The sequence below is a fragment of the Dactylosporangium sp. NPDC049742 genome (assembly GCF_040674675.1).
GTDB lineage: Bacteria > Actinomycetota > Actinomycetes > Mycobacteriales > Micromonosporaceae > Dactylosporangium > Dactylosporangium maewongense.
In genome coordinates this window covers 57,672-173,014 of the sequence record NZ_JBFANF010000012.1, presented here as the reverse complement: position 1 = coordinate 173,014, position 115,343 = coordinate 57,672, and the positions used below count along the sequence as shown (strand labels likewise).

Below are 115,343 nucleotides of genomic sequence, written 5' to 3'. Positions count from 1 at the left end.
CTGCCTCTTCGTCCGCGACACGCGGTTCTTCGGGGACGACGCGGATGCCGGGCCGCCGCCGGACTTCGCGTCGAACATCGTCCAGGGCAAGGGCTACGACCTGGCCGACGACGCGTACGCCGGCTACTTCCGCGACGTGATCCACCGGCTCACCGGCCCGGCCGTCGAGCTGGACCTCAGCGAACCCTGGCACCGCACCGGGCCCGTCTACGGCGACCCGCGCCTGCAGCCGCAGCGACTCGGCCAGCAGGCGTTCAAGGGCGTCGTCCTCGACGCGTACCGCCACCGCTGCGCGATCACCGGCGCGAAGATCCGGCCCGTGCTGCAGGCGGCGCACATCCTGCCGCTGCCGAACGGCGGCCAGCACCGGCTCGACAACGGCCTGCTGCTGCGGTCCGACGTGCACATCATGTTCGACCGCGGCTACCTCAGCGTCGACCCGAAGCACCGGCTGCTGGTCAGCCCGAGGCTCCGCGAGGACTTCGGCAACGGCGAGGAGTTCTACTCACGCCACGGCCAGCCGATCACCGTGCCGGACCGCACCGCCGACCGCCCGCACCGCAAATTCCTGGAATGGCACGTCGACACGGTCTTCCAGGCTGGGTGAGCTTCAGGCCATTCGCCGGGACAGGTCGCTGCGGTGGGCGTGTATGAAATCCATTATTCACCCGCCGAGGCATGGTCAGACCCGCGCCCGGACAGGAGAGAGCGCCGGACTCAGGGCTACCATCCGGGACCATGTCGCCGGTGTCTCGTGGCCGCAAGCCGAAGAAGCAGAAGAAGTCACGCAGTGGCGGGAGACCACAGTCGCGGTCGCCGTTCCTCGCGGACTTCGCCCGGCCGGTCGGCCGGCCCGGCTGGTTCGGCCCGGCACTCGCCGCCACGACCGAGGAGACGGGCGGGCTGGTCACCGCGAGCGATCCGCGGTCGCTGGAGGAGGCGACGGCACGGTTGATCGGTGCCCAGCTGCACGCGGCCGAGGGTCTGGGCGCGACCCGGTACGGCGCATGGACCGAGGAACTGGTCGGGTTGCTGGCCGACCGGGTCCGCGCCGGCGAGACCGGATCGTGGCGCGGGGCGTGGTACTGCCTGAACGGGCTGTTGTCGATCACGCCCGCCGGACTGAACGAGTGGATCGGCGAGGTGGTCGACGAGCTGCGTCCGGACCTGCCGGAAGAAGTGGACGGCTGGTTGGCGGACATGCCCCGGATCACTCCGACGGGTGAACTGTGGCGGATGACCGACGTGTACGGGACGCGTGTCGGGCTCATGGCCGGCTTCAGCTACCCGAAGCCGGCCGAGCCGACCGTGTACCTGCTCGACTTTGACGTCTCGGGCTTCCCGGTGTTGAGGTCCGCCGGCGTGCACGACGACCTCGCCCAGGCCGCCGCGGCGTGGCGTGACGAGGTCGGGCCGGCTGCGTCGGACGCCGAACCCTGTCCGGTCGACGACGGTGCCGATCTGCGGGTGCTGACGCACTGGGACATGGGCGAGCTGTTCGTCACCGGCCACGAGACGCGTTCCGTGATGGACAACTGGCACCGGTCCCAGCGCCGGGCCGACGACCTGATCGGTTCGCTCGCCGGGCGGCTCACCCTGCCGGCGCACCGCTCGTCGGACGAGGATCTGGATATCGAACCGGCGGTCAAGGCGTTCACCGCCTGGTACACCGCCCGGCGCCGGCAGCCACCGCCGAGCGGGCCGACCGAGGCACTGGCGGCGGAGTGGCTGGAGGCCGCGCTGCCCGGCACGGAACACGCCGTTTCGCCGCGCCGGGTGCAGACCGTCCTGGACATGGTCGGCGACTGGATGGACGACGAGCTCGCCGGCGAGGTGCGGGCGCTCCTACCGGACTGGATTTGCTGGAACGCCACCGAGACCGGCCTACCCACCGAGTTCGTCGAGGCCGCGCTCGCCGCGTCGGCGGGCAGCGTGCGGCGTTGAACGTCTGTGGACCGTGACCTGACCGAGCTGTCCGCACTGGTCGACGCCCTGCGCCGGGACCGGCGCACCGACCCGTACCGGGGCCGGCGCCAGTACTCGCTGGCCGCCCGCGAACTCGCTGAGCGGTGCGCGGCGCTGGTCGATGCCGGGGACGGGGCGACGGTGGTGCCGGTCCTGCGCAAGGCCGTCGACCGGATGACGGCCGCGCTGACGTCCATGGACGACTCCTCAGGCATCGTCGGGGACGACCTGCAGCAGATCATGCACCTGTACGCGCGGGCCTGCGCCACGGCGCCACCGGATCCGAAGCGGCTCGCCGCCTGGCTGGTGCAGCTCGAATGCGACGGCCCGGGGTGGCCGCGCGTCCTGCTGCGGGATTTCGCGCCGGCGCTGGGCGGTAAGGGGATCGCGGAGGTGGAGCGCCTGGTCGCCGAGCGGGCCGCGACCGCCGGACCGGACTCCTGGGCGGGGCGGTTCGCGATCCGGGACCTGCGGGAACAGCTCGCCGACGTGTCCGGTGACATCGACCGGTACGTCCAGGTCCTGGCCGAGCACCTGGAGAGCGCGCAGCAGTACGGGCGCATCGTCGACGTCCTGCGCTCGGCCGGCCGGGCCGCCGAGGCGATCGACTGGGCACGGCGCGGCCTGGCGGCGAAGTCCGGCTGGCCCGGTACCGAGGAGCTCCGGGACGCACTGGTGGGCATGCTCCTTGATCGAGGCGGCGACGGCGAGGCGCTCGCGGTGCGCGCCGCCGAGTTCGAGCGGCACCCGGCGCTCGCCGCGTACCGGGCTTGGGCGCACACCGCGGCCAGAGTCGGTGCAGCCGATCCGGCGCCGGCCGCGGTGGAGCGGCTGCGGCGGCACGTCGCGGAGCGGCCCGCCTACCTGCCCGAGCTGGTCGACGTCCTGACCGCGACCGGCGCGCACGACGAGGCGTGGACGGCCGCCCGGGCCGATCCGGACCAGATCAGCCGGCAGCGTTGGCTCACCCTGATCGAGCACCGGACGCTGACCGATCCTGCCGGCGTGATCGAGCCCTATGCGCGCCTCGTCGAGCTGCAGGTGAACGACAGCGGCGACAAGCACCGGTACCGGCGGGCGGCACAACTGATCACGGCGCTGCAAGAGGCGTGCCGGGCAGCAGGCCAGCAGGATCGGTTCGCCGCGTACCTGACCGACTTCCGCGACCGGTACCGGCGCCGACCCAGCCTCATCAACGCGCTGGACGAATTCCGATGATCTGCGTCGCGGCTCCAACCTGACCGGGCGGTGGAGGCATGTACTTCAGGTGTGGAGGATGAAGCGGGGTTCCGGGACTTCGTGCGGGCGCGGCTGCCCAGGCTGTCCCGGGCTGCCTATCTGCTCGCCGGGAACCATGCCCAGGCCGAAGACCTGATCCAGGCGGCCCTCATCAAGACGGCCGCATACTGGTCGAAGGTCGTCAGGGCGGGCGATCCCGAGGCGTACGTGCGGAAGATCCTCTATCACGAGCACATCCGCACCTGGCGTCGGCGGCGCTTCCTCGAGCACCCGACCGCGAGCGTTCCCGAGAAGGCGGCCAGTGGCGACGACACCGGCCGGGCGGAGCTGCGGATGGTGCTGGAGCAGGCGCTCGCGAAGTTGACCAAGCGGCAGTCAACCGTTGGTCAACCGGCCGAGCGACCTCATGGCCTGTTGGGTAGCGGTTGGATTCGCGGGCGGATCAGAGCGCATCAATCAGCCCAACCGCAGACCATGTACATGTAGACGGCCTGGCCTACACCTCGCAGCGAGGTACCCGGAGAGGAGGTACCTGAGCGCGTCGTACAGCTGCACTACGGCGCGACGGGGCCCAGCCAGAGGGAGTCGCGGGCGCGGGACATCCCGACGAACAGCTGCCGCAAGGCGCTGGAACGCCGGCCCGTCTGGACATGGTCTCCGGTTGGGTTCTTTCGTGCGCCGTGAACGGCATCGGCGAACCAACCGTTGACCAACCGGGATCATTGGGCCCCCACCGGTTGGGTTCCCGACCGGGTTCCGAACGCATCAACAGGCCGTGGGGCCGGCCACCCGATGCAGATAGGCAGTGAATGCATTCGTTGTAGTGCTCCTCGTCAATATGTTCTACGGTGCTGATCGTGAGGTTGCGCCAAGTAGTCGTGGCGGCACTGGTTGCTGCTAGCGTGGCAGCGGTAACACTGATGATCGGATTGGTGACCAACGCCGCCTCCGAGCAGCAACAGTGGCCCGGCTGGCTTGCACTGCTTCAGCGGTACCCGTGGCAGTCGTTCGCGGTGTTCGCCGTGATCGCGGTCATCCTTGCCGCGTTGGTGGCTGCGGTGACCGAGTCGGAGCGCGCCGGCGGTTCGACGGGTGACGACGCACCCCTGCCGCCCGTCGGTTCGGTCGCCGTCCTGCGGACTCTGCCGCGTGACGTCGTAGGCTTCACCAACCGCCAGAACGAGATCGAACAGATCTTGAGCGACGCAGCGTCGTCCGAGCCAGGCGTGCGGGTCCGCGCCATCGATGGGATGCCGGGTGTCGGTAAGACCGCCTTCGCTATCCATGTCGGCCATCTCCTTGCGCCGAACTTTCCGGACGGCCATCTCTTCCTGAATCTGAATGGGCACACGCCTGGGCGGGATCCCGTCAGGTCTGGCGAGGCGCTCGCGTCTCTGCTGCTCGCAGACGGCGTCAAGCCCCAGAAGGTCCCCAACGGCGATGACCAGTGGGCGGTGACCGAGGCCCGCGCCGCGTTGTGGCGCTCGCGGGTAGCAGGCCGGAGGATACTGCTGATCCTCGACAACGCTGCCACGTACGCGCAGGTCGAGCATCTGCTGCCGGGAACGGACGGCACCTTCGTGCTCATGACCAGTCGCAGGCGCCTTGCCGCACCGGACGCGACCAGCCTACCGATGGGCGCGCTGCCGGCCGCAGACGCTGCGGCGCTGTTCACCCGCCTGGCCGGTCGCGGCCCGCTTGGGTCCGGAGCGGTCGGCGAACTCGTCGCCATGTGCGGCTACCTTCCGTTGGCGATCTCGCTGCTGGCCGCGAGATTGCATCACCACCGGTCCTGGACCGTCGACGATCTCAAGGACCGCGTTCTTGCCGCGCAGCACCGGCTTGCGGAGATGCAGGCCGGTGAGCGCGCCGTCGCGGCAGCGTTCGACCTGTCGTACGACGATCTATCGCCCGAACGGCAGCAGTTCTTCCGGCGGCTCAGCAACTTTCCCGGGCTTGACATCGACGAGGACGCCGCAGCGGCACTCGGCGGAATATCGGTGCCGCTCGCGCAATCCGAGCTGGAGGCGTTGTACGGGGACCATCTCCTGGATGAGACAGCGCCCGGACGGTACCGATTCCATGACCTGGTCAGGGACTATGGACGTGGCCTCGGGCAGGACGACGGGCAGGACGGGACGATGTCGATCGAACGCCTCGCAGGGCACTACCTGCAGACCATCGACGCGGCGAACATCTACATCAGCCGCGGCGCCACAGGCACCACGAGCCGGTTCGGCTCGCTGGCCACGGCGTCGGCGTGGCTCGAGGCGGAGCGCGCGAACGTCCTCGCCTGCGTGGAAGAGTGTGTGCGCCGTCAACGGCATGCCCTGGTCGTGGGACTCGCGGCCGCGCTGGCGCCGTACCTGCGCCATGCCGGACCCTGGGATCAGGCGGCCGACCTGCATCGAGCCGCGATCTCGGCAGCGCGTCATGCCGCAGACCGACAGGCCGAAGCCGGAGCCCTGGCGAACCTCGGTCTCGTGTCCCGTCTCATGGCCCGGTACCGGACGGCATCCGAAGCGCTGGAAGAGTCGCTCGCGATCTATCGCGTCCTCGGTGATCGGCATGGTCAGGCGTCGGTGCTCAACCAGCTCGGCATTGTGCACTATCTGACCGCAGCGTACGACGCTGCAGCTCGAGCCCAGACGGAAGCGCTACAGATCTGCCGAGAGACCGGGGACCTGCTCGGCCAGGCGAACGCCCTCGCTGATCTCGGCATGGTGCGACGCATGACCGGTGACCTGAGGCTGTCCGCCGACGCTTCGACGGAAGCGCTGCAGCTCTGCCGGCGGGTCGGCGACCGTTACGGTGAGGCGAACGCACTGCGTGATCTCGGCATGGTCCGCTGCCTGGCCGGCAGCTACGCCGAGTCCGAACGCAACGCCCGCGAGGCCCTGGCGATCTACATCGAGATCGGCGACCCGGTACACCAGGCTTACGCGCTCAACGAATCGGGTGTGGTCCGGCGGCTGCTCGGTGACCTCGACGGTGCGGTCGCTGCGCATGAGGACGCACTGCGCAAGTACTCCGAGCTGGGTGACAGGTTCGGGCAGGCGAACGCCATCCGGCACCTTGGTGTGGTGTACCGGATTCGGAACGAGCGGCCCGCAGCGGAGGATGCGATGCGACGGGCGGCCACGATCTACACGGAGCTGGAGAGCCGGGGCGGTCAGGCCGCCGCAACGGCGGAGCTGGGTGTTCTGCAATGCCTGGCCGGCGACCTGGTCGGCGCGAAGAGGTCGTTGGAACGCGCGGCGGAGCTGTATGCCGCGCTCGGGGACCGACCGGGACGGCTCGAGGTGCTCAACCACCTCGGTGTGCTCCACCTCGACGCCGGGGAGCCGGCGCTCGCGCAGGCGCAGCACCGGGCCGCGTTGTCGTCGGCACGTGAACTGGCCATACCACTGGAGGAGGCGCGGGCGCTCGACGGTCTCGGGCGCTGTGAACGCATACTCGGCGAGCCGACGGAAGCGGCGGATTTCGAGCGAGGCGCGCAGGCCATCTACGACCGGCTCGGCATCGCGGCACCCGACAGAAGAAATCGGCGTGCGTGATCTCGATGTGTCTCGATATCGTCACTCCAGGTGATGAGAGGAGTTACGCGATGCAGACAACGACCGACTCGACCGCAACACTGGGCCCGGTACTCTCGCGGATCATTGAGCGCGCCCGGGCCCGCGTGGCCGCGGAACGATCGAGCGCTGCGGCGGTGCGTGCCGCCCACACGGCCTCGATTCCCGAGCATCATTGGCGACACGGTGGATGAATCCGGCGCGCCACCGTTGCGGACCTTTGTCCTGAAGGTGGTCAACCGCTGCAACATCAACTGCGACTATTGCTACGTCTTCAACGGCCCTGACCAGTCGTGGCGCACAATTCCGGTGCGGATGAGCGTCGACGTGGCCCGCGCAGCGGCGAAGCGTATTGCTGAGCATGTCGACGCGCACCGGCTGGAGCGCGTCGACATCGTCCTGCACGGCGGCGAGCCGCTCTTGGCCGGTCCGCGCCATCTCGCCGACGTTCTCCAGGTCGTGTGTGATGGTGTCGGCGCCGCCGTCGGCTTTGAACTGCAAACCAATGGCATCCTGATCAATGCGGGCTGGCTCGACCTGTTCGAGCAGTTCGACGTGCGGATCGGCGTGAGTCTCGACGGGCCGCCCACGGCAAATGACCGGCATCGGCTCAACCACCGAGGAAGAGCATCCACGGACGCCGTCATCCGCGGGATCGAGCTGCTGCGTAGCCGGCCCGGTCTGTTCGCCGGCATCCTGGCCGTGGTCGATTTGCACGACGACCCGGTCGAGGTGCACGACTACCTCGCGGCACTCGGACCGCCGATCATCGACTTCAACCTGCCACACGCCACGCACGACACTCCGCCGCACCGCACGGCACCTGACGAACCGGAGTACGGCCGGTGGATGAGTCGCGTTTACGACGCATGGATCGGCGCCGACACGTACACACACTCGGTACGGATGCTCGAAGACATCGTGGCACTCAGCCTCGGCGCCCACGGGTCCGTCGAGTCGCTCGGCCTCGCGCCGGCCGGCATCGTCGTGGTCGAGTCCGATGGCTCGATCGAGGACGTCGACACCCTGAAGTCGGTGCAGCAAGGGGCCGCCGTCCTGGGCCTTGACGTCTTTGACCACACCTTCGACCAGGCCGTCCGGCATCCGGCGATCCAGCGGCGGCTGACCGGCGCCTCCGCACTCGCCGGCGAGTGCCGGCGGTGTCCGCTGGTTCACGTCTGTGGTGGCGGATACCTGCCGCACCGGCACAGCGCCGCTCGCGGCTACCGCAATCCGTCAGTCTTCTGCCAGGACCTCACGTACCTCATCCGGCACATCCAGGCCACACTTCCGGCATAAAAGGAGCATTGCAGTGCAGCAACTCGTCGTCCGCCATGCCGAGCCGAGCGACGCCGAGGCCGTCGCCACGATGATCGAGGAGATCGAGCGGTACTACGGCGCAACGACGATCCAGCCGTTCGAGGAGCGCCTGGTGCAGGTGAAGGTGGCGCTGTTCGGTACACCGCCACTCGCTTGCTGCATGCTTGCGCTCGCCGGCGGCGAGGTGGTGGGGCTGGCGGCGTATTCATTCCTGTGGCCGGCGGCTGGGTCGACCTACTCACTGTTCCTCAAAGAGCTGTACGTCCGGCCGGAAGGGCGCCGGCTCGGCACCGGAACGCGCCTCATGCAGGAAGTACAGGCCGTTGCGGCAAACCGCCAGGAATGTAGCCGGGTGGAGTGGATGACAGACCGGGACAACGACGGCGCGCGGGCGTTCTACCGCGATCTCGGCTTCGAGGAGTTCGGTGGCAAGGTCAACTATCGCGTCGATCGCACCGCGTTCGAACGGAGCTGATGCCCGCAGGTTCCAACCTGACCGCGCTGTGGAGGCATGTACTCCAATAGACAGGTCCTGGGAGGAGCCGCGTGGAGGACGAAGAAGGATTCCGGGAGTTCGTGCGGGCGCGGCTGCCTCGGCTGTCCCGCGCTGCCTACCTGCTTGCCGGCGGGCATGCCCAGGCTGAGGACCTGATCCAGGCGGCGCTGATCAAGACGGCCACGCACTGGTCCAAGGTTTCCAGGGTCGGGGATCCCGAGGCGTACGTGCGGAAGATCCTCTATCACGAGCACGTCCGCTCGTGGCGAAGGCGCCGCTTCCTCGAGCACACGACGGCCAGCGTCCCGGAGAAGGCGGCCGTCGGCGACGAGACCGGGCGGGCGGAGCTGCGGGTCGTGCTGGAGCAGGCGCTCGCGAAGCTGACCAAGCGGCAGCGGGCCGTTGTGGTGCTGCGGTTCTTCGAGGATCTGTCCGAAGTGGAGACGGCGCAGGTCATGGGGACGTCGGTGGGGACGGTGAAGAGTCAGACCAGTCATGCGCTGGGGCGGTTGCGGGTGCTGGCGCCGGAGTTGGAAGACGCGATGGAGGTGTGGTCGTGACGCGGCTCGTGGAGGTGCTTGGCGACGTCGCCGAGCAGGCCAAGCTGTACGACGTCACCGACACCGCCATCAGGGTGGCGCGGCGGCGCAAGCGGGTGCGTAAGACCGCCGTGGCGATGGGGACGATGGTGGCGGTGCTCGTCGGGGTGGTCGCGTTCGTGCTGCCGTCCGGCAGCCATCCAAGGCCCGAAGGAGGGCCCGGAAGGCTCGACGGGGAGCCGTCGAGCAGGGTGTTGCCGCTGCTCGAAGCGCCGACGCGTGGATCCCTCAAGGATGACGCCGCGTTCGTCGACGCGGTGCTGGACCGGGTCGTCGACAATCCATCGGCCGTTGGATTGCCGGGGGATCGTGCGCGGTTGCGGGTGCTCTTCGCCGGGGATCTGCCCGGGAACCGGAGGCTGGTGCTGGTCGCCGGGGTCACCGCCATGCCGCGGATGGTCCACCTCACCGGGCCGGCCATGACCGCGGCGAAGAAGCTGGAGCTCACCGGCTGGTCCGACGTGGAGGATCCGGTCGTCCGCGACGATTGGCGCAACGACAAGAACCAGGGCTACGCGCTGCTGTTCGGGCCTGCGGACTACGAAGTGTCGGTTTCGGACGGGCCGCGGTACATGGACGACGGAACAATCCAACGCACGTGGGGGCCGGAGCCGGCCGGGTACGTCGTCCGCGACACCAGCACGTTGCCGCGTGGGCTGCGGGTCCGCATGAGCAAGGGCGACGCCGTGTTCTACGAGGGGATCCTCGCGCCGCCCGGCACCGTCCGCCCGGAGCGGATCGACCCGAGCCCGCTGTACGGCCGCGGCAAGCCCGCTCCGAGAGCGGCGCAGGTGGCGGCGGACGCGCTCGCGTACAGCACCGGGCTCGTCGGCCCTGACGTCCAGTACGTGGTCCTGTGGAGCGACGAATTCGTGGTGCCCGATGGCGTCGGGCAGATCGCCACCGTGATGGCGGTGACCGAGCAGGGCGGCGGGCCGTACATCACCATCGCGACCGACACGAGCCCGGAACCCAACAGTCGCAACCACCCCACCGGCGCGGGCATCGCCGGCAACCCCGAGCACACCGTGATCGCCATGCGCATGCCCCACTTCGACGACACGGCGCCGGACACCCTGCAGATCGTCGCGCCACCGCAAGCCGTCCGGGTCGACCTGGTCAAGGGTGAGGAGGTTCTGGCGACTGTACCGCTGAGCAACGGCATCGGCCGGATCGAGCTGCCCGGCCCGCTCCAGCTGACCGTCCGCGCCCTCGACGCGCAGGGCAAGGTCGTCGCGCAGCGCGCCTTCGCGGACCTGACCGGCAACCAGCCGTCCGGCGGGTACGAGCCGGAGATCCACGGCTGGTAGAACCTCACCATGCTCGACATCATGGTCCGTGCCCGGAAGCTCGCGGAGTGGGTCGGACCGGGTGGCCGGCCCGTCACGGCCAAGGGTGTGCCGCGGCCGGCCGACATCCCGGCGGCCGCGGCCGTCGTAGGCGTCGAGGTGCCCACGCGGGTCAGGTCCGCCGCCGACATGGAAGGCCTGCACCGGCCGTGGATCGCGGCGGTCGCTGCCGGGTACATCAGCATCGACGGCAACAGAGCGACGCTGGTCGACGGCCCCGGCCGTGACCCGGCCGACGCGTGGTGGGACGCGCTGCTCGCCGTCCTGGCGGTGGAGTCCGACGACCCGCGGCACGAGGGCGCCCTCATCGCGTGCGCCGAGGTGCTGGCCGCCCTGGTCGACGGCGCCACGCTCGACAACCTCGACGACCGCGTCGACGAGCGGCTCGAGGACCGGTCGCCGCGGGAGTTCCAGGCGGTGTACCGGGCGTTCCGGCGCGGCGTGCTGCCGGTCGCGGGAGCGCTCACGCTGCTCGCGGAGTTCGGCGCGGTCGACCAGGAAGGCCGCCTCACCGAGCTGGGCCGCGAGACGGCCGCGCGCTTCGCGGTGCCGCCACCCGTGACGCCCGACCTGACGGCCACCGAGCTGCTCACCAGACTGCGGGGCCTGCCCGACACCGACGCCTGGCGCACCACCTGGCGCTGGCTCGACGGCAGGGACCTCGCCGCGACCGTCGCCGAGCTGCTCGCCGTCGCCGAGGCCGGTGGTGCCGCCGACCGCCTCGAAGCGTTCGGCGTCATCGCCGCGATCGGTGAGCCCGCGCGGCCCTTCCTGCGCCGGGCCTCGTCGCACCCGATGCTCGCGGTGCACGCCCGGACGACCTTGTCCGACAAGGAACCGTCCGAGGCGGACCGCCGCTGGCTCACCGTCGAGTGCGCGCTCGCCGAGGATGACCTGGAGGAGCGCTACCACCTGGTCGAGGAGTGCGGCGGCACGGCGGCCGTCGAGGCCAGCGACCACCCCGACCGGGCCCACCTCCTCGACCTGCTGCAGGCATCCGGTCGTCCGGAGATTCCGGTGTACGAGCTGAAGGTCGCCCTCAGCCGCACGGTATGGCGCCGCCTGCGCCTGCCGGGCCCGACGACCCTGGAGGTGCTCCACGCCGCGATCCAGGTCGCGTTCGACTGGGACGACGAGCACCTTCACCTGTTCGAAGCCGGCGGCCAGCGGTACAGCGACGTGTACTTCGACCTGGAGGAGTCGGAGGACGAGTCAGCGGCCCGCCTGTCGAAGCTCCTGCCCGGCCGCGGCGCCAGGATGACGTACGTCTACGACCTCGGCGACTGGTGGGAGCACACGATCACCGTCGACCGCGTCACCGTGCCAACGGATCCGGGTCCCATCACGTGTACGACCGGCGCCGGCGACGCACCGGTCGAGGACTGGAACGAGGACGACGGCCCGGACACCACGCCATTCGACCTCGACACCATCAACCAGCGACTCGCCCAACTGACGTCATCATGAGGGTGACGGCGTCGCGCGTCCGGCGGTGAGGCGCAGGCCGGTGCCGTCGGCGGCGGTCAGCGTCAGGTGACCGGCTTCGATGCGGAACTGCACCGTGCCCTGCAGGACGTGCAGCACCTTGCTCTCAACGATGCCTGCCTCGCTGCACGCCTTGCGGGTCGAACCCATGGCGGTGAACGTGATCGTCTCGGTGTCGACCGTGTACGTGCCGGTGAGGCTGTTGCAGCCGCCGGAGCCGGTGACCTTCCCGTCGATCGTGAAGGTCAGGTACGCGCGCACACCGGCCGGCACCGAGCCGGAAGTCTGCCCGTCGACCAGCGTGTCGACGGTCCACTCGGGCCCGGCGAGCTGCGCGTCAGGCACGGCCACCGCGCGCTCGACGAAGCTGATCGTGGTGCCGCCGCCCTCCAGCACCAGGCTCGTGCCCTCAAGACGAAGCTCCGGTCCCGCCTGCAGGAACGTCGCGAGCCAGGTGTCCTGCTCGGCCCGCTGCGGTTCGCACCCCATGGCCGTGCTCGCGACCTCGCTGACGACCAGCCGTCCGCCGTCGATCCGCGCAGCGCCGCTGATGGAGTTGCAGCCTGCCCGGAAACCGACCTTGCCGTCGCTGAACCGCAGCTCGATCTGGGTGCCGGGGACCAGTGGGCGGCTCGTCGACTGCGACAGGAACGTCCGCCCCCACGGCCCGCCGCCACCCGCCGCATTCTCGCGGGCGCACCCGGCCAGCCCGACGGCCGACAGAAGGACTACCGCCAGCACGGCTCCCACACGCGTCATGCGCTCTTGGACGCGAGACGGCTCCTCGCGGTTCCGAAGGGACTCGGCCACATAGCGCCGAGTCCGTCTGGCGGGTGTCCGGCGAAACATCCGGCAAGGATCGAACCCATCGCGACTGGTGACACTGGGCTCGTCCCTTCGGTTGATCTTCACGGCATGAACACCTGATCAGGCTGGCCGGGAACGGGGCCACCCACTTAACCTCTCCCTATTCCGATCACCCTTCTGGCGTGAACCGTCGATGTCCGCCGGGGTGATCCTCATGGGGAGGAACAACCATCAGCACGAAGAGCAAGGAAAGGGCTGCGTATGGACGGCTCGTAAGCCGGCCGCGGCGCTGGGCGATGGTGGGCGTCTCGACGCTCGCCGCCGCGGGTGTGGTGCTCGTGTCGGGCACGCCGGCGTCGGCGGAGGTGGTCAATCCACCGGTGGGCGAGGTTTTCGGCAACGAGAGCCAGGCTCTGCCGGGCAGCTACATCGTTCAGCTGAAGAGCACCGCGTTCAGCGGCATGAACACGACGCAGGCGAAGACCGGCGTCACCAGTTCGGCGAAGGCGCTGACAACCCGCCACGGCGGTAAGGTCACCAGCGAGTACAGCGTCGTGCTGAAGGGCTTCGCGGTCAGCGGTCTCTCCGAGGAGCAGGCCGCGCGTCTGGCGGCAGACCAGTCGGTGGCGTCCGTCTCGCGCGATGTCCTGCTGCGCAAGTCGGACACGCAGAGCAATCCGGTCTGGAACCTGGACCGGATCGACAGCCGCATCATGATGCCGGACTACCAGTACACCTCTCCGAACACGGCGTCGTCGGTGACGGCGTACGTGATCGACACGGGTCTGTACAAGGAGCACAGCGAGTTCGGCGGCCGGGCTTCGTGGGGCAGGAACTTCGTCGACCGGGCGCTCCGCCCGACCGAAGACGAGTACAAGCGGAACACGCCCGAACACAACCTGCCGGAGAACGTCTCCGACTGTGACGGGCACGGCACGCACGTGGCCGGGACGCTCGGCGGCACCACGTACGGTGTGGCCAAGCAGGTGAAGATCGTCGGGGTCCGCGTGCTGGACTGCAACGGCGAGGGCTATGTCACTGAGGTCGTCGCCGGCATCGAATGGGTCACGGCGAACGCGGTCAAGCCGGCCGTGGTCAACATGAGCCTCGGTGGCTCGACCGTCATCCCGGTGGAGGACGAGGCCGTCCGCAAGTCGATCGCGTCCGGGCTCACCTACTCGATCGCTGCCGGTAACGGCGACGGCGACCCGTACAACCCAAAGCCGCTCAATGCCTGCGACCAGTCACCGGCCCGGGTCCCCGAGGCGTTGACCGTCGGTGCTTTGGACCAGTGGGCCTACGGCGGCGTGGAATTTCCGGCCGGCTGGTCGAACTACGGGCCGTGCGTGGACATCTTCGCCCCCGGCACCCACATCACGTCGGCAATGATCGGCTGGCCGTACGGCACCGCTGAGCTGGACGGCACGTCGATGGCGTCTCCGCACGTCGCCGGCGCGGCCGCGCTGATCCTGCAGGCACACCCGGACTACACCCCGTCGCAGGTGCGTCAGGCGCTCATCCAGAGCGCCACGGTCGGCGCCTTGAAGATGGAGGCGACGTACCGGCCGTACGCGGCGAGCAGCACGGCGAACCGGTTGCTGTACATCCGTCAGAACGACCCGCCGAGGATCGCGTCGAAGCCCGCTGGCATCAACAACCAGCGTTTCGGCACGACCGAGGTGTACGGCCGGACGACGGACAACAAGATTGTGTACGCGTACCGGGCGGGTACTGAGTGGTCGGACTGGTCTGACCTGGGTGGGAACACGCAGGGTGACCCGGCTGTGCTGTTCAACCCGAAGTTCGGCACCACCGAGGTGTACGCGCGTCTGTCGAACAACCACCTCGCCTACCGTTACTACTCCAGCGGCTGGTCCGGGTGGAACGACCTCGGCGGTGACCTGGCGGGTAACCCGTCCATCCTGTACAACCCGCAGTATGGCACGACCGAGATCTACGCCCGGTTCTCTGACGGGACGCTGAAGTACAAGTACTACGCCAACGGCTGGTCCGGGTGGTCCGACCTCGGCGGCTCGATCGCCAGCGACCCGGCGCTGCTCTACAACCCGAAGTACGGCACCACTGAGGCGTACGTCCGCACCACGGACAACAAGCTGAAGTACCGGTACTACTACAACGGCTGGTCCGACTGGGTCAGCCTCGACGGCAACATCTCCGGGAACCCGGGCGTCATCTACAACCCGACCTACGGCACCACCGAGGTCTACACCCGCACGTCGACCAACACGCTCGCCTACCGGTACTACTACAACGGCTGGGCGGACTGGATCGACCTCAAGGGCAGCCTCGCCAGTGACCCGGGCGTGATCTACAACCCGCGCTACGGCACCACCGAGGCGTACGCCGCGACCGCCGGCGGCCAGACCCAGTACGTGTACTACTACAAGGGCTGGTCCGGCTGGAACAACATCGGCGGCGCCGCGGTCTCCGCGCCGTCGGTGCTGTTCAACGTGTCCAACCGCGCGACGCAGGTCTACACCCGCTCCGCGGACAACCACGCGAACTTCGCGGAGTACAACAACAGCTGGGCCTCCTTCATCGACATCTCGGCCTAGCCCACACAGCACCGACACCGCCCGGCACCCCGATCCACAGGGCGCCGGGCGGTTCCCTTTCCACCGGCGGCACCGGTGACTACCGCCGGGTGAGTTGGTGGACGACGTGGGCGAGGTGGTGGGACGTGCCCCAGGCGCGCCAGTTGGCGGCGTTGCCGGGGCCGGCCTGGCCGGCGGCGCGGGTGGCGATCTCGGCGTCGCCCCAGGAGAAGCCGGGGCCGGGCCAGGTGCCTGAGGAGACGACCTCGCGGCACATGTGGTGCGTGTCGGTGCCGGGGGAGCGGTAGATCTGCCAGGTGGTGTCGCTGGTGTACCGGAGGTTCGGGCTCGGGCGCCAGCGTGGGCTGGTGGTCTGCGGGTGGGCGATGCCGTAGTCGCCGTACTGGACGTCGGGGTCCTCGATGCGGTGCCACAGCGCCAGGTCCCAGCGGGGGAGCTCCGCCGGGGTGTGGCGGGGCAGGATGGCCGGCATGGCGCCGGCGGCGACCGTGATCGAGCGCCATGGTCTTCGGTGGGCCCAGGCGAGGTACTTCCGCACGAGGGGCTCGGTGCGGGTGAGGTCGCGGTCCGACAGTACCGACGCCATGTCGAGCAACAGGTCGCACTGCTCCGGCGGGAGGCCGGCATTGAGGATCGGCCCCTCGGGTGGGTCGCCGGTGAGGCGGACGAGTGCGCGGCCGAGGTGGAGCCGGGCGGCGTGGGCGGCGACCGCCAGCTGCGCGGGGGGATCCGTCAGGTGCACGACGGGCAGCATGGGGACGCCGAACGCCGCGAGATCGTGGGCGATGTAATCCAACGGGCTGTGGATTCCCGACAGCGGCTTTGCGAGCCGGTACGTGTCGACGGCGATCAGCAGGCCTTCGGGCACGGAGTCCGCGACCTTCAGGCTGAACGTCCACAGGTCCTTGCCCGGACCGTTCGCCGTGGGGACGACCTCGAAGACCGGCATGAGCAGCGGGACGAGCGGGGCGGCCAGCTCCGCGATCGCCCTGAACTCGCCCTTGCGTGCCTTGAGGATCGGGACGTACATCACCATCAATGGTAGCGAGGAGTGATCGATCGGCAACGGTCGGTTGGATCGGCTGTGTGGCCACTATCCTGTGTGGGTGCCCGAGGATCTGGAGCGGCTGGAGGCGTACACGTACCTCACCGTGCCTGAGCGGGGCACCTACCTGGCGATCATGCGGCTGTTCAGCGCCTCGTTGATGACCGATCTGTCGGCGCAGCAGGTGGTCGAGGCGATCGACGGGCTGCCGCTGGACACGGCGGTCAGCCGGCTCAACCAGCTGGTCGCGTGGGGGAACCTGCTGCCCAGCTCGCACTCGGTGCGGGTGAAGAGCATCGAGGAGTATCAGCGGACCCGGTCTCGGTATCAGCTGTCGCCGCTGGGGGAGCGGGTGCAGCGGCAGGTCGACGAGGTCCTCGCCAGCGCCGAGACGGCGCGGGAGATCAGCAGGGAGCTGCTCGGCCTGGTGGCGACCGGGCTCGCGGCGCTGAGCGAGCTGCTCGAAGATCCCGGTGGCGCCGACATGGTGCGGGCGCGGGACACGGTCGCGGCGGTGTTCGCGCAGTTCTGGCAGTTCCGTGACTCGGTCCGCGACTTCTACGCCTACCTGGGGCAGGTGCTCGCGCGGTACGACCTGGACGGCAGCGAATACGCCGGGTTCAAGAACCTGCTGCTGGACTACGTCGAGTCGATCACCGAGGAGGTGGTGCTGCTGTCGCCGCGGATCCAGCACCACCTGCGGCGGATCTGGCCGCACCTGGACGGGCTGCTGGAGCGGCTCGACGAGGGCGGGCTGGCGGAGGCGGCGAAGGACCTCGGCGTCGTCGTGCAGCGCACCCGCGGGCATTCGCTGGACGACTGGGTGGCGCTGCGGGCCTGGTTCGAGGACACCGGCGGGCGGCGCAGCGAGGTCAACCAGCTGCGCGACGCGACCCTGCGGGCGCTGCAGTCGCTGCTGGCCAACGCGAAACGGATGATCCGCTCGTCTGGGCAGGCCACCTCGCGGCGCCGCGACCTGCTGCGGCTGGCGGCCTGGTTCGACGCGGCCGACGCGGGCATCGCCGCCGACCTGTTCACCGCGGCGTTCGGCCTGTACGGCAGCAGGCACCTCGGACTGGCCGCCGACGCGGAGGCGGTCGTGCCGGCCACCGACAGCTGGTGGTCGCGGCCGGCGGTCACGGTGCCGGTGGCGCTGCGCGAACGCGGCGAGCGGGCGGCGCGCGGTCGGCCTGGCGGGATCGTGGACCGCAGCGCGCAGCAGCGGCTGCTGGTCGAGCAGGCGGCCGCCGCGCAGGACGCACGGGTCCGGGCCGCGGCCGAGCTGCTGTCCGCGGCGGCCGACCTGTCCGCGGTGCGGCTGTCCGGGCCGGCGATGCAGCTGCTGCTGGAGCTCATGGCACAGGCCCTCGGCGCCGGCGACCCCGCGGCGGGGACGGCGGTCACCGTGTCGATCGACCTGGGGCTGCGCTGCGAGCTCACCACCAAGCCGGGTCACGCGCTGACCCTGCGCTCCGCCGGCGGCGACTTCACCGCTGAGGACCTGGCGATCCTGATCGCGGGCCACGAGCCCGACATGGCCGGTCGCGAGCCGGATCTGGCCGGTCGCGAGCCCGGCATGGCCGGTCACGAGCCCGAGCGGACGAACTCCGAGCCCGACTTCGTCGGTCGCGAGCCCGAGCGGACGAACCCCGAGCGGACGAACCCCGAGCGGACGGGGAGCGGGCATGGCTGATCAGCACGAGCACGACATCGCCCTCGCCGAGGAGCGGCGGCGGGCCGTCCGGGCGCTGCTCGGGCAGCCGCTGCTGCACCCCACGCACGACGAGTTTCCGCTGGTGCGGCGGCACGCGGACTGGCTCAAGAGCTGGTTCGGGCAGTTTCTCGGATACCGGCTGGTCGTCGAGGCCGGCTTCGCCCGGCTGTTCAAGACGGGCCTGCCGGTTGGGCAGGGGCGGCCACTGTTACGGCCGACTGGGCCGTTCACCCCGCGGTCCTACGCGTACCTGACACTGACCGCGGCGGTACTGCTCACCGGGCCCGAGCAGCTGCTGCTGTCGCAGCTCGTGGCAGACGTGCGCAGCGCCGCCGTCGAGGCCGGGATCGACCTCGGGGACGTGGACCGGCCGGTGGAGCGACGGGCGTTGACGACGGCGCTGCGGCAGCTCGTACGGTGGCGGGTGCTGGTGGAAGAGCAGGGGACCGTCGACGGTGATCAGGAGGAGGCGCTGCTCACCGTGGACCGTGACCTGGTGACGCACCTGCTCGCCGCGCCGATCGGGAGGGCCGGCAGCGCGGAGGAGTTCATCGCGGCCGCGGCCGCGGCAGGGCCCGGGGGTGCCCGGCACGCCGTGCGCAGGCGGCTCGTCGAGTGCCCGGTCGTGTACGTGGACGACCTCACCGCGAAGGAGCGGGTCTGGCTGCGCAAGGAGCAGCGCCGCGACGAGCGTGCGTTCGCCGACTACACGGGCCTGCACGCCGAGCTGCGCGCCGAGGGGGCCGCGCTCCTCGATCCCGACGATGAACTGTCCGATGTGGACTTCCCCGGAACGGGCACCGTCGCGCAGGCCGCGCTGCTGACCGTCGAGGCGCTGGTCCGCGAGCTCGCGCCCGCCGTGTCGCGGGGCGGGCCGCTGGCGGTGGGCGTCCCAGTGCCGGACGGGCTCGTCGAGCGGATCCTCGCGGGGCTGATCGAGCGGCACTCGAGGCGGTGGGCCGGGTCGTACACGGGAAACCCCACCGCACTGAGCGACGCCGTCGTCGACCTGTTGACGCAGCTCGGGCTGCTGGGCCGCGCGGGGGCGACGGTCGCCGACGGCGAATCCGACGAGGACGTCGCCGCCGGACGCGCGGTCGACGCCCGCAACGCCCGCGGCGACGCACCCGACGGCACACTGGTGCTGCTCGCGGCGGCGGCCCGCTACGCGGTGCTCGAGAGCGAGGGGCAGCGGTGACGCGGTTTCAGCTGCACCGGGCAGGCATCTGCAACGTCTGGCAGTACGGCGAGCAGATCTTCCAGTTCGAGGACGGCCGGCTGCTGCTGCGCGGCAAGAACGGCGCTGGGAAGTCGAAGGCGCTCGAGATGCTGTTGCCGTTCCTGCTCGACGGGGACGTGAAGCGGCTCGACGCGACCGGGGCCGGCAAGACCACGTTCCGCTGGCTGATGGGCGAGGGCGCCACCGGCGTCAACCGGCAGGGGTTCCTGTGGCTGGAGCTGCGGCGGCAGGCGGAGGACGGCAGCGAGCGGCACCTGACGCTCGGCGCGGTCGTGCGCTGGTCGTCCGCGACGGGCGAGGCGCGGCTGCAGTACTTCATCACGCCACTGCGCGTCGGGGTCGACGTCGCGCTCGTCGTCGACGGGCAGCCGTTGCCGTTGGAGCGGTTGCGGGAGCGGCTCGGCGACGGCGCCGTCATCGCCGGCGCGCGCGACTACCGGGCGCGCGTCGGGCGGGAACTCTTCGGCGTCAACGACGCCGGCCGCTACCAGAATCTCGTGCACCTGCTGTACCGGCTGCGCAGGCCGACGATCGGGGACCGGATCGAGGCCGGTCAGCTCGCGACCGAGCTCGGCGAGGCGCTGCCGCCGCTGGACGACGACGTGCTCGACTCGGTCGCGCACAACCTCGACGACCTGGAGACCGTCCGCGAGGACCTCGGCCGGCTCGAACGCACCCACGGCGCGCTCGCCGACCTCATGACCGGCTACCGCGGCTATCTGCAGGGTGAGCTGCGCGCCCGCGTCGGCGCCGTCCAGCAGGCGCTGCAGGAGCTGCGCGACCGGCGGCGGCAGGCCGGGCAGCAGGAGCGGCAGGTGTCCACCGCCGTCGACGAGGAGCGGGTCGCCGCCGCCGCGGCCGACGCGCTGGAGCTGGCCGGGCGGGAGGCGCGGGCGGAGCTCACCGCCGTGCGGGAGAGCGCCGCGTACCGGGCGGTGCGCGACCTGGCCCAGCGCCGCCAGGCGGTGCAGGCGTTGCGGTCCGCGGCCCGGGCCACCGCCAGCCAGGCGGCCGCCGAGGAGCGCAGCCTCGGCAACCTCGTCGCCCAGTTCGAGGACGAGTCAAACCGCATCGCCGCGGCGTCCGCGCGGCTACGGGAGGACCACGGCCGGCTCCGCGACGTCGCCGGCGAGGCCGGGCTGGACGTCGGCCACCTCGGTGTGGCACCGGCGCTGCGGTACGTCGCCGTCTCGGGCCTGCAGGTCCGCGCCGTCGACGTGCGGGACGCTTCGCGGGAGCTGGGGACGTACCGCGACCAGAGCAAGCAGGCCGAGGCGGCGGTGGCGGCCCGTCGGCGCGCCGTCGCCGACCTGCAGGACCTGATCCGCCGCGCGACCCGGGCCGCCGAGCAGGCCACCCGCGCCGCCGGCGACGCCGAACTGCTCGACGGCCAGCTCGGCACCGCCCGCGAGCGCCTCGACGTGCTCGCCACCCTGCTGCAGGCGGCGGCCGACGCCTACTCGGCCGCCGTGCGGCGCTGGACCGAGGACCCGATCGTGGCCGCGGCCGGGATCGATGCGGCACCGGTGCTCCTTGCTGAGTCTCCGGCGTCGGTACGGGAAGCGGCCGAAGCTTGTCTGGCCCCGGTCCGTGCCGCCCTGGAGCATCGCCGCGACACGCTGCTGCACGAGCGCACCCGGGCGGCGGACCGGCTCGCGGCCCTCCGTTCCGAGCATCAGGAGTGGGCGGCGAAGACGGATCCGGCACCGCCCCGGTCCCGGTTCGCGCACGCTGCCGCCGAGCGGCCGCTGTACCGGCTGGTCGACTTCGCCGACGGGCTCGACGACACGCGACGGGCCTCAATCGAAGCGGCGCTGGAGGCCAGCGGCCTGCTCGACGGGGAGGTCACCGCCGCCGGCACTCTTGTCGCGCCCGGCACCGGCGAGGTGCTGCTGCGCCCCGGCCCGCCCGTCCAGGACTCGCTGCTCGGCACGGCGCTGGTTCCTGTCCCCGGCGCCGGCGAGGTGACCGCTCTCCTGGCCGCCATCGGCTTCCGCGCGGACGCCGCACCCGCGGTCCAGGCAGGCGGCGCCGGCGTTTCCGCGGACGCCGTCCCCCAGGTTGGAGCGGCGGGCGCAGGCGGCGTTTCCGGGGGTGGAGCGGGTGCGGGCGGCGTTTCTGCGGATGGATCGGGCGTTGCTGGCGTTATTGCGGTCGGCGCAGGCGCCTCGGCCGCACCCAGCGTCGCTGATGACCGCAGTTGGATCGGGGCGGACGGAAGCTGGCGGCTCGGGGTGGCGCACGGGGCGTGGCGGAAGCCGGCGGCCGAGTACGTCGGGGCGGCGAACCGGGCCGCCCTGCGCGCCCGGCGGCTCGCCGAGCTGCAGGCGCAGATCGACGACGGCGTCGCCGCCCTCGACGGGATCGACCGGGACCTCGCCGAGGTCGCGACCCTGCGCGGTGACCTCGACCGGCTCCTCGCCGCGCTTCCCGACGCGGAGCCGTTGCGTACCGCTCAAGCTCGGCGCGACGAGGGGCAGGCCGCCGTCACCGCGCTGACCGCGCAGGTCGCCGACGCGCGGCGGCGGGCCCGTGACCTCGCCACTGAGGCCGCCGCGCAGCGCCGCAAGGTCACCGCCGCCGCCGACGCGCACCTCCTGCCGGGCGACCCGGACGACCTGACCCGCGTCGACGGCAGGCTGCGGCGGCTCGCCGACGAGCTGCCCCGGCACCGCCGCGACACAGACGGCCTCCTGGAGCTGCTGCACCGCTCCACGGAGCACCTCGACGGCATCACCGCCGCCCGGCAGCGGGTCGACGAGGCGGCCGAGGCGGCGACGGCCGCGGCCACCGAGCACGCCGAGGCGGCCGCCGAGCTGGCCGTGCTGCAGGAGTCGCTGCACGCCGACGCGGCCGAGGTCATGGCCAGGGAGGCCGCCGCCGAGAGCAGGCTGCGCGACGCGGAGCAGCGCCTGCCGACCTTGCGTAGCCAGTACCAGAGCAGCCGCGACCGACGGATCACCGCGGAGCACGGCCGGGACGAGGCGCGGGACCGGCTCGCCGACCAGGAGCGCGTCGCGCTGCAGGCGGGCACCGCACTGCCACGGATCATGACGCTGCCGGGCGTCGCCGCCGCACTGGACCTCGGTGAGGACGTCGCGGTGCCGCCGGACGTCGCCGAGACACCCCGCGAACGCATCGCCCGGCTCGACGGGCTCGCCGCGAAGCTCGCCGACGCGCTCGGCCCGCGGCGGACGGACGTCGGCGAGAACGCGCTGCATCTCAAGTACATCGACGTGCGCGGGCGGCTCGCCGGCGGGTACGACCTGATCTGGGAGGACCGCGACGGCGTCAAGGTCGTCGAGATCGCCGACGACATCGGACAGCACCCGGTCGCGCACGCCACCGCCCGCCTCGGCGCCGAGCTCGAGCAGAAGCGGACGGCGGTCGCGGACCGGGAGCGGCAGGCGTTCGAGCGGTTCCTGCTCGGCGAGCTCGGCGACGCGCTCACCCGGCAGATCCTCGCCGCCGAGACGCTCGTCAACGGCATGAACGCCACCCTCGCCCAGGTCCGCACCTCGCACGGCCTCGGCGCCCGGCTCGTGTGGTCGCTGCGTGCCGACGCCGACGCCGACACCCGCGCGGCTGTCGGGCTGCTCAGGACGCCGCTCGCGCTGCGGACCCGCGAGCAGAACGACCGGCTCCGCGAGGTCCTCGCCCGCCGGGTCGACGACGCCCGCCGCGGCGACCCGTCCGCCGGCTACGCCGTGCACCTGCGGACCGCGCTGGACTACCGGCAGTGGTTCACGTTCACCGTCAAGGTCACCGACCAGGCGAACCCGGACCGCGAGCGGACCTTGTCGGCCCGCACCGCCATGTCGCAGGGCGAGCAGCGGGTCGTGTCCTACCTGGTGCTGTTCGCCGCCGCCGCGGCCCACTTCTCCTCCGTCGGCGACGCCCACCCGCCGGCACCGCGGCTGATCCTGCTCGACGACGCGTTCGCCAAGGTCGACGAGCCCACGCACGGCCGCCTGCTGGGCCTGCTCGTCGCCCTCGACCTCGACGCCGTCCTCACCAGCGAACGGCTGTGGGGCTGCTTCCCGGAGGTACCGTCGCTCGGCATCTACGAATGCCTCCGCGACCCGGCCCAGCCCGGCGTCGCCACCCTGCACTTCCGCTGGGACGGCAGCCGCCGCGCGGTCCTGCCCGCATGATCCCGCCCGTCGCGCTGCAGTGGCTGCGCTCCCCGTCGCTGAGTCCGCTATGGACTGTCGTTCGTGGACGGCTGCAGCGCAACGGCCGCCGGGCCGAGGGCCGGCTGACCGTCCACTGTGGCTCCCTGCAGGAGCGCGACGCCGTCGGGCAGCTGCTGGGCCGGGCGGTCGGCACCTCGGTCACCGTCGACCTCGCCGCCCTCGACCGGCTGCTGCGCTCCAGCGCCGCCGGCACGGGCCTCGTCGAGGTCGTCGAGGCGGTGACCGGCCCGGTCCCCGACCGCCGCGCCGACGCCGCCGCCGAACGGGACCGGCGAGCCGCGCTGCGCGGACAGGTCCTGGCCACCGCGTCCGAGGCCGGCCTCGACGGCCAGGAGTGGGTGACCGACTGGCTCGACGCCGTCTGGCGCAGCGGCATCATCGGCCGCCTCCCGTCGCCCGCGGTGCTCACTCAGGCTGTGACGGTCTTCGGCCTGGTCCTCGGGGAGACGTCGCGGCTGTGGTCCCGCGGCGAGCTGGCCGAGCAGGTCACCGGCACCGCCCACGGCCTCGACGACGACACGCTGCTCAACCGCCTCGTGCTGCGCGGGATCGCCCTCGCCACGGCCTCCCCAGCGCCCGGCTCGGCAGTGGAGCGACGTGCGCTGTGGGAGTCCGCCGGCGTGGCCGGCGACACCGTGGCGACCACCGTCCTCACGTACGGCCTGCGCCCGCTCGGCGACGGCTGGCAGGCTCGTCAGCTGCGCGAACGCGCCTCGTCGCACGCCGAAACCCACCTGACCCTGCGCGACCTGCGCGGGCTCCTGCCACTGGCGCTGGAACCGCAGGCCGTGTACGTGTGCGAGAACCCGCGCATCCTGGAGGCCGCCGCGCAGCTCACACTCCCCGCCGCGATGATCTGCACCCTCGGCAACCCGACCGTGGTCACCCTCGCCCTCCTCGACGCCCTCGCCACTCTCGACGGCGTGAGGTTGCAGTACCACGGCGACTTCGACTGGCCGGGCGTCGCCATCGCCGGCCGTGTCATGCGCCGCACCGGTGCGTTTCCGTGGCGCTTCGGCGCCGCCGACTACGAGGCCGCGGTCCGCGCCACCCGCGACCCCCAGACCCCGCCGCACCGCCTGACCGGCGCGCCCACTGCCACGTGGTGGGACCCGGACCTCGCGGCAGCCATGCACCGGGAAGACGCCGCCGTCCACGAGGAACGCCTCACCGACACCCTGCTCGCAGACCTCGTGTAAACCTACCCGCGCTCATGAGCGTCTTTGTTCCCGTGAAATTCCGAGCGATGCCTCTTGTCCTGATCGCGCTCCTCGCCGCCTGCAGCGACCCGATCGAGCAGCCCGGCGCGGCTCCGTGGACGCCGCCTGCGACCCAGGCGCCCGGCACGCCATGGCCGGACCAGGTCACCGTGGATGCGGGAGGTGTACTGGCAGCGCCCGGCTTCAACGCCCACATCGACGCCACCGCACCGGCCTGGGCGGAGGCGGCGGACAGCACCGTGGCGGAACTGCTGAACCTGAACCGCGGCTTCGACGGCCCGGTCGACATCTTCCTGCACCGCGACAAGACCGACGACGACCCGGTCCTGACCGTGACCCTCACCAAACTCGGCGACGATTCCATCAAGGCGATGCGTTACCGGGTCGCCCTGCACCGCGAGACCGACGGCCGGTTCCGCTTCGTCTCGGGCGACCGCACCCAGCGCTGCCAGTCAGGCCGCGGCCACCAGACCTTCGAGCCCGCCCGCTGCTCGTAGAGGTGTAGTTATCCCCACCCCCGGCAGGTAGGCAGGGACAATCCGCTGGGGTCGATCCGTCCGTAGCGTCGTCGGCATGGAAACGGCGTTGGATGTTCGGGGGCTGGTCAAGCGGTTCGGGGACAAGGTCGCCGTGGCCGGGGTTGACCTGGTGGTGCCGCGGGGGTCGTTCTACGGGCTGGTCGGGCAGAACGGGGCGGGGAAGACCACGACGCTGTCGATGGCGGTCGGGTTGCTGCGGCCCGATGGTGGCACCGCCAGCATCTTCGGGGCGGACGTCTGGTCGGCGCCGGCGCGGGCCAAGGCGCTGGTCGGCGTCCTTCCCGACGGGCTCGCCATGCCGGAGCGGCTGACTGGGCGGGAGGTGCTCACGTACATCGGGCTCCTGCGCGGCATGCCCCGAGCGACCGTCGCCGAGCGGGCCGATGAGCTCCTTGCCGTGCTTGAGCTTGATGCCGCCGAGAAGGCGCTGGTCATCGAGTACTCGACTGGGATGCGGAAGAAGATCGGGCTGGCCACGGCGTTGCTGCACGCGCCGCGGTTGCTGGTGCTGGACGAGCCGTTCGAGGCGGTCGATCCCGTGTCGGCGGCGACCATCAAATCCATCCTGCGTGGGTTTGTCGCGGGTGGCGGGTCGATCGTGCTGTCGAGTCACGTGATGGCGCTGGTCGAGCAGCTCTGCGATCACGTGGCCGTCGTCGATGCGGGCCGGGTGGTCGCGGCCGGGCCGCTGGACGAGGTGCGGGGCGGGCGGTCGCTGGAGGACACGTTCGTCGGGCTGGTGGGCTCCGAGCAGACCAAGAAGGAGCTGTCGTGGCTGTCGAAGTGACCATGGCGCAGATGAAGTTCGCCATCCTGCGGCACGCCTTCCGTGGGCCGCGGGCGCAGACGGCCGGCACTGGTGCGCTGCTCGGAGCCGTGCTGGCGGCCGGGACGATCTACCTGGCCTTCCTCGACGCGGACCTGCTCGCCGCAGGGTACGCGGTCTGGATGCTCGGCTGGATGCTCGGCCCCGTCTTCATGGGCGGCGGCGACGAGACGGTCCGGCCGGAGTACTTCGCGCTGCTCGGGCTGCCCCGGCGGCGCCTGGCGATGGGCCTGCTGACGGCGGCGTTCGTCGGTGTCGCGCCGCTCGTGTCGTTCACCGCGCTGCTCGGTCTGCTCGTTGTTGGAATCCACTCCGGTTCGGTGCTGCTGGCGGTACCGGCGACGCTGCTGCAACTCGCGGTCTTCGTGCTGCTGTCGAAGGTGTGCGTGGCGGTCGTCGGTCTGGCGCTGCGGTCGCGGGCCGGGGCGGTCGGCTCCGGCCTCGTCAACGGGGCGATCCTGGCGGCGCTCGGGCAGGTCTGGGTGTTCTTCGCCGCGTTCGGCGAGACCGGAATTCCATCGTTCGTTGGATATCTTCCGTCGTCCTGGGGTGTGCAGGCCGCCCGGGGGCACTGGTGGGCTCTCGCAGCGTTGGCGGCGTCGGTACTGGTGCTGCTCGCGCTCTGGGCGGCACTGCTCGGACGGCGTTCCCGCCCGTCGTCCGGCCGTGGTGCGTGGTCCGTGCGGCCCGCGTCCGCCGCGGGCGCCGTCGTGGCGAAGGAGCTGCTCACCTGGTCGCGTGACCTGGTCCGCAACCACCAGCTGGCGTTCGCGCTCTCCTATGGCGTCTGCTTCGCCGCCAGCCCGCTGCTCATCGGCTGGAACGGCATGCTGCCCTACGCCGGCCCCATCTTCGTCGTCATGGCCGCCGCGATGTCCTCCAACCTGTACGGCACCGACGGCACGGCGTTGTGGCTCACCCTGCTCGCCAACGCGTCCGACGTCCGGGGCCGCCAGCTCGCGTTCCTCTCCGTCCAGGCCCCGCCGGCAATCCTCGTGACGTTGGTTTTCACGGCGGTCTCGGGCGGCCCGTGGCCGTTGGTCCTCGCCCTGCTGCCCGCGCTGCTGGGCGGCGCCGCCGGCCTGATCCCGCTCGTCTCGGTGTACGCCCTGGTCCCCGGCACCGACCCGCACCGCCGCGCCGGCAACCCCCTGCGCACCAGCGAGGACGACGGCGGCCTGACCGGCCTGGCGTACCTGATGATCGCCCTCGTCCTGCTGACGGCCACCCCGGCCGCGCTGATCGCGATCTGGTTCGGCTGGGCGGGCGTGGCGGTCGGCCTGCTGACCGGCGCGGCGTGCTTCTGGCTCTTCGGTTCGCTGGCCGAGCGCCGCCTCGCGTCCCACGGTCCCGAGCTGCTGGACACGATGCGCACCGGCCGCAAACCGGTCACGCAGAAGACCCTGCGCTTCGACCACCTGACCAACACTCAGAAGGCGGTGGCCGGCTGGTGCTTCGGCCTCGGCGCCATCCCCCTGGTCCCACAGGGCATCCTCGCCACGATCTTCGTCGCCAACGACAAGCTCAATCACAGCTGGTTCCTGGCGACGTACATGCCGGCCGGCTTCCAGTACGCGGTGGCGGGCACGTTCATCGCCCTCGGCCTGGCCATGTACGGCACGGGCCTGTGGCTCGCCCGCCCGCACCCCGCTACTTCTGAAGCCGGCTGAGATGGGCGGCAAGGCTCTGCTTCGCCGGACCGCACTTCTTCGGGTTCGGCGTGCGCAGCACCGTCCCGTGCAGCGCGCTGTACGGCGTCCCGTCGAGCCGGCTGGAGACAACGAGCCGGTTGGCCGAATCGACGCCGATGAGATGCAGATCGAAGAGGGTGTGCAGGTCGGTCCGGAGCAGCAAGCCGTTGCGCACGTCGTTGCTGTGGACCCCGAGGTACGGCTCGATGTGCGCGGCATCGAGGACCTCGCGAGGATTCGGACCCGTGACGACGCAATGGTCGCCGTAGATTTTCAGCAACCGGCCCCTGAAGGTGTGCTGTCCCTGCCGTCGTACGACGTTCGTCAGCACCCGGAGTCTGGCGTCGAGGGTGGAGAGCGCCAAGTTCTCGTCTGGGTAACGGAGGTCGCGGCCGCGTTGGCGAAGCCATCGAGCGAAGACGGCCTGGGCATGGTCGTCAGCGCGGATCGCGGCACGCTGTGGGAACTGCAGGAACTCGTCACGCCGGAGCGGATGTGGACCCATCAGCGCGCGGGTCGCGTCGGCGTCCCACATGAGATCCACCCGCCAACCGTCGTCAGGGTCCTCGTAGATGTCGATGGCCCGGCCCAGCGCGCAGATCATCTGCCGACCCGCGCCCGCTGCGTACACCCAGATCGCGTCTCCCGGTCGCATGGTTCGGTATCCGGTGCTCAGCATGAAGGAGTCCACCACGTCAGGGCGTTGTTCGATGGACTGCAGCAGGTTCTCGGGAGTGGTCGGGGATTCCTCGCCGGTTCCTGGCTCGATGAACACGTAGCCGCTGTCAGGGTTGATGGGGTAGAGCCAGCTCGTCACGTCGAGCGTCATGCGACCTCCAGAGCGTTCAGGGGGCCCAGCGTTCGCTGGTGAAGGTGCCGTTCGGGTCGAGCAGGACGACGTGGATGTTCGCGGCGTGGCGGCCGGAGCGGGTTCGGGTGGTGAGGTCGCGGTAGCGCGGGAAGTCCGGCAGGACCATCAGCGACTCGTGGCCCGGGTGGCTGTCCAGCAGCATGGTGGCCTTGAGCAGAGCCTGGCTGAACCAGTGCCCTGCCTGCGTGCTGGGCTGGGTCGGTTTCACCTCGCCGGCCCGGCGAGGATCGGCATAGCCGGCCGAGGGCCAGCCCTTCACCTCCGCGCCCAGGTGGCGGGAATCCTTGTAGGCGACCACGTCGACGCCAGGGGCTTTCGTCGCCGTGTCGGCCATCGAGGCGATCGACCAGCCGTGGCGGAAGAGCAGTGCGGCGAAGGCCGACTGCACCGCACCCTCCCACGGCCAGCTGCGGTAGGGCGATGACGTCGTGACGGCCGGCTGCCGCGAGGTGGGGACGTCCACCGTGTGACCGACGATCTCCAGGCCGAGGCTCCGCAGGTGCCTGAGGGCGGTGTGGCTGGTGAACTCGGTGCGTGGCACGCCGGCGGCGAGCTCGAAGGCCTGCTTGACGGGGTACACGACGCCACCGATGCGGACGCCGTGCTGGCGGACCGGCTCTGGATGGACGCCGCGCAGCCGGCTGGTCACCTTGGCCGCGTCGAGGTGCATGGCTGAGCCGTTGAGCACGAACCGCATGGTCGTCGGATCCTTGCTGCGTCGGAAGGGCGGCGAGGGATCACCGTAGGACTCTCCGGCGATGATGCGGTACAGCCGAGTGTCCACAACCCCGCTGGCTGAGTGACGGCTGGTTCAAGTGGTTCGTTGTCGAGGTCGCGACATCGGGGGTGGTGAACGGAGGCATTGCGGGGGCCGTGCTCTGGGGTACCGACGGCGAAGAGCGCCGCTGTGTAGGCCGAGTGGGAGGTCGGAGTCATGGGAGTGGTCAAGGGGCTTGCGTTGCTGACGGTCGGGGCGGTCGCGGGGGCGGCGGCGTTCGTCGGCTATGGGGCGATGTACGGGGACGTCGAGCTGGACAAGGTCGGGAACTACACGTCGACCGGCGGGAAGAAGGCCGAGGTCGTCAAGTTCAAGCTGGCGCCCAGTTCGGAGCAGCTGGCGAAGTGCATGCCGAAGGTCAAGGTCGACGTGAGCGTCGCGCTGGAGACCGATGTGAAGGGGTTCGACGTCTTCGACGTCAGGGTCAGCGGTGGGCCGGCGAACACGGCGTTCACGGTGTTCCTGCTCGAGGTGCCGGCGGCGCCGTTCGGGGCGGCCGAGTACGTGGGGGACGTGTTCACCGACAAGTACGGCAAGGGGCGGACCGAGCTGCGGGTGATCGCGGAGGAGGCGTTCTCCTCGACGCTGGTCGGCAAGGAGCGGGTGCGCAAGGAGCTGGGGCACGTGGGCATGTGGTTCGCGGACCCGGCCGGGGACGACTTCTGCCTCGGGGCGGGGCAGGGGCCGGTGACGCCGTTCGACGGGGACAACGAGGCCGGGGTGCAGGTGTTCAACTCCGCGCCGTCTCTGCCGAAGGCGCCGCTGCCGTAAACCGCACGAGGCGGCACCCGGATGGCCGGGTGCCGCCGTTGTTGTGCCGGAGGTTCAGCTCTCAGCGGTGCGGACGTTGCCGGTGGCGGCCCGCGAGTGGATGCCGCCGTCCTGGACCGCGTAGACGCTGACCAGGTAGTACGTGTTCTCGGGGAACCCTTCGACGAAGTGCGACATCGGCCCGGTGCCGGGGTTGGCCGGCAGGAACCAGGTGTTGCTCCGCTGCACCCGGCTCGGCTGGCCCTTGTCGTTCCAGACGGTCTGGTCCCAGCTGATCGACAGGTAGAAGCCGGTCTCCGTGGTCGCGTTGTCGGTCCAGTTGAACCAGAGCGAGTGAACGCCGGCCGACAGCTGCAGGTCGGTCGGCCCCGGCAGGGCCACGTTCACGTCGGTGAAGCCCAGGACGCGGTTCAACGCGACCGGTGTGGTCCCGTCCGGCCAGTTGGCCACCGACACCACGACGTGGTGGTCGCCCGGCATCGTGGGCAGGGCGACGGTGACGTCGTACCCGTTGTTCTTGGTGCCGTTGGGCAGGTTGGCCGTGGTGCCGCCGACGATCGTGCCGTCGATGGCCACCCGCACCTGCAGCGGGCCGCCGTCGGGGTCGAGCGCCCAGCCGGTGGCCCGCACCGCGGTGCCCAGGTTGGTGAACGTCACCGTGCCGACCGGGGAGTCGTCGGTGCCCTCCGGCGGCTCGCCGACGCACGACGGCGGCGGCACCGGGTCGTTGCAGCGGCTGACCGCGTGGGCCGCCGACGCCGGCACGAGCGCGGCGGCGCTCAGCACGGCGGTCGTCAGCACTGCCTGTATCTGTCTGCGCATCACATCACGTCCTCATCAATTCGGACACGGGGGCAGGAAACCCCCGCATGCGGTCGCACGCTAGCCAGCCCGCGCAAGCGGTCGGATTTTGTACTCCGGCCGCCTGACCTGTGCAGACGTCGATCAGCGACAACCGTGATGTGTCAGAACGCCGACTGTGAACAGCAAAACGGGGACCCGCGAAGGGTCCCCGCTCGCAGTAAGGACGGATCAGTCGGTGCCGGCCTCCATGGCGGCCGCGTCGAGGAACTCGTCGCCCGTGACGACCTTGCCGCGGGAGGCGATCTCCTCCGCGCCGCCCTCGGGCATGGTGCCGATCAGGCGGGTCGACTGCTCGGCCGCGGAGACGAGCTGGCGGTGCTGGCCGCTGCCGACGATGCCGATGCGGGCGTACTGCTCGAGCTTGGCGCGGGAGTCGGCGATGTCGAGGTTGCGCATGGTGAGCTGACCGATGCGGTCCAGCGGGCCGAAGGCGGAGTCCTCGGTGCGCTCCATGGACAGCTTGTCGGGGTGGTAGCTCAGCGCGGGGCCCGAGGTGTTGAGGACCGAGTAGTCCTCGCCGCGGCGCAGGCGGATGGTGACCTCGCCGGTGATCGCGGAGCCAACCCAACGCTGGAGGGATTCGCGGAGCATGAGGGCCTGCGGGTCCAGCCAGCGGCCCTCGTACAGCAGGCGTCCCAGGCGACGGCCCTCGTTGTGGTACGCGGCGACGGTGTCCTCGTTGTGGATCGCGTTGACCAGGCGCTCGTAGGCGGTGTAGAGCAGGGCCATGCCCGGCGCCTCGTAGATGCCGCGGCTCTTCGCCTCGATGATGCGGTTCTCGATCTGGTCGGACATGCCCAGGCCGTGGCGGCCGCCGATGGCGTTGGCCTCCAGGACGAGGTCGACGGCGGAGCCGAACTCCTTGCCGTTGATCGTGACAGGGCGGCCCTGCTCGAAGCCGATCGTGACGTCCTCGGCGGCGATCTCGACCGCGGGGTCCCAGAAACGCACGCCCATGATGGGTTCCACGATCTCGATGCCCGTGTCGAGGCGTTCGAGCGTCTTCGCCTCGTGGGTGGCGCCCCAGATGTTGGCGTCGGTGGAGTACGCCTTCTCGGTGCTGTCCCGGTAGGGCAGGCCGTGCGCGAGCAGCCACTCGGACATCTCCTTGCGGCCACCGAGCTCGGTGACGAAGGCGGCGTCCAGCCACGGCTTGTAGATGCGCAGCGCGGGGTTCGCCAGCAGCCCGTACCGGTAGAAGCGCTCGATGTCGTTGCCCTTGAACGTGGAGCCGTCGCCCCACACCTGGACGCCGTCCTCGAGCATCGCGTTGACCAGCAGGGTGCCGGTGACGGCGCGGCCCAGCGGGGTGGTGTTGAAGTAGGTGCGGCCGCCGGAGCGGATGTGGAACGCGCCGCAGGCGAGCGCGGCCAGGCCCTCCTCGACCAGGGCGGCGCGGCAGTCGACCAGGCGGGCGATCTCGGCGCCGTACGCGCCGGCGCGGCCGGGGACCGAGGCGATGTCGGGCTCGTCGTACTGCCCGATGTCCGCGGTGTAGGTGCAGGGCACCGCGCCCTTCTCGCGCATCCACGCGACAGCTACGGACGTGTCCAGGCCGCCGGAGAAGGCGATTCCGACACGTTCACCGACGGGCAGAGAGGTGAGCACCTTGGACATGCCGTAAGTATATGCATCACACTGCATGGTGATGCAACTTGTTCCGCAGGGTGATGTGACGGATGACACTCGCATGTCACGTTCGGCGCCGCGGCATCCGTCCCGCGGTCATGACTACGTCAATCACCATCGCCGCAGCACTCTGGGTCGGGTTCTCCGCCGTGTCGGTCTTCATGCGGGCCAAGTGGGTCGTCGAGCCGCTCGCGGCCTACGGCGTCCCGGCCACGTGGTGGCCATGGCTCGGCGTCGCGAAGGCGGCGGGTGTACTGGGGCTGCTGGCCGGACTGTTCGTCCCGGCCGTCGGCGTGGCGGCCGGCATCGGCCTCGTCCTGTACTTCACCGGGGCGGTCATCACCGTCCTGCGGGCGAGGTCCTACTCACACGTGATGTTTCCGCTGATGTACATGGCTCCGGTCGTCGGCGTCCTGGTGCTGTACTGATCATGATGACCGACGAGTTCGAAATCCATCGCCGATTGGTTTTCTCCGTGGCGTACCGCATCCTCGGCAGCGCGTCCGACGCCGAGGACGCGGTCCAGGACGCGTGGCTCAAGTGGTCCTCCGTGGACCGCTCACAGGTGGCCGACGCCAAGCCGTACATCGTCCGCATCGTCACGAACGTGGCCATGGACCGGCTCCGGTCGGCGCGCTCCCGGCGGGAGGTGTACGTCGGGCCGTGGCTGCCGGAGCCGATCCCCACCGAGCCGGGCACGGACAGTGGTGAGTCGCTGTCGATGGCGCTGCTCGTGGTACTGGAGACGCTGAGCCCGCTGGAGCGCGCCGTGTTCGTGCTCAAGGAGGCGTTCGGGTTCACGTACGCGGAGATCGCCGCCGCCGTCGAGCGCTCCGAGGACGCCGTCCGGCAGGTCGGGCACCGCGCCCGCGAGCACGTGCACGCGCGCCGCCCCCGGTTCCACGCCGGGCAGGCCGCCCAGCGCCAGGTCACCGAGCGGTTCTTCGCCGCGGCGACCGGCGGCGACATCAACACGCTCATGCAGCTCCTCGCGCCGGACGTCACCCTGTGGACCGACGGCGGCGGCAAGGTGCGCCAGGCGACCCGCCCGGTCACCGGCGCCGAGCGGGTCGCGGCGTGGTTCGCGACGCTCGGTCAGCAGCCGTACCAGGGGGTGCAGCTCGCCGACATGCGCGTCGACCTCGTGGAATTCAACGGCGGACCGGGCATCGTGTTCCGCGGCGCCGGCCGGGTCATCGGCACCATGACGCTCGACCTCGACGACCAGGGCCGCATCGCCGGCATCTACAACGTCGCCAACCCCGACAAGCTGCAGGCGCTGTGACGCGGGTGCCGCGAAGGCACGGCACCCGCGTCAGCTGGGTGATCAATACCCGTAACGGCTCTTCAGATGGCGCCACCAGTCGCGCAGCATCCAGGCGTCGAACTCGGTGATCGACGAGGCCGAGCCGGCCTTCATGAGGAAGCCGCCGACGCCGGTGGGCGTCCAGTCGTAGAAGTCGTCGAGGCCGAAGCTATGGCCTATCTCGTGCAGCAGGATGTGGATGTTGTCGTTGTTGAGGGCGCCGACGAAGTACTCGCTGCCGACGCGCTGACCCCAGTCGCCGCCGGCGCCGCCGTTCATGCCGGCCGTCAGCCACAGCGACATGTCGTAGTGGTGCGAGGCGCCGCCCGGACAGTTCGGGTAGTTGCCGCTCTGGTTGAAGAACCGGCCGCACGGCTCGGAGCACTGCGGCGCGTTCTCGCGGATGTTGTTGACGTAGACGTCGACCGAGTTGTCGGACCACTGCAGCGTGGCCCGGTCGCGGACCGCCCAGCCGACGACCTTCAGCGGCACGTTCTGGTACGGCCAGCCGTTGTGCCCGGCCATCACGTCCATCCACTTCTTGAACTGCCGCGCCAGCGACGCCTGGATCTGGTCGCGCAGCGCCGCGCTCACCGGGGCGCTGGAATCCCAACGGACGCAGTAATTGATGCTGCCCCGGTTCGCGAAAACCTGGTCCCAGCCGTAGTTGCGGAACCCGTACGGGTTGGAATACGTCGACTCGACGTGCTGCCAGACCTGGTTGAGCGGGGTGACGAGGTTCGCCGGCGGGTTCCAGCCGCTGGTCGGCGGCGGCGTGGTGCCGATCGCGGTGCTGTACGCCCGGAACTCGAGGACCCCGACCGACGCGGCGCCGCTCTGCAGGACGAGGCGCAGCCGGCTGGTGCTGACCGGGGTGAAGTTCACGGCGTTGTACTGGTTCACGGCCGTGGCGTAGCCCGACGCGCCGGCCACGTCCACATAGGACGAACCGTTCCACGACTGCAGGCGCCAGCTGCCGGGTGTACGGACGCCGCCGCCGTCATCGAAGAAGTAGATGTCCGATGAGCGGATGGATTGCGTCGACGCCCACGTGAGCAGGACCCACTGTTCGCCGGTGTTCGGCCACGTGCCCCAGCGCCGGTTGACGGTGTCGTTGGAATTCGCGGGGTCGATGCCGTCGTTGACCGCGGCGACGCTCTCCCACGGCGAAGTGTACGAGGCGCTGGCGGTGGCCGACCGGGCCAGGTTGTCGCTCTGTCCGGGGGCGGCCTGCGCGGCGGTCTCCGCCACCGTGAGTCCGCCGGCGAGTATCGCGAGGGTGGCGAGGGGCAGGACGAGTCTTCGCAGCATGAGCGCGGTTCCTTCCGTTGCCGGTTGCCGAAATCCTTTTCGGAACCGTGCCAACGTTGCCCATGCGTGTCAATGCGTTGTGTGGGCGACCCGTACCCGAAACGCTTGCCGAAATAGTTTCGGCGTGAAAGTTACCAGCGGGACGTGATCAGGTCCTCGAGGGTGTCCAGCGGCAGCGGCCCGTGGGCCAGGACCTCGTGGTGGAACGCGCGGATGTCGAACGCCGGCCCGAGCGCCGCCCGCTCCCGCTCCCTCAGCTGTTGGATTCGCAGCCGGCCCAGCATGTACGCGAGGGCCTGCCCCGGCATCGCGATGTACCGGTCGACCTCGTTGGCGATGTTGGTCTCCGACAGGGCGGTGTTGTCGCGCATGTACGCGATCGCCCGGTCCCGCGACCAGCCGAGATGGTGCATGCCGGTGTCCACGACGAGCCGGCAGGCCCGCCACGCGTCGAACGACACCATGCCGAGCCGGTTCAGCTCCGACGTGTACAGGCCCATCTCGTCGGTGAGGCGCTCCGTGTACAGGCCCCAGCCCTCGCCGTGCGCGTCGAAGTAGGTGAACCGCCGGAACCGCGGCAGGTCCGCCCGCGACTGCGCGACCGCGATCTGCAGGTGATGCCCCGGCACGCTCTCGTGGAACGCGAGCACCTCGTACTCGAACCGGGCCCGCGACTCCGGCCGGTATGTGTTGACGACGTGCGCCCCGGGCCGCGAACCGTCCGCGGCGGGCGCGACGTAGTAGCCGAGCACCGAGTTCTCCGCCTCGGCGGCGTCCATCTCCCGCACCACGCAAGGCGCCGTGTCGTACTTCCTGAACCAGTCCGGCACCGCCTCCTCGGCGTTGCGCAGCGCCGTCGTGACGGCGTCGACGATCTGCCCGGCGTTGTCGAACCGCAGCTCCCGGTCGTCCCTGAGCCGCGTGATGACGTCGTCCGCGCTCCTGGCGTTCAGCGCCCGCCCACCACGGTCGGCGAACTCCTCCCGCAGCCCCGCGACCAGGTCGAGGCCGATCTGGTGGATCTCCTCCGGCCCGAGCTCGGTCGTGGTGTACGCCGCGATCAGGGTGCGGTAACCGTCGGCGCCGCCGGGCACGTGACACAACCCGACCTGGTCCCCTGAGCGGGCGACCGGCAGCAGCTGCTCGTCCAGCACGGTCCGGAACCGCCGCAACGCCGGCCGCACGTGCTCCGTGACCAGGTCCGCGGCCTGCTTCGTCTGCGCGACGTCGCGCTGCAGCAACGGGTCCCGCTCCAGCGGCGTGCTCAGGTACGCGTCGACCTGCGCGATCGCCTGCCGCACACCCAGCGCCGTGGGGAACCGCCCGTCCTGCGCGGCCTGCTGGTACCGCGCGACCCAACCGTCGAAGAAGCCGCCGAGTTTCGCGAGCCGGGTCAGGTAAGCCGCGTCACCCGTCGTCGGCATCGTCGAAACGACCTGCGCGACCGGCCCGGCGATGCTGGCCGTCACCGCCACCTCGCTGACGCCGTCCTTGGAGATCCGCTGCTCGTCCCGCAGCAGCCGGCCCAGGATCGTGTGGCTGATCTTCTCCTGCGTGCTGAGCCCGGCCGTCTCGACGGTCTTGAGCTCCGCTTCGACCTGCTGGAGCGCGGCCCGGTGCCGGCCGGCCGCGGCCCTGCCGGGATCGGGGACGTCGGCGTCGTGCCCGTCCACGCCGAACACGGTGGCCGCGAACGGCTCAGCCGCGAAGTGCAGCCGGAAGTACTCGTCACCCAACCGCGCCAGCGTGTCCATCGCTCCACCGTATCCGGTCACCAGCCCCGGCCGGCTCGACGCTTGCCCTGGCGCCCGGCCGAGCCGCGCCTGGTCATCACCGCTCAATCTGCCCGACGGCGGCCGGCCCGCGCGGCGCGGTAGCCCGCGGCCCGCCGTCACGGCTCGGCTTGCCTGTGGGGCCCGCGGCCGGCCGGCCGTCACGGCTCGCTTGCCCGCGCGGCGCGGCGGTCCGGTGGCCCGTGTGTGCTCGTCAGCGCTCGACCGCCACCCGTTACGCGCCGATCGGCCCCGCCCTGGACAGCCGGCCAGGTCGTCCGTGTCCGGCTGTCGGCGGCGGCCCTGCTCGACGGGTCGTTGGCGCGGCCCTGTGGTGGCGCGGCGCTCGGTAGCCACCCGAACCTCCGGTCGGCGCGGGGCCCGACGGCTGGCCGCGCCCCGCTCGGCGCTGCCCTGGTGGCCGGCCGGGGCGTCCGTGTCGGGTGGTCAGCGCTTGGCCTGGGCGACCGCCGTCCGCAGCTGGTCCGCGGTGGCCTGGTGGCCGACCGGGTCGTCGAACGTGCCATACGGCGGCCCATACGCGGGGGTGTCCGGCTGGAACCGCCACCCGTCCGCGAGCTTCCCGACGTCGACGGCGTCGTAGCCGATGGTGTCCAGGAACTCGACCACGGCCCGCTTCGCGGTCTCGTCGTCGCCGGCGATCGGCAGCGCGCTGCGGTCGTCGGCCTGGCCGGGCCGGGCGAGCGAGCCGAGGTGCTTGAAGTAGATGTTGTTGAACACCTTCACAACGTGGGCGCCGTCCAGGTGCCGCTGCAGCAGCTCGCTGCTGGTCGTGTCGGCGTTGTCCAGCTCGGCGAACGAGCCGTCGCGCTGCGGGTAGTAGTTGTTGGTGTCGATGACGGCCTTGCCCTTGAGCGGCTCCGCCGGCACCTTGTCGAAGGCCTTGAACGGCACGCTCACCACCACGATGTCCCCGGCGGCCGCCGCGTCGGCCGACGTGGCCGCCCGTGCCCGCGGCCCGAGCTCGGCGACGAGATCCTGCAGCGTCTCCGGCCCCCGCGAGTTGCTCACCACCACGTCATACCCGGCCGCGACCGCCAGCCGAGCCACCGTCCCGCCGATGAACCCACTTCCGATGAACCCGATCGTCGTCATACCGCCGACAACCTCGCCCACCACGGACCGATTCCCTCCTGGCCGCCGCGACCAGGGTGATTTCTCGGACACGACCTCATGCGTGGTCCAGGAGGTAGTTGCTGGGCCCCCACTTGATCAGCCACTCCTCGTAGATGCCGGGCCGGCCGCACGCGAGGCACCGCAGCCCGACGCAGATCCAGCGCACGTCGTCGTCCTCACGCAGCGAGAACCCGACCGCCGCCGCGAACTCCTCCTCGCCGCACACGCAGGCGCAGACCACCTGCACCTCGTCGTCCTCGTCCCAGTATTCGACGCTGTCGGCGATGAACGCGTGCTGCCCGCACCCCAGACACGTCCGCCGGGCGGCCTTCGCCGTGTCCATCACCCGCACCTCGAACCGCCCGCCGCCGCACGACCCGCAGACGGACTCCCGCACCTCGTCGACCGGATACTCACCGACCCCGGGCCGCCGGAGGAAGGCGGCGAGCTCCTCGAAGTCCGAAGCCATGCGCCCCTCCCTCCAACTCCACGTCGATGCAACCGAGCCTATCCACGAGGTACGACACTTTTCCCAGCGCACGAAGGCGGCGATCCTGATCAGCCTGGTCTGGCACCGAGCAGGCGACGGCGCCAACAGACGGACACGCCAACGCGAACCTGACGGTCACCCAGCGGTCAGAAGCCTCAGCGCCGCCTGGCCCTGTCCGCGGACGTCGCCGCCCAGCGCGCGCCACGCCGGGTGGCTGTCCGGCAGTGCCTTCCGCAGCACCTCGACCCGGCGCCGGTCCGAGCCGGTGAAGCTCTCCCGGTCCGCGTACGGATCCTCCAGGCAGCACAGCAGCGCGGCCGCGTCGGACAGGTGCCGGTCCCGGTCGCGGGTGTCCGTCTGGTACGCGGCGGCCTTCAGTACCAGAGCGCCGAACGCCGACGGGATGCTGACGGTCGTGACCCGGTCGGGGGTGATCGGGAGCCGGGCGTTGACCGTGCGGCGCAGCGCCTGCGTGCCGCCCTCGATCGCCACCATCGTCCGGCCGCGCAGCTTCTCGACGACCCTGGGCGCGGGATGGTCCGCGATGAGGACGTCGACCTGGTCCGGCGTGCTGCTCAGCAGGTCGACCGTGGCGGTTCCGCGCCGGAAACGGTGCGCGATCGCGACCCGTGGGTCGGTCGGGGGCGCCAGTTCGTACCCGAGAGACTCCAGCGCGGAGGCTGCCGCCGCGGCGACCCCTCGGGTGGTTTCGATGTGCAGGACGATGTCGACGTCGTTGGTGGCGCGCACGACATCGAGTCCATGGTGCATGCAGTGCAGCTGCGTCATCAGGCCGCCGACGAGCGTCCAGTGCTCGTGCGGGAGGATCGCCTCGATCTCGGCGACGTTGGGCCACGGCGGCAGCCAGCCGCCGCGCGGGCCGGGAATGTCGATGGTCTGGCGGTCAGTCACGGAACCGGGCCAGTGCGCTGGTGAGGGCGTCAAGGCCGGTGCGGCGCTCGCGGACGTCGAGGGACTCCGCGAGGTCCAGCGCCGCCAGCACCGGCCCGGCGCTCGCCAGCTGGGCGACGACGTCGAGCGGCATGCCGGTGGCCCGCAGCGTGAACGGTCCGGCCTCGTCGGGGATCAGGCCGTGGCGGGCGGCGATCGCGTCGAGCTCGGCGGCGGCGACATAGCCGTCGACGGACGCTGTCGCGGTCAGGCCGAGCGCCTCGGCCGCCCGGGAGGTGTCCACCACCTGCCCGCGGAGCCTGCCCGCGGTGCTGGTGTGGCCGGTGTACCGCGAGGCGACCGCCCTCCCGCGGGCGCGTCCGACCAGCTCTTCGGCGGTCATCGCGTGGAGCTGCCTGCGCAGGCGGGACCGCTGGGCGGTGCCGACCCAGCCGGCGTCGTGGCCGGACAGCAGCGCGACGGCGCCCCAGGAGGTCGGGCTCGACCAGGCCCGCCACCGGTAGCTGCCCCGGCTCGCCAGATACCGCTCGACCGACATCGCGTCTATGACGCCACGCGCGAGGGACCGCAGCACGCCGGCCGCGACGAGGTGCTGCACCTGGCGGGTGGACACGCCGAGTCGAGCGGCCGCGTCCCCGACCGTCACCAACTCCATGACAGATAGCTTCGCTTTCACGAAGCTATCTGTCAACGCGAGTGGAGTGTCAACGAGCCCGATGGAGTTCGAAGAACCGGATCGTTTCGGCGAAGTCATCGCCGATGAGGTGCACCGGGGCGCCGGCGTCGACGGGCGGGCGAGCCAGGGGGCGGAGGAAACGCGGCGCTGGGGCGGGTGGGGTGACGGCCGCGGCGGTGAACGGGCCGCCCGCCGCCTCCAGGGCCGTCGGCCCGCCGCTGCCCTCGCCGTGGATGAAGACCTGTGTCGCGAGGCCGGAGTCGATCAGGTGTGACGCCACCGTGCGGCAGTCCGCGGCGTCGGCGAAGTCCTCGATGTCGACGACCGTGAAGCCGTGCTCGTTGAAGCGCCGCACCTGGTCGAGATCTGGCGGGCCCGCGGGCACGCGCACGACCGTGGGAGCGCCGGCCGCGCCGTACACCAGCGCCACCAGCAACCGGTCGCCGTCGACCGGCACGGGGATACGCGAGGGGGCAGGGGCAGCGGCGGACGCGACGACCCTGCGGAAAGAGCCAGCCGGGTTCACGATCGCGAGCTGCTGCCCGAGCGTCGATTCCGAGCCGACCAGGGCCACTGAGGAGCCCCACGCCGTCAAGGAGGGTTTGATCATGGTGTACGGGAGGGGAACGGCCGAGCCGTCGAGCAGCAGCCGGTGAGTGGGGCCCTCGCGCACGAGCATGGCGATCCGGCCGTCGTCGAGGAAGCAGTACGACGCGTTGCCCAGCTCCCACGGCGGCGCGGCGCAGTCGGCGGGCATAGGGGCGATGGCCGTGCCGTCGTGGCGGTACAGGTTCCACCAGCCGGTCCGGTCGGACATGAAGTACAGCATCCCGTCGGGGCCCCAGCGCGGCTCGGTCGCCGCCTCGTCCCCGCCGCCCGCGACGCGCATCGGGTCGCCGATGTCGCCGCCGGGCTCGTAGCCGGCGACCCACACCTCGCCCGCGTCCCACGGCATGTCCTTCGCGCTCCACCACGTCCAGGCGAGCATGCCGCCCGCCGGCCGCGGCGCCCCGAAGAACCCCGCGGCCTCGGCCAGGACCCGTAACGAACCTCCGTCGAGCGGGACCGCCACGAGCGCGTCGCCGGTCGCGTCCTCCCGGACGGCGAGGAGCTCACCGTCGCCGAGCGCGAGGTCGCCGAACGCCCCCTCCGCGACCAGCGTCGAGCCGCGGAACAGGCCGTCCGGCGTGGCGCACCAGATCGCGTCCGGCGTGACCACGAAGTCGCCGCCGCCGTGCACGTGCGCCCCACCGCCGACGCTGACGCCCGGCGGGGTCACGTCGACCGGCTCGCCGCCCGGCTGCCACCGCATCAGCCGCGCCCCGTCCACCCAGTGCAGCGCGTCCCGGTGGGAGTCATGTCTCAGGTCGTGCACGACCCCGATTCTCCACGCCGCCGCTGCCCGAGGCCGGCGAGGAGGGTGTCCAGCGTGTCGAGCTCAGACATCCAGCACCCGGCCCTCCGGCGGCCGCTGCCAGGGCATCCTCGGCGGCGTGCAGGTCAGCCGGTCCCGCAGCGGAGCGAACTCGTGCGGCGCCAGGCCGGCGGCGGACGCGAACTCCTCCACGCTCGCGAACCCGGCGCGCCGCCCGCGCTCGGCGACGGTCCGGCGCACCCGGTCCAGGTCGAACCCGGGCAGCCGGGCCAGGTCCGCCGCGGAGACGGTGTTCACGTCCACGACGGCAGGCGCCCCCTTCCTCAACGCGACGGCGGGCGGCGCTTGGCTGAATGCGGGCGGCACCGGGTCGGAGTAGGCGGACGACGAGGTGAAGCCGGCTGTGGGCGCCGGCTGCCGCCAGGTCGGCGGCGGGGCGGACGGCTCGGCGTACCAGGGGACATAGCCCGCCCGCCACTGCAGCCACGCCGAGTTGATCAGGCAGGCGTGCACCACGCAGACGAACCAGAGCACCAGCAACGCCCCCAAGGCCCAGTAGGCGGCGGCGGAGGGCTGCTCTTGCGAGGAGACGAGGATGAACAGGAAATCGGCCCAGCCGAGCACCGAGTACGCGATCCCGGGGAGCCACCAGGCCGGCCGTCTGGCGCGCAACCCGATGTAGAAAAACCCGGCGCCGCCGGCGCAGCTGTGGCCGAGGATCGGCAGCAGCAGCCACCAGCTCTGCCGGATCCGCCAGCTCGGATCCGCCGCCGGGTTCGGCCCGTACTGCGGCGTGTACGGCCGGAACGCGTCAGGCACGATCGACACCTCGCTGCATCTCGAGGACGGGCTCGTCGAGCGCACGACTGTAGCAACCGCGCCGCCACGTCTCCGACACGATCGAGCCAGGTGGGAGGCTGGCTGTTCGCCACCTTCACGGCAACGCGCGGCCCTCGATGGACCGATGCCGGCGCGTTCCCCTTCGGCGTGGGGCGGGTCATGATGGGGGGATGGAAGCGCCGGTGGAGCGGGGGGCCGTTGAGGCCGCGTTGTTGCCGTTCGGGTCGTCGCGGATGCTGCCCGCGGCGGCGTACACCGACCCCGCGGTGCTGGCGTGGGAGCGGCGGCACCTGTTCGCGGACGGGTGGACGTGCGTGGGGCGGGTCGACGAGCTGCGGGAAGGGTGCACGCAGCGGGCGGTCACCGTCGGCGACGTCGGGGTGCTGCTGACCTTCCCGGCCGGGGCCGTCCGCGCGTTCGCCAACGTGTGCCGGCACCGGGCGCACGAGCTGCTGCCGGACGGGGCGTCGAACGGGCGGCCGTCGGCCGTGTGCCCGTATCACGGGTGGGCGTTCCGGCTCGACGGGAAACTCGCGACCGCGCCCGGGATGGGGGCGGTCGACGCCGGCGAGCTCGGCCTGATCGAGCTGCCCGCCGCCGAGTGGGAGGGGTGGCTGTTCGTCAACGCGGGCGCCCGCGCGGAGCCGTTCGGCGAGCACCTGGGGGACCTGGATCGGTTGCTGCGTCCGTACGGGATGGGCAAACTCCAACTGGGTGCCAGGCACGAATACCGGGTGGCCGCCAACTGGAAGGTGATGATCGACAACTATCACGAGTGCTACCACTGCCCGCTGATCCACCCCGAGCTGTGCAAGGTGTCGCCGCCCACGTCGGGGGACAACTGGGCGTTGCCGGGGGCGTGGGTCGGGGGCTCGATGGACCTGCGGCCGCACGCGACCACCATGTCGTTCGACGGCAGCGGGCCCGGGCACTTCATCCCCGACGCGCCGCGCCGCACGGTGCTGTACGTGGGGCTCTTCCCCAACCTGCTGGTGTCGGCGCACCCGGACTACGTGATGACGCACCGGCTGACGCCCGTCGAGCCGGGGCAGACGACGATCGAGTGCAGCTGGTTCTTCCCGGAGGGGTTCACCGAGACGGCGTACGCCGTCGACTTCTGGGACCTGACGAACCGGCAGGACTGGGCCGCGTGCGAGTCGGTCCAGCGCGGCCTGGCCTCGCCGCACTTCGTGCCTGGGCCGCTCGCCCCCAACGAGGACGCCGTCTACCAGTGGACGACCCTGATCGCCGAGGCGTACCTCGGCCGCGGGATCCGCTTAACCTAGTTTCTTCGTCAGGGTCTCGAACTGCAGGTCGTCGCGCAGCGGGCGGCCGAAGCGCTCGTCGCCGTACGGGAACGGTGACAGCTCGCCGGTCCGGGCGAAGCCGCGCCGCTCGTACCAGGCGATGAGGTCGTCCCGCTGGACGATCACCGTCATCCGCAGCTCGCCGGCTGCCCACTCGTCCCGGGACCGCCGCTCGGCCTCCTCGAGGACCGCCCGGCCGAGCCCGTTGCCCTGCTGGCGGGGGTCGACGGCGAACATGCCGAAGTAGACGTACCCGTCGCGGCGCTCCAGCTGGCAGCACCCGACGACGCCCCGCTCGTCCTCCGCCACCAGGACGAAGCTGGTGCCGATCGCCGCCGCGACCATCTCCGGGTCGGCCCGCTGGCCTTCGAGGAGGTCCGCCTCGGTCGTCCACCCTTCGCGGCTGCTGTCCCCGCGGTACGCGCGCTGCACCAACTCCACCAGCGCCGGCACGTCACCCAGTACAGCACCCCGGAACTTCACCATGCCGAGCATTATGCAGCCTGCTCACGACGGGTCAGCGGTGGTCGAGGTAGCTGAGGACGGCGAGGACGCGGCGGTGGTGGTCGCCGGACGGGGGCAGGCCGAGCTTCGCGAAGAGGGAGTTGATCAGGTTGTTGACCGACTTCTCCGCGATGACGAGGCGGGCGGCGATGGCGGCGTTGGAGTGGCCCTCGGCCATAAGGCGGAGGACCTCGGCCTCGCGGCCGGTGAGGCCGTCGAGCGTGGACGGCTGGTGGATCAGCTGCGCGACGACCTCCGGGTCCATGACCGTGCCGCCGGCGGCGACGCGGCGGACGGCGTCGACGAACTCGCGGACCTCGGCGACCCGGTCCTTCAGCAGGTAGCCGACGGCGCCGGACCGGTCGGCGAGGAGGTCGCGGGCGTAGAGGCGCTCGACGTACTGGGACAGGACGAGCACCGGCAGGCCGGGCACCGCGCGGCGGGCGGCGACGGCGGCGCGCAGCCCCTCGTCGGTGAAGGTCGGCGGCAGGCGGACGTCCACCACCGCGACGTCCGGGGCGGCGGCGACGATCCGGTCGGCGAGGCCCGCGCCGTCGGGGTCGGTGGTGGTGACGTCGAACCCGTACGCGGTCAGCATCCGGGTCAGCCCGTCCCGCAGCAGTACCTGGTCCTCGACGATCAAGACGCGCACGGTCAAGACTCGCACGGCAGTGACATCTCCAGCACGGTCGGGCCGCCCGATGGGCTGCTGACGTGCAGGGTGCCGTCGAACGCGGACAGGCGGCGCTGGATGCCGAGCAGGCCGGTGCCCCGGGACGGGTCGGCGCCGCCGCCGCCGTTGTCGCGCACCGTGATGTGTACCGCGTCGCCCGCGTCCACGAGCGCGATCCGGATCTCGCCGGCGCCGCTGTGCCGGATCGCGTTGCCCAGCGCCTCGGCGGTGGCGAAGTAGGCGGCGGCCTCGACGGGCGCCGCCAGCCGCCGCTTCAGCCGCAGGTCCAGCTGTACGGTCACCGCGCTGCCCAGCACGAGCGCGTGCACGGCGGCGGCAAGGCCCCGGTCGGCGAGGACGGGCGGGTGGATGCCGCGGACCAGGCCGCGCAGCTCGGTGAGCGCGGCGCCGGCGCCGGTCCGGGCCTCGGCCAGCAGGGCCTTCGCCACCGCCGGGTCGTCGTCGATGACGTCCGACGCGACGCCGAGGTGCATGGCGAGCAGGACCAGCCGGGCCTGGGCGCCGTCGTGCAGGTCGCGTTCGATGCGGCGCAGCTCGGCGGCGGACGCGTCGACGGCGGCCGCCCTGGTCGTGGTGAGCCGGTCGACGCGGGCCGCCAGCCGGGCCGCGGACGTGGGCGCGAGCAGCGCCCGGGCCAGCGCATCCTGGGCCCGGACCAGGTGGCGCGGCAGCCACACCGCGACAGCCGTGAGGCCGGCGCCGACCGGCACCAGGATCCAGGTCAGCGGTCCCGAGCGGCCGGTCCACTCCAGCACCGCCGGGTCGTAGCCCGTCGGCGACGGCAGCAGGGCGCGCAGCGCGGGCGCGGTCACGCACTGGACGGCGGCGAGCCACAGCGCGACGGCGATCACGAAGCCGCCGACGCCGGCCACGAACTGGCACGGCAGCCACAGCAGGTCCCGCCACGTCGCCGGGTCACGCACCACGGTCCGCAGCCGCGCCAGCGGCCCGCCGGCGAGCGGCACGTACGGGGCGGGCACCGCCGCGGCCCTGCGCTGCACGCCTGCCAGCTTGCGGCAGGCCCACAGCGCGGCCGCGAACAGGAGCACTCCCGCTCCGGCGGCGAGGCTCGCCGGTACAGACGCCGCAAACGAAACCAGCAGCACCGGGGCGGGCAGTCCGACGGCCGCGCCCACCGTGAGCCGGCGCAGCTCGGCCAATCGATCACGAAAGTGGTTCACGGCACCGACGGTAGGCGGCGCCGGGGCGGGCCGGACAGGGTGCGGACACCTGAATGCACTGGGGTGTCGCCGCCCTGGGCCGGCCTGCCCCGCCACGGCCAGGCTGAGCGGCATGCGAAGGATCATGATGGCGGTCGCGGCGGCGGTGCTGGTGGCGGCACCCCTGACCGTGGGAACGCCGGCACAAGCCGCACCCGAGGGCCTCACCGCGACCGAGGTGACGTTCACCGGCAACGGCGGCGTCACGCTGCACGGCACCGTGCTCGCGCCCACCGCCGGGGATGCCAGGAAACCGGCCGTCGTGCTGCTGGAGGGCGCCGGCAGCCGGGGCCGCGGCTACCTGCGGGCGGAGGCCGAGGCGTACGCGCGGCACGGCATCGTGACGCTCACCTACGACAAGCGCAGCACCGGGTACTCCCTGATGCACCGCGACTACTCGGTGCTGGCCGACGACGCGCTCGCCGGGCTGCGCCTGCTGCGTGCCCGGCCGGACGTCGATCCCGAGAAGACCGGGCTGTGGGGGCTGTCGGAGGGCGCGTTCGTCGCCCCGATCGCCGCGAACCGCTCGACCGACGTCACGTTCATCATCACCGTCGGCGCGGTCGGCACGACACCGGCGGAGGAGACGGCGTGGGCGTACGGGCAGTACCTGCGCCACGCCGGCGTCCGCGGCCCGCTGCCCCGGCTCATGCAGACCAGCGTGGTGCGCGCGACGATCGACCTCGGCCTCTTCGCCGAGGCCGGCTTCGACCCGGTGCCGCACTGGGAGCGGGTCCGCCAGCCGGTCCTCATGCAGTGGGGCGAGCTCGACCGCGACGCCGTGCCGTCGCTCAGCAGCCGGCTCATCGGCGGGGCGCTCGACCGCGGCGGCAACCCGCACCACAGCGTCCGGGTCGTCGCCGGCACCAACCACGACCTGCACCGCACCGAGAACGGCGGCTTCGACCGGCTGCCGCTCCTCCCGGCCGGCTACGGGGATTTCGAGGCCGCCTGGATCGCCGACCCGGCCGTCGAGGCGCCGGGCGTCGCGCTCCCCGCGGAGGCGGCGATCGTCGACAGCGCGCCGCGCGGCTGGTGGGACACGACCTGGGCGCGGCTGGTGACCGCGGCGCTGCTGCTGGGCGCGCTGGTCGCGGGCGTGGTCAGGCGCAGGGCGTGGCTGCCGGCCGGGCTCGCCGCGGCCACCGTCGCCGGCACCCTCGCCTACCTGTTCTTCCTGCTCGTCGTCGCGGGCAAGGTGGCCGGCCCGGTCGTCCTCGGCCAGCCCCTCGCCTGGCTCGCCCTGCAGCTGCTCGCCGTCGCGACCGTGGCGGTGGCCGCCTGGCGGCGCCGGCCCATCGAAGCAGCGCTGTTCGCGGTCTGGGCCATCCAGTGGTTGACGACTTGCTGAGAGTGCATTAGCTTCGCGTCTACTGCAAGCCGCTTCCCGAATCGGATCCGCCCGCAGCCGATTCCGGCAGGCAGCTCCCATCTTCGGAGGCCCGTGTGACCCCGCATCGGCGCGACGTCCTCAAACTCATCGGTGCCGGCACCGCCGGAGCCTTCCTGCCCGTTGTCCTGCCCGTTGTCCTGAGCAGTCCGGCGCAGGCCGCCGGCTCGGCCGTGGTCCCGCTCGACGGGGACTGGCGCTTCGCGACCGACGCCGGCGGCACCGGCGAGGCGTCCGGCTGGGCCGCGCCCGGCTTCGACGACTCCGGCTGGGCGACGCTGCGCATCCCCGGCAACTGGGACGTCCACGACGCGTGGGCCGGCTACCGCGGCTGGGGCTGGCACCGGCGCACCGTCGCGTCGCCCGCGATCAGCGCCGGGCAGGTCGTCCGGCTGCGGTTCGAGGCCGTGTACCACCGGGCCAGGGTCTGGTTCAACGGCGCCTACCTCGGCGAACACTCCGGCGGCTACACGCCGTTCGAGTTCGACGTCACCAGCCGGCTCGCCGCCACCAACACCGTCGTGGTGGCGGCGAGCAACACGTACAGCATCGGCGCCTGGTGGCCGTGGGGCGGGATCAGCAGGTCGGTGTCGCTCACCGTCGACGCCGCCGTGCGGATCGAGCGGCAGCACGTCATCGCCACACCGGACCTGACGACCGGCACGGGAGCGGTCGTCAACTGGGTGACGGTGTCCAACGCCGGCGCGACCGCGAAGACCGTCACCGTGCGGAGCGCGTTCCCGTGGGGCACCCCGGCGACGACGATCACCGTGCCCGCTCGGGGCACCGCCGAGGCGAGGCTTTCCAGCAGCGTCCCATCCGGCGGGTACGCGCTGTGGGGGTTGGACCGGCCCAGCCTGTACACCTGCGAAACCACCGTCCTGGACGGCGCGACCGCGCTGCACGTGAAGTCGGACCGCTTCGGCTTCCGCAAGGTCGAGGTCCGCGGCACGGCGCTGCTGCTCAACGGCGAACCGGTCCGGCTCAACGGCTACAACCGGGTCGGCGACGACCGGGTCGCCGGCGCGACCGAGCCGACCTACCTGGTCCGGCGCGACCTCGACCGGATGAAGGCGGCCGGGGCCGGCCTGATGCGCATCCACCACGTGCCGCAGACGCCGGAGCTGCTCGACTACGCCGACGAGATCGGCATGCTGCTCATCGAGGAGATCCCCGTCTGGGGCACCGGCGCCAACCTCGACCCCGCCAACGAGGTCACCCGCGCCGAGCTGCGCGACATGATCCGCCGCGACTACAACCACCCGTCGGTCGTCGCCTGGTCGGTGGCGAACGAGATCCGCGGCACCAGCGCGGAGGGCATGACGTTCGTCCGCGAGATGATCGCCTACATCAAGTCCACATTGGACAGCACCCGCCTGTGCACGTACGTCAGCAACACCTACGCGGGCGCCGCCACGCCCGGCGCGGAGGCGTTGCAGTACACGGACTTCGCGTGCCTCAACATGTACGGCAACTTCGCCGGCAACGTCGACCACGTGCACGGCCTCTACCCCGACAAGCCCATCTTCGTGTCGGAGTACAGCTCGGACAGCTTCACGTTCCCCACCAGCCGCGAGGACGTCGACTTCCGCACGACCAGCGACGCGGCGGCCCTCGTCTATCCGTCCCGGCCGTGGGTGGTGGGCAGCTCGCACTGGACCTTCAACGACTACCGCAGCGGCTACGGCGGCTCGTCCCCGGACCAGGTGCGCGGCTGGGGGATCCAGAACGTGTGGGGCCGGCGGAAGCGGGCCTACGCACAGTTGCAGGCGACGAACGCCCTTGCCGGGCTGGGCCTTCTTTCTTCCGGCGGCCTGACCGTGTTGTCGCTGTCGGTCAAGGATGGTCCCGCCCGGATCCTGCGCGGACACCGGCTCGCCTGGCAGGTCACCGACGCGGCCGGAACCGTGATCGACGGGCGGCTGCTGCCGCTGCCCGACATCGCGCCCGGCAGCCCCACGCTGCAGCGGGCCGTCCGGTGGACCGACCCCGGCACCGCCGTCCGGCAGCGGCTGACGCTGCTCGCGCCCTCCGGCCACGAGATCGCGGTGTCCACATTGGACGTCCGGGTGCCGGCGGCGCCGGCGATCCGCTCCGTGCAGGCCGCGAACGGCGCCGTCCGGGTCGTCTTCGACCGGGTCGCCAACGCCGACGGCTACCGGGTGCTCGCCTCGACCGGCGCCACCAGCGCCGACACCATCAACGAGTTCGCCGACGTGGCGCTGGCCAACGGGGTCGCGGCGCAGGTGCGGGTGGTCGCGTTCAACGGCGCCGGCACGTCGGCGGCGTCCGCGCCGGTGACCGTCACGCCCGGCGGCACCCTTGCGCTGCCGCCGAAGATCCAGGACGTGGTGCCGGTCGACGGCGGGCTCGTGCTCGGCTTCATCGTCGCGTCCGGGGCGGCCGACCACCAGGTGGAGGTGCAGGGCGGCCCGTCGTTCACCACCACGCTCAAGGGCTCGGTCCGCATCGTCACCACCGGCTCCGCCGTACGCGTCAAAGGCGACAACACCGTGTGGAGCGCATACTCCTCGCCGTCCGGGGGCTTCGCGGCCCACGGCGCGCTCGCCGCGGACGACCGGGTCGCGGTGCGGATCGCCCCCGACCCGTTCGCGGAGCGCTACGAGGTGACCGCCACCGGCGGCGGGCGGACCGTGACGCGCGTCGTGGAGTCCTCGGCGGTGGAGCTGCTGACCGTCGCCGGCCTGGTCGCCGACGCGGCTCAGAGTGTCGTCGTCCGCTGCGGTACGAGCGGTGGCTGGTCGGATCCGGTCACCGTGGCCACCCGGACGGTCCCGGTGCTCCCGGCGGGTGCGCCGGCCCCGCCGACCGGGCTCGGCAGCTCGACCAGCGGGGGCGTGACGACGCTCGTGTGGTCCCCGGTGCCCGGCGCCGCCGGCTACCTCGTCGCCGCCACCGACTGCGGATCGCTGCCCACCACGGTCGTCACCTCGGCCGCGTCGCTGGTCGTGGGGGCCGCGTCAGCGGTCGCCGGCGTCGCCTACCGGGTCACGGCCATCGGCGAGGGCGGCGTCAGCGCCGCGTCCGCCGGTTACGTCGTGCCCGGCACGCCGGGGCCGCGGCAGGTGACGGTCACACCCCTCGACACGGCCGCCGACTGCGCCGGCAACATCCGGTACCGGGAGACCGGCACCTGGCTGGCGAGCAGCCTGCCCGGCGTGGACGGCACCCCGAGCCGCTACAGCAACACCGCCGGCTCCACCGCCACCTGGGCGCCGACGCTGCGGGCCGCCGGCACGTACCGGGTCGAGGTGTGGGTGCCGGCGAGCAGCAGCAGCACGACCGCCGCCGCCTACCAGGTCACCCATGGCGGCGGGACGGCCGCGCTGACGGTGAACCAGGTCAACGTCGGGGGTTCCTGGTACACGCTCGGGACGTGGTCATTCGCTCAGGGCGCTTCGGGGAAGGTCGTGCTGACCGCCGGCACCACGTTCGCCCGCGCCTCGGCGGTCCGTTTCACGCCGGCGTAATTCGGCTGTTGTCGCTGATTCCCGGTGCGAGGATGGCCCGATGTCGTTCACCATCAGACCCGTGCAGGCGTCCGAGTGGCCGCTGGTGAAGGAGCTCCGGCTCGCCGCGCTGCAGGATCCGGTCGCGCCGATCGCGTTCCTGGAGACGTACGAGCGGGCCGTCGCCCAGCCGGACGACTTCTGGCAGGGTCGCGCGGCCGACGCGGCGCTCGGTGAGACGGTCCGCCAGTTCATCGGTGAGTCTCCCGAGGGCCGCTGGCTCGGCTCGGTCACCGTCCTGGTCGAGCCCGCCGGCGTCGAGGACTTCTGCGGCCAGACCGCGCCGTTCGCCCAGACGCACGTCGTCGGCGTCTTCGTGCGCCCCGAGGCGCGCGGCACCGGCCTGGCCCTGGCGCTGTTCGACGCGGCGGTCGAGTGGTCCCGGACCCAGCCCGTCGACCGGGTCCGCCTCTACGTGCACGAGTCCAACGCCCGCGCCCAGGCGCTCTACGAGAAGGCCGGCTTCAAGCGGACCGGCGTCGAGGTGACCCTGTCGGCCGGGCCCGAGTTCGAGTACGCCTTCCCGCTTCTCCGTTGACGGGCTCACTCCCCGAGGTACGCGACCTGGGGTGATCCCGTGGCGGGCCGGACCTCGTACCCCCACCGCCGCAGGGCCTGCAGCATCTTCGCCACGCCCGGCGGGTTGGCGGAGTGGACGAGGACGACCCCGATGTCGAACGGCCTGCCCTCGAACGCCGCCATCTCCAGCACCTCCACCACCGGCCAGATCGTGTCGTCGCCGCCGAGGTCGTGATCCAGCCACAGCTCGTCGATCCGTGCCTCCCGGTGCCGGTGCAGCGCCTCGACCCCCGCCGCGCTGGTCCGGGCGACCTTGGCCGCCCGGCCGTCCACGAAGGACCGCAGGTCGTCGACGAGGATCACGATGCCCATCACAGGTGGCGCAGGAAGTCGAGGTCGCGGCGGCCGGTCCAGATGGCCATGCGCTGGAACGGCCGCTCCGAGCGGGCCTTCGGGTCGGCGCCCGCGTCGAGCAGCGCCCGCACCAGCGCCGGGCTGCCGTAGGTGACGGCCGGGTGCAGGGGCGTCTCGCCGTTCCCGTCGCGGGCGTCGACGTCCAGGCCGGCGGCCAGCAGCCGGGGCAGGATCGCCAGGTCGGCGTCGAACAGCCACGGCAGCAGGTGCAGCAGCGTGCGGCCCCGCTCGTCGCGGACGTGCGGGTCGATGCCGGCGTCCAGGGCCGCCGCCACCGCCGGGCCGTCGCCGAGGTGGACGAGCCGCAGGAGGTCGCGGCGCAGGCCGCGCATCTGGCCCGGCATCCGCACCGCCGGGTCCCGCCAGCCCTCCTGGGCGGCGACGCAGCCGCGGACCGGGCCGCCGAACGCGCGCATCGCCCGCTCACGCTGGATCTCGGCCGGCGAATCCGGAATGTGGATGGCGCCGTCGCGCAGCATCACCTCGTGGATCGTCCCGGTGCAGTAGATCCGCACGCGGTCCTTGATGCGGACCGTTGGCGGTGCGGGCGTCGTACCGGACGGGAACAACGCCTCGTGCACCAGCGGATGCAGCTGGTCGGGGCGCAGCGACCCGCGCAGCAGCCCGGTCAGCTCGTCCGGGCGGCGGGACAGCACGGACGGCAGCCGCGGCACGCGGGCCAGCTCCAGGCCGAACTCGGCGATCTCCGCGCGCTTCCGGTCGTCGTCGGCCTGCCCGTACGGCACGGCCGCGACCAGCCGGGCGCGCGGCCGCGGCGTGTCGAGGCGGTCCAGGACGAGGCAGCGCCCGGGGCGGTCGATCCGGACGAGGCCGCAGTGCTCGTCGACGTCGGTCGGCATCGGGTCGGGGCGCGGCGGTTCTCCTTGGGGGCCCCAATATCTGGGCTTTTCTTCGTGGCTGCTTTTGTCCTGCGTGGGAGGTGCCGCGCGGCGCAGGTTCGTCACGTATTCGGCCACGCGGCGGGCCGCCTCGGGCAGCGTCGTGTGCGCCGGCCGCAGCCGGGTGAGCGACTGCTCGACGACGGTCTGCCTACTGGTGCGCAGTTCGTCGTCGGTGCGGCCGGGCGCGAACGCCGCCGGGTCGATGCGCTCCCGGCCCCATTCCGGGTCGAACAGCAGGACCTCGAGCTCGAACCCGGCCGCCGCCCACGCCTCGGCGTGCCGGCCCTCGTCGTCCAGCCGCATCGCCTGCTCGGCAACGGTTTCCGGCTGTGTCGTCCTACGCTCGCCGGTGTCGGTGAAGAACGGCAGGTGGGTCGTGCCGCCGCAGCGTCGCATCAGCTGGCCCGTACACCGGGAATCCCAGCGGTCGCGGAGCAGCAGCAGCGAATGGTCGCGCCTGCCGGTCGCGGTGGCGTCGAGGCGCTCGAACGCCAGCCGGATCCGCTGCGGCTCGTCGAGGAGTCTCGGCGGCCTTGCGACCAGCGCGTACGCGTCGGGGAACACGGCCAGGGGCAGGCAGAGCCCGGGGCGCAGCAGGCCGTCGCCGGGGCGTTGCGGCAGGTGCCAGCGCAGCAGGTCGGGCACGAGGTGGCGCAGGTCGTCCTCGATCCGCCCGGCGACCTCTTTTCCGTGGGCGTTGCTGATCGCGGGCAGGTCCACGTCGACGTCGACGCCCGCGATCTGGCACGCGCCGCGCCAGTCGCCGGCGAGCCGCCGCTCGGTCGCCCGCTCGACCATCCACCCCAGCACCACGGCCCGCCTTCCTGCTCAAGCCCGCCTTTCTGTTCAAGGCAGTGCCGACCGGATTCGAACCGGTGTCCTTCCGACTATGAGACGGACGCGACCACCTCTGCGCTACGGCCCTGCCGCGGCGAGTTTAACGACCGCAGGCACCTTCCCAGGTCCGTCAGCTCGACGGTGACGCCGGGCTCCGGATGCACCGCCCACGGCGCGGTGCCCCACGTGGCGGCGGCCTCGGCGGCCGCTTCCGGGTCCTCCGCGAACCCGGCGACCGCGACGGCGCCGTGGCGGGCGAGGGACGCGAGGGTGTTGCGGATGGCGGTGGCGGCGATGCCGGCGAACAGGTCGGGATCCCTGGCCGGAAGGCGGCTCTCGTGCTCGTCGATCAGCCGGTCGGTGAGTTCCACCAGCTCGGCCTTTCCCTGTTGTACGGCCAGCAGGTCGAGGAACAGCGGGGTCCACGGGTCGACCCACTGGCGCAGCTGCGCGGTGCCCTTCTCCGAGTGCAGCGGGGTGATCGGGTGGATGAGCGCGTCGGCGAGGTCCACCCACAGATCGAGCGCTTCCTGCGGCTGTGTCTTCCCGGCCAGGACGTCGTCGACCAGGGCCGCCCCAGGTCCGCGGACGACCCTGGCGCGGCGCAGCTGGACGACGTCGAACTCGATCGCGAGCAGCCACAGCGGCGTCAGGACCGGCTCGGCAGTGCTCTGGTGGCCGAGCGCCGCGAGCAGCTCGGGCCGGTCGGCCTTGCGCAGCTCACCCCGGTCGTCGAGCGCCCGGCCGTCGCCCCCGACCCAGCCGGCGAGCGCGGCGAGATCCCGCAGCAGCGCGCTGTCCCTGACGTGCTCGAACGGCGGCTCCTCGACCTGCTGGTGCTCGACCTGCTGGTGTTCCGGCTTCTGGTGCTCCACCTTCTGGTGTTCCGGCGCGTTCGTCTTCGCCGGTTCGTTCGCCTGTTCCGGCGCGTTCGTCTGCTGCGGCGCGTTCGTCTGGTCCGGTTCGCTTGCCTGCGCCGGTTCGCTTGCCTTCGCCGGTTCGTTCGTCTTCGCCGGTTCGTTCGTCTTCGCCGACGCGTTCGTCTGGTCCGGCGCGGTCGTCTTCGTCCGCTGCGGAGGTCGGGTGCTCATCGTGACGGTGCCGCCGTCGATGGTGACGTGGCCGGTGGCGTACCCCTCGCGCTCCTCCATCAGCCGCCCGAGCACCTCCCGGCGCTCCTCCGGCTCCCGCGCGCTGAACTTCGCCGCCCACGCGTCGATCTCCGCCGGGTCCCCGTCGGGCCTGACGCCGTCCTGGAGCATCGCGGTGAAGATCCGCTTCTCCAGCTCCCACCGGCTCGTGTCGGCCATCGCGGCCGGGAACTTCACCGTGAGCCGGTCCACCTCCTTGAGCAGCGCGGCGGGCTTGGCACTCGCCGGGTGCAGCCGGTCCGTGGCGTCGAGGAACCGCAGGAACTCCCGCACCGCGCCGAGCCCGTGCTCTGCCAGCCCCCACGCGTCGACCTGCCGTGGCACGACGGCGCTCATGAACAGCTCGTGCACGTCCCCGCTGCGCCACCGGGTCGGATCGGGCCGCTCCAGCCGCTCGGCCCGCACCCGCAACAACACCGCGATCCGGTCCCGCTCAGCCTCGCTTGTCGACCCCCACGCCGCGAACTCGTCGACGAGCCGCCGCTGCAACCGGTACGCCATTCACCGACCCTATCCGTAGCTCAGGTCACCAGTTTGCTGAAGAAGTCCCCGAACCCCTTGCCCAGCGCACCGATCAGCCCCAGGAGCCCTTGGGCGACGCTCGCCGCCGCCTGCGGCCGGAACGCGATGAAGTAGATGATGAATGCCCAAGCGGCGTAGGTCAGCGTTTTCTTCACTGTCATCGGTCGCCCCGTGCGGTTGTCGTTCAGTCGTGTGCCGATCCGCCGACTACCCCATCGCCACTGCCCTAACCGCCCGTTTCCTCAGCGCTTCGTTCACCGCTTCACGGACCGTTCGATGAGGTCAACGGCACTGCGCGGATCGTCGACCTGGATCACCAGCCGCGCATACCGCTCGTCGGCGAGCTCCACGACAATGGCCTTCTCCGCGTCCCGCACATCCCAGAACACCCTCTCCCCGTCAAGGCGAAACGTCCCCGCCGTGATCACATTCGGGATGTGCGCCCCAGCCGTCCTGATCCCTTTCGGCTGCCGCACCATTCCCGGGTCCGCCGTGGCCCCCCGCACGTTCGCCAGCGGAATCTCCAGCCTGCTCTTGAGCGCCCAGAGCTTGTCCAGCCCTTCCATCTCAACAACGAGGTTCCCCGAATCGATACTGACCGTCGCCATCCCCATCACTCCTTAGCTTCTTTGCCCGGTCCGAGCCCGCAGCCGCAGCCCCAACAACTCGGTGGCCCGCTCCACTCCAACGGCGTCATCCAGCCGAGCGAGCGCACCCCTGATCAACCCGGCGACCTCTGGATCACCCGGCGCCTGCTCAACGCCCGCCAGCAGCAACAGATCCAGCACGCCCCCCTCGACGAGCGAGGCATCCCGGCCGCCGTCCTCCGGAGCCGACTTCTCGATGGCCGCGAGCGCCGGCTCAAACTCATGCTCGAGATACCACCGCAACGCGGTCAGATAGAGCCCCCGCTTGCTGCCGAACGTCTTGTACAGGCTGTTCCGATGCACCCCCAACCCATTGACCAGGTCATCCACGGATAACCCGTCGTAGGCCCGTCCCGCGAACAGCCGCACCGCCGCCCGCGTCACCACCTCTTCGTCAAAGCCTCTCGGTCGCCCCACCCCTCAGACGGTACGAGTAAAGGAACGATCAGTCAAGAACGAACGTTCCTAAATGCTGTCTACACCCTCACCGGCCCGTCCGAGGCGGAGCGCGCCCCGCCGGCCTCCGACGCCAAACCCGCGGCACCTGTCCAATAGGTGCCGCCGACGCGCACCCCCACGGGGCGGCTCGTCGCGCAGGTCGACAGAGCGCTCGATGGCCCGACGTCGAAGCGCGCCCACCCGCCTGTCGCCCAGCTGGCTCGGAATCCGTGCCTCCGTCAACCTCGGGAACCTCGGCGCTCATGGGTTCGACCATCGCTGCTGTGTCTACCCGCTCGTGCTCAGCGACTGTCGAGCTCTCCGTCGCGGGCGAGGACCTGGTCGGCAGTCCAGCCGTGGGCACTTCAGGTGCGAGCGGTTCCTGTGCGAGCGGTCCTGGTGAAGGCGGTGCGCCGGCGAGTGCTGGATCGTCGACCGGCTCACCACAACCCGGGCTGCCGCCGTCGACGCGTCCGCCGCACAGTGCTGTGGCGGTCGACGGTGCCGCCTCTGCCAGGACGCGAGCGTTGCGGAGCCTCGTCAGCTTCGTTGTGTGGCGGGCCGCCAGACCATGCGCGCGGGCCTCGGCGAACTCCGCCCTTACTCGCCGCTTCTTCTCGCGCTGTCGGTCGAAGGCTGCGGCCTGCGCGGCGCGGCGGGCTGCCATCCACTCGTCCGAGCCGAACGGTGCCGACGAGGTGGAATCTGTTGCTGGCAAAGCGGATCGCATGGACTGCCTCCCCCCGGTAGGCGCTGCACTCCATCGTTGAGGTCGCACGATCCCGCGTCCAGCGGCGTCGCCAACTGTCACTCACCGCCACCGACCCAAACACCGAGAGTTGCATTGCGGCATCGCGGGTGACCGCGGGGGGTGACGTCGTCTAGCCTTGGGGTCGGCGCTCGGGGCGCCAGCAGTCCGCGCGAAGGGCGAAGCCCACCTGGTAGATCGAGGCAGTGCCGGCATCACCTCCTTTCCGGCCTGAGTTTGCGGGCACCAGGCGCACGGACAAGGAGGCAGTCGTGCCGACCCGTCGTCTTCCCGATCAGCCCGACGTCGAGCAGCTCCGCAACCAGGCCAAGGCGCTCCAGCGGCGCGTGCGTGACGGCGATCCGCAGGCGCTGGAGCTGTTGCGGGAGTTCCATCCCAGGCACCGCGACGTGCAGCCCGCGACCGTCAAGCGGGCCGACGCGCAGCTGGTGGTCGCGCGGTCCTACGGGTTCGCGAGCTGGCCGGCGCTGCGGGCGACGCTGGACGTGATCGGCAGGTTCGCCCGATCGCCGCACCAGCAGAGGCCCGCCGGCGCGGCGGACGAGTTCCTGGTGCTCGCCTGCCTGACCTACGGTGGCGACGACCCGCGGCGGTGGGCGCGGGCGCGACAGATGCTCGACGAGCGGCCCGAGCTGGCCGGGCGCTCCATCTACACCGCCGCGGCGGTCGGGGATGTCGCGGCGGCGCGGCGGATCCTCGACGCCGATCCCGGCGCGGCGGATCGGCAGGGCGGCCCGCACAGGTGGGAGCCGCTGCTGTATCTGGCGTATTCGCGCGTCGACAGCACGGCGCCGGGGCACTCCACAGTGGAGGTCGCGCGGCTGCTGCTGGAGCGCGGCGCCGACCCGGCCGCGGGGTTCCTGTGGGACGGGTTGACGTCGCCGTTCACGGTGCTGGCGGGGGTGTTCGGCGGCGGCGAGGGCGGTCAGCCCGCGCACCGGGACGGGCCGGCGCTGGCGGAGCTGCTGCTCGAGGCGGGAGCCGACGCGAATGACAGTCAGACGCTGTACAACCGCGGCCTCCACCAAGGCGATGACTCGCACCTTCCCGTGCTGCTGCGGCACGGGCTCGGGCGCGGTGACGGCGGGGTGTGGCACCGGCGGCTCGGGCCGACCCACCCCACGCCAGCGCAGCTGCTGCAGGACGAGCTGATCAAGGCGGCGCAGCACGGGGCGGTCGAGCGCGCGCGGCTCCTGTTGCGGCACGGCGCCGATCCGCGGGGTCTGGGCACAGAACATCCCGTGTTCCAAGGGCTCGATGCGTTCTCGACGGCCGTGTTGTACGGCAATGCCGACGTGGCGGAGCTGTTCGGCGGCGACGGGGACCCGGTGCTGCGGTTCCTGGGCGCCTGCATGCGCGGTGACGCGGCCGCGACCGGTGACCGGCGGACGGCGGAGCTGGCGATCGCGGCGAAGCCGCACCATCTCGTCGCCGCCGCGAAGCTCGGCAGGACGGGGGCGGTGCGGCTGATGGCGGAGCTGGGGTTCGAGTTCAGGGGCACGTTGGCGCTGCACGAGGCGGCGTACCACGGGCATCTCGACACGGTGCGGGCGCTGGTCGAGCTGGGCGCCGACCCGGGACGGACGGATCCGTCTTTCCACGCGACAGCGCGGGGCTGGGCGGAGCACAACGAGCAATGGGCGGTGGCGGACTACCTGGCGTCCGTGGAACGTTCGCGGACCGAGTAGGACACGGCCATGGTCACGAGGTCAGCGCTGTCGAAGCGCTTGACATGGTCCCGGGGCATCCCCAGCATGGGAGCGCTTCCATCCATGCTCTCCGATTGGACCGTCATGAAGATCGGAATTCGCCGCGGCGCCGTGATGGGCGCGGCGCTGCTGCTCGCGGCCGTTCCAGCGGTCGCCGTTCCGGGGGCCGCCATGGCCGCCGACCCCGTCGCCACCACCGTCACCATCAACGCCAAGGCCGGGCTCGCGACCGTCCCCGACACCGCCCTCGGCGTCAACGACGCGATCTGGGACGCCGAGCTCGGCACCACCGCGGTGTCCGACCTGCTCGGCGCCGCCGGCGTGCAGATGCTGCGGTATCCGGGCGGCTCGTATGCCGACATCTACCACTGGCGCGACCACACCGCGCCCGGCGGTTACGTGGCGCCGAACACCGACTTCGACACGTTCATGGGCTCGGTCCGCCGCATCAACGCGCAGCCGATGATCATCGCGAACTACGGCACGGGCACCGCCGAGGAAGCCGCCGACTGGGTTCGCTACGCCAACGTGACCAAGGGCTACGGCGCGAAGTACTGGACGATCGGCAACGAGAACTACGGCAACGGCCACTACGGCTCCGCGTGGGAGGCGGACAACCACGCCGACAAGAGCCCGCGGGCGTATGCGGAGGGCGTGGTCGCGTTCGCCGCGGCGATGAAGGCCGTCGACCCGACCATCAAGATCGGCGCGGTGCTGACCACGCCGGGCAACTGGCCCGACGGGCTGGTCGGCTCGGGCGACGCCGGCACGTGGAACCAGGTCGTGCTGTCCGTCGCCGGGCCGTCCATCGACTTCGTGGACCTGCACTGGTATCCGGGCGGCGGCTCCGCCGCGGAGTCCCTGACCAAGACCGAGCAGGTCGACGACATCATGTACCTGACGCGGCAGCAGATCGCCCGCTACGCGGGTACCGGCGCCGGCCGCATCAAGGTCAGCTTCACCGAGCTGAACGTGGGCGTCGGTCAGAACACGCAGCCGGGAGCGCTGTTCCTCGCCGACACGTACAGCAGCCTCCTCGCCAACGGCGTCTTCACCGTCCAGTGGTGGAACGTGCACAACGGCATCGGCACCGTCTCCACCGTCGCCGGGCAGACCGACTACGGCGACTTCGGCCTGCTGTCCAGCGGCGGCTGCCAGACCGGCGGCACTGTGTGCGAGCCGGCGATGAACACGCCGTTCGCGCCGTATCACGCGCTGAGCGTCATGAAGTCGTTCATCCGCCCGGGGGACCAGCTCGTCCGCACCGCCACCGGGGACCCGCTCGTGGCCGCGCACGCCGCCCGCCGGTCCAACGGGGACCTCGCCGTCCTGCTCATCAACAAGGACCCCGACAACGCGCGGTCCGTCAGCCTCAAGTACTCCGGCTGGTCCGCCGCGTCGGGCGCACCGGCGGTCACCACGTTCCGCAACGGTGACACCGCCCCGTCGACCGCGACGGTGGGGACGGCGGCGGCGCAGACGATCGCGCCGTACTCGCTGACGCTGCTCGTGCTCCACCCGTCGTCGCCCACGACCGGCGCGCCGAAGGCACCCGGCCAGCCCACGACGACCGCCATCGGCGCGAACACCGCGACCATCGCGTGGCCGGCGGCGCCGGCGGGCAGCAGCCCGATCGCCAAGTACGAGGTGTACCGCCAGAACGGCGCCATCAGCGAGCAGCTCGGCGAGACGTCCGGCACGTCGCTGCCGGTGTACAACCTGAACCCGGGCACCCGGTACACCGTCAACGTGGTCACCCGCGACACCGCCGGCAAGGTCTCCTGGTCGTCGCCGCCGCTGACGTTCACGACGACGAGCCCGGCGACGAGCACCTGCACCGTCCGCTTCACCGACGTCAACGACTGGGGCAACGGGTACGTCGGCAACATCGACATCACCAACACCGGGCCGAGCCCGATCAACGGCTGGACGCTGACCTTCACCTGGCCCACCGGCTGGCAGAGCGTCAGTGGCAGCTGGAACGGCAACTGGACCCAGACCGGCCGCGACGTGAAGATCACCAACATCGACACGAACGGCGCCCTCGCCGCCGGCGGCGGAGCCACCAGTACCGGGTTCGTCGGTGCGTACAACGGGCCCAACGTCCTCCCGTCCGCATTCCGCCTCAACGGCACGGTCTGCACCGTCGCCGCCTGACCCGTCCTTCGGCGAACCGGTCCGGCAGCAGTTGTTGCCGGGCCGGGAGCCGCCGGTTGGGCGCAGTTGTTGCCGGGCCGGGAGCCGCCGGTTGGGCGCAGTTGTTGCCGGGCCGGGAGCCGCCGGTTGGGCGCAGTTGTTGCCGGCGCGGGGCGATTGCCGGCGAACCGGTCCGGGCAGTAGGCGTTACCCGCGGCAAGTGCCTGGCGAGACGGGCTGGTAGCAGTTGTTGCCGGACCGGAGGCGTTGCCGTCGAAATGTGTTGCGGGGGTGGGAGACGGCGGCAGGATGGGTGGGGTGGGGACGTGGGAGGTACGGCGGGCTGCGGCGGCGGATGCTGGGGTTGTGGCGGAGTTGCTGGATGCGTTCAACCGGGAGTTCGACACGCCCACGCCCGGGGTTGAGGTGCTTGCCGGGCGGCTTGAGCGGTTGCTGGCGGGGGATGAGCTGGTGGTGTTGCTGGCCGGGGAGCCGGCCGCCGGGGTTGCCGTGCTGTCGTTCCGGGTCAACGTCTGGTCTGAGGGGCCTGCCGTCGTGCTCGATGAGCTGTACGTCAGGCCGGGGCTGCGTGACCAGGGGGTCGGGGGCGCGATGCTGGGCGCCGCGTGTGAGGTGGCGAAGGGGCGTGGGGCGGAGGCGTTGGAGATCAATGTGGACGGGGCGGACACGGACGCGCGGCGGTTCTACGAGGCGCACGGGTTCGTCAACGTCGAGCCGGGGGCGGATGAGCCGATGTACTACTACTACCGCGACCTCTAAGCCGGCAGCTCCAGGTCCAGGCGGACGCCGAGCAGCCGCACCGGGCGGTGCAGGGAGAACTTGGCCAGCACGGTCCGTGCGGTCCCGGCGATCACGTCGAGGTCGGTGGTCGGGCCGCCGCGCAGCTTCATGACCTTGGTCGGGGTGTAGAAGGACGAGAAGCGGACCTTCACCGCCACGTGCGTGACCTGCCGCCCGTCGGCGACGACCCCGGCGCCCAGCGAACGCGCGAGCTCGGAGACGTGGCCGGCGAGCTCGTCCGGGTCGGTGACGTCCGTGAGGAACGTCGTCTCGCGGCTGCGTGACCGGGCGATCCAGGGCTCCGTGTCGATGGTGGTGTCGCCGGTGCCGACGGCCGTCGCCGCGAGCCACGTGCCGCTGCGCTGCCCGAAGTGCTCGATGAGCAGGGCCGGTTCCGCGCCGGCCAGGTCAAGAACGGTGTGGATGCCGAGGGCGGTGAGCCGCTTCGTGGTCTTCGGGCCGACGCCCCACAGGTCGGCCGCGGGAAGGGTACCCATGACGTCGGGCCACGTCGAACCCGTCAGCTGGAACAGGCCGCCGGGCTTGGCGAACCGCGCCGCGTGCTTGGCGGTGAGCTTGTTGTCGCCGACGCCGACCGCGCAGCTCAGCCCGGTCTCGTCCAGCACGGCCTGCCGTACGTCGGCCGCGAGCACCATCGGCTCGTCGGTGTCGGCGCCGAGGAAGGCCTCGTCCCAGCCGTACACCTGCAGCAGCACCGGAAAGCGCGCCAATGTCGCCATGACCTGCACCGATGCGGCCTGGTACGCCTCGACGTCGGACGGCAGGAACACGGCCGACGGGCATTTCTTCGCGGCCGCCTTCAGCGGCATGCCGGACCGGACGCCGACGGCGCGCGCCTCGTACGACGCGGTCGCCACCACCTGCCGCGGCCGCTCCGGATTCCCGTCGCCGCCGACGACGACCGGCAGCCCCTTCAGCTCTGGCCGCCGAAGGATCTCCACCGCCGCGATGAACTGATCAAGGTCGACGTGCAGCAGCCACCAGCCCACCCGTCCACGCTAACCGAACCACACCGCACGCAGGGCCGATGCGCCGTCCCGGCCCCCATCTGCGCACGCTGGAACAACACCCGCGGAGGATGACGGCGCCCGTCACCTGGTCAGGACGAGGCAGTACGTGGTGTCCTCGGGCTCGTTGGAGAAGGTGATCCGGTCGAAGCCGCCGCGGCAGGTGCCGTCCTTGTGGTCGACGACGGACTCGACGCGGTACACCAGGTCGGCGGGGTTGGTGGAGAGCTTCTTGCGGGAGCTGCCGCACTCGGCCTTGTGCATCGTGCTGTCGAGCAGGCCGGTGGAGACGGTGGCGCAGTCGCCGACCTTGAAGTCGGGACCGGTGATCGCGTCCCAGTTGTCGATGACGTACGTGAGAAGCATGAAGGCAACCGCGATGCCGATCGCCACGGCGATGCGGAAGCCGCGCGGGCGGTCGGACCAGGCCGTGGTGGGCGGGGCGCTGGAGGACGAGAGGGTGGAGGACGGCCGGTAGGTGGGGGCGGGGGCGGTGGTGAAGCGGGCCGGCGGCTCGTCGGGGACCCGTTCGAGCGCGCCGCCGCAGACGGCGCACGAGGTGTTTCCCTCGGCCGCCGGCTGCCCGGACCGGGCGCAGGTCAGGTCGACACAGGTCAGCTGGCCGGGTCGGGCCATTCGGTTCGGCATCGTCGCCACCTCCTGTCGTGCCCGTCCGGCAAGGACGGCGCGTCAGGAACTGACGGACCGGCGACGGTCAAACGACGGACCGGCGACGGTCAAACGACGGACCGACGACGGCCGGAACGACGGACCGGGAGCGGGACAGGAAGAGGCCCGCTCCCGGCGTCGGTGTCAGTTGCCGGAGGTGAACAGTTGCTGGATCTCGGCGGGGGTCAGGGCACGGTCGTACAGGTGGACCTGGTCGACGGTGCCGTCGAGGAAGTCGACGGGGTTGCCGCCGAACTTGCCGCGGCCGATGACGGTGTTGCCGGTGGGGGCGGCCTGCGGGAGGCAGGCGCTGGCGGTGCCGGCGAGCTGGCCGTCGACGTACAGGCGGAGCTCGCCCTTCACGGTGTCGCGGACGCCGGTGAGGTGGTACCACTGGCCCGGGTTTGGCCTGGTGGGGGCGAGGGCGCGGACGCCGACGAAGCTCATCGCGAAGCGCTGGTCGGCGCCGGAGTACTGCAGGAAGAAGTCGCTGTTCGTCGGGCCGTCCTGGCTGACGACGGTCTGGAAGGCGCCGTCGACGCGGTCGAGCTTGACCCATGCGGCGGCGGTGTAGTCGGTCGCCGTGTTGAGCAGCGGGGCGCCGGTGTCGAGGTAGCCGTTGTCGAAGGAGACGCCGTCGCCGGTGTGCCCCGCGACGAACGCCGCCCCGCCGACCGCGGTGGCGTCGTGGGAGCCCGCCGCATCCGCAAAAGAGCCGTCGAGGGGGTAGAAGGCGATGCCGGTCAGGCCCGGCGTGCCGGGCGGCGGCTGCGGCACGTTGCCCGGTGAGCCGTCGGCGGCGGCGATGATCTGCTGGTTGATCTGCTTGACCTGCTTGAGGTCCATCTTCGCGACCTGCCGGTCGTAGGTCCAGAAGCCGTTGAGCTCGCCCTCGACGTCGGTGATCTGGGTGTACACCGAGGCGCTGATCCCGCAGGACTTCGCCGACGCGATGACGGCCTTCTGGTTCTCGACGTACTTCGCGGTGAGCGTCGCCTTGTCGGGTGTCATCTCGTACGCGCCGCCGTCGCCGAACCACATGTGGTTGGACGTCTTCAGGCCGAAGCCGCCGTGCTCGCCGTCGATCGAGACGCGGTCGCCGCTCGGCGCGGGGGAGGCCGGGCCGAGGTACTGGTGGAAGTCGATCACGTCGCCGCGGCCGGAGTCGCCCTTGGAGTTGCAGCAGTTGACGCCGCTGTGCGCGTTGACGAGCCGCGAGGGGTCCTGGGCCTTGACGTCGTCGGCGATGCGGCCGGTCGCGGTGCGGTCCCACTCGCCCCAGCCCTCGTTGAAGGGCACCCACGCCACGATCGACGTCCAGCTCTGGTGCTCGCGGACCATCTCGTGCAGCTCGGCCTCGAACTGGTCGCGCCACTCCACCGGGATGGGGCCGGTGTTGGCGGCCGGCATGTCCTGCCACACCATCAGGCCGAGCTTGTCGGCCCAGTAGTACCAGCGGTCGGGCTCGACCTTGATGTGCTTGCGCACGGCGTTGAAGCCCATCGCCTTGTCCTGCTGCAGGTCGAACTTCAGCGCCGCGTCGGTGGGCGCGGTGTTGAGCCCGTCGGGCCAGAAGCCCTGGTCGAGGTTGGCGAGGTTGAACAGGATCTTGCCGTTGAGGGTGATCCGCAGCTTGCCGTCGGCGCCGCGCAGCGTACCGATCTGCCGCATGCCGAAGTACGAACCGACGGTGTCACCGGAGGTCAGCCGGACCTGCAGGTCGTACAGGAACGGGTTGTCCGGTGACCAGAGCTTCGGGTTCGGCACGGGGACCGCGACCGCGGTGCCGACGGTGCCGGTGACCCGGCCGACGACCTTGTTGCCGTTGCGGGCGACCGCCTCGAACTGCTGGCCGGGCGTGCCGTTCACGGTCAGGCTCAGGCTCTGGGTCGCCAGGGAGGGCGTCATCGAGAGGGAGGTGATGGACGCGGCCGGGACGGGCTCCATCCACACCGTCCGCCAGATGCCGGAGCTGCCCTGGTAGAAGATGCCGCGGTCGCTGACCCGGCGCTGCTTGCCGATCGGCTGGCCGGTCGCGTCGGTGAGGTCCTCCGCCCAGACGATGAGCTCCTGGGGGCCGGTCCCGACCAGCGCGTCGGTCACGTCGAGGTCGAAGCCGTCGTACCCGCCGCGGTGCGTGCCCACCTGGGTACCGTTGACGAACACCTTCGCGTCGTAGTCGACCGCGCCGAAGTGCAGGACCAGCCGCTGGCCCGCCCAGGCGGCCGGGACGGTGAAGGTCCGCCGGTACCACATGCGGTCCTCGTGCCGCTGGATCCCGGACAGCGCCGACTCGATCGGGTACGGCACCAGCACCCGCTCGCCGAGGCTCTGCCCGGTCGGCACGGCCTGGTCGACGGTGGCGCGGGCGAACTCCCACACGCCGTTGAGGTTCTGCCAGCGGTTCCGGGTGAGCTGCGGCCGCGGGTACTCGGGGAGGGCGTTGCTGGGCCCGACCTGGGCGGTCCACGGGGTGGCGATGGGCGGGATGCCGGGGTGCCAGCTGGGTCCTTCGGGCGGTGGCGGGGCGGCGGCCGCGGGGGTGGCCACGGCGACCGCGATCGCGGTGGCGGCCGCGATCCAGGCGAGTCTTCTCACGGGTGCACTCCTTAGCATCGAAGTGCACCCATACCAACAAAAGCAATCAGGTTACGTCAAGCATTGACACATTCAAACACCTCATGCAACGCTCGGGGGCGGATCCCCGAAGCCCAGCCAGGTGATCCGGTGGCCCAGCCCGTCGTGCACCACCTGGAGGCGCAGCCGCGACACCCCGTACACCGTGTCCCACAGTGACATGACGCTGACCCGGCGGTACCCCTCATCGGTGCTGATCAGGTCCGGTGGGATCCGCTGCGGCGGCAGCAGCAGGGGCACCGGATAGCCGTCGACGATCTCCCGCAGCCGGTCGCCCTGCCAGCCGAGGCCGTCCGTGCGGGCGTCGATCGTCTGGTACCAGCCCCGGACGAGATCCAACACGATCGCCGCGAGCTCGAAGCGGACCGACGGCGGCAGCTCCCGCGCGGTCGGTGGCCCCCACGCGACCGGTTCGAGGCCGCTCGGCGGCAGCGCGACGTGCATGCCGTCGCGGATCTCCGGGTTGCCGCCGAGCTCCCGCAGCGGGCCGTTGAGGTGCTGGTCGAGCGACGCGAGGACCTGCAGCGTGCCGAGCGACATCGCCCGTACGGCCGGCGAGTGCTGCCGGTTCCAGTCGTTGAGCAGGAACACGAAGAACTCCCGCAGCTTCAACGGGTCGAAGTGCAGCTCGTCGCTCTCGGGCCCGAGGATGCCGCTGGAGCGCTGGATCCGGTGCTCCATGACGCGCACCTGCGCCGCGAACAGCTGCGCCGTGCTGGTGCCCGGCTTCCAGAAGGGGACCCCGTCGACGTACCCGTACATGCCCATGCGCATGACCTTGCCATCTCTTGCCGCGGCGGGGAAAACCTCCGGCCGAAGCCTCATGCCCGTCGGGGTGGCGCCGATGTCAGAACCGTGCGGGCCACGGACGGCCCGGGCAGTACGACCCGGATCAAGGAGGAATCACCATGGGTCTTCGTATCAACAACAACATCGCCGCGCAGAACGCGTACCGGAACCTGTCGACGACCGACAGCCAGATGAGCAAGTCGCTGGAGCGCCTGTCGTCCGGTTACCGGATCAACCGCGCGGCCGACGACGCGGCGGGCCTATCGATCAGTGAGGGCCTGCGCTCCCAGATCGGTGGCCTGAAGGTCGCGGTGCGCAACGCGCAGGACGGCATCTCGGTCGTGCAGACCGCTGAAGGCGCGCTCACCGAGACGCACTCGATCCTGCAGCGCATGCGCGACCTCTCGGTGCAGGCGTCCTCGACCGGTTCGCAGGACACCGACGCCCGGACCGCGGCGCAGACCGAGTTCACGCAGCTGAACGCCGAGCTCGACCGCATCTCCACCACCACGTCCTTCGGTGGCCAGAAGCTGCTCGACTCGAGCGCCGCCTACACCGGCACGTTCCAGGTCGGCGCCAACACCAACACCGCGGACCAGATCGCGGTCAACCTCGGCACCGCCGCCTTCGGCAGCGTCACCGGCGTCACCGGCTTCGACTCGACCGGCCTCGGCACCGCCAGCCTCGACCTGGTGACCGGCGCCTCAGCGGCGATCACCGCGATCGACACCGCGATCAAGGGCATCTCGACCGCTCGGGCCACGCTCGGTGCGTACCAGAACCGGTTCGAGCACACGATCAACAACCTCAACACCGCGGTGGAGAACCTGTCCGCGTCCGAGTCCCGGATCCGTGACACGGACATGGCGTCGGAGATGGTGTCGTTCACCCGCTCGCAGATCCTGACCCAGGCCGGGACGAGCATGCTGGCCCAGGCCAACCAGGCGCCGCAGAACGTCCTGTCCCTGCTCCGATAACCCGAAGGCGATACCCAACGAACGTGAGCGGAGCCCGACCTACGTTGGGCTCCGCTCAACGGTTTCTTAAGTTTCGATTCGGTGACGGTGGATTCTGTCGATCTCTGTTGACACGTTCCCCACCGGTAACAAAGGCTGCTGAGAGCGCTCTCACGAAGGAGTCTCTCGGTGCGTTTCAGGACGAAGGTGCTCGGTGCGCTCGCCGCGCTCGCCGTAGCGGTGCCGGTCGGCATCGCGGCGATGCCGTCGGCGTCGGCGCTCGGACCCAACCTGCTGCCCTTCACGGTCAAGAACACGACGGGCCGCGGCGACGCGGTCTACCTCTACGTCATCGGTGTCAACCTCACCACCGGCCGCCTCGGCTACGCCAACGCCGGCGGCGCGTTCACCAACTGGGCCGGCGGGTCCAACCCGCCCTCCCCGGCGCCGGACGTCGCGATCGCCGGCCCGGGCAACGGCGGCAGCACCACGATCCAGCTGCCGAAGAACATGTCCGGCCGGGTGTACATGTCCCTGGGCCAGAAGCTGAAGTTCTTCCTCACCCCAGACGGGCTCGTCCAGCCGGCGCCGTGGGCCGCCAGCGACCCCAACCACGACATCCTGTTCGACTGGAGCGAGTTCACCTACAACGACGCCGGGCTGTGGCTCAACAGCTCGCAGGTCGACATGTTCGCCGTGCCGCACGAGGTCAGCGTCACCGGCAGCAACGGCGTCACGACCAGGACCGGCGCGCCCGTCGCCAACGGCCGGCAGAACGTCATCAACCAGATCAAGGCCCAGTCCGGCTGGGGCAACACCGTCGTCACCCGCGCCGACGGCACCGTGCTGCGCGTCCTCGCTCCGGGCAAGGCCGCCGACGCCGGGCTGTTCAGCGCGACGTACCTCGACCCGTACATCACCAACGCCTGGAACGCGTACACGTCCAAGACCCTGACGGTGGTGCCCTTCACCGACCAGCCGGGCGTGAAGTACTTCGGCCGGACCAGCGGCAACGTCATGAACTTCACCAACGGCTCGGGCCAGCGGGTCGCGTCGTTCAACAAGCCCAGCACCAGCAACGTCTGGGGCTGCGACGGCGCGCTCGGCGCCCCCAACGACCAGGTCGTCGGGCCGATCGCCCGCACGCTCTGCGCGGCGCTGCACCGCGGCACGCTCGGCACCATCGACACCCAGCCCGGCGGCGGGGCGGCGGACTTCTACAAGAGCTCGCTGACCAACCACTACTCGCGGATCATCCACGCGAACATGGCCGACGGGAAGGCGTACGGGTTCGCCTTCGACGACGTGCAGAACCAGGAGTCGCTGGTGCACTCCGGCGACCCGCGCTCCGCCGGCATCACGCTCAGCCCGTTCGTGGGAGGCACCACCCCGCCGCCCACCGGCGGCGGCACCACGCAGCCGCCGGCGGGCAACGTCAGCGGGATCGCCAGCGACTGGCACGGCAAGTGCATCGACGTGCCGAACTGGAACTTCAACGACGGCCAGCGCCTGATCGTCTGGAACTGCACCGGCGGCACCAACCAGCGCTGGACCTGGGTCGACGGCACCCTGCGCACCGAGAACAACAAGTGCATGGACGTCGCCTGGGGCTCGAAGGACAACGGCGCCGCGATCCAGATCGCCAACTGCAGCGGCAACGCCGCCCAGCAGTTCGTCCTGTCCGCCGCCGGCGACCTGGTCAACCCCCAGGCCAACAAGTGCGTGGACATCGCCGGCTGGAACCCCAACAACGACGCCGTCCTGCACCTGTGGGAGTGCACCGGCGGCGCCAACCAGAAGTGGCACAAGGTCTGACGCACCGCATAACCGAAATTTCGGATATGTTCGCGCAGCGGACATATCCGAGGAGCGGGCCCGCCTCAGCCGGACAGGTCGAGGCGGGCCAGTTGCGTGCGGCTGGCCACGCCGAGCTTCGGGAAGGCGCGGTACAGGTGGTAGCTGATGGTCTTCGGGGAGAGGAAGAGCTGGGCGCCGATCTCGCGGTTGGTCAGGCCGCCGGCGACGAGGCGGACGATCTGCAGCTCCTGCGGGGACAGCGTCGCGGCCAGGCTCGATGACGGCTGAGCGGCGGCGGCGCCCGCGGCGCGCAGCTCGGCGCGGGCCCGCTCCGCCCACGGGACGGCGCCGAGGCGGTCGAAGATCTCCGCGGCGGTCCGCAGCTGGGCGCGGGCCTCGGTCTTGCGGCGTTCCCGGCGCAGCCGTTCGCCGAAGGCGAGGTGGGTGCGGGCCGCCTCCCACGGGTGGCCGCCGAGCGCGACCGCGGCCTCGAAGTGCCGGTTCGCGTCGGGCCAGGACGGCTCGAGCAGGGCGTGGCAGCGGTGCGCGACCGCGTCGGACCAGTCGAGGCGCGCCGCGGCGGCCCAGTCGGCGAAGCGCGCGCAGGCCGCCTCGGCCCGGTCGAACGCGCCGATCCGGACCGCCGCCTCGACCTGGTCCGGTGCGCTGTAGACGGCCTGGATCTGGTGGCGGACCGGGCCGGCCAGGGCCGCCTCGAGCCGGTCCGACGCCTCCGCCGGCCGGCCCTGCCCCAGGTCCAGCAGCGCCAGGGCCCACTCCGCCCAGGCGAGCCCGTTGGCGATGTGGTTGCCGGCGTACCGGTCGTGGCAGCGCCCCGCCAGCTCGGCACAGCGGTCGGCGGAGCCGCTGGCCGCGGCGATCCAGGCGAGGATCCCTTCCAGGTAGCCGGCCCGGTTCGGCTGGCCGGTGTCGGCGGCGAGCCGCAGCCCTTCGGTGGCGGTGGCGACCGCGTCCCGGAAGCGGCCCAGGTACAGCTCCGACGCCGCCAGCGTCACGTGGGCGAGGGGCAGCCAGCCGATCGAACCCTCGGCCCGCGACTCGTCGGCGACGCCCTGCGAGATCGCCCGGCCGGCCTCGAAGTCGCCGACGAGCCCGGCCACGAACGCCGCGTTGAGCCGCAGGTTCGGCGGGCCGGTCCTGGTGCTGGTGAGGGCCCGCATCGCCGGTACACCCGCCGCCGGACCCTCGAGCAGGAGCCGCGCCGCCGCCGTCACCGCCGCCACGGCTGGGTCGAGGCCGTCGGAGGGTCGCAGGCCGAGGTCGTCCAGCCGCCGCGCCGCCTCGCGCACCCGCGGCGGGTCGCTGAGCTGCCACGCGTTGCGCGCCGCGTCGACCAGCAGGAGCCCGGCGGCCCGGCGGTCCACCGGCGCCAGCGCCGCCGACCCGGCGACCAGCAGGTCGTGCGCGGACGCCGCCGACCCCTCGTCGAACGCCAGCCGCGCCCGCAGCTCGCACACCCGGGCGGTGAGCACCGGGTCGTCGTCGACCGGGTCGCAGGACGCCAGGAACCGGCGGGTCAGGTCGGGCTGGCCGGCGTCGTTCGCGGCGACCGCGGCCGCGACCAGCCGCCGGGTCCGTTCGCCGGGAGCGGCGGTCAGCTCGGCGGAGCGCTGCAACGCCGCCGCCGCGGCCGGGTAGCCCTTGCGGCCGAGGGCCCGCTCGGCGGCGCGTTCCAGGGCGAGCGCCGCCTCCTCGTCCGGCCCGGTCGCGGCGGCGGCCAGGTGCCAGGCCCGGCGGTCGTCGTCGGCGGGAAGCGTCTGCGCCAGCGTCCGGTGTACGGCCAGCCGCCGGTCGAACGTGGTCTGCTGATACGCGGCGGCCCGCAGCAGCGGATGGGTGAACGCGATCCGCCCGGCGGCGACCGTCACCAGGCCCGCCTCCTCGGCCGCGCCCAGGCCGGACGGTGCCACGCCGAGCAGCTCCGCCGCCCGCAGCACGACCCCGAGGCCCTCGTCGGGTGAGGCGGCGGCGATCAGCAGCATCGCCCGGCCGTCGGGCGGCAGCCGGTCGATCCGCGCCGCGAACGCCTCCTGGATCCGGCGCGGCAGCAGCGCCGGCACGAACGGTGGAGCCCCGCGCGGCAGCTCCCGCAGGGCGAGGGGGTTGCCGGCGCTGTCGCGCACCAGCCGCACCCGGATCCGCGGCGGCAGGTCCGGCCGGATGTGCCGCAGCAGGGCGTCCGCGGTCTCCGGGTCCAGCCCGGCGAGCCGGTGCTCCGGCAGGCCCTCGGGGGCGAACTCGTCCCGCGCGGCGAAGAGCATCGCCACGGACTCGGCCTGCAGGCGGCGCGCCACGAACCGCAGCGCCTGCGCGGAGGAGCCGTCCAGCCACTGCGCGTCGTCGACCAGGCACAGCACCGGGCGCTCCTCGGCCAGCTCGGCCAGCAGGGTCAGCACCGCGGCCCCGACGAGCAGCTGGTCGCCGCCGGCGGCCGGGCCGAGCCCGAGGGCCCCGCGCAGCGCGGCGGCCTGCACGTCCGGCAGCTGCGACGAGGACGTGAGCGCCGGCGCCAGCAGCTGGTGCAGCGACGCGAACGGGACCTCGGCCTCGGTCTCCACCCCGGCGCAGCGCAGGACCATCGTCCCCGCGGCGCCGCCGGCCGCGTCGTCGAGCAGGGAGCTCTTGCCGATGCCCGGGTCGCCGCGGATCACGAGGACGGCGCTGTGCCCGGCGCGGGCCCGGTCGAGCACCGCGCCCGCCGCGGCCCGATCGTCGTCCCGCCCCCACAGCATGATCATTCGAGGGTACTGGTCACCTGTCCGGTACCGCGACCGTGCCCGCCGCTCATACGGTCGGCGGCATGGTTGAGCTCGAGGCCGTCACCAGGCGGTACGGAAAGAACACCGCGCTGGACGCGGTCACGGTCGCGTTCGCGCGGGGCACGTTCACGGCGGTGATGGGGCCGTCCGGCTCCGGCAAGTCGACGCTGCTGCAGTGCGCCGCCGGACTCGACCGGCCCGACGCCGGCCGGATCACGGTCGCCGGTCAGGACCTCACCGGCCTCAGCGAGCGCCGCCTCACGCTGCTGCGCCGCGAGCGGATCGGCTTCGTGTTCCAGGCGTTCAACCTGCTGCCCGCGCTCACCGCCCGGCAGAACGTCGGCCTCCCGCTGCGCCTCGCCGGCCGCCGCCCGGACCGCGCCACGGTCGACCGGGCCCTCGCCGCCGTCGACCTCGCCGACCGCGGCGGGCACCGGCCGCAGCAGCTGTCCGGCGGGCAGCAGCAGCGGGTCGCGATCGCCCGGGCCCTCGTCACCCGCCCGGCGGTCCTCTTCGCCGACGAGCCGACCGGCGCGCTGGACACCAACACGGGCCGCGACGTGCTGCGGCTGCTGCGCGACCTCGTCGACGAGCACCACCAGACCATCGTCATGGTCACCCACGACCCGGCCGCCGCCGCGTACGCCGACCGCGTGCTGTTCCTGACCGACGGCCGCCTCTCCGGCTCCCTGTCCGCCCCCACCGCGTCCGCGGTCATCGAGATGATGGCCGCCGCATGATCGGCATCGCGCTCGCGGGGCTGCGGCTGCGGTGGCGGTCGTTCGTGGGGACGTTCCTCGCGCTCGCGTTCGGCAGCGCCCTCATCGCCGCCATGGGGCAGGTCCTCGCCACCACCGCCACCGCCCCGGACCGGGCGCCGCAGCGGTACGCGGCCTACCCGGTCGTGGTCGCGCCGCACGACACGCTGACCGTGCCGACCTGGCGCGGCGGCGAAAGCCAGCCCCTCGCCGTCTCGCCCGGCCTGCCCGCGGACGTGGTTGCGGCGCTGCCGGCCGGGCGGGTCGACCGGATCATCCCCGCGCAGTTCGCCGACGGGCCGCCCGGCGCGGGGATCGCCCGGCCGTGGGCGCTCGCACCCGCGCTGCTGTCGGGCCGCGCGCCTGCCGCCGACGAGGTCGCCACCTCGGGCGCACCGGTCGGCGCGCGGATCCGGGTCGTGACCGGCGACGGGATCCGTTCGTACACCGTGAGCGGCACCGTCAAGGAAGGACTGTTCTTCTCCGACGCCACCGCCGCACAGCTGCGGCCGCAGGTCGACGCCATCGTCATCGTCGACGGCGCCGCCGAGCGGGTCCGGGCCGCGGTCGGCGACCGGGCCAGGGTGCTCACCGGCGACGACCGCGGCCGCCTCGACCCCGGCCGCGTCGCCGACGCCCGGGCCCGCAACAACGCCAACACGATCGTGGGCATCGCGCTGGGGTTCGCCGCCTTCGTCGCGATCTTCGTCGTGGCCTCGACGTTCGCCTTCGCCGTCGGGCAGCGGCGGCAGGAGTTCGCCCTGCTGCGGGCCGGCGGAGCGCTCCCCGGTCAGGTGCGGCGGCTGGTGTACTGGGAAGCCCTGGCGGTCGCGCTCGTCGCCGCCGCGATCGGCGCCCTCGCCGGTCCCGCGCTGGCCCCGGCGCTGCTGGACCTGCTGCGCGAGCGCGGCATGGCGCCCGGCTGGGTGCACACGATCAGCCCGGCCCGGTGGCCCATGTGGACCGCCTTCGGCACCGGCGTCACCGTGGCGCTGCTCGGCGCGGTCACCGCGGCCTGGCGGGCCGGCCGGGTCCGCCCCGGCGAGGCGCTGCGCGAGACGGTCGTGGAGTCCCGGACCATGCCGCCCGCCCGCTGGGTCGCCGGCGTCCTGACCCTCGGCACCGCGCTGGTCACGATGGCGGTGACGGCGATCGGCGACCCGGCGTCCGCGACCAACCGCAAGAGCTACATGCCGGTGGTGATGCTGCTGATCGTCGCCGCGGGCCTGCTCGCCCCGGCGCTCGTCGCCGTCGTCGCCCGCCGTCTCGGCGGGGCCACCCCGCGGGGCACCGGCCTGCTGCTGGCGGTGCGCAACGTGACGGCCTCGGCGCGGCGGACGGCGGCGGTCGCGGCGCCCGTCCTCGTCACCGTCGGGCTGGCGGCGTCGCTGCTCATCGCGTCCGACCTCACCGACGAGGCGAAGAACGTGCTGCGCGCCAGGCCCGCGCACGCCGACTTCCTGGTCCTGCCCGACGGTCACGGCTTGGACCGGGAGCTCGTCGCGGGGCTGCGCGGCGTCCCCGGCGTCGACGTGACCTTCAGCGCCGAGACCACCGTGTACACCCTGGAAGGCGACACCGCGCTGGTCCGGCGCGACGCGGCGGAGGCCGACGACGTGCCCGCCGGCGGGATCAAGGTCGCCGCCGACTGGGGGCTGCGGGCCGGCGACACGGCCCGGCTGTGGCTCGCCGACGGCAGCGAGGCGCGCCTGCGGGTGCTGGAGGTGCTGCCGCCGGGCAGCGCGGTCGACGCCTACCTGCCGGCATCCGCCGGGACGCTGCCGTCGGTCGCGTACGTGCGCCTTCGCCCCGGCACCGACCCGGCCGCCACGACCGCGGCGCTGCGGGCCGCTGCCGACGGGCACCGGGCCCGGGCGGTCACGCGCGAGGCGTGGCTGGCGGCCGCGCGCCAGGGCCAGGGGTCGGCGAGCCGGCTCGGGCTGCTGGTGGTGCTCGGGATCGTGCTCGCGTACACCACCCTGGCGATGGTCAACACGCTGCTGATGGCGGCGCCGGACCGGGCGGGGGAGCGGCGGTCGCTGGGCCTGCTGGGGGCCAGCCGGCGGCAGGTCCTGGCGTGGACGGCGGTCGAGACGCTGGCCACGGTCGCGCTGGGGGTCCTGCTCGGGGTGGTCGTCGCGGTGGTCGCGGTGGCCGGCCTGTGGACGACGCTGCTGGGCGTCGCCGGGGCGGTGACGGTGAGCGTGCCGTGGGCGACCCTGGGGGCGCTGACCGGGGGGACGGCGCTGATCGCGGTCGCTGCGGCGCTGGTGGGAGCCGCTGGCAGGAAGCCCCGGAGCAGCTGACGGAAAGGCCCCGGAGAAATAGTGAGACCGGCACCCACGGGGGAAGGCGCCGGTCTACTGCATCCAAGGATAGGCCGCCCGCGGCGCATCCGCCAGTGCCAACCGGATGACGTCCTCCGTGGACGATCGGAGGCTGGTCCATCGCGATGTCGCCGCCCGTTCATCGGACGTTCAGCCGATCGGGTTCTTCGTACACACGTTCCATCCACAGCCTGTGGATAGCACATGTGTACGAAGAAGGTTTGCCTGCTCAGACCCTGTGGACAACGCTGTGGAGACAGCAAGCGACCCCCGGCCGGGATGGCCGGGGGTCGCTCGAGATGCGGTCAGAGGGCTCGGTGGCCCCGGCCGGCGAAGCCGGCGACCAGCGCGACACCGATGGCGGCCACGATCACCTGGACCAGGAGCTCGCCCCAGTCGACGCCGGGCGTGTCGGTCGCGATGCCGACGGCGTTGGCGATGAAGGTGCCGATCAGAGCGGCGACGACGCCGATGACCATCGTGAGCCAGATCGGGATGTTCTGGCGGCCGGGGACCACCAGCCTGCCGAGCGCGCCCACGATCAGACCGACGATCAGCGCGGTGATGATTCCGGTGACGGTCACTGTTCCTCCTCGTTTCCCGACGAAGCGGCGTCGGTGTGCCGCTGTTTCAGGGGTGCCCGATCACCGATGCGGTCAAACACGCTCCGGGGTCTCCGGCGACTCCGGCAGCGGGCGGATCGCGCCCGCCAGCAGGAAGGCGACGGTCAGCAGGACAGGGATCGCGATGAGTGCCCGGAGGACCGACATGTGGTCGCCGAGCACCCCGATCAGGGGCGGGCCGCCGAGGAACGCGCAGTAGCCGATCGAGGCCACCACGCTGACCCGCCCCGCGGCCCGGGCCGGGTCGTCGGAGGCGGCGCTCATCGCGACCGGGAAGCCGAGCGAGGCGCCGGTGCCCCACAGGAGCGCGCCGGCGTACGCGGTCGGGGTGTTGGGGCCGAAGATGAACAGCGCCAGGCCGGCCAGCGCGATCACGGCGAGGGCCCGCACGACGGGGACGCGGCCGAAGCGGTCCAGCAGCGCCGGGCCGAACCAGCGGCCGGCGGTCATCGCGGTCAGGAACACCGTGAACGCGAGCGTGCCGACGGCGGCCGGGGTGTCGTAGCCGTCGATGACGGCCACGGCGATCCAGTCGATGCCCGCGCCCTCGGTGAACGCGAACGCCAGCACGAAGACGCCGACGAGCAGGGTGCGCGGCTCGGTCCAGAACTCCAGCAGCCCACCCTTCTTCTCCGCGGTGCCGCCTTCCGCGGACGCGGGCGCGTCGTCGGGCAGGAACGTGCGGACCATGACGAACGTGCTGGCGCCGGCCAGGACGGCGACGGCGATCAGGTGGGCGGTGACCGGCACCCTCAGCGCCACCATCGCGGTGCCGAGCAGGGCGCCGGCGACGGTGCCGACGCTGTACCCGGCGTGGAAGCGCGGCATGATCGCCCGGCCGAGGCGGCGCTCGACGAGGGCGCCCTGGACGTTCATCGCCACGTCCCAAGCCCCGTTGGCGAAGCCGAACGCGAAGAGGCCGAGCACGACCGGCGGCACGCCGAGGTGGTACCCGGCCGCGACGACGGTCAGGCCGGCGGCGAGCAGGACCGCCATCGCCGCGACCGTGGCGCGGGAGCCGAGGCGGGCGACGATCTGGCCCGACAGGACGAGCGAGATGATCGACCCGACCGCGATGGCGACGAGGACCAGGCCGAGCTGCGACGGGCCGAGGCGCAGCTCGTCGCGGATCTGCGGGATGCGGGTGGCCCAGCTCGCCATCGCGAACCCGGACCAGATGAAGGCGGCGTAGACGGCGCGGGTCGCGGCGCGCAGTGATCGGTCGGTGGTGAGCGCCGGCCCGGCGGTCAGGGTCATCGCGGGTCTCCGTTGATCTGTGGGTCTTGTGCGGGTTGGTGCAGGACCCGGGCCACGATCACGCGGATCTCCTCGCGTGAGACGGGTGCCGTGGACAGGGTCTTGTGCATGACCAGGCCCTCGATCAGGGCGTCGACGCCCCGGGCGGTGGTCGGGTCGACGAAGCGTTCGAGGACCGCGCGGCTGGTGCGCATCCAGGTCTCGGTGATGGTGCGCAGCTCGGGGTCGCGCAGCGCGGCCAGGTAGAGCTCGTAGGCGATGGCCCAGTCGGCGGTGTCGGCGCCGGCGTCGCCGTGGATCAGGTCGGTGACCGCCTCGATCAGCGCTTCATGCGTGTGTACGTGCAGGAAGTGCGACTCGTAGACGATCGACATCCGCTCGGCGTGCCGCCGGAACGCCTGCGCCCGCAGGTCGTCGAGGCTGCTGAAGTGGTAGGTCAGCGACCCCAGCGGCACGTCCGCCGCCGCGGCGATGAGCCGGTGGGTGGTGCCCGCGACGCCGTGCTCGGCGATCACCGCGATCGCGGCGTCGACGATGCGGTCCTTCCGGTTCGGGTCGTGCCGCCGTGTCCCCGCCGCCACCTCAGACCGGGCCGGCCGTGCCTGGGGATCCCGCCGGCGCGGACTCTGCCTGCGCGGACTCCGCCGCTGCGGTGGGTGGTGCCGGCTGAGCCGATGTGGCCGGCTGGGTCGTGGCTGCCGGAGTGGGCGGGGCGGCCTCCGGAGCGGGTTCCGCCTCCGGCGCGTCGGTGAGCCGGCGGACGATGCGGGCCGGGCTGCCGACCGCGAGGACGCCCGCGGGGAGGTCCCGGACCACCACGGAGCCGGCGCCGACGACGGTGTCGGGGCCGATCGTGACGCCGGGGCAGACGATGACGCCGCCGCCGAGCCAGACGTTGTCGCCGATGACGATCGGCTTCGCCGCCTCCCACTTGTCGCGGCGCGGGTCCGGCTCCAGCGGGTGGGTGGAGGTCAGCAGCTGCACCCCGGGCCCCATCTGCACGTCGTCGCCGATCGTGATCGTCGCGACGTCGTTGCAGACCAGGCCCCAGTTGGCGAACGCGCGGGCGCCGAACGTCGTCTGATACCCGTAGTCGCAGCGCAGCGGCGGCCGCACGTAAGCACCCTCGCCGAAGCCGCCGAGCAGCTCGGTCAGCACCGCCCGCAGCCCCTCGTGATCGGTGGGGTCCATCGTGTTGAACCTGTGGGAGAGCGCCTGCGCGCGGGCGTCGTCGGCCGCCAGCTGCGGGTCCTCGGCGCGGTACAGCTCCCCGGCGAGCATCCGCTCCCGCATGGTCCTCTCGGTCATGTGTACAACCGTACACTCGCTATGTACATCTGTACACTACGCGTCGGCCCCGCTGCGCCGTCGACTGATCAGTGCGGCGACCAGGGCGCCGGGGATCCACAGGTACACCGCGAAGAACCCGGCGAACTTCAGCGCCGCGGCGGTCGAGTAGAGGACCGCGACGACCGGGTTCACCGCGCCCGGGTCGGGCAGCATGGCGAACGAGAGCAGGTTCTCCACCACGTCGCACAGCGGGGCGAACGGGCCCAGCGCCACAGCGACGGTGGCGATCCGCCGGCCGCGGCTGCCGGCCGGGAACGCGCGGGCCACCAGCGCGAGGGCGGCCGTGAAGAACAGCGCCGTGGCCGCGATGAAGGCGAAGTCCATGAACTGGGTCTGCCAGTAGACGCCGAGGGTGCCCGCCTCCCGCATCGTCGTGTACCAGCCGGAGAGCTTGCGGGCGCTGAACGACAGTTGGCCGACGTAGTAGGGCACCGGGTAGCCGGAGCGGGCGTAGAAGCCGTCGAGGACCGTCTGGGTGATCCGCTGGGCGGCGAAGCCTGCCACGGTGACGCCGGCCAGGACGGGGAGCTTCGCGCGCTGTACACGCTCAATGAATTCCATGGAATGTATCTTGCGAGGGGCGGCGGGTGACGTCAAGTGTTCCATGGAATATATTTGCCCACATGACCCCTCAGACGCGCGCTGAGCTGCAAGGGCGGGCGATGCGCGAGCTGTCGATCGCGCACCAGCTCGCCGAGACGCGGCTCAACCGGGCGCTCCGCCCGCTCGGGCTGACCATGACCCACACCGCGGTCCTGCTCCACCTCGCCAACGCCGGGCCCGGCTCGGTCGGTGACATCGCCGCCGCGATGGAGGTCAACCAGCCCGCCGTCTCGAAGACCCTCAAGACGCTGGTCGACCGCGGCGCGGTGACGGTGGAGGCGGCCCCCGGCGACGCCCGCCGGCGCAGCGTCGCGCTCACCCAGCTCGGCGGCGAGCTGATCGGCCAGGCCATGCGCGCCATGCACCCCGACGCGACGGTCGCCTTCGCCGGCCTCGACGACGAGCGCCTGCGCCACCTCGTCGACCTCCTCGCGGAGGTCCGCGCCACCCTGGACGCGGCGCGGCGTTAGCGGCCGGACTGCTTGACCGGGTGGGTGCGGCTGGGCTTGGCGGTGCCGGGCTTGACGGCGCCCGGGCGGGAGGCCTCCACGGCGGAGGGCTCGACGTCCGCGCCTTCTTCGCCCGGGCGGGAGGCCGCCGGCGTGGTGGGCGCGGGCGTGGTGGGCGCGGGCTTCGGGGCGAGGACGCCTCGGCAGAAGTCGTTGATCCCGGTCGCGCTCTTCGCCGCCTGGGCGAGCATGCGACGGTCCTCGCCGCTGACCGGCGGCGCCTGCGGGTTGGTGCGGCTCGCCTCCCACGCGCGGCAGAGCTCCTCGATCCGGGCGGCGCCCGGCCCGCTCGCCTCCGGCGACGGCGACCGCGACGGCCCCGGCGTGCCCGCCGGTGACCCGGCCGGCGAGCCGGAGGACGGCGTGGCCGGCCCGCTGCCCGAGTCGTCGCCGAACAGCGACTCGACGGTGCGCCGCACCGGATCCGGCAGGGGTGCGCCGCTCGCCGCGTACGCGGTGCCGCCCAGCGACACGACCGCCGCGACGGCGCAGGCGATGAGGGCGTTGCGCCGCCGGCGCCACGTGCGGCGGTAGGCCCGGCGGAACTCCCGCACGGTGTCGTCCTCGCCGGTCAGCTCGGCGGGCAGGGCCGGCCCCGCGGCGGCGACGAGCAGCGCGGCGACGCCCGCGTGCCGCCCTGCGGCCGGCTCGCACAGGTCGAGCAGGCGCTCGGCGACGTCGGGCGTCAGGCTGTCCAGGGCCAGGCCGTCGGGTGCCAGCGCGTCGTGGATCGGTGTCTCGGGCATGATCAGCCGCCTTCCCGCGGATCTGTGCCGCGGTGCGCCTGGACTTCGGGATGGTCGGCCAGCCGGCGCAGCCCTCGCATCGTCGCGACACGGACCGCGCCGGGGCGCTTGCCCAGGACCTTGGCGGTGCCGGCGACGTCGAGACCGGCCACGACGCGCAGCATCACCGACTCCGCCTGGTCGGGGGGCAGGGTGCGGATCATCCGCAGCGCCCACTCGGTGCCGGACCGGTCGCCGGCGTCCAGGGCCACGTCGCGGACGATCTCGCCGGCCGCCTCGCGGACCTCGTGCACGGTCTGGTGCGGCTCCTCGCGCCGCCGCCACGCGCGCCGGTTCTCGTCGATGCCGCGGTTGCGGGCGATCCGGAAGAGCCACACCCGGAACGCGGTCGTGCCGCCGCTGAACCGCCGCAGGTCCCGCGACGCCTGCAGCCACGTCTCCGACGCCACGTCCTCGGCGGCGTCGCCGCAGACGACCCGCAGGTACCGCAGCACCAGCGGCTGCAGCGCCCGCCACAGATCCGCGAAGGCCGCGGCGTCGCCGCCGATCGCCCCGGCCAGGGCCACCTCGAGGCGGTCGTCGAGCGTGACCTCGCCCAGCGCCAGCTCGACCTGCGCCGTCCCGATGTCGCCGTCCGCGGTCATCCCGGCGTCGTCGCGCGCGAGCGTGCCGGCGTCGCCGGCGTCGACCGCCGGCGTCCTGGTGTCGGCGCCTGCCGAGGGACTGGCGTCGGCGCGCGGGGACGTCCTGGCGTCGCCGTCCGCCGGCACCCCGGTGTCGCCGCCCGGCGGCGGCTTGGCTTCGGCGCGTGCGGGCGTCCTGGCGTCGCCGCGCGGGGGCGTCCTGGCATCGCCGCCCGTCGACGAGCGCGCGGGGCAGCCGTGGGAGTACGGCGTCGGGTGGGTACCGGCCAAGGCGGTCACGGCCGGCCCGACAGATCCGACGGCCACGCCCGGCCGTCGCGCGCCACCCACGGCTCGGAGCCCTGCGGCGCAGGCAGGTCCATGGAGTGGGTCGCGTGCGGTGCCCGGTCCGGGGCCACCTCCGGCGCCTGGTGCGGGACGAGGGCGCCCGGGAGCGCGGGCCCGCGCGGGGTGACGGCGGCCGCGGCGAGGCCGGTGCGGGTCGACACCTGCCAGCGCTGCCGGCCGCCGAGCAGCGCGGCGACGGCCGACTGGATGACGACCAGGTAGAGCAGCTGGCGGTACACCACCTGCTGCAGCGGCACCGTCCACAACGGCCCCAGGGACTCGCGGTCGAGCCGGAGCGCGTAACCGGCGGCCAGGACCTGCAGGGCGGTGAAGCCGCACCACACCGCGGCCACCTGGGCCCAGGGCAGGAAGAGGAGGCTGTAGACGGCGTAGACGTCGATGAGCGGTGCGGTCAGCGGCAGGAGCATCTGGAAGACCGCCAGGTAGACCAGGCCGCGCCGGCCCAGGTGGCCGCCCTCGCCGATGGCCCGGCGGTGCTTCCAGGCCGCCTGCATCGTGCCGTAGCACCACCGGTACCGCTGCCGCCAGAGCTGCCGCAGCGACGACGGCGCCTCGGTCCAGGCGATGGCGCGGTCCGCGTACACGACCCGCCACCCGGCGCGCAGGATGGCCATCGTCAGGTCGGTGTCCTCCGCGAGGGTGTCCGCGGGCACCCCGTCGGTGTCGAACAGCGCCGCCCGGCGGAAGGCGCCGATCGCGCCCGGGATGGTCGGCATGCACTCGCCGAGGTCGAACATGCGCCGGTCGAGGTTGAAGCCGACCACGTACTCCAGGTGCTGCCACCGGCCGAGCAGCCCGCCCCGGTTGGCGACCTTCGTGTTGCCGCTGACCGCGCCGACGGACGGGTCGGCGAACGGCTGGACGAGCCGGCCGATCGCGTCGGGCTCGAACACGGTGTCGCCGTCGACCAGCACCAGCAGCTCCCCGCGGGCGGCCGCGACGCCGGTGTTGAGGGCGGCCGGCTTCCCGGCGTTGGCCTGGCGGATCAGGCGGACCCCCGGAAGCGCGAGACGGCGCACCACGTCGGCGGTGTCGTCGGTGGATCCGTCGTCGACGACGACGACCTCGAGCGCAGGGTAGTCGTTGCCGATCAGCGAGCGGACCGTCGCGGCGATGTTCGCCGCCTCGTTGTAGGCCGGCACGATGACCGACACCAGGCCGAAGGAGCGCATCCGCCCGGCGACGGCGCGGCGCGCGTGCCGGCGGGCGATGGCCACCTGGACGACGAGTCTGACCAGGGCGAGGGCGGTGGCGGCGACGATCAGCCACCACATCGCGGCGCTGATCCAGCCGCCGGCGGTCTGCGCCCAGCGCAGCGCGTGGCCGCGGGCGACGTCGCCGGTGCCGGCGGCCGCGTCCGGCGGCAGGCCGAGCCCCTCGGAGACCGTGACGAACCGGCGCCCGGGGGTGGCCGTGATCCGTTCGACCGCCGCCACCGTCTGCGTCCGGTCGCCGCCGCCGTCGTGCAGCAGCACGACGCCGCCCGGCGCGGCCGCGGCGACGATGGCGTCCACCCCCGGCCGCTGCCAGTCCTGCGTGTCGCGGTCGGTCATGACGGTGAGGAACCCGGCGGGCAGCCGCTGCGGCGTCGACAGGTACGGCGGCCGCAGCAGCCGCACGGTCCGCCCGGTCGCGGCGGCGATCGCGGTGCGGGTGAGGTCGAGCTCGAGCCGCTGCCGCCAGGCGGGCAGCGCGGCCAGGTCGGCGTGGGTGAAGGTGTGCACGCCGAGCTCGTGCCCCTCGGCGACGATGCGCCGCACCAGGTCCGGGTGCTGGTTGACCCGCGAGCCGACCACGAAGAACGTGGCCCGCGCGTGGTTGCGGCGCAGCGCGTCGAGGATCAGCGGCGTCCACCGCGGGTCGGGCCCGTCGTCGAACGTGAGCGCGACCGCGCCGGCCGGCATCCCGGCGGAGCGCACGGTGCCGTCCGCCTGGACCTGCAGCACCGGGCCCAGCTCGCCGGGGGCCGCCGAGGGCTCGGCGCCGGGCACGCCCCGCACCCAGCCGTCGAGGCACAGCTCGGCGAGCAGGACCGCCATGACGAGCAGGAGCAGCAGCCAGTGCGCCCTGGGCGCGCTGGGCGATCTGGGCGCCCGATGGGACGAGTGCCGGGCCACCGCTACTTCGTCCGGCTCGGTCGCGGATTGCCCGGGTGCGCCGTCTTCCGGTTGTCGTGCGGCTCGCTCGCCGACGGGCTGGGTGACGCGCCGCCATCGGTCCCGGGCGCGGCGGCGGGGCGTGCCGAGGTGGGCTTCGTGGTGGGCCGCGCGGGCGCGCCGCTGGTCGGCGCCGTCCCGAGACCGTCCTGGTGGCGACCGATCTGCCCGTTTTCCGGCAAACCGGGCAGCGGCACCGGCGAGGCGCCCAGCAGCCCGGCGATCAGCAGCGCGCAACCGGCCGCGAGCAGCACGCCGAGGCCGGCCCCGAGGATCGTGAAGAGCCTCCGGCGCCGGCCGGTGCGGTCCACGAAGACCGGGTCGACCACATCCACGGGAGAAGGAGCGGCGGGACCCCCGAAAGCGTTACGGCGTGATCCCCGTGTTCGTCGGGTCGCGCAGCGCTTCATCGATGTCCGCGGTCGTCCTGGTCATGATCTCCTGGACCTGACCGCGGCCCAGGGCCCCGGGCGCGCTCCACAGCTCCCGCAGGTCCTTCGCGATCACCGACTCGACGATGATCCAGGCCGAGACCGACGGGTACATCTTGCCGTGCGGGATCATCTCCCGGAACGCGGCATACTCCGGCTCGGTCGCCAGCTTGGTGCCCTCGATCGCCTCGGTGCGGGCCGGCCACAGCCCCGAGTTGACGCTGTAGCGCTGCTGGCTCGCCTTGCCCGTCAGGTACCGGACGAACTCGAACGCCGCCTCGGGATGCTTCGCCTCCTTGAGGATGCCCAGGTTGGAGCCGCCCAGGAAGCCGAACCGGCCCGCCTTCCCGGCCGGCATCGGCGCCGTCGACCAGCCCGCCTTCAGGCCGGCGCGGGAGGGGTCGGAGGCGAACTCGGCGACCGACTGGGAGTTGTCGATGGTGATGGCGCCGGTACCTTCGGCGAACGCGCGCGGCACGTCGCTGGAGGACAGCGCCATCGCCTTCGGGTCGTCGTAGAGCCCGATGAGCCGCTGGTAGTACGTGACGCCGTCGACCGCGGCGGGCTCGGCGAGCATCGACTTCGTGCCGTCGTCCTTGATCAGGTCGCCGCCGGCGCCCCAGATGAACGGGGCCACGTTGTGGATGATGCCGAAGTTGTTCTGCAGGCCGATGGCGAGCGGCGCGACCCCGGCGTCGGACGCCTTGATCTTCTGCAGGGTCTCCTCGAAGGAGTCCCAGGTCGCGAACGCCTCCTTCGGGTCCAGGCCGAGCTTGCGCAGCACGTCCGTGCGGTAGAACAGGGCCCGGATGTCGATCAGCCACGGCAGCGCCGTGATCTCCTGCGACGTGATCAGGTGGCTGGAGCTCCAGCTCGCCTTGGCGAAGACGTCCTCGCCGCCGACCGCCGCGATCTCCTCGATGCTGTACGGGCGCAGCGCGCCGATCGAGCTGAAGCCGGCCACCCAGGTGGTGCCCAGCACCGTCACGTCGGGGCCCTCGCCGCTGGTCGACGCGGTGCTGAGCCGGGTCAGCGCCTCGTCCCACGGCACCCGGACCGCCTTGACCGTGATGTTGGGGTGCGCCTTGTGGAACTCCTCGGTCTCGGTGATGACCGCCTGGTCCTGCACCGGCCCGCCGTACGGCATGTACCAGAACTCGATCGTGACGGGTGGCCGGTCGGCGGCGTACCCGATGCCGCCCGCGCCCTCGCCGTCCTTGTTCGCGCACGCCGCGGCGGGCAGGAGCGTCGCCGCGGCGGCCGCCGCGGACATGATCAGCCGGCGCCGGCTCAGGCTGCGTTGCACTGGGGAGCCCTTCATGAAGAGCCAATCGTCCCGAAGCCCCGGGTACTGAAGAATCTCCGGCACAAAACTCGAAGGTCGGCGCGTGCGTGCCGATAGCCATGCCATGCGGAAGGTCGGGAAGCTCGGGTGGCGCTGGCCGCGGGTGCTGGCGCTCGCGATCGTGCTGCTCGGCGGGGTCACGTTCGCCAACGTGTACCTGCACGGCAGGAGCCAGTCCCAGGAGGCCACCCGGTCGCGCCTCAGCGAGCTCAACATGCTGCTGCACGAGGAGAGCTCGCTGCAGTGGAAGACCGTCGCCGACCGCAACACGCCCGTGACGGTCGCCCGCGAGCTCGGCGAGATCCGCAGCCGCGAGCGCGCCATCGTCGAAGCGCTCGGCGACCTCGACGCCGCCACGGTGCAGCAGCTGGAGGACAGCGTCAGCGCGTACCACGCCGTGCTGGACACCGAGCTCGGCATGCTCGGCGTCGGCAAGATCGCCGAGGCGCGGGCGCTGGAGAAGCGGCAGACCGAGCCGCAGTTCGGCCGGCTGAACGCCCAGCTGCGCAGCCTCGAGCAGCAGGCGGCCGACGCCGCCGCGCTGGCCAACACCGTCGCCGACCTGTCGCTCGCCGTCGCCATGACCCTCGCCGTCACCGCGATCGGCTTGCTGCTCTACCGCTTCGAGCGCGAGCACCGCCTCACCACCAAGGCCAACGAGGAGATGCTGGAGCAGCAGCAGATCGCCCTCGACACGCTCGCCGAGCACGAGGCGCTGATCCGCCACCAGGCGTCCCACGACCCGCTGACCGGCCTGCCGAACCGCCGCATGCTCACCGAACTGCTGGAGGGCGGCGACTGCGCCGACCAGGCGCTGCTCCTGGTCGACCTGGACAACTTCAAGCCCGTCAACGACGAGCTCGGCCACGCCGCGGGCGACGACCTCCTCATCGGCGTCGCCGGCCGGCTGCTCGCCGCGGTCCGCGGCGACGACACCGTGGTCCGCCTCGGCGGCGACGAGTTCGCGATCGTCATCGCCGGCGGCGACGCGAGCGTCGCGGTCCGCGTCGCCGAGCGCATCGTCGCCACCGTCGGCGAGCCGTTCGAGATCGCCGGCACCGAGGTCCGCGTCGGCGCCAGCGTGGGCGTCGCGATCAGCGGCGGCGGCCGCGACGGCGGCCAGCTGCTCCGCGACGCCGACATGGCGATGTATCAGGTGAAGCAGGGCACCAAGGGCGGCTTCGCCGTCTACAAGGAGCCGGCCGTCCGGCTGGTCCACCAGGCCGTCCGGTAACGCGCACGGGGCCTCCTCCGCTCCTTCGCGCATGAAGGAAAGGATCCTCGCACTGACCGCGGCGGTGGCCACGGTCGTGTCCGTCGGGGCGGCCGGACCGGCGCACGCCACGCCGACCGGCGAATCGGCGACCGCGACCGTGTTCTACCCCAACCCGGTGCAGGCCCTCGGACTGCAGAGCCTGGTCGATGCGAAGGACGCCGACAGCCCGGCGTTCGCAGCGGCCTACCGTCAGGTCACGCTCACCGACCTCGACGGCACCGGCAAGCTGTCCGGCCGGTACGTGGTCGTGAAGAGCTCCACCGGCAAGGCGGCCCTCGCCGTCGACGGCGCGTTCCCCGCCTGGCATCGCGACGCCGACCAGTTCGAGCAGGTGATGGCCTACTACTGGGTGACCACCGCGCAGCGGTACCTGCAGCATCTGGGCTTCGGCTCGGCGCTCAGGCCGGTCAACCAGCGCCGGATCGAGGTCCGCATCGACCAGTACGGCGGCGACAACTCGTTCTTCCGCGAAGACAAGGCCAACATCACCCTCGGCAAGGGCGGGGTCGACGACGCGGAGGACGCCGAGGTCATCGTGCACGAGTACGGCCACTCGGTGCAGGACGGCCAGGTGCCCGGATTCGGCACGACCCTGGAGTCGGGCGCGATCGGTGAGGCGTTCGGCGACTACCTGGCCGTGGCCGTCAGCAGCTGGGCGACCGGGGCGCCTGCCCGCACCCCGGAGGCATGCGTGGCGGACTGGGACTCCGTCTCCTACACCAGCACCGTGCCGCACTGCCTGCGCCGGCTCGACGGCACCAAGCACTACCCGGAGAGCGTCGTCGGCGAGGTCCACGCCGACGGCGAGATCTGGTCCCGCGCCCTGTGGGACATCCGGGCCGCGCTCGGTGACACCAGAGCCAGCACCCTGATCGTGGAGGCGCAGTTCGCCTTCGCGGTCGACACCACGTTCGCGGCGGCTGCCCAGGCCACCGTGGACGCGGCGCAACGCCTCTACGGCACCCAGGCCGCCCAGGCGACCCGGGCCGCGTTCGTCGCGCGCGGACTGTTGTAGGGGGTTTCATGTCCCGGATCGCCGCAACCCCGGCGATCCGGGACAATGATTGACCCCATGAAGCTGGGGCTGCACTACTGGAACTTCTCGACACCCGCCGACCCGGCGGCCATCGCGCCGACGCTGAAGGAGACGGCCCTCATCGCCGAGCAGGCGGGGGTCGCGTCCTTCACGGTCATGGACCACTACTTCCAGATGGACGGCATGGCACCCGCCGAGGAGCCGATGCTGGAGGGCTACACGACGCTGGGCTACCTCGCGGCCCTCACCGAGCGCATGACGCTGGGCCTGCTGGTGACGGGCGTGATGTACCGCCACCCGGGCCTCCTGGCGAAGATCGTCACCACGCTGGACGTGCTGTCGGCGGGCCGGGCCCGGCTCGGGATCGGCGCCTCCTGGTACGAGCGCGAGCAGCACGGCCTGGGCGTGCCCGTCGTGCCGGTGGCGGAGCGCTTCGAGCGCCTCGAGGAGACGCTGCGGATCTGCCTGCAGATGTGGAGCGACGACAACGGCGCCTTCGAGGGCACCCACTACCGGCTGACGGAGACGCTCAACTCCCCGCCGCCGCTCGGCCGCGCCCGCCCGATGATCATGATCGGTGGCGGTGGCGAGAAGAAGACGCTGCGCCTGGTCGCGAAGTACGCCGACGCCTGCAACCTCTTCGGCTCCACGCCGGACGACGTCGCCGCGAAGCTCGACGTCCTGCGCGCCCACTGCGACACCGAGGGCCGCGACTACGCCGAGATCGTCAAGACCGTGCTGATCACCCGCCCTCCGCTGGAGGACCCGGACGCCTGGCTCCGCGACGTCGAGGCCTACGGCCGCCTCGGCGTCACCGAGGTCATGACGATGCCCGACCGCCACCCGGTCGAGTTCGCCACCACCCTCGCCAGGGAGATCCTCCCGCGGCTGTAAACGGCTCTGAAGCAGAGACCGTGATCGCTATGCTGGCCCCGTCCGCCCCGGAACATCCCGGGGCGGCGACGGGGAGGAACGACACTTGCATCGCATCAGCAGAGTGCTGCCGTACGCGGCGGCGCTGTCGGTCGGGCTCGCCACGGTGGTGGTCGGGGCCGCGCCCGCGTCCGCCGCGCAGACGTCTTTGACGCCCACCACCTGGGCCTACACCGAGGCGCAGCAGCCGCGGACCGCGTTCGTCAACACCGCGGGCGACCTGCCGGTCGGCACCACCACCGGCCCGGACGGTGTCACCCACACCAGGCGCTCGTACTTCACCTACGACCTCACCGGGTTCAAGGGCAACAGCATCAGCGGCGCAAGTCTTTCGGCGCTCATCACACCCGACGCCGCCTGCGCCGGCCCTGTCACGCTCGAGCTCTGGCGCACCGGGAAACTCAACCGGACGCCGACCTGGCGCAACGCGCCGGCGGAGCTGGAGCTCGTGCGGCAGTGGACGCGCGGGTGTGACGGGTGGTTCGTGGACACGGTCATCACCGATGTCATCACGGCGGCGAGAGCCCGCGGTGACCGGTCCGTCACCTTCGAGCTGCGGGTGGTGCAGGCCGACGAGGGGGCGGCCGGATCGGGGTTCCTCATCGGCAGGCCGCAGACGCTGGTCTCGCACAACGCGATCCCGGTCGTGCGCGACCCGGGGCTGGCCCGCGACGGCCGCTGCGGCACGCTTGAACGGCCCCGGCCGGCCAACCTCGGCGCCGAAGTCGCGGTGACCGTGACCGACGCCGACCCGCTCGACTTCAGGTCGGTCGTCTTCGCCTGGTGGCCGGTCGACGCCCCGGAACAGCGCCACGTGGTGCCCGCCGGCAACGATGGCCGGGTCTACCTCATGCTGAACGGCCTCGCCGAGGGCACCGTGGTCGCCTGGGCCGCTCAGGCCTACGACTACACGGACTACTCGGCCTGGTCGAAGACCTGCTACCTGAAGATCGACCTGACCCCGCCGGCGACCACGGTGCTGGTCAGCTCGACCGACTTCCCGCAGGACGGCGAGCCGCACGGCGAGCTGTACGTGCCGGGCACCTTTACGCTGGACGCGCAGGGCAACCGGGACGTCATCGGGTTCATGTACATCAGCGGCAGCGGCGCCCGGAACTACGTGTACCTCGACCAGCCGGGTGGCTCGGCCACCGTCAGCTACGCGCCGTCTGACTATTACCCGGTGTTCGAGGCCGCGCCGATCGACATGGCCGGCAACGAGGGCACCTCGACGTACTACGAGTTCATGGTCAACTACTAGTGAGCAGGGCGATGTCGCGCAGGTAGTGGTCGAGGTCGCCGCGGGCGATGTGGGCGGCGAACGCCTCGTTGCCGGCGGCGGCCTCGGCGCGCATGTAGTCGGTGAGGGCGCGCAGGCGGGGCGCGACGGAGGCGAGCGTGGCCTCGCGCAGCGCGGGGTCGGCGCCGTAGGCGTCGAAGAACAGGTCGAGGCGCTCGGCGGTGCGTTCGCCGGCGGCGGAGCCGAGCGGGACGAAGCGGTAGACCGCGTACGCCAGGTCCCACGAGCGCGGGCCGGGGGCCGCGACGTCGAAGTCGATCAGGCCGATGGCGTGGTCGCCGTCGTAGACGCAGTTGTACGGGGCGGCGTCGTTGTGGCAGATCACCTCGACGGGCTCGCGGGCCGGCAGCTGCCATCCGTCGCGCCAGCTCGCGGCGACGTCGGCGGTCGCGTCGTGGTAGGCCCGCAGCAGCCGGGCGGCGCTGGTCAGGGCGGGGTCGCCGGCGACGGCGGGGGTCCACGGGTCGTGGCCGACGTCGCCGGGCAGGTAGCTGAAGACGTCGCGGCCCAGCGGGTCGGTGCCGAAGGAGCGGGGCGCGCCGGTGAAGCCGCGGGTCTGCAGGTGCTCGAAAAGCTGATGGATCCGCGGACTCCAGGCGCCGGCCGGGCGCCGGACCGTCGCGCCGACCCGGACGACCTGGTTGACGCCACCGCCGGCGAGCTGCTGTTCGGTCATGCCCACCAACGTCTCACGGATCTTCGGGATTCGCAGACCTCGATGCTGTCCGAAAGGACTGGTTCATCCGCAAAAGAGGTGACCTCGTCCGTGGCGTCACCTGACCCGTGCGGCCGCCGTTGCACCCGTTGATGAGAGTTCTGGTCACCGGCGGCGCGGGGTTCATCGGGGGAAACCTGTGCCGGGAGCTGGTCACCCACCCTGCCGTGCACGAGGTCGTGGCGTTCGACGACCTGAGCACCGGCAGTGAGGGCAACCTCGACGGCGTCGGCGCGACGCTGGTCACCGGCAGCATCCTGGACCGGCCCGCGATCGACGACGCGGTCGAGCGGGCCGACGTCGTCATCCACCTGGCCGCCCGGCCGTCGGTGCCGCGGTCCGTCGCGGACCCGCTACGCAGCCACCTGGTCAACGCCACCGGCACCATGCACGTGCTGGAGGCCTGCCGGCGCGGCGGCACGCCGATCATCACGGCGTCCTCGTCCTCGGTGTACGGGCCGACGAAGGTCCTGCCGAAGCACGAGGAGCTGCCGACCCGCCCGCAGAGCCCGTACGCGGCGAGCAAGCTCGCGGCCGAGTCGTCGGTGCTGGCCTACGGCGCCACCTACGGCCTGCCGGTGCTCGCGTTGCGGTTCTTCAACGTGTACGGGCCGCTGCAGTCGGTCGGTCACGCCTACGCCGCGGTCATCCCGACGTTCGCCGACGCGGCGCTGCGCGGGCAGCCGCTGCACGTCCACGGCGACGGGCGGCAGACGCGGGACTTCACGTTCGTCGGGTCGGTGGCGCGGCTGCTCACCGACGCCGCCGTGCGCCGGGTGACCAGCCCGACCCCGGTGAACCTGGCGTTCGGCACCCGCACGTCGCTGGTCGACCTGATCGACAAGATCCGCGGGCTGGTCGACCGGCCGGTCGAGGTGGTCTTCGACCCCGCCCGGCCCGGCGACGTGCGCGACTCGCAGGCGGAGTCGTCCCGGCTGCGGGAGCTCTTCCCCGGCCACGGGCCGGTCCCGCTCGACCAGGGCCTCGCCGAGACCGTCAGCTGGTACGAGCGGCAGATAGCGTCGGCACCGCGATAGGCGCCGCGGGCGCCTTCGAAGACACCGCGGGCGCCGCGGAAGGAGCCGCGGGCAGCGCGGCGGGATCGGCGAACGGCACCAGGCACAGGTCGGCGAGCTGGCCGACCAGGGCCGCCGGCGACGACCGCACGTCCAGCGCGAGGGCCAGCGACGGGTCGAGCGGCGGCACCGAGACGTGCGAGATGAGCGGGTGCAGCGGCCGCAGGTCGATCTCGCCGGCGCCGAAGAGCTCCTCGTGCAGCTTCTCGCCGTGCCGCAGGCCGGTGTAGACGAAGTCGACCGGCCGCTCGGCCTGCGCGGCGAGCTGGTGCGCCAGGTCGTCGATCCGCACCGGGGTGCCCATGTCCAGCACGAGCGCCTCGCCGCCGGCGCCCAGCGCGGCGGCCTGGATCACCAGCTGCACGGCCTCCTGGACCGTCATCATGAAGCGGGTCACGTCCGGGTCGGTGACGGTGACGGGCCCACCGGCGGCGATCTGCGCCTGGAAGGCGGTGACGACCGAGCCGCGGCTGCCGAGCACGTTGCCGAACCGGACGTTGAGGAACGTGCCGGCCGCGACGGTCGAGCGGTGCGCGGTGAGCCGCTCGGTGATCCGCTTCGTGTAGCCCAGGACGCTGATCGGGTTGGCGGCCTTGTCGGTGGAGATGTTCACGAAGCGCTCGACCCCCACCGCGGCGGCCGCCGACAGGACGTTGAGCGTGCCGAGGACGTTGGTCTGCAACGCCTCGGCCGGGTGCCGCTCCAGCAGCGTGAGGTGCTTGAGCGCGGCGGCGTGGAACACCACCTCCGGCCGGCGCTCGGCGAAGACCGCGGCGATGGAGTCGGCGTCGCGCAGGTCGGCGAGGATCAGCTCGGGGCTGTCCAGCAGGGCCCGGCCGTGGATCGACAGCTGCACCGCGTGCAGCGCCGACTCGTCGCGGTCGAGCATCATCAGCTCGGCCGGGCCGAAGCGGTGCAGCTGCCGGCACAGCTCGGAGCCGATCGAGCCGCCGGCGCCGGTCACGAGGACCCGCCGGCCGGCCAGGTAGTCGCCGATCGCGGCCAGGTCGGTGTCGATCTGGCGGCGGCCGAGCAGGTCCGACAGCTGCACGTCGCGGATCTCCGCGACGCCCACGGGCCCGTCGAGGCTCTCGTCGATGGACGGCAGGATCTTGAGGTCGCGGCGCGCGGCGGTCGTCACGGCCCGGACGTCGCGCAGCAGCGCGCCGTCGTCGGCCCGGATGGCGAAGATGACGACCTCGGCGCCGGTCCGCGCGATCGCGGCGGCGAGCGACGCCCGCCCGCCGAGCACGGCGACGCCCTCGACGCGCAGGTTCTGCTTGGCCGGGTCGTCGTCGACGATGCCGACCGGCCGGTAGCGGCAGTGCGGGTCGTGCGCCATCGAGCGCAGCAGCCGGTGACCGGCGGCGCCCGCGCCGTAGACGAGCACCGGCACGGCCTGCGCGGAGGGGGCGACCCGCAGCCGCCGCTCGCGCCGCAGGCGGCCGGCCGCGCGGCCGGTGACCATCGCCAGCAGGGTGGCCATCGCGCCGACCCCGGCGACCGCCGCCGGGGCCACCCCGGCGACCCACAGCAGCCCGCCGGTCGCGGCGACGGCGAGCGCGAGCGCCCGCAGCTCGGGCAGCGTCCCGTGGCCGTAGCGGCGCCGGTACAGGTGGACCGGCCACGCGATCGCCGTGTGCGCCGCGGCGGCCAGGACGATCGCGGCGCCCGCGGTGAGCAGCGACGGCCGGTCCGGCCCGATCGTGATCGCCAGCGCGAGGCCGCCGGCCCAGGCGCAGAGGTCGGCGGGCCAGTCCGCGGGCCCGGAGGGCCTGTGGTCGTCCATCGGTTCCCCCTTCGACACGGCGACCATTCTTCACGATTTGGCAGATGAGATCCCGGTAAAACCGGATAGGGGAAATTAGACCGTTTCACCTCTTGCGTCATGACAACATGTCACTCTTCGTGAAGAAGCGAACACGGGAGGTCATGGCGTATGGAGCTGCGCGACTATGTCAGCGCGGTCCGGAAACGCTGGTGGCTGGTGGCCACGACCGCCTGCCTGGCCCTGGTCGCCGCGGTCGTGATCACCGCGCGCACCGCGCCGACGTATGCCGCCTCGGTGACGTTCTTCGTCAGCACCCCGAGCAGCGGCGTGACCGACGCCTACCAGGGCGGCCTGTTCTCGCAGCAGCGCGCCCGGTCCTACGTCAACCTCGTCACCAGCGACCGCCTCGCCCGCGCCGTCGCCGCGGACCCGGGTGTCGGCCTGGACGCCGACGGGGTCAAGGCGCGCATCAGCGCGCGCACCGTGCCCGACACCGTGCTGCTGGACATCACCGTCCTGGACACCCGCAGCGACCGCGCCCTGCGCATCGCCGAGTCCGTCGCGACGCAGTTCGCCGCCCTCGTCGCGGTCCTGGAGACCCCGCCGGGCGGCGACAGCCCGACCGTCCGCGTCGACGTGGTGACCGGCCCCCGCGTCGGCACCGACCCCGTCTCGCCGCAGCCCGCCCGCAACTTCGCCGTCGCGCTGCTGATGGGGCTGCTCGTCGGCGCCGCCGGCGCCGTCCTGCGGGAGATCCTGGACAGCAGCGTCCGCTCCGCGACCGCGCTGCGGCAGGCCGGCGGCAAGGCCGTGCTCGCCACCGTGCCGCTGGACCCGCGGGCCCGCCAGGAGCCGCTCCTGCTGGAGGACGCCACCTGGTCGCCGCGCGGCGAGGCGATGCGTCACCTGCGCACCAACCTGCAGTTCGTCGACCCCGACCGGCGGGCCCGCTGCATCGTCGTGACCAGCGCGCTGCCCGACGAGGGCAAGTCGACGATCGCCTGCAACCTCGCGATCGTCCTCGCCGAGAACGGGCACCGGGTCCTGCTGATCGACGCGGACGTGCGGCGGCCGAAGCTGGCCGAGTACCTCGACCTGGAGGGCGCCGTCGGCCTCACCAACGTGCTCGTCGGCCAGGTCGACCTGGACACCGCCGCGCAGCCGTGGGGCGACCGCGACCTGTGGGTGCTCGCCAGCGGCTCGATCCCGCCCAACCCGAGCGAGCTGCTCGGCTCGCAGCAGATGGCCCGGCTGCTCGCCACCGCCGGCGAGGACTACGACTACGTCGTCGTCGACACCTCGCCGCTGCTCGTCGTCACCGACGCCGCGGTCGTGGCCAGCCGCGCCGACGGCGCCGTGCTGGTCACCCGGGCCGGCAAGACCACCGTCACCCAGGTGCGCTCCGCGGTCCTCGCCATCGACGCGGTCTCGGCCCGGCTCTTCGGCTGCGTGCTCAACGGCGCGAAGTCCGGCGGCGACGACGCCTACTCCTACGCCTACTACGGCACCCGGGCCGGCGTGCCGCTGCTGAGGGCCGCCGCCGGCAAGCCGGCGCCGGTCACCCGGGATCTCGACGCGGCCGGCCGGCCAGGAGGGCGATGATGTCCGAGATCGTCCCGGCGCAGACGCGGAACCCCTCGACCGGGCCGCCGAACGGATCGGGCAGGTCGTCGTCGAGCGGTGAGCCCGCCCGCAGCCGCCCCCGCACCCGGGCGATGTCGCGCAGCGTCGTCGGCTCCGGCGGCAGCGCCGCCAGGTACCGGCCGAACTGGCGCAGCGTGAACGTCCGCGCCGCCGTCGCCGGGGCGAGGGTCACGCAGTGCGCCCGCTCCGCCCGCGTCGCGGTCAGCACCAGGTCGGCGCCGGCCAGCAGCACGGCGTCGACGCGCCGGCTGGCGAAGCCCGCGGCGTCCGCGCCCCGCTCCAGCAGCACCGCCTTCGCCTCCGGCGGCATGTCCAGACCAGGCATCGCGTGCGTGCCGGCGCTCGCGGCGTCCAGGCCACCGGCCCGGGCCAGCCGCTCGGCCATGGCCGAACGGCACAGGTTGGCCCGGCAGACGAACAGCATGGAAAGCCCCCGATGAACTCACGCATCTTCCTGTCCGCGCCCGACATCTCGGGCACCGAGGAGCGCTACCTCGTCAACGCCCTACGCTCCGGTTGGGTCGCGCCCGTCGGGCCGGATCTCGACGCGTTCGAGGCCGAGGTCGCCCAGCGGTGCGGCACCGCGCACGCCGTCGGCGTCAGCTCCGGCACCGCCGCGCTGCACCTGGCGCTGCTCGCGATGGGCGTCGGGCCGGGCGACACGGTGATCGTGCCGACGCTGACCTTCGCGGCCACCGCCAACGCCGTCGTCTACACCGGCGCCGAGCCCGTCTTCGTCGACAGCGAGCCCGACACCGGCAACATCGACGCCGCCCTCGCCGAGCGGGCCGTCGCCGACCTGCGCCGGGAGGGCCGGCGCGTCACCGCGGTCGTCCCGGTGGATCTCTTCGGCGCCTGCGCCGACTACGAGTCACTCCAGCAATTGGACGTACCGCTGCTGGAGGACGCGGCCGAAGCCCTCGGCGCGACCCGGGACGGGCGGCCGGCGGGGTCCTTCGGGCGGGCCGCGGCGCTGTCGTTCAACGGCAACAAGATCATCACCACGTCCGGCGGCGGGATGCTCGTCACCGACGACGCGGCGCTCGCCGAGCGCTGCCGCTACCTGTCCACCCAGGCCCGGCAGCCGGTGCCGCACTACGAGCACGCCGACGTCGGGTACAACTACCGGCTCAGCAACCTGCTCGCCGCGGTCGGCCGCGCCCAGCTGTCCCGCCTCGACGGGATGCTCGCGCGGCGGCGGCAGCTGCGGGAGCGCTACGCCAAGACCTTCGCCGGCGTGCCCGGGGTGCGGATCGTCGGCGACGGCGAGCACGGATCCAACTGCTGGCTGACCGTCGTCGCGGTCGAGGAGCGCGAGTCCGGCTGGTCCGCCGAGGCGCTCGGCGAGCATCTCGCCGGGCACGACATCGAGACGCGGCCGGTGTGGAAGCCGATGCACCGGCAGCCGGTGTACCGCCAGGCCCGCAGCTGGCTGACCGGCGCCGCCGACCACCTCTTCGCGACCGGCCTGGCGCTGCCCAGCGGCTCGCAGCTCGGCGACGCCGCCCAGCGGCGCGTCTTCGACGCGATCGACGAGTTCCTGTGAACCGCGCCCTGGACCTCGCCGGCGCCGCCGCCGCCACGGTCGTCCTCGCCCCGGTCCTCGCCGCCACCGCCGTCTTCGTCCGCTGCACGATGGGGTCGCCGGTGCTGTTCCGGCAGGAGCGGACCGGCCTGCACGGGCGGCCGTTCACGTTCGTCAAGTTCCGCACGATGCGCCCGTCCCCGCGCGGCTTCGACCCGGGCAGCGACGCGGAGCGGCTCACCGCCGCCGGCCGCTTCCTGCGCGCCACCAGCCTCGACGAGCTGCCCGCGCTGTGGAACGTCCTGCGCGGCGACATGAGCCTCGTCGGCCCGCGCCCGCTGCCGGTGGCGTACCTCGGCCGGTACACCGAACAGGAGGCGCACCGGCACGACGTGCGGCCCGGCATCACCGGCCTGGCCCAGGTCCTCGGCCGCAACAACCTCACGTGGGAGCAGAAGTTCGCCCACGACCTGCACTACGTGCGGGCCCGGTCGCTGCGGATGGACCTGCGGATCCTGGCCGCGACGGTCCGCACGGTCGTGCGCCGCGACGGCGTCACCGCGGCCGGCTCCGCGACCAACCACGAGCTGCGCGCCGTGCCGGAAGGGCGGCAGGCATGAGGAACGGTCTCGTCATCGTCGGCATCGGCGGCCACGGCCGGGAGATCCTGACCATCGCCCGGGCCGCCGGCATGCCCGTGCGCGGGTTCGTCGACGACAGCCCCACCCAGCGCAACCTCGACCGGGTGACCGCGCTCGGCGTGCCGTTCCTCGGCCCCAGCACCCGGCTCGGCGACGAGCGCCCCTCGATCGGCTACGTGATCGGCATCGGCGACCCGCGGATCCGGGCCCGCCTCGACGAGCAGCTGCAACTGCACGGCCTCGCCGCTGCCACCCTGATCCACCCGGCCGCGACGATCGGGCCGGACGCGTGCCTCGGCGAGGGGTTCGTCGCGTTCGCCGGCGCCCGCGTCACCACCGACGTGCGCATCGGCCGGCACGTGCACCTCAACCAGAACTGCACCGTCGGCCACGACACCGAGCTCGCCGACTTCGTCCAGGTCAACCCCCTGGCCGCGATCTCCGGCGACTGCCGGATCGGGTCCAAGGTGCTGATCGGCACGACCGCCTGCGTGCTGCAGGGGCTGCGGGTCGGCGAGGGCGCCACCGTCGGCGCGGGCGCGTGCGTCACCCGCGACGTCGGGCCGAAGGCGATCGTGAAGGGGGTTCCGGCGCGGTGAAGGTCGCGATGATCATCAAGACGGACGACGGCGGCCGGTGGACCGTGCCGCAGCTCGACGAGCTGCGCCGGCGCGGCCACGAGGTCGTCGCCGTGCTGCCGCCCGGCAGCGAGGGGCAGCTGCGCAAGGCGCTGCACGACCGGGGGATCGACGTCGTGCAGTCCGCGTTCGACTTCCGGTTCCGCCCCACGCCGGCCACCGCCGCCGGGCTGCTGCGGCTGCGCGGGCAGCTCCGCGCGCTCGCCCCGGACGTGCTGCACTACCACCTGTACGCGTCCGCGCTCGCCGCCCGGATCGCCAGCCTCGGCCTGCCCGCCCGGCGCGTGCACATGGTGCCCGGCCCGCTCTTCCTCGAGTCGCCGCTGATCCGCACCGTCGAGCGGGTCCTGTGCCGCCGCGACGAGGTCGTCATCAGCGGCAGCCGGCACACCGCGACCCTCTACCGCGCCATCGGCATGCCGGACTCGCGGGTCGTGCCGGTCCACTACGGCACCGACGTCGAGCACTTCTCGCCGCCGTCGGCCGCCTACCGGGCCGCGTGCCGGGACGCGTTCGGCCTCGCCGGCACGACGTTCACCGCCTGCATGGTCGCCTACGTGTACCCGCCGAAGCGGCTCACCCACCGCGGCCGCGGCATCAAGGGCCACGACATCCTGCTCACCGCGTGGCGGCGCTTCCGCCGCGACGTCCCCGACGCCAGGCTGATCCTGCTCGGCGGCGGGTTCGACGCCGCCGGCGAGGCCTACCGGCAGCAGCTCATGCGCCGCTTCGGCGTCACCGGGGAGCGGGGCCGCGGCGGCGTCGACTGGCACGAGTCCACGCTCGACGTCCGCGACTGCTACGCCGCCGCCGACGTCAGCGTCAGCCCATCGCTGTCGGAGAACCACGGCGCCGCCCGCGAGGCCGGCGCGATGGGCGTGCCGAGCATCGTGTCCGACGCCGGTGCCCTGCCCGAGACCGTCGACCCGTCGTCCGGCTGGCTGGTGCCCCGCGACGACGTCGACGCGCTCGTCGCCGCGCTGCACGAGGCGCACGCGGAGTTCCGCGCCGGCACCCTGCGCCACCGCGGGGCGCTGAGCCGGGAGCTGGTGGTCGACCGGTTCGCCGAGGGGCCGGCCGCCGCGGCCGTCGCCGACGTGCTGGAACGGGTCGTCCGAAGATGACACAGCTGCGGTCACCGAAGACGCCCGTCCGCCATGCCGCCCCGTCGAAGCGCCGGCCGTCCTTCGCCGGCAACGTCGGCTGGGGGGTGGTCGGCAACGCCGGCTACGCCCTGTGCCAGTGGCTGGTCCTGGTCGTCGTCGCCCGGCTCGGCACCGAGTCCATGGTCGGCGACTACGCCCTCGGCCTCGCCGTCGGCGCCCCGGTGGTGCTGCTGGCGAACCTGTCGCTGCGCACCGTCCTGGTCACCGACACCTTCCACGAGCACCCGTTCCGCCGGTACCTGCGGGTCCGGCTCGCCGGGATGGCCGCCGCGACGGCCGCGATCGGCGTCGCCGTGTGGGCCTTCGACCTGCCGCCGGCGGTCGTCGTCCTCGTCGGCCTGGCCAAGGCATTCGACGGCGTCGGCGACATCTACCTCGGCCTGCTGCAGCGCCACCACGACCAGCGGGGCATCGCCGTCGCGCAGCTCGCCAACGGCGCGCTCACCATCGCGCTCACCGGCGTCCTGCTCGCCGCGACCGGCAGCGTCGCCTGGGCCGCCGCCGGCTCCGCGATGGGCTCGCTGATCGCCTGGCTCGGCTTCTGCGCGCCGCTCGCCTCCCGGCTGCTGGACGCCACGGCCAAAGCGAACCTGAAGGCCGGCCCGCCGAAGCGGCACACGCACCGGTCCAGCCCGCCCGGGCCGGGGGCGCTCGTGTGGACGGCGCTGCCGCTCGGCCTCGCCTCCGGGATCACCTCCCTGACCGCCAACGTCCCCCGGTACGCGCTGCAGGACCGCCTCGGCGCGGCCGCCCTCGGCGCGTTCGCCGCCGCCGGCTACCTCGTCCTCACCGGCAACCTGCTCGTCTCCGCCGTCGCGCAGACCCTCCTGCCGCGCCTCGTCGAGCTGCGCGCCGCCGGCGCCCGGGAGCGGTTCGCCGCGCTCGTGCGGCAGTCGCTCATCGGCATCACCGTCGCCGGGGTCGCCGCCGTCTGGGCCGCGGAGCTCTTCGGCGCCAAGGTGCTGCGCGCCGTCTACGGCGAGGAGTACGCCGACGAGGCCGGCACCCTCACCGTCCTCACCATCGCCACCGCCGTCGCCGCGAGCTGCTTCGTGCTCGACGCGGCCCTGTCCGCGGTGCGCCGCTTCACCGGTCAGCTCGCCGTGAACGCCGCCGTCCTCGCCGCCACGGTCCTCGCCGCGTTCGTGCTCGTGCCCCGCTACGGCATCGCCGGCGCGGCCTGGGCGACCGTCGCGGCCGCCGCCGTTCACGCCGGCCTCAAGTGGGAGCTGCTGCGGCGTGACCTTTGATCCCTGGTACGCGGTGCTGCTCGCCGGGCTGGTGATCCCGGTGCTGCTGCTCGTCGGCGGGGTCCGCGACATCCTCGCCTACGTCGCCGCGTACTTCTTCCTCTTCGGCTTCGGGCCCGTCGTCAGCTACCTGCTCGGCGGGGCGATCTACTTCGGCACCAACACCGCCCTGATCGGCCGGGCGGCGCTGGGCCTGCTGCTCGCGTTCGCCGGGGTCCTGGCCGCCGGCCTGCTGGTGCGCCAGCGTGCCGACATCGCCGCGCCCGCGACCACCCACCGCTTCCCGCTGCTGCCCGTCGTCCTCGCCCTGCTCACGCTCTACGCGACGACCGTCCTCGTGCTCGGCGGCACCAGCTTCCTCGCCGGCACCAAGCTCGACCGCATCGACGTCGCCGGGCCCGGCCACTACGACTACCTGCTGTTCGAGATGTTCGCCTGCGCGCTGTACTACATGGCCGACGGCAGCGGCGCCGGGCGCTTCACGTACCGGCTGAACTTCGCCGTCTACGTCCTCTACTGCCTCAGCACCGGCGAGCGCGACTTCGTCTTCGTGATCTTCAGCCTGATCCTGCACCGCGAGCTGACCCGCGGCAGCTCGTTCGCCCGGCCGGTCGGCTACGGCGCGCTGCTGCTGGCCGGCGCGACCATGATCTTCAGCCTCCGCGGCGACGGCCCCGCCGGCACCAGCCAGGTGCTCAACCAGGGCTCGGTGCTCTTCGTCGACACGTGGGTGATGACGCACGTGCCGTCGGTCGAGCCGTTCGCGCGCGGCGCCACCTACCTGCACGCGCTCGTCAACCTGCTGCCCGGGCACGCGCAGCCGGCGCTGTCGCAGTGGCTCGTCGACCGGTACGCGCCCGGCAGCGCCTCCGGGTACGGCTTCTCCCTCACCGGCGAGGCGTACCTCAACTTCGGGCTGTGGGGGATCCCGGCGCTGTTCGCCGGGCTCACCGCCGTGCACCGGCTGCTGATCAACCGGCTCGACCGGGCGCCGGTCTACGCGTACGCCAGCGTCCTCTTCAACGTCGCGTGGATGTACGGCTTCCGCGGCGAGAGCGGCAGCCTGCTCAAGACCTGCGTGTACGGGCTGCTGTTCTACGGCGCGCTCCGCCTGGTCTCGGTCCGGGTGGAAGAACCGACCAGTGAGGAACCGGAGGCGGTGCCCGCATGCGTCTCGTCGTGAGCTGTGAGCAGCGGTACGCCCGCACCCCCGACGGGCGGGTGTGGAGCACGACCGGTGCCGCGTACGACTTCTGGCAGCGCTACCTCGACGTCTTCGACGAGGTCCGGATCGTGGCCCGGGTCGCCGAGCGCGGCGGGCGCCCGCCGGACGCCGAGCGCGTCGACGGCGACCACGTCACCGTGCACCCGGTGCCCTACTACGTCGGCCCGCTGCAGTACCTGCGGCGCCTGCGCGCGGTGCGGGCCGCCGTCAGCAACGCCGTCGAGCCCGGCGACGCCGTCCTGCTGCGGGTGCCGTCCGCGATCGGGACGCTGCTGCACCGCGCGCTGCGCCGTTCGAGCCGGCCGTTCGGGCTCGAGGTCGTCGGCGACCCTTACGACGTGTTCGCGCCTGGCGCGATCCGCCACCCGCTGCGCCCGCTGCTGCGCGCCTGGTTCACCGCCCGGCTGCGGGCGCAGTGCCGCAGCGCCGTCGCCGTCGCCTACGTCACCGAGCGGGCGCTGCAGTCGCGGTACCCGGCCGCGGCCGGCGCGGTGACCGCCGCGTACTCCAGCATCCAGCTCGACGAGGCCGCGTTCGTCGACAAGCCCCGGGTGGAGGGCTCGCCCAAGGTCGCGGTCCGGCTGGTCTCCGTCGGCTCGCTCGAGCAGCCGTACAAGGGGATCGACACCCTCATCGAGGCGCTGCCGCTGCTGGTGAAGGCCGGCCTGGAGGCGCACCTGGTGCACCTCGGCGACGGCCGCTGCCGCCGCGACCTGGAGCGGCTCGTGCGGGAGCGGCGCCTCGGCGGGCGGGTCGCGTTCGCCGGCGCGGTCCCGCCCGGCGCGGCGGTGCGGCTGTTCCTCGACGACGCCGACCTCTTCGTGCTGCCGTCGCGCACCGAGGGGCTGCCCCGGGCGCTGATCGAGGCGATGGCCCGGGCGCTGCCCGCCGTCGGCACCACCGTCGGCGGCACCCCCGAGCTGCTCGAGCGCACGCACCTGGTGCCGCCCGACGACCCCGTCGCCCTCGCCTACGCGATCACCGCGCTGGTCGCCGACCCGGGGGCGCTCGCCGCCGCGTCGGCGCGCAACCTCGCCCGGGCACGCAACTACGCCGCCGACACCCTCGGCCGGCGCCGCGCCGACTTCTACCGCGCGCTGCGCGTCATCACCCAGCCAGAGAAGGTCAAGGAGGTCGTCGGCGGTGCACGGCAGCTCGACTGAGATCACCGGTGCTTCTGCCCACCTGCGTTCGCTGTTGCGGACCCGGCGGCGCAAGGTGGTGCTCGCCGTCGCCGTCGTGCTGCTGCTCCTCGCCGGCGCCGGGGTGCGGCTGTTGGTCGTCGCCGAGTCCGCCGCCGGGCACCTGCAGCGCGCCGCCACCCTGGTCGGCTCGCTGGAGACCGCGCTGCGCGCCGGTGACCTCGCCGCCGCCCGGCGCACCACCGCCGACCTGCGCCGCCAGACGGCGGAGGCCCGGTCCGACACCTCTGGCCTGACGTGGGGCGTGGGCCGGTCGGCGCCGATGGCCGGCGACGACCTGACGGCGGTCGCGGCCGTCGCCCGGATCGTCGACGACCTCGCCACCCGCGTGCTCCCGCCGATGCTGGACGTCGCGGGCGGGCTGCAGTCGACGCTCGCCGGCCGGGACGGCCTCGCGGCGGTGACCGGTGCCGCGCCCCGGCTCGCGGCGGCGGATTCGCTGGTACGGGCCGCGCAGGCCCGGCTCGCCGGGCTCGACCGTGGCGGGCTGGACGCGCGGGTCCGCACCGCCGTGCAGCGCCTCGACGACGCGCTGCGCCGGGTGGCGCCGCTGCTCGCGCCGGCCGCCCGCGCCGCGAAGCTGCTGCCCGCGATGCTCGGCGCCACCGCGCCCCGGACCTACCTGGTGCTCTTCCAGAACCTCGCCGAGGTGCGGGCCACCGGCGGGATGCCGGGCGCGTTCGTGGTGCTGCGGGTCGACCAGGGCGCGATCACCATCGCGCGGCAGGGCGCCGCCGCCACCGACATCCGCGAGTTCCCCGCGCCCGTCCTGGCGCTGGACGCCGACCAGGAGGACCTGCACACCGACCGGCTCGGCCGGTTCCCCGCCGACGTGAACCTCACCCCGGACTTCCCGACCGCGGCGGCCCTGTACCGCGAGATGTACCGGCTGCGCTCCGGCCAGACCGTCGACGGTGTCCTCGCGACGGACCCGGTCGCGCTCGCCTACCTGCTGCAGGCGACGGGACCGGTCGACGTCGCCGGCGGCCCCCCGCTCACCGCGCCGACCGCGGTCCGGCGGCTGCTGTCGGAGGTGTACCTGACGATCGCGGACCAGAAGTCGCAGGACGCCTTCTTCGCCGACGCCGCCAAGGCGGTCTTCGACAAGCTGACGGGCGCCCTGACGGACCCCTCGAAGCTGGTGCCGGCCCTGCGGAAGGCCGCGGACGAGCGGCGGCTCCTCGCGTGGAGCGCGCACCCCGAGGAGCAGGCCGAGATCGCCGCGACCGTCTTCGCCGGCACGCTGCCCGCCGACGACGGCGCCCGGCCGACGGTCGGGGTGTTCCTCAACGACGGCACCGGCGCGAAGCTCGGCTACTACCTGACCCGCGAGGCGGAGCTGAGCGCCGGGGAGTGCCTGGAGGACGGCTCGCGGCACCTGCGGCTCACCGTGAAGCTCGGCTCGACGGCGCCGGGGAGCGGGCTGCCGCGCAGCGTGCTGGGGCTCGGGCTGGCCGGCGACTACACGGTCCGCACCAACGTCATGGTGTACCTGCCGACCGGCGGCGCGCCCGTGGACGCCACGCAGGACGGCGCGCCCGTCGACTACGGCAGCGGCTTCGAGCTGGGCCGGACCGTGGCGGTCTTCACCGTCGACCTGAAGCCCGGGCAGAGCAGCACGCTCGCGCTGAACCTCATCACGGGCCCGCTGCCGTCGCCGTCGGCCGCGTTCACGCCGCGGCTCGTCACGACCCCGGGCATCGCCCCGTGGACGCTTCGGTTGCAATCCGCGCCGAGATGCGGCAAATGATGAAAAATGCCCATATCGGGGTGATGTGAAGTCTACGGTGAAATTTATGCGACCCCGAACAAGATCCGCACTGACCGCCCTCGCGGGGGCAATCGTCGCGGCGGCAGTGCTGGGAGCACCGACCGCCGCCCACGCCGAACCCGGCGGTGGAGCAGCGGCCGCTGCTGCCTATCCGGCTCCCGAGCCGGTCCTCAGGGTGAGCTCGGCCTCTGTGAGCACCGGTGGCGTGGTCCGCATCGCGGGGAAGCGGTTCCTTCCCGGCGAGCCGATCTCGATCCGCGTCCAGTACCGCGTCACCCGGCACTCCGGCGGCTTCGACGGCCCGTTCCCGGCCCGGGTGAGCGGCGACCGCCGCACGGACGACGACGGCAGGTTCGAGGCGAACGTCCGGCTCACCTCGCCGGGCTACGCCACCATCAAGGTCACCGGCAAGAAGTCCAAGCAGACGGCGACCGTGACCGTGCGGGTGCTCGCCTGGCGCGGCAACTACAGCTTCGGTGGCGACGACTTCTTCGCCGGCACGCCGCTCGGCAACGGCGTGCGCAACAACGGCGGGGGCGACAAGTGGGACGGCGGCGACCGGCCGGCCGGCTTCTTCGGCCCGTTCTTCGGCGGCTGGAGCCCGTTCCGGCTGTCGGCCAACGAGACCAGCCTGACCGACTCGTCCTCGACGGCCTCGTCGACCGGCGCGGCCACCGAGTCCGCCGACCTCGCCGCCGGCGACACGCAGCATCGCGGCGCCCCGGGCGCCGACCTGCTGGTGGGCCTGCTCGGCCTCACCGCACTGGCCGGCAGCGGCCTCATCATGCGCCGCCGGCGCGCCTCCTGACACCGACACCAACCAACACCACCAACTCGCATCTGCGTTCGACCCGTCGGCCTGGTTTCGGCCGGCGGGTCGAGTGTTCCCACCCTTAGGATGATCATGGGCAAAACAGTCATCATCGGGCAGGGCTACGTCGGCCTGCCGCTCGCCATCCGAGCGGTCGAGGCGGGCGACGACGTCGTCGGGCTCGACGTCGACACCGACCGGGTCAAGTCCCTCGGTGCCGGCATCTCCTTCGTCGAGGACGTCCCGGACGACCTGCTCACGTGGGCGCTGGAGACCGGCCGGTACCACCCGACCGAGGACTACGCGGACGCCGCCGGCTTCGACACGTGCGCGATCACCGTGCCGACCCCCCTCACCGACGGCGTGCCCGACATCAGCCACATCGAACAGGCCGCGCTGCAGCTCGCCCCGCACCTGCGGCCCGGCTGCACGGTCATCCTCGAGTCCACCACCTACCCCGGCACCACCGAGACCGTCCTGCGGCCGCTGCTGGAGCACGCCTCCGGGCTCAGCGCGCCCGACGACTTCTTCCTCGGCTACAGCCCCGAACGCATCGACCCGGGCAACCCCACCTGGCACCTGGACAACACCCCGAAGCTCGTGTCCGGCATCGACGAGGCGTCCCTGGCCGCCACGGCGCGCTTCTACCAGCGCTTCGTGCAGCGGCTCGTGCCCGTCTCCGCGCCGCGGACGGCCGAGCTGACGAAGCTCTTCGAGAACACCTTCCGCCACATCAACATCGCGCTGGTCAACGAGCTCGCCATCGTCGCCAACCAGCTCGGCGTCGACGTCCGCGAGGCGATCGGCGCGGCCGCGACCAAACCGTTCGGGTTCATGGCGTTCGACCCCGGCCCCGGCGTCGGCGGGCACTGCCTGCCGATCGACCCGTCGTACCTGTCGTGGCAGGTCAAGCGCGAGGTCGGGCAGCGCTTCCGGTTCATCGAGCTGGCCAACGACGTCAACGAGGGCATGCCCCGCTACGTCGTGCAGCGCCTCGCCGCCGGCCTCAACGACCGGTACAAGCCGATCAGGGGCAGCCGGATCCTGTTGCTGGGCCTGGCGTACAAGAGCAACGTCGGCGACCTGCGCGAGTCACCGGCCCGCGCCGTCGCCGAGCTGCTCGTCGCGCAGGGCGCCGAGGTGCACGCCGTCGAGCCGCACGCGGCGCAGCGCGACACCGGCAACGTCAGCGGCGTGACGCTGGTCGACCTGACCCCGGCCGAGCTGGCCGCCGCCGACGCCGTCGTGCTGCTCACCGACCACGACGACTTCGACTACGACATGGTCGAGCGGCACGCGAGCTACATCTTCGACACCCGGGCCCGCTGCCACGGCGCGGCGGTCGAACGCCTCTAGGTTTCTCACCCTGCGGCGGCGCCGCGGTCGTCGGGTAGCTTGGCCCGGTGATCGTGGTGCCGCTGCTCACATTCGTGGCCGTCGCGTACCTGTGCCTGCGGCTCGGGGGCGGCGTGCGGCTCGCGCTGCTGCGGGCCGCCGTCCTCACCGGCGGCGCCGCCTGCCTGGCCGTCGAGGCGCTGTCGTCGTTGCACGCCCTGCACCGGCCCGCTGTCATCGTGGCCTGGCTGCTCGCCCTCACGGTGCTGTCCGCCTGCTGCTTCTGGCTTGTCCGCCGCTCCGGGTCTTTTGGTCTCCCCGGGTTTGTCGGGCGCTCCGGGCCGGCTGGTTTCTTCCGGTTTATCAGGCGCTCCGCGCCCGCTAAACCGGAAATATCAGCATTCGCCACTTCGTGGCGCTCCGTCCGGGGCCGGTGGGCCGGTCTCGCGCGGGTCGAGCGGCTCATCGTCGGCGTGCTCGGCGGGCTCTTCCTGCTCGACCTGGTCGTCGCGCTCGTCGCTCCACCCAACAACTTCGACTCGCAGACCTACCACCTGCCGAAGATCGAGCACTGGGTGCAGCAGGGCGACGTCGGCTTCTACCCGACGATCATCGACCGGCAGCTCGCGATGGCGCCGGGCGCGGAGTACCTGCTGCTGCACCTGCGCCTGCTCACCGGCGGCGACGGCTACTACAACCTGGTCCAGCTCGCCGCCGGGGTCGGCGTCGTCCTCGCCGCGTCCCGCATCGCCGGCCAGCTCGGCGGCGGCACCCGGGCACAGCTGATCACCGCGCTCATCGTCGGCACCACCCCGATGGTCGTGCTGGAGGCGACCAGCACCCAGACCGACCTCGTGGTCGCGCTGTGGGTCTCCTGCGTCGCCACCTTCACCCTCGACGGCCTGCGGGCCCGCACCGGCGCGCTCGACACCCTGCTCATCGGCACCGCCGCCGGGCTGACCCTGCTGACGAAGGCGACCGGCCTGCTCGGCGCCGGGCTGCTGCTCCTCGTCTGGGTCGGCGCGCAGCTGCGCCTGCGGTGGTGGCGCGGCCTCGTCGCGGCCCTGGCCACGGGCGCGCTGATGCTGCTGCTCGCGGGTCCGTCGCTGCTACGGGTACAGCAGACCTACGACAACCCGCTCGGCCCGGCGCACCTGCGCGAGTCGATCTCCATGCAGCGGCACGACCCGGCCTCGGTCCTCGTGAACGGCCTGCGCATCGCGGAGACCGCGCTCCAGACCCCGATCGGCCCGCTCAACGACGCGTTGGCCGCCGGCATCATCGGGATCGCCGGCATCCTCGGCGTCGACCCGCAGGCCCGGGACATCACGTACTGGAACGAGAAATATCCGTACATGTCGTGGCCGCCGGACGAGGACCGCGTGTCGCTGCCGGCCCAGGGCGCACTGATCCTGCTCGGCGCGCTGCTCCTGGCCTTCCGCAAGGGAACCAGGCTCTACGCGGCGGTCTTCTGGCTGGCGCTGCTCGCGTACGTCGTCACCGTGAAATGGCAGCCGTGGGGCAACCGGCTCATCGTCTTCCTGCTCGTCCTCGGCGCCCCGCTCGCCGGCCTCTGGATCGCGAGCCTCACCAGCCGCGCGGAGCTTTCCGGCCGCTCGGAGCTTGCTGGCCGCGCCGGGCTTGCTGCCCGCGCGGGGCTTTCCGGCCGCCGGCTCGCGACCTGGGCGACGACCGGCGCGCTCGCGGCCGGGGTCGCGGCGGCCGGGTTCGCGGTCGCGTACGGCTGGCCCCGCCGCCTCGTCGGTGACGGATCGATCTTCACAACCTCCCAGATGGACCAGCGCTTCATCCGCGAGCCGCAGTGGCAGCGCGACTACGAGTGGGCCGCCGCCGCGGTCCGCGCGTCGGGCGCCCGCCGGGTCGGCCTCGCACAGGGCTACAACTCCTGGGAGTACCCCTGGTGGATCCTGCTCCCCGGCGTCGAGCTCGTGTCCGTGCAGTCTCTCCAGCCGAACCTCCCCGCCGCCCCGAACACCACCATCGACGCCATGCTCTGCGTCAAACCAGTCCGTCCCTGCGAGTTCTACACCTCACCCACCTGGCAAAACACCGAGGTCCACCACCAGGGCGACGTCGCCTACGTCATCGTCCGCCACCAATAAGCCCACCGTCCCCAGCCACCTCGATCGAAGTCCATCCCCGGCCACCATGACAACCAGACGGATCCTTGGATCACCCATGCTGCTGAACACCGGGCCGGTGGAGGCGGCAGCGGTGGATGCGGTCTTCGGCCCAGGACGTCCCCTCACGGGCAACGCGGACCTCCGACCGGCTTGATCGAAGGACAGTTCTGGCGGTCAGGACGACCGGTTCCGTCCTTGGATCACCACGCTGACGGGCACCAGGCCGAGCGGGGTGGCCCACCCGCCGGTCGGCGCGGGGCTGCACGGGCGCGGGTCGGCCGGCCCTGGGCCTCCGCTGCGGTGCAACCGCTGGCGCCTGGTCTCGTTCGGTCGGTGCCGGGCTGGCGTGATCCAAGGACGGTTCCGGTCGTCATGACGACCAGTTCGGTCCTTGGATCACCATGCTGCTGGAACCCGGGACGGTGGATGGCGGAGCTGCGGCAGCGGTGGCGCTGTCCGCCTCAACCGGATCGGCGGCGCTGCCCGCCTCAAGACCGGAGTGGCGGTGTTGGCCGTCTCAAACCGGGTCGGCCGTGGACGGTCCGGTGAGGGAGTGAGCGTCAGCTGCTGGAGCTGACGATGCTCGGGTTGGCGGCGACGAACGTCGGCACGGTCTTGGTGCGTACGGCGCTCAGCAGGTCCAAGGTGGTCTGGTCGAGGGCCTCGGCGCCGGGGTTCTCCGGGGAGGCGTGGAAGCCGCCGTCGTTGGTCTTCAACGTCAGCATGCGGTCGCCGTCGATGTTGCGCATCGCGAAGATCCAGTCGTCGAGGCCGATGCTGCCGGTGTCGATGGTCATGGCGCGGCCGATGACCTCGAGGACCTTGTTGAGGGTGCCCGGGTTGCCGATGACCTCTTTGCTGGCGATCTTCTTCAGCAGGGCCTTGATGAACTGCTGCTGGTGGCGCTGGCGGTCGTAGTCGCTCTTCGGGAGGGTCTCGCGCTGGCGGACGAAGTCGAGCGCCTCCCAGGCGGCCAGGTGCTGGTAGCCCACCTCGTACACCTTCGGCGTGACGCCCTTGATCGGGATCAGGATGGTGCCGCCGTTGGGGTCGTCCTTCTGCTCGAACGGGACCTTCGTGTTGCCCTTGGCGTCGTGGCCGATGTGGACGGAGACGGTGCGCTGGTCGACGTACATGTCGACGCCGCCGAGGACCCGCACGACGTCCTGGAAGCCGACGAAGTCGACGATCGCCGCCGCGTCGAACGTGACGCCCCAGTTCTGCTTGATCGTGGCGGCGAGCAGCGTCGTGCCGTGCTTGCGCGCGTCCTTGCCGGTGAGGCCGTAGCCGCCCTCGGCGAACGCGCCGTTGATCTTCGACTTGCCGCCGTTGTAGGTGCGCTTGCCGTTGCTGTACCTCGGGATCGCGACCCACGTGTCACGCGGGATGGAGATCAGGAACGCCATGTCGTGGCTGGCCGGGATGTGCAGGATCAGGATCGAGTCGGAGCGGATCGGCTCCGTCGGGTCCTGGTTGGGCCGCGGGTCGATGCCGATCAGCAGGATGTTCTTCGCGCCGTTGACCGACGCGTGCTTGCCCTGGTCCGACGGCAGCAGGTCTTCCTTGTTGACGCTGCGGGTCGCGTAACCGAAGACGGCGTCCTTGAGCACGAACGTCGTCCCAGAGACGATCATCAGTAGCGCACCGGCGATCACGAGGATCCGAGCCCACAGTGGATCCCGCCGGCCGCGACCCTTCCGCCGCGCCACGCCTTTCGCCAACTCCCGCCACTCCCCGTATTCGGCAATCACCTTCCGTCATGAAGGCCGGCCCCGGAAGCCTTCTGCACCGTACCTGGACAACGCGATATCGTCACCTCCCGTCGGCGACGTTGCATCGCCGGTGCCCCCGATCGATACGGAGCGTGTTGGTGATCCGCAAAACGGTGGTGGCGCTGGCGCTCGCCTGGCTCGTCCCGCTCGCGACCCACCAGCTGCATCTGGACATCGTGCTTCCGGTGCTGGTCCTGGCGGGCGCCGTGGCGATCCAGCGGGGCACCGCGAGCCTGCTGGACCGGGTCGTGACGGCCGGGAGCCAGCTGTTCGGCGCGGCCTGTGTCTTCGGGATCGCGATCACGCTGTGGCCCGGCCACCTGCACCCGACATTGATCGCCGGCACAGCGTTGTCGGTGCTGGTACTGATCGCGGCGGCCACGGGCCGGGTGCCCGAAATGCCCCCGATGCGTAAAGACGCGCTCCTCGCCGCGGCCGTCGCCGTGGTGTCGCTGGTCGCCCTCGTCCCGTACGTCGTCCGCGACCTCGGCGGCCGCCTCGGCCTCCCGCTCGCCGGCGAGGACATCGCCCGCCACTACCTGCTGTTCGACGTCATCGGCCGCACCGGCGGCTACCTGTTCATGCGACCGGAGGCGCTGCGCCCGTTCGTGCCCGACGCCGAGCTGACCGGCATCGCCAACTACCCCCAGGGCCTGCACTTCAGCTACGCCGTCCTGGACCGCTTCGTGCGCTCGTCGGGCCACAACGCCGCGCCCGCCACCGCCGTCGACGTCATGGTGTGGCTGCTCGTCGGCACGTACCTGCTGCTCGCCCTCGCCGTGCTGTGGGCCGCCCGCCGGATCGCCGGCCCGGGCGCGAGCCCCGCCAGCCTGCTGCCGGTCCTCGCGCTCGCCGCCGCCTGGCTGGTCCTCGGCGACCCGGTGACCGTGCTGTCCCGCGGCTACCCCAACGAGCTCGCCGGCCTCACCTGCGCCGCCGTCCTCACCGCGGTCGTCGCCCGCCCCCTGACCCGCCGCGGCGAGCAGACCGCGACGGTCGCCCTGCTGCTGGTCGGCGTCTCGTTCACGTACTCGCTGTTCCTGCCCTACGCGGGGATCGTCGCCGCCCTGTGGGCCGTCCGCGCCCGGCTGTGGCGGTTCTGGTGGGCGTGGCTGGTCGCCGTCGCCGTCGCCGGGCTCGCCGCGATCGGCCCGCTGACCGCGGCGCGCGCCTCCAGCGGCGGCCAGCTGCTGCTCAACGGCACCGCCCGGATCGTCGACCGGCCCGCCACGGCGCTGCTCGTGGTGCTCGCGGCGGTCGGCGTCCTGGCGCTGCGCAGCCCGCGCCTGCGCGCCGCCGGGTTCGCGCTCGCCACCGCCGGGCTGATGGCGGCCGGGCTCGGTGCGTACCAGCTGGCCACCCTCGGCAGGACGGTCTACTACTTCGACAAGCTCCTGCACCTGCTGATCGTCGTCGCGCTGTGCACCCTCGGCGGGCTCGCCAGGCTCCGCTTCAAGGCCACCGCCGCCGTCGCCGTGCCCGTCGTGCTGCTCATGGTGGTCGCCGGCGGCCAGTGGCACACGACGCCGGTCGCGCCGGGCGTGAAGCTGGCGCTCGGCAAGGACCGTGGCGCCCCGGACGCGGCCCGCGACGCGCTGCTGATCGCCAGGATGTTCCCCGACGGCGGCGGCGCGATGAACGTCAACCTCATGAGCACGCCCTGGCGTAACTGGTCCGGCACGCTCGGTGCCGCCGCCCTGCAGGGCCAGTACCGGAACTTCCCCGGATGGTCCGGACTGCTGTACCCCGGCGGCAAAGGCGGCACGATGGCCGACCTCGACCGTCTCGTCGCCGACAGCCCGGTGCCGGTCCGGTTCTTCCTGCACGACCCGGCGGCCAGCCTGCTCGTTGTGGATACGGATCACCCGAGCCGCCCCGCGGTGCGGGCCGGACAGCCGTTGCCGGTAGCCTTCGGTGATCCGGCGGCACCGTCGAACTTCGAGGCAGCGCGCGCGCTCGCCGCGAAGTATCCGACAAAAGTGCAGCTCGTGTACGCTACGCCAGCGAACCCTTAAGGATCGCCGAGACGGATTGGTCATCGTGCAAACACCCGTGGTGAGCGTCGTCATTCCGACGCGCAACAGGCCCGAGCTGGTGGTCCGGGCCGTGCGCAGCGCACTGGACCAGACGCTGCGGGAGGTCGAGGTCGTCGTCATCATTGACGGACCCGACGCCGCGACGGTTGCGGCCCTTCGCGAGATCGGCGACGAGCGGGTCCGCTGGGTCGAGCGGGAGACGTCCGGTGGGGCGCCCGCAGCGCGCAACCACGGCGTCGACGTCGCCGCCGCCGAGTGGGTCGCGTTCCTCGACGACGACGACGAGTGGCTCCCGGAGAAACTGGAAACCCAGCTGTCCCGGGCGAAGGCGTCCGGGGTGCCGCTGCCGATCGTGGGCAGCCGCCTCTACATGCGCACCCCGCGCGCCGAGCTGATCATGCCGCGCCGCGTCCCGGCGCCCGGCGAGCCGATCAGCGAATACCTGGCCGTCCGGCACGGGCTCTTCCACGGCGACGGGTTCATCCAGACCTCCACGATCATGGCGCCGACGGCGCTGCTGCGGAAGGTGCCGTTCGCCGACGGGCTGCGCCGCCTGCAGGAGCTCGACTGGACGCTGCGCAGCCTGCAGGAGGAAGGCGTCGACCTGATCTACGCCGAGGAGCCTCTCGTCATCTGGTACGCCGACGAGAACCGCCCCAGGATCAGCTTCGACGCGCCGTGGAAGCAGTCGCTGGTCTGGCTGCGCGAGACCCGCCCGCGGGTCACGCCCCGCGCCTACGCGGCGCTCGCGATGAGCGTCGTCGGCTCGATGGCCGCCGCCAGCCGCAGCCCCCGGGTCTTCTTCGACCTGCTCGGCGAGGCCCGCCGGCACGGCAAGCCCAGCATGACCGACTACGTGACCTTCCTGCAGGTCTGGCTGGTCCCCGCCGGGCCGCGGCGGGTCGTGCGCGACTTCTTCCTGAGCCGCAGCCGGCGCAAGGGCAAGAAGCAGCTGCAGGCCAGCGCCCGATGAGCAGGCGCACCGCGATCCCCGCGGGCGCCGTCGCCGTCGTCCTGGCGGTCCTCGCGGCGATCCTGGAGCACGGCCGCACCGGCAGCGTCAGCGAGTCGGCGGAGGCCTTCGCCGCCGCGGTCATCGCGCTCGGCGTCGTCGGCCTCGCGGCCAGCCTGCGCGGCATCACGCTGCGCGGCGCGGTCACCGGCGGGCTCTTCACCCTCGCCGGCATCCTCACCTGGACCGCCACCCAGCACCCGATCGTCATCTGGGCCGTGCTGTTCGTCGAGGTCGTCGTCTTCGCCGTCTGGGGCCGGCCGTGGCTGCGCACCCTGCGGGAGCTGCCGGGCCTCGGCGGCGCCTGGCTCGGCCTGTCCTACTGGGTCTTCGGTGTGCTGGGCGCCCTGTTCGTCCTGCGCGCCGGCCACCTGACCGTGGCGGCGCAGCGGCTGGCGTACCTCGGCGTCTTCACCCTTGCGGTCCTGGCCGTCGTCGCCACGACCCGGCGGGACCGCGACGGCGACCGTGACCCCGCCGGCGACCGGCACCGCGACCTCAGCGTCGGCATGGCCGCGGCGATCCTCGTCGGCATCGGCGCGCTGCTCTACTTCGGCGCCGGCAGTCTCTTCGACGAGCTGCACGCCATCCCCGACAGCGCCTCGGCCCGCATCATGCGCAACCGCTTCTGGGGCGGCCCCGGCCTCTTCTACCACCCGAACTCCCTCGCCGGCCTCGTGGTGATCGCCGCCGTGCGGGTCGGATTCGACCGGGCGTTCGCCGCCTGGCAGCGCGTCGGCGTCGCGGCCGTCGCCGCCCTGGTCCTCTCGATCAGTGACTCCCGCACCGGATTCGTGTTCGCCACAGCCGCTGCGTTTGCGTTCGCGGCGGTTGTACTGCTCCGCCACTGGACGGGCCGGAAGAGCCGTGGTGGCCGGACCGGCCACGCCACCGATTCCCAGCCTTCTGAGCAGCGCCGGAGCGAGACCACGGTCGGCGGGCAGGACGGCGACCTCGACCGCTGGGGGCGGCCCGCGCTGGTGGCGGTCGCGATGCCGTTCCTGGTGCTGGTGGCCGTCTTCACCATCGGCGGCGGCAGCGACTTCCTGTTCCGCGACCGGTTCACCGCCGGCGGCAACGACGTCACCAGCGGGCGCACCGACACGTGGCGCCAGGTCTGGGTCGACTGGAAGCACGCCGGCTGGGCCGAGAAGACGTTCGGCGACGCCCGCACCTCGCGGGCCGTCGTGCACCGGGACGACGACGG

The 115,343-nt window shown here is 72.3% G+C and carries 94 protein-coding genes and 1 tRNA gene (2 of these 95 cut by a window edge); 54 read left to right on the top strand and 41 right to left on the bottom strand.

What is annotated here, in order from left to right:
* The 10 genes from AB0J72_RS17905 to AB0J72_RS17860 form a co-directional block, all read left to right on the top strand.
* Nucleotides 1-607: the 3' portion of an HNH endonuclease gene (locus AB0J72_RS17905; RefSeq protein WP_363399960.1), read on the top strand. The gene continues 329 nt to the left of window position 1, outside the view; the window shows 607 of its 936 coding nt (coding positions 330-936); its start codon lies off the left edge, out of view; the stop codon is at nucleotides 605-607.
* 131 nt (nucleotides 608-738) lie between these two features.
* Nucleotides 739-1,944, top strand: a complete 1,206-nt coding sequence (locus tag AB0J72_RS17900; RefSeq protein WP_363399958.1) for a hypothetical protein — start codon at nucleotides 739-741, stop codon at nucleotides 1,942-1,944.
* 6 nt (nucleotides 1,945-1,950) lie between these two features.
* Complete coding sequence (locus AB0J72_RS17895; protein WP_363399956.1) at nucleotides 1,951-3,183, top strand: hypothetical protein; 1,233 nt, start codon at nucleotides 1,951-1,953, stop codon at nucleotides 3,181-3,183.
* 51 nt (nucleotides 3,184-3,234) lie between these two features.
* Nucleotides 3,235-3,690 carry a sigma factor gene (locus tag AB0J72_RS17890; protein ID WP_363399954.1) on the top strand — a complete coding sequence of 152 codons (456 nt, stop codon included), beginning with the start codon at nucleotides 3,235-3,237 and terminating at the stop codon, nucleotides 3,688-3,690.
* Nucleotides 3,691-4,052: 362 nt separating this feature from the next.
* Nucleotides 4,053-6,761: a cyclophane-containing RiPP biosynthesis TPR protein HaaT gene (gene haaT, locus AB0J72_RS17885; RefSeq protein WP_363399952.1), complete on the top strand. Its 2,709-nt coding sequence runs from the start codon at nucleotides 4,053-4,055 to the stop codon at nucleotides 6,759-6,761.
* A gap of 204 nt (nucleotides 6,762-6,965) precedes the next feature.
* Nucleotides 6,966-8,078, top strand: a complete 1,113-nt coding sequence (locus AB0J72_RS17880; protein ID WP_363399950.1) for an FxsB family cyclophane-forming radical SAM/SPASM peptide maturase — start codon at nucleotides 6,966-6,968, stop codon at nucleotides 8,076-8,078.
* Nucleotides 8,079-8,091: 13 nt separating this feature from the next.
* Nucleotides 8,092-8,574 (top strand): N-acetyltransferase, encoded by a 483-nt coding sequence (locus tag AB0J72_RS17875; RefSeq protein ID WP_363399948.1) that lies wholly within the window; start codon nucleotides 8,092-8,094, stop codon nucleotides 8,572-8,574.
* Between the two features lie 71 nt (nucleotides 8,575-8,645).
* Nucleotides 8,646-9,155, top strand: coding sequence for a SigE family RNA polymerase sigma factor (locus AB0J72_RS17870; protein ID WP_363399947.1), 510 nt, complete (start codon nucleotides 8,646-8,648; stop codon nucleotides 9,153-9,155).
* Nucleotides 9,152-10,504, top strand: a complete 1,353-nt coding sequence (locus AB0J72_RS17865; protein WP_363399945.1) for a hypothetical protein — start codon at nucleotides 9,152-9,154, stop codon at nucleotides 10,502-10,504. The genes AB0J72_RS17870 and AB0J72_RS17865 overlap by 4 nt, the downstream gene beginning before the upstream one ends.
* 9 nt (nucleotides 10,505-10,513) lie before the next feature.
* Nucleotides 10,514-12,010: a hypothetical protein gene (locus AB0J72_RS17860; RefSeq protein ID WP_363399943.1), complete on the top strand. Its 1,497-nt coding sequence runs from the start codon at nucleotides 10,514-10,516 to the stop codon at nucleotides 12,008-12,010.
* Here the strand turns inward: AB0J72_RS17860 and AB0J72_RS17855 are convergent.
* Nucleotides 12,005-12,787, bottom strand: a complete 783-nt coding sequence (locus AB0J72_RS17855; protein ID WP_363399941.1) for an META domain-containing protein — start codon at nucleotides 12,785-12,787, stop codon at nucleotides 12,005-12,007. The genes AB0J72_RS17860 and AB0J72_RS17855 overlap by 6 nt on opposite strands.
* A 344-nt stretch (nucleotides 12,788-13,131) precedes the next feature.
* Here AB0J72_RS17855 and AB0J72_RS17850 point away from each other — a divergent pair, with 344 nt between their 5' ends.
* Nucleotides 13,132-15,411: a S8 family serine peptidase gene (locus AB0J72_RS17850; RefSeq protein ID WP_363399939.1), complete on the top strand. Its 2,280-nt coding sequence runs from the start codon at nucleotides 13,132-13,134 to the stop codon at nucleotides 15,409-15,411.
* Between the two features lie 79 nt (nucleotides 15,412-15,490).
* Here AB0J72_RS17850 and AB0J72_RS17845 read toward each other — a convergent pair whose 3' ends face one another.
* The gene (locus tag AB0J72_RS17845) at nucleotides 15,491-16,441 is read right to left on the bottom strand and encodes a beta family protein (protein WP_363399937.1); all 951 of its coding nucleotides are present in this window, start codon (nucleotides 16,439-16,441) and stop codon (nucleotides 15,491-15,493) included.
* 76 nt (nucleotides 16,442-16,517) lie between these two features.
* On the opposite strand from AB0J72_RS17845, the gene AB0J72_RS17840 reads away from it, so the two are divergent.
* The 7 genes from AB0J72_RS17840 to AB0J72_RS17810 all read left to right on the top strand — a co-directional run bounded on the left by AB0J72_RS17840 (nucleotide 16,518) and on the right by AB0J72_RS17810 (nucleotide 27,861).
* Nucleotides 16,518-18,149 (top strand): TIGR02677 family protein, encoded by a 1,632-nt coding sequence (locus AB0J72_RS17840; protein WP_363399935.1) that lies wholly within the window; start codon nucleotides 16,518-16,520, stop codon nucleotides 18,147-18,149.
* Nucleotides 18,142-19,368: a TIGR02678 family protein gene (locus tag AB0J72_RS17835; protein WP_363399933.1), complete on the top strand. Its 1,227-nt coding sequence runs from the start codon at nucleotides 18,142-18,144 to the stop codon at nucleotides 19,366-19,368. Before AB0J72_RS17840 ends, AB0J72_RS17835 begins: the two co-directional genes overlap by 8 nt.
* Nucleotides 19,365-23,564, top strand: coding sequence for a TIGR02680 family protein (locus AB0J72_RS17830; RefSeq protein ID WP_363399931.1), 4,200 nt, complete (start codon nucleotides 19,365-19,367; stop codon nucleotides 23,562-23,564). Before AB0J72_RS17835 ends, AB0J72_RS17830 begins: the two co-directional genes overlap by 4 nt.
* On the top strand, nucleotides 23,561-24,805 hold the full coding sequence (locus AB0J72_RS17825) for a TIGR02679 family protein (RefSeq protein WP_363399929.1): 1,245 nt from the start codon (nucleotides 23,561-23,563) through the stop codon (nucleotides 24,803-24,805). Before AB0J72_RS17830 ends, AB0J72_RS17825 begins: the two co-directional genes overlap by 4 nt.
* A 47-nt stretch (nucleotides 24,806-24,852) precedes the next feature.
* Nucleotides 24,853-25,323, top strand: coding sequence for a hypothetical protein (locus AB0J72_RS17820; protein WP_363399927.1), 471 nt, complete (start codon nucleotides 24,853-24,855; stop codon nucleotides 25,321-25,323).
* Nucleotides 25,324-25,399: 76 nt separating this feature from the next.
* Nucleotides 25,400-26,152, top strand: a complete 753-nt coding sequence (locus tag AB0J72_RS17815; RefSeq protein WP_363399925.1) for an ABC transporter ATP-binding protein — start codon at nucleotides 25,400-25,402, stop codon at nucleotides 26,150-26,152.
* Nucleotides 26,137-27,861 carry a hypothetical protein gene (locus AB0J72_RS17810; RefSeq protein ID WP_363399923.1) on the top strand — a complete coding sequence of 575 codons (1,725 nt, stop codon included), beginning with the start codon at nucleotides 26,137-26,139 and terminating at the stop codon, nucleotides 27,859-27,861. The genes AB0J72_RS17815 and AB0J72_RS17810 overlap by 16 nt, the downstream gene beginning before the upstream one ends.
* Here AB0J72_RS17810 and AB0J72_RS17805 read toward each other — a convergent pair.
* Together AB0J72_RS17805 and AB0J72_RS17800 are read right to left on the bottom strand one after the other, a co-directional pair.
* Nucleotides 27,842-28,711 carry an HNH endonuclease signature motif containing protein gene (locus AB0J72_RS17805; protein WP_363399921.1) on the bottom strand — a complete coding sequence of 290 codons (870 nt, stop codon included), beginning with the start codon at nucleotides 28,709-28,711 and terminating at the stop codon, nucleotides 27,842-27,844. The genes AB0J72_RS17810 and AB0J72_RS17805 overlap by 20 nt on opposite strands.
* A 16-nt stretch (nucleotides 28,712-28,727) precedes the next feature.
* Nucleotides 28,728-29,450 carry a hypothetical protein gene (locus AB0J72_RS17800; protein WP_363399919.1) on the bottom strand — a complete coding sequence of 241 codons (723 nt, stop codon included), beginning with the start codon at nucleotides 29,448-29,450 and terminating at the stop codon, nucleotides 28,728-28,730.
* A gap of 237 nt (nucleotides 29,451-29,687) precedes the next feature.
* Between AB0J72_RS17800 and AB0J72_RS17795 the strand changes: the two genes are divergently transcribed.
* Nucleotides 29,688-30,302, top strand: a complete 615-nt coding sequence (locus AB0J72_RS17795) for a hypothetical protein (RefSeq protein WP_363399917.1) — start codon at nucleotides 29,688-29,690, stop codon at nucleotides 30,300-30,302.
* Between the two features lie 54 nt (nucleotides 30,303-30,356).
* Here AB0J72_RS17795 and AB0J72_RS17790 read toward each other — a convergent pair whose 3' ends face one another.
* Nucleotides 30,357-31,124 carry a hypothetical protein gene (locus AB0J72_RS17790; RefSeq protein ID WP_363399915.1) on the bottom strand — a complete coding sequence of 256 codons (768 nt, stop codon included), beginning with the start codon at nucleotides 31,122-31,124 and terminating at the stop codon, nucleotides 30,357-30,359.
* A gap of 210 nt (nucleotides 31,125-31,334) precedes the next feature.
* Entirely contained in the window at nucleotides 31,335-32,783 is a 1,449-nt protein-coding gene (gene argG / locus AB0J72_RS17785) for an argininosuccinate synthase (RefSeq protein ID WP_363399913.1), read from the bottom strand.
* Nucleotides 32,784-32,893: 110 nt separating this feature from the next.
* Here argG and AB0J72_RS17780 point away from each other — a divergent pair, with 110 nt between their 5' ends.
* Both AB0J72_RS17780 and AB0J72_RS17775 read left to right on the top strand, forming a co-directional pair.
* Nucleotides 32,894-33,223: a DoxX family protein gene (locus tag AB0J72_RS17780; RefSeq protein ID WP_344514894.1), complete on the top strand. Its 330-nt coding sequence runs from the start codon at nucleotides 32,894-32,896 to the stop codon at nucleotides 33,221-33,223.
* A gap of 2 nt (nucleotides 33,224-33,225) precedes the next feature.
* A complete protein-coding gene (locus AB0J72_RS17775; protein ID WP_363399911.1) occupies nucleotides 33,226-34,080 on the top strand; it encodes an RNA polymerase sigma-70 factor in 855 nt (284 codons plus the stop codon).
* A 42-nt stretch (nucleotides 34,081-34,122) separates the two neighbouring features.
* Here the strand turns inward: AB0J72_RS17775 and AB0J72_RS17770 are convergent, their stop codons facing one another.
* The 8 genes from AB0J72_RS17770 to AB0J72_RS17735 form a co-directional block, all read right to left on the bottom strand.
* On the bottom strand, nucleotides 34,123-35,412 hold the full coding sequence (locus tag AB0J72_RS17770; RefSeq protein ID WP_363399909.1) for a cellulose-binding protein: 1,290 nt from the start codon (nucleotides 35,410-35,412) through the stop codon (nucleotides 34,123-34,125).
* A 131-nt stretch (nucleotides 35,413-35,543) separates the two neighbouring features.
* Complete coding sequence (locus tag AB0J72_RS17765) at nucleotides 35,544-37,166, bottom strand: DUF885 domain-containing protein (protein ID WP_363399907.1); 1,623 nt, start codon at nucleotides 37,164-37,166, stop codon at nucleotides 35,544-35,546.
* Nucleotides 37,167-37,631: 465 nt separating this feature from the next.
* Nucleotides 37,632-38,300: an NAD(P)-binding domain-containing protein gene (locus AB0J72_RS17760; protein ID WP_363399905.1), complete on the bottom strand. Its 669-nt coding sequence runs from the start codon at nucleotides 38,298-38,300 to the stop codon at nucleotides 37,632-37,634.
* Nucleotides 38,301-38,376: 76 nt separating this feature from the next.
* Nucleotides 38,377-38,790, bottom strand: a complete 414-nt coding sequence (locus AB0J72_RS17755; RefSeq protein ID WP_363399903.1) for a hypothetical protein — start codon at nucleotides 38,788-38,790, stop codon at nucleotides 38,377-38,379.
* 156 nt (nucleotides 38,791-38,946) lie between these two features.
* Nucleotides 38,947-39,723, bottom strand: a complete 777-nt coding sequence (locus AB0J72_RS17750; RefSeq protein ID WP_363399902.1) for a hypothetical protein — start codon at nucleotides 39,721-39,723, stop codon at nucleotides 38,947-38,949.
* On the bottom strand, nucleotides 39,716-40,378 hold the full coding sequence (locus tag AB0J72_RS17745; RefSeq protein ID WP_363399900.1) for a hypothetical protein: 663 nt from the start codon (nucleotides 40,376-40,378) through the stop codon (nucleotides 39,716-39,718). The genes AB0J72_RS17750 and AB0J72_RS17745 overlap by 8 nt, the downstream gene beginning before the upstream one ends.
* Nucleotides 40,379-40,427: 49 nt before the next feature.
* Entirely contained in the window at nucleotides 40,428-41,774 is a 1,347-nt protein-coding gene (locus tag AB0J72_RS17740; RefSeq protein WP_363399898.1) for a S9 family peptidase, read from the bottom strand.
* A 63-nt stretch (nucleotides 41,775-41,837) separates the two neighbouring features.
* On the bottom strand, nucleotides 41,838-42,593 hold the full coding sequence (locus AB0J72_RS17735; protein WP_363399896.1) for a helix-hairpin-helix domain-containing protein: 756 nt from the start codon (nucleotides 42,591-42,593) through the stop codon (nucleotides 41,838-41,840).
* Nucleotides 42,594-42,784: 191 nt separating this feature from the next.
* Here AB0J72_RS17735 and AB0J72_RS17730 point away from each other — a divergent pair, with 191 nt between their 5' ends.
* Nucleotides 42,785-43,900, top strand: a complete 1,116-nt coding sequence (locus AB0J72_RS17730) for an aromatic ring-hydroxylating dioxygenase subunit alpha (protein ID WP_363399895.1) — start codon at nucleotides 42,785-42,787, stop codon at nucleotides 43,898-43,900.
* On the opposite strand, the gene AB0J72_RS17725 is transcribed toward AB0J72_RS17730, so the two are convergent.
* Genes AB0J72_RS17725 through AB0J72_RS17715 form a run of 3 tightly spaced genes read right to left on the bottom strand, consistent with a single transcriptional unit; the run spans nucleotide 43,892 to nucleotide 46,300 of the window.
* Nucleotides 43,892-44,407, bottom strand: coding sequence for a GNAT family N-acetyltransferase (locus tag AB0J72_RS17725; RefSeq protein WP_363399893.1), 516 nt, complete (start codon nucleotides 44,405-44,407; stop codon nucleotides 43,892-43,894). The two genes, AB0J72_RS17730 and AB0J72_RS17725, sit on opposite strands and share 9 nt — an antisense overlap.
* Before the next feature lie 31 nt (nucleotides 44,408-44,438).
* Nucleotides 44,439-45,077 (bottom strand): response regulator transcription factor, encoded by a 639-nt coding sequence (locus AB0J72_RS17720; protein WP_363400041.1) that lies wholly within the window; start codon nucleotides 45,075-45,077, stop codon nucleotides 44,439-44,441.
* Between the two features lie 2 nt (nucleotides 45,078-45,079).
* Nucleotides 45,080-46,300, bottom strand: coding sequence for a sensor domain-containing protein (locus tag AB0J72_RS17715; protein ID WP_363399891.1), 1,221 nt, complete (start codon nucleotides 46,298-46,300; stop codon nucleotides 45,080-45,082).
* 112 nt (nucleotides 46,301-46,412) lie between these two features.
* Between AB0J72_RS17715 and AB0J72_RS17710 the strand changes: the two genes are divergently transcribed.
* The 3 genes from AB0J72_RS17710 to AB0J72_RS17700 all read left to right on the top strand — a co-directional run bounded on the left by AB0J72_RS17710 (nucleotide 46,413) and on the right by AB0J72_RS17700 (nucleotide 51,797).
* Nucleotides 46,413-47,690: a hypothetical protein gene (locus AB0J72_RS17710; protein WP_363399889.1), complete on the top strand. Its 1,278-nt coding sequence runs from the start codon at nucleotides 46,413-46,415 to the stop codon at nucleotides 47,688-47,690.
* Between the two features lie 95 nt (nucleotides 47,691-47,785).
* On the top strand, nucleotides 47,786-51,220 hold the full coding sequence (locus AB0J72_RS17705) for a glycoside hydrolase family 2 TIM barrel-domain containing protein (RefSeq protein WP_363399887.1): 3,435 nt from the start codon (nucleotides 47,786-47,788) through the stop codon (nucleotides 51,218-51,220).
* A 40-nt stretch (nucleotides 51,221-51,260) separates the two neighbouring features.
* Entirely contained in the window at nucleotides 51,261-51,797 is a 537-nt protein-coding gene (locus AB0J72_RS17700) for a GNAT family N-acetyltransferase (RefSeq protein WP_363399885.1), read from the top strand.
* Between the two features lie 5 nt (nucleotides 51,798-51,802).
* Here the strand turns inward: AB0J72_RS17700 and AB0J72_RS17695 are convergent, their stop codons facing one another.
* The 3 genes from AB0J72_RS17695 to AB0J72_RS17685 form a co-directional block, all read right to left on the bottom strand.
* Nucleotides 51,803-52,150: a cyclic-phosphate processing receiver domain-containing protein gene (locus AB0J72_RS17695; RefSeq protein WP_363399883.1), complete on the bottom strand. Its 348-nt coding sequence runs from the start codon at nucleotides 52,148-52,150 to the stop codon at nucleotides 51,803-51,805.
* Nucleotides 52,150-53,907, bottom strand: coding sequence for an ankyrin repeat domain-containing protein (locus tag AB0J72_RS17690; protein ID WP_363399881.1), 1,758 nt, complete (start codon nucleotides 53,905-53,907; stop codon nucleotides 52,150-52,152). Before AB0J72_RS17690 ends, AB0J72_RS17695 begins: the two co-directional genes overlap by 1 nt.
* 39 nt (nucleotides 53,908-53,946) lie before the next feature.
* Nucleotides 53,947-54,019: transfer RNA gene (locus AB0J72_RS17685), tRNA-Met, on the bottom strand.
* A gap of 250 nt (nucleotides 54,020-54,269) precedes the next feature.
* Between AB0J72_RS17685 and AB0J72_RS17680 the strand changes: the two genes are divergently transcribed.
* Nucleotides 54,270-55,718 carry a hypothetical protein gene (locus tag AB0J72_RS17680; protein ID WP_363399879.1) on the top strand — a complete coding sequence of 483 codons (1,449 nt, stop codon included), beginning with the start codon at nucleotides 54,270-54,272 and terminating at the stop codon, nucleotides 55,716-55,718.
* 140 nt (nucleotides 55,719-55,858) lie between these two features.
* On the opposite strand, the gene AB0J72_RS17675 is transcribed toward AB0J72_RS17680, so the two are convergent.
* Nucleotides 55,859-56,212, bottom strand: a complete 354-nt coding sequence (locus AB0J72_RS17675; protein ID WP_363399877.1) for a hypothetical protein — start codon at nucleotides 56,210-56,212, stop codon at nucleotides 55,859-55,861.
* 12 nt (nucleotides 56,213-56,224) lie between these two features.
* Nucleotides 56,225-56,635 (bottom strand): helix-turn-helix domain-containing protein, encoded by a 411-nt coding sequence (locus AB0J72_RS17670; RefSeq protein ID WP_363399875.1) that lies wholly within the window; start codon nucleotides 56,633-56,635, stop codon nucleotides 56,225-56,227.
* A 1,074-nt stretch (nucleotides 56,636-57,709) separates the two neighbouring features.
* Here AB0J72_RS17670 and AB0J72_RS17665 point away from each other — a divergent pair.
* The 3 genes from AB0J72_RS17665 to AB0J72_RS17655 all read left to right on the top strand — a co-directional run bounded on the left by AB0J72_RS17665 (nucleotide 57,710) and on the right by AB0J72_RS17655 (nucleotide 62,083).
* Nucleotides 57,710-59,146 (top strand): ankyrin repeat domain-containing protein, encoded by a 1,437-nt coding sequence (locus tag AB0J72_RS17665; RefSeq protein WP_363399873.1) that lies wholly within the window; start codon nucleotides 57,710-57,712, stop codon nucleotides 59,144-59,146.
* Nucleotides 59,147-59,251: 105 nt separating this feature from the next.
* Complete coding sequence (locus tag AB0J72_RS17660; protein ID WP_363399871.1) at nucleotides 59,252-61,324, top strand: cellulose binding domain-containing protein; 2,073 nt, start codon at nucleotides 59,252-59,254, stop codon at nucleotides 61,322-61,324.
* A 288-nt stretch (nucleotides 61,325-61,612) separates the two neighbouring features.
* A complete protein-coding gene (locus AB0J72_RS17655) occupies nucleotides 61,613-62,083 on the top strand; it encodes a GNAT family N-acetyltransferase (RefSeq protein ID WP_363400039.1) in 471 nt (156 codons plus the stop codon).
* On the opposite strand, the gene AB0J72_RS17650 is transcribed toward AB0J72_RS17655, so the two are convergent.
* From AB0J72_RS17650 to AB0J72_RS17635, 4 genes are all read right to left on the bottom strand, one after another.
* A complete protein-coding gene (locus AB0J72_RS17650) occupies nucleotides 62,080-63,114 on the bottom strand; it encodes a DNA polymerase IV (RefSeq protein ID WP_363399869.1) in 1,035 nt (344 codons plus the stop codon). The genes AB0J72_RS17655 and AB0J72_RS17650 overlap by 4 nt on opposite strands.
* Before the next feature lie 102 nt (nucleotides 63,115-63,216).
* Nucleotides 63,217-63,780, bottom strand: coding sequence for a hypothetical protein (locus AB0J72_RS17645; protein WP_363399867.1), 564 nt, complete (start codon nucleotides 63,778-63,780; stop codon nucleotides 63,217-63,219).
* A gap of 165 nt (nucleotides 63,781-63,945) precedes the next feature.
* Nucleotides 63,946-66,399, bottom strand: coding sequence for a LamG-like jellyroll fold domain-containing protein (locus tag AB0J72_RS17640; protein WP_363399865.1), 2,454 nt, complete (start codon nucleotides 66,397-66,399; stop codon nucleotides 63,946-63,948).
* Nucleotides 66,400-66,480: 81 nt separating this feature from the next.
* Complete coding sequence (locus AB0J72_RS17635; RefSeq protein WP_344514832.1) at nucleotides 66,481-67,206, bottom strand: DUF6086 family protein; 726 nt, start codon at nucleotides 67,204-67,206, stop codon at nucleotides 66,481-66,483.
* Nucleotides 67,207-67,346: 140 nt separating this feature from the next.
* Here AB0J72_RS17635 and AB0J72_RS17630 point away from each other — a divergent pair, with 140 nt between their 5' ends.
* Together AB0J72_RS17630 and AB0J72_RS17625 are read left to right on the top strand one after the other, a co-directional pair.
* Complete coding sequence (locus tag AB0J72_RS17630) at nucleotides 67,347-68,204, top strand: flagellin (protein WP_363399863.1); 858 nt, start codon at nucleotides 67,347-67,349, stop codon at nucleotides 68,202-68,204.
* A gap of 168 nt (nucleotides 68,205-68,372) precedes the next feature.
* Complete coding sequence (locus AB0J72_RS17625) at nucleotides 68,373-69,998, top strand: beta-1,3-glucanase family protein (protein ID WP_363399861.1); 1,626 nt, start codon at nucleotides 68,373-68,375, stop codon at nucleotides 69,996-69,998.
* Between the two features lie 65 nt (nucleotides 69,999-70,063).
* On the opposite strand, the gene AB0J72_RS17620 is transcribed toward AB0J72_RS17625, so the two are convergent.
* Nucleotides 70,064-72,733 carry a LuxR C-terminal-related transcriptional regulator gene (locus AB0J72_RS17620; protein WP_363399859.1) on the bottom strand — a complete coding sequence of 890 codons (2,670 nt, stop codon included), beginning with the start codon at nucleotides 72,731-72,733 and terminating at the stop codon, nucleotides 70,064-70,066.
* Between the two features lie 68 nt (nucleotides 72,734-72,801).
* Here AB0J72_RS17620 and AB0J72_RS17615 point away from each other — a divergent pair, with 68 nt between their 5' ends.
* Nucleotides 72,802-73,500 carry an ABC transporter ATP-binding protein gene (locus AB0J72_RS17615; protein WP_363399857.1) on the top strand — a complete coding sequence of 233 codons (699 nt, stop codon included), beginning with the start codon at nucleotides 72,802-72,804 and terminating at the stop codon, nucleotides 73,498-73,500.
* Nucleotides 73,497-75,824 (top strand): FtsX-like permease family protein, encoded by a 2,328-nt coding sequence (locus AB0J72_RS17610; RefSeq protein WP_363399855.1) that lies wholly within the window; start codon nucleotides 73,497-73,499, stop codon nucleotides 75,822-75,824. The genes AB0J72_RS17615 and AB0J72_RS17610 overlap by 4 nt, the downstream gene beginning before the upstream one ends.
* Before the next feature lie 326 nt (nucleotides 75,825-76,150).
* Here AB0J72_RS17610 and AB0J72_RS17605 read toward each other — a convergent pair whose 3' ends face one another.
* From AB0J72_RS17605 to AB0J72_RS17585, 5 genes are all read right to left on the bottom strand, one after another.
* Nucleotides 76,151-76,429, bottom strand: a complete 279-nt coding sequence (locus AB0J72_RS17605; protein ID WP_344515253.1) for a GlsB/YeaQ/YmgE family stress response membrane protein — start codon at nucleotides 76,427-76,429, stop codon at nucleotides 76,151-76,153.
* A gap of 72 nt (nucleotides 76,430-76,501) precedes the next feature.
* On the bottom strand, nucleotides 76,502-77,725 hold the full coding sequence (locus AB0J72_RS17600) for an MFS transporter (RefSeq protein WP_363399852.1): 1,224 nt from the start codon (nucleotides 77,723-77,725) through the stop codon (nucleotides 76,502-76,504).
* Complete coding sequence (locus tag AB0J72_RS17595) at nucleotides 77,722-78,306, bottom strand: TetR family transcriptional regulator (protein ID WP_363399850.1); 585 nt, start codon at nucleotides 78,304-78,306, stop codon at nucleotides 77,722-77,724. The genes AB0J72_RS17600 and AB0J72_RS17595 overlap by 4 nt, the downstream gene beginning before the upstream one ends.
* A 1-nt stretch (nucleotide 78,307) precedes the next feature.
* Nucleotides 78,308-79,033, bottom strand: a complete 726-nt coding sequence (locus AB0J72_RS17590; protein WP_363399848.1) for a sugar O-acetyltransferase — start codon at nucleotides 79,031-79,033, stop codon at nucleotides 78,308-78,310.
* 36 nt (nucleotides 79,034-79,069) lie between these two features.
* A complete protein-coding gene (locus tag AB0J72_RS17585) occupies nucleotides 79,070-79,636 on the bottom strand; it encodes a hypothetical protein (protein WP_363399846.1) in 567 nt (188 codons plus the stop codon).
* Between the two features lie 62 nt (nucleotides 79,637-79,698).
* Between AB0J72_RS17585 and AB0J72_RS17580 the strand changes: the two genes are divergently transcribed.
* On the top strand, nucleotides 79,699-80,148 hold the full coding sequence (locus tag AB0J72_RS17580) for a MarR family transcriptional regulator (RefSeq protein WP_363399844.1): 450 nt from the start codon (nucleotides 79,699-79,701) through the stop codon (nucleotides 80,146-80,148).
* Here AB0J72_RS17580 and AB0J72_RS17575 read toward each other — a convergent pair.
* From AB0J72_RS17575 to AB0J72_RS17555, 5 genes are read right to left on the bottom strand one after another with little or no spacing between them, the layout of a single operon-like run.
* A complete protein-coding gene (locus tag AB0J72_RS17575; RefSeq protein WP_363399842.1) occupies nucleotides 80,145-80,933 on the bottom strand; it encodes a hypothetical protein in 789 nt (262 codons plus the stop codon). The genes AB0J72_RS17580 and AB0J72_RS17575 overlap by 4 nt on opposite strands.
* Before the next feature lie 2 nt (nucleotides 80,934-80,935).
* Complete coding sequence (locus AB0J72_RS17570; RefSeq protein ID WP_363399840.1) at nucleotides 80,936-81,856, bottom strand: RNA polymerase sigma factor; 921 nt, start codon at nucleotides 81,854-81,856, stop codon at nucleotides 80,936-80,938.
* Nucleotides 81,853-84,042 carry a bifunctional polysaccharide deacetylase/glycosyltransferase family 2 protein gene (locus AB0J72_RS17565; protein WP_363399838.1) on the bottom strand — a complete coding sequence of 730 codons (2,190 nt, stop codon included), beginning with the start codon at nucleotides 84,040-84,042 and terminating at the stop codon, nucleotides 81,853-81,855. Before AB0J72_RS17565 ends, AB0J72_RS17570 begins: the two co-directional genes overlap by 4 nt.
* A 2-nt stretch (nucleotides 84,043-84,044) precedes the next feature.
* Nucleotides 84,045-84,416 carry a hypothetical protein gene (locus AB0J72_RS17560; protein WP_363399836.1) on the bottom strand — a complete coding sequence of 124 codons (372 nt, stop codon included), beginning with the start codon at nucleotides 84,414-84,416 and terminating at the stop codon, nucleotides 84,045-84,047.
* Nucleotides 84,417-84,447: 31 nt separating this feature from the next.
* The gene (locus AB0J72_RS17555; RefSeq protein WP_363399834.1) at nucleotides 84,448-85,833 is read right to left on the bottom strand and encodes an extracellular solute-binding protein; all 1,386 of its coding nucleotides are present in this window, start codon (nucleotides 85,831-85,833) and stop codon (nucleotides 84,448-84,450) included.
* An 88-nt stretch (nucleotides 85,834-85,921) separates the two neighbouring features.
* On the opposite strand from AB0J72_RS17555, the gene AB0J72_RS17550 reads away from it, so the two are divergent.
* The 4 genes from AB0J72_RS17550 to AB0J72_RS17535 all read left to right on the top strand — a co-directional run bounded on the left by AB0J72_RS17550 (nucleotide 85,922) and on the right by AB0J72_RS17535 (nucleotide 90,363).
* Nucleotides 85,922-87,091, top strand: a complete 1,170-nt coding sequence (locus AB0J72_RS17550; RefSeq protein WP_363399832.1) for a GGDEF domain-containing protein — start codon at nucleotides 85,922-85,924, stop codon at nucleotides 87,089-87,091.
* A gap of 31 nt (nucleotides 87,092-87,122) precedes the next feature.
* Nucleotides 87,123-88,148 (top strand): M36 family metallopeptidase, encoded by a 1,026-nt coding sequence (locus AB0J72_RS17545; protein ID WP_363399830.1) that lies wholly within the window; start codon nucleotides 87,123-87,125, stop codon nucleotides 88,146-88,148.
* A gap of 57 nt (nucleotides 88,149-88,205) precedes the next feature.
* Nucleotides 88,206-89,063, top strand: coding sequence for an LLM class F420-dependent oxidoreductase (locus AB0J72_RS17540; protein ID WP_363399828.1), 858 nt, complete (start codon nucleotides 88,206-88,208; stop codon nucleotides 89,061-89,063).
* 85 nt (nucleotides 89,064-89,148) lie between these two features.
* Nucleotides 89,149-90,363, top strand: a complete 1,215-nt coding sequence (locus tag AB0J72_RS17535) for a hypothetical protein (protein ID WP_363399826.1) — start codon at nucleotides 89,149-89,151, stop codon at nucleotides 90,361-90,363.
* Here the strand turns inward: AB0J72_RS17535 and AB0J72_RS17530 are convergent.
* Entirely contained in the window at nucleotides 90,353-91,078 is a 726-nt protein-coding gene (locus AB0J72_RS17530; protein ID WP_363399824.1) for an aminoglycoside phosphotransferase family protein, read from the bottom strand. The genes AB0J72_RS17535 and AB0J72_RS17530 overlap by 11 nt on opposite strands.
* A 131-nt stretch (nucleotides 91,079-91,209) precedes the next feature.
* Between AB0J72_RS17530 and AB0J72_RS17525 the strand changes: the two genes are divergently transcribed.
* Nucleotides 91,210-92,154, top strand: a complete 945-nt coding sequence (locus AB0J72_RS17525; RefSeq protein WP_360573093.1) for an NAD-dependent epimerase/dehydratase family protein — start codon at nucleotides 91,210-91,212, stop codon at nucleotides 92,152-92,154.
* Here the strand turns inward: AB0J72_RS17525 and AB0J72_RS17520 are convergent.
* Nucleotides 92,114-93,982: a polysaccharide biosynthesis protein gene (locus tag AB0J72_RS17520; protein ID WP_363399822.1), complete on the bottom strand. Its 1,869-nt coding sequence runs from the start codon at nucleotides 93,980-93,982 to the stop codon at nucleotides 92,114-92,116. The two genes, AB0J72_RS17525 and AB0J72_RS17520, sit on opposite strands and share 41 nt — an antisense overlap.
* Before the next feature lie 150 nt (nucleotides 93,983-94,132).
* On the opposite strand from AB0J72_RS17520, the gene AB0J72_RS17515 reads away from it, so the two are divergent.
* Nucleotides 94,133-95,566 carry a polysaccharide biosynthesis tyrosine autokinase gene (locus AB0J72_RS17515; protein WP_363399820.1) on the top strand — a complete coding sequence of 478 codons (1,434 nt, stop codon included), beginning with the start codon at nucleotides 94,133-94,135 and terminating at the stop codon, nucleotides 95,564-95,566.
* Here the strand turns inward: AB0J72_RS17515 and AB0J72_RS17510 are convergent.
* The gene (locus AB0J72_RS17510; RefSeq protein WP_363399818.1) at nucleotides 95,523-96,032 is read right to left on the bottom strand and encodes a low molecular weight phosphatase family protein; all 510 of its coding nucleotides are present in this window, start codon (nucleotides 96,030-96,032) and stop codon (nucleotides 95,523-95,525) included. The genes AB0J72_RS17515 and AB0J72_RS17510 overlap by 44 nt on opposite strands.
* A gap of 12 nt (nucleotides 96,033-96,044) precedes the next feature.
* Between AB0J72_RS17510 and AB0J72_RS17505 the strand changes: the two genes are divergently transcribed.
* The 11 genes from AB0J72_RS17505 to AB0J72_RS17455 all read left to right on the top strand — a co-directional run bounded on the left by AB0J72_RS17505 (nucleotide 96,045) and on the right by AB0J72_RS17455 (nucleotide 109,295).
* Nucleotides 96,045-97,154 carry an aminotransferase class I/II-fold pyridoxal phosphate-dependent enzyme gene (locus tag AB0J72_RS17505; RefSeq protein WP_363399816.1) on the top strand — a complete coding sequence of 370 codons (1,110 nt, stop codon included), beginning with the start codon at nucleotides 96,045-96,047 and terminating at the stop codon, nucleotides 97,152-97,154.
* A complete protein-coding gene (locus tag AB0J72_RS17500; protein ID WP_363399815.1) occupies nucleotides 97,151-97,753 on the top strand; it encodes a sugar transferase in 603 nt (200 codons plus the stop codon). The genes AB0J72_RS17505 and AB0J72_RS17500 overlap by 4 nt, the downstream gene beginning before the upstream one ends.
* A complete protein-coding gene (locus AB0J72_RS17495; RefSeq protein WP_363399814.1) occupies nucleotides 97,750-98,373 on the top strand; it encodes an acetyltransferase in 624 nt (207 codons plus the stop codon). Before AB0J72_RS17500 ends, AB0J72_RS17495 begins: the two co-directional genes overlap by 4 nt.
* 8 nt (nucleotides 98,374-98,381) lie before the next feature.
* Nucleotides 98,382-99,536: a glycosyltransferase gene (locus AB0J72_RS17490; RefSeq protein ID WP_363399812.1), complete on the top strand. Its 1,155-nt coding sequence runs from the start codon at nucleotides 98,382-98,384 to the stop codon at nucleotides 99,534-99,536.
* Nucleotides 99,533-100,828: an oligosaccharide flippase family protein gene (locus AB0J72_RS17485; protein WP_363399810.1), complete on the top strand. Its 1,296-nt coding sequence runs from the start codon at nucleotides 99,533-99,535 to the stop codon at nucleotides 100,826-100,828. Before AB0J72_RS17490 ends, AB0J72_RS17485 begins: the two co-directional genes overlap by 4 nt.
* On the top strand, nucleotides 100,818-102,011 hold the full coding sequence (locus tag AB0J72_RS17480) for a hypothetical protein (protein ID WP_363399809.1): 1,194 nt from the start codon (nucleotides 100,818-100,820) through the stop codon (nucleotides 102,009-102,011). Before AB0J72_RS17485 ends, AB0J72_RS17480 begins: the two co-directional genes overlap by 11 nt.
* On the top strand, nucleotides 101,996-103,216 hold the full coding sequence (locus tag AB0J72_RS17475; RefSeq protein WP_363399807.1) for a glycosyltransferase family 4 protein: 1,221 nt from the start codon (nucleotides 101,996-101,998) through the stop codon (nucleotides 103,214-103,216). The genes AB0J72_RS17480 and AB0J72_RS17475 overlap by 16 nt, the downstream gene beginning before the upstream one ends.
* Nucleotides 103,197-105,005 carry a DUF4012 domain-containing protein gene (locus AB0J72_RS17470; protein WP_363399805.1) on the top strand — a complete coding sequence of 603 codons (1,809 nt, stop codon included), beginning with the start codon at nucleotides 103,197-103,199 and terminating at the stop codon, nucleotides 105,003-105,005. Before AB0J72_RS17475 ends, AB0J72_RS17470 begins: the two co-directional genes overlap by 20 nt.
* A 211-nt stretch (nucleotides 105,006-105,216) precedes the next feature.
* A complete protein-coding gene (locus AB0J72_RS17465; protein WP_363399803.1) occupies nucleotides 105,217-105,834 on the top strand; it encodes a hypothetical protein in 618 nt (205 codons plus the stop codon).
* 96 nt (nucleotides 105,835-105,930) lie between these two features.
* Entirely contained in the window at nucleotides 105,931-107,193 is a 1,263-nt protein-coding gene (locus tag AB0J72_RS17460; RefSeq protein ID WP_363399801.1) for a nucleotide sugar dehydrogenase, read from the top strand.
* 47 nt (nucleotides 107,194-107,240) lie between these two features.
* The gene (locus AB0J72_RS17455) at nucleotides 107,241-109,295 is read left to right on the top strand and encodes a hypothetical protein (protein ID WP_363399799.1); all 2,055 of its coding nucleotides are present in this window, start codon (nucleotides 107,241-107,243) and stop codon (nucleotides 109,293-109,295) included.
* A 581-nt stretch (nucleotides 109,296-109,876) separates the two neighbouring features.
* On the opposite strand, the gene AB0J72_RS17450 is transcribed toward AB0J72_RS17455, so the two are convergent.
* Nucleotides 109,877-110,950 (bottom strand): LCP family protein, encoded by a 1,074-nt coding sequence (locus AB0J72_RS17450; RefSeq protein WP_363399797.1) that lies wholly within the window; start codon nucleotides 110,948-110,950, stop codon nucleotides 109,877-109,879.
* 236 nt (nucleotides 110,951-111,186) lie between these two features.
* On the opposite strand from AB0J72_RS17450, the gene AB0J72_RS17445 reads away from it, so the two are divergent.
* The 3 genes in view from AB0J72_RS17445 to AB0J72_RS17435 are tightly spaced (at most 25 nt apart) and all read left to right on the top strand, a layout consistent with a single transcriptional unit that may run on beyond the window.
* Nucleotides 111,187-113,103, top strand: coding sequence for a hypothetical protein (locus AB0J72_RS17445; RefSeq protein ID WP_363399795.1), 1,917 nt, complete (start codon nucleotides 111,187-111,189; stop codon nucleotides 113,101-113,103).
* Nucleotides 113,104-113,128: 25 nt separating this feature from the next.
* On the top strand, nucleotides 113,129-114,097 hold the full coding sequence (locus tag AB0J72_RS17440; protein ID WP_363399793.1) for a glycosyltransferase family 2 protein: 969 nt from the start codon (nucleotides 113,129-113,131) through the stop codon (nucleotides 114,095-114,097).
* Nucleotides 114,094-115,343: the 5' portion of a hypothetical protein gene (locus AB0J72_RS17435; RefSeq protein ID WP_363399791.1), read on the top strand. 409 nt of this gene lie beyond the right edge of the window; the window shows 1,250 of its 1,659 coding nt (coding positions 1-1,250); its start codon is at nucleotides 114,094-114,096; its stop codon lies beyond the right edge, outside the window. The genes AB0J72_RS17440 and AB0J72_RS17435 overlap by 4 nt, the downstream gene beginning before the upstream one ends.

What these genes read in the sequence shown, in the direction of transcription:
- AB0J72_RS17760 (WP_363399905.1), bottom strand. Translation starts at nt 38,300, where the DNA reads ATGACGACGATCGGGTTCATCGGAAGTGGGTTCATCGGCGGGACGGTG.
- AB0J72_RS17485 (WP_363399810.1), top strand. Translation starts at nt 99,533, where the DNA reads ATGACACAGCTGCGGTCACCGAAGACGCCCGTCCGCCATGCCGCCCCG.
- AB0J72_RS17450 (WP_363399797.1), bottom strand. Translation starts at nt 110,950, where the DNA reads ATGATCGTCTCTGGGACGACGTTCGTGCTCAAGGACGCCGTCTTCGGT.
- AB0J72_RS17460 (WP_363399801.1), top strand. Translation starts at nt 105,931, where the DNA reads ATGGGCAAAACAGTCATCATCGGGCAGGGCTACGTCGGCCTGCCGCTC.
- AB0J72_RS17600 (WP_363399852.1), bottom strand. Translation starts at nt 77,725, where the DNA reads ATGACCCTGACCGCCGGGCCGGCGCTCACCACCGACCGATCACTGCGC.
- AB0J72_RS17630 (WP_363399863.1), top strand. Translation starts at nt 67,347, where the DNA reads ATGGGTCTTCGTATCAACAACAACATCGCCGCGCAGAACGCGTACCGG.
- AB0J72_RS17730 (WP_363399895.1), top strand. Translation starts at nt 42,785, where the DNA reads ATGGAAGCGCCGGTGGAGCGGGGGGCCGTTGAGGCCGCGTTGTTGCCG.
- AB0J72_RS17800 (WP_363399919.1), bottom strand. Translation starts at nt 29,450, where the DNA reads ATGCGGTTCGTGCTCAACGGCTCAGCCATGCACCTCGACGCGGCCAAG.
- AB0J72_RS17475 (WP_363399807.1), top strand. Translation starts at nt 101,996, where the DNA reads ATGCGTCTCGTCGTGAGCTGTGAGCAGCGGTACGCCCGCACCCCCGAC.
- AB0J72_RS17645 (WP_363399867.1), bottom strand. Translation starts at nt 63,780, where the DNA reads ATGCCGAACCGAATGGCCCGACCCGGCCAGCTGACCTGTGTCGACCTG.
- AB0J72_RS17855 (WP_363399941.1), bottom strand. Translation starts at nt 12,787, where the DNA reads ATGACGCGTGTGGGAGCCGTGCTGGCGGTAGTCCTTCTGTCGGCCGTC.
- argG (WP_363399913.1), bottom strand. Translation starts at nt 32,783, where the DNA reads ATGTCCAAGGTGCTCACCTCTCTGCCCGTCGGTGAACGTGTCGGAATC.
- AB0J72_RS17835 (WP_363399933.1), top strand. Translation starts at nt 18,142, where the DNA reads ATGGCTGATCAGCACGAGCACGACATCGCCCTCGCCGAGGAGCGGCGG.
- AB0J72_RS17775 (WP_363399911.1), top strand. Translation starts at nt 33,226, where the DNA reads ATGATGACCGACGAGTTCGAAATCCATCGCCGATTGGTTTTCTCCGTG.
- AB0J72_RS17590 (WP_363399848.1), bottom strand. Translation starts at nt 79,033, where the DNA reads ATGACCGAGAGGACCATGCGGGAGCGGATGCTCGCCGGGGAGCTGTAC.
- AB0J72_RS17700 (WP_363399885.1), top strand. Translation starts at nt 51,261, where the DNA reads ATGTCGTTCACCATCAGACCCGTGCAGGCGTCCGAGTGGCCGCTGGTG.
- AB0J72_RS17790 (WP_363399915.1), bottom strand. Translation starts at nt 31,124, where the DNA reads ATGCGCAGACAGATACAGGCAGTGCTGACGACCGCCGTGCTGAGCGCC.
- AB0J72_RS17805 (WP_363399921.1), bottom strand. Translation starts at nt 28,711, where the DNA reads ATGACGCTCGACGTGACGAGCTGGCTCTACCCCATCAACCCTGACAGC.
- AB0J72_RS17900 (WP_363399958.1), top strand. Translation starts at nt 739, where the DNA reads ATGTCGCCGGTGTCTCGTGGCCGCAAGCCGAAGAAGCAGAAGAAGTCA.
- AB0J72_RS17520 (WP_363399822.1), bottom strand. Translation starts at nt 93,982, where the DNA reads ATGGACGACCACAGGCCCTCCGGGCCCGCGGACTGGCCCGCCGACCTC.
- AB0J72_RS17795 (WP_363399917.1), top strand. Translation starts at nt 29,688, where the DNA reads ATGGGAGTGGTCAAGGGGCTTGCGTTGCTGACGGTCGGGGCGGTCGCG.
- AB0J72_RS17515 (WP_363399820.1), top strand. Translation starts at nt 94,133, where the DNA reads ATGGAGCTGCGCGACTATGTCAGCGCGGTCCGGAAACGCTGGTGGCTG.
- AB0J72_RS17580 (WP_363399844.1), top strand. Translation starts at nt 79,699, where the DNA reads ATGACCCCTCAGACGCGCGCTGAGCTGCAAGGGCGGGCGATGCGCGAG.
- AB0J72_RS17765 (WP_363399907.1), bottom strand. Translation starts at nt 37,166, where the DNA reads ATGGACACGCTGGCGCGGTTGGGTGACGAGTACTTCCGGCTGCACTTC.
- AB0J72_RS17755 (WP_363399903.1), bottom strand. Translation starts at nt 38,790, where the DNA reads ATGGCTTCGGACTTCGAGGAGCTCGCCGCCTTCCTCCGGCGGCCCGGG.
- AB0J72_RS17585 (WP_363399846.1), bottom strand. Translation starts at nt 79,636, where the DNA reads ATGGAATTCATTGAGCGTGTACAGCGCGCGAAGCTCCCCGTCCTGGCC.
- AB0J72_RS17615 (WP_363399857.1), top strand. Translation starts at nt 72,802, where the DNA reads ATGGTTGAGCTCGAGGCCGTCACCAGGCGGTACGGAAAGAACACCGCG.
- AB0J72_RS17555 (WP_363399834.1), bottom strand. Translation starts at nt 85,833, where the DNA reads ATGAAGGGCTCCCCAGTGCAACGCAGCCTGAGCCGGCGCCGGCTGATC.
- AB0J72_RS17660 (WP_363399871.1), top strand. Translation starts at nt 59,252, where the DNA reads ATGAAGATCGGAATTCGCCGCGGCGCCGTGATGGGCGCGGCGCTGCTG.
- AB0J72_RS17850 (WP_363399939.1), top strand. Translation starts at nt 13,132, where the DNA reads ATGGTGGGCGTCTCGACGCTCGCCGCCGCGGGTGTGGTGCTCGTGTCG.
- AB0J72_RS17675 (WP_363399877.1), bottom strand. Translation starts at nt 56,212, where the DNA reads ATGGCGACGGTCAGTATCGATTCGGGGAACCTCGTTGTTGAGATGGAA.
- AB0J72_RS17725 (WP_363399893.1), bottom strand. Translation starts at nt 44,407, where the DNA reads ATGGTGAAGTTCCGGGGTGCTGTACTGGGTGACGTGCCGGCGCTGGTG.
- AB0J72_RS17635 (WP_344514832.1), bottom strand. Translation starts at nt 67,206, where the DNA reads ATGGGCATGTACGGGTACGTCGACGGGGTCCCCTTCTGGAAGCCGGGC.
- AB0J72_RS17505 (WP_363399816.1), top strand. Translation starts at nt 96,045, where the DNA reads ATGAACTCACGCATCTTCCTGTCCGCGCCCGACATCTCGGGCACCGAG.
- AB0J72_RS17610 (WP_363399855.1), top strand. Translation starts at nt 73,497, where the DNA reads ATGATCGGCATCGCGCTCGCGGGGCTGCGGCTGCGGTGGCGGTCGTTC.
- AB0J72_RS17525 (WP_360573093.1), top strand. Translation starts at nt 91,210, where the DNA reads ATGAGAGTTCTGGTCACCGGCGGCGCGGGGTTCATCGGGGGAAACCTG.
- AB0J72_RS17495 (WP_363399814.1), top strand. Translation starts at nt 97,750, where the DNA reads ATGAGGAACGGTCTCGTCATCGTCGGCATCGGCGGCCACGGCCGGGAG.
- AB0J72_RS17815 (WP_363399925.1), top strand. Translation starts at nt 25,400, where the DNA reads ATGGAAACGGCGTTGGATGTTCGGGGGCTGGTCAAGCGGTTCGGGGAC.
- AB0J72_RS17575 (WP_363399842.1), bottom strand. Translation starts at nt 80,933, where the DNA reads ATGCCCGAGACACCGATCCACGACGCGCTGGCACCCGACGGCCTGGCC.
- AB0J72_RS17710 (WP_363399889.1), top strand. Translation starts at nt 46,413, where the DNA reads ATGCGAAGGATCATGATGGCGGTCGCGGCGGCGGTGCTGGTGGCGGCA.
- AB0J72_RS17510 (WP_363399818.1), bottom strand. Translation starts at nt 96,032, where the DNA reads ATGCTGTTCGTCTGCCGGGCCAACCTGTGCCGTTCGGCCATGGCCGAG.
- AB0J72_RS17540 (WP_363399828.1), top strand. Translation starts at nt 88,206, where the DNA reads ATGAAGCTGGGGCTGCACTACTGGAACTTCTCGACACCCGCCGACCCG.
- AB0J72_RS17825 (WP_363399929.1), top strand. Translation starts at nt 23,561, where the DNA reads ATGATCCCGCCCGTCGCGCTGCAGTGGCTGCGCTCCCCGTCGCTGAGT.
- AB0J72_RS17490 (WP_363399812.1), top strand. Translation starts at nt 98,382, where the DNA reads ATGATCATCAAGACGGACGACGGCGGCCGGTGGACCGTGCCGCAGCTC.
- AB0J72_RS17530 (WP_363399824.1), bottom strand. Translation starts at nt 91,078, where the DNA reads ATGACCGAACAGCAGCTCGCCGGCGGTGGCGTCAACCAGGTCGTCCGG.
- AB0J72_RS17770 (WP_363399909.1), bottom strand. Translation starts at nt 35,412, where the DNA reads ATGCTGCGAAGACTCGTCCTGCCCCTCGCCACCCTCGCGATACTCGCC.
- AB0J72_RS17550 (WP_363399832.1), top strand. Translation starts at nt 85,922, where the DNA reads ATGCGGAAGGTCGGGAAGCTCGGGTGGCGCTGGCCGCGGGTGCTGGCG.
- AB0J72_RS17545 (WP_363399830.1), top strand. Translation starts at nt 87,123, where the DNA reads ATGAAGGAAAGGATCCTCGCACTGACCGCGGCGGTGGCCACGGTCGTG.
- AB0J72_RS17845 (WP_363399937.1), bottom strand. Translation starts at nt 16,441, where the DNA reads ATGTACGTCCCGATCCTCAAGGCACGCAAGGGCGAGTTCAGGGCGATC.
- AB0J72_RS17695 (WP_363399883.1), bottom strand. Translation starts at nt 52,150, where the DNA reads ATGGGCATCGTGATCCTCGTCGACGACCTGCGGTCCTTCGTGGACGGC.
- AB0J72_RS17655 (WP_363400039.1), top strand. Translation starts at nt 61,613, where the DNA reads ATGGGTGGGGTGGGGACGTGGGAGGTACGGCGGGCTGCGGCGGCGGAT.
- AB0J72_RS17780 (WP_344514894.1), top strand. Translation starts at nt 32,894, where the DNA reads ATGACTACGTCAATCACCATCGCCGCAGCACTCTGGGTCGGGTTCTCC.
- AB0J72_RS17745 (WP_363399900.1), bottom strand. Translation starts at nt 40,378, where the DNA reads ATGGAGTTGGTGACGGTCGGGGACGCGGCCGCTCGACTCGGCGTGTCC.
- AB0J72_RS17620 (WP_363399859.1), bottom strand. Translation starts at nt 72,733, where the DNA reads ATGCTGTGGGGGCGGGACGACGATCGGGCCGCGGCGGGCGCGGTGCTC.
- AB0J72_RS17860 (WP_363399943.1), top strand. Translation starts at nt 10,514, where the DNA reads ATGCTCGACATCATGGTCCGTGCCCGGAAGCTCGCGGAGTGGGTCGGA.
- AB0J72_RS17820 (WP_363399927.1), top strand. Translation starts at nt 24,853, where the DNA reads ATGCCTCTTGTCCTGATCGCGCTCCTCGCCGCCTGCAGCGACCCGATC.